This window comes from Streptomyces sp. NPDC006296, from assembly GCF_040613235.1.
Taxonomy (GTDB): Bacteria; Actinomycetota; Actinomycetes; order Streptomycetales; family Streptomycetaceae; genus Streptomyces.
In genome coordinates this window covers 1-112,009 of record NZ_JBEXRT010000018.1, presented here as the reverse complement: position 1 = coordinate 112,009, position 112,009 = coordinate 1, and the positions used below count along the sequence as shown (strand labels likewise).

Here is a 112,009-nt window from a genome sequence, read left to right as displayed (position 1 = left end):
GGTAGACGCGCATCATCATCACGTCGTCCCAGCTCGCGCCGCCCTCCTCCAGGATCGCCTTGACGTTGGCGAAGGTCTGCAGGGTCTGCTCGCGCAGCGTGGGGCCGGCCGGGGTGGGGGCCTGGCCCTCGACCGCGGGCAGGAAGCCGACCTGGCCGGCGACCTGGAGGATGTTCCCCTTCCTGACGCCGTGCGAGAACCTGGCGGGCGGGGCGGTGTGGGTGCTCGGGGTGAGGGCGGTCTTCTCGGTCATGGCGGTTCAGGCTTTCTTGGTGGGAGTGGTGCCGGAGTACTCCCGGCTGATGGTGTCCGCGGTGCGTCGCACCAGCGGGAGCAGGGTGAGGAGTTCCTCGGCCGTGACGACCACGTTCGGCGCGGAGACCGACATGGCGGCGACGACCCGTCCGTCCGCGCCCCGGATGGGGGCGCCGACGCAGTTGATGGACTCCTCGTGGCCACCGAGGTCGGTGGCCCAGCCCTGTTCGCGCACGACGGCGAGCTCCTTGAGGAAGGCACCGGCGTTCGGGAGCGAACGGGACGTGTACATGGGGTAGTCGAGCCGTTCGGCGATGGCGCGCCGCTCGGGCTCGGGGAGGTCGGCGAGGAGCAGCTTGGCGACCGCGGCGACGGTGATCGCGACGGGTTTGCCGATCCGCGAGTACATCCGGACCGGATAGCGGCTCTCGACCTTGTCGATGTAGAGGACCTCGTGCTCCTCGTACACCGCGAGGTGCACGGTGTGCCCGCACTGTTCGTTGAGCGCGACGAGGTGGCTGTGGGCGATCTCGCGGACGTCGAGGTTCTCGACGGCTTCCTGCGCGAGCGCGAAGAGGCGCGCGCCGAGGCGGTAGCGCTGGTCCTCCTGGCGGAAGACCAGGCCGTGTTCGTGGAGGGTGCGGAGCAGGCGCAGGGCCGTGGACTTGTGGACGCCGAGCCGTTCGGCGACCTGGCCGAGGTCGGCGGGGCCCTGGGCGAGCAGCGGCAGGATGCTCAGCGCGCGGTCGACGGTCTGGCTCATGTGACTCGTACCTCCTCGTTCGCCCCGGCGGCGACGGTCCATCCGGGGCCGAGACGAAGTGTCCCCCAGGCCTCGTCGTCCAGAGCGGCGAGCCGGTCGGCGTGGGCGCGGGGCGGGGGGCCCGTGAGGTCGCCGGGGACGGTGAGGACGGCGGCGGCCATGAGGTGGCCGTGCCGGGCCCGGTCGCGCACGGACAGCTCGCGCAGGGTGGCGGAGAGGAACCCGGCGGCGAAGGCGTCGCCCGCGCCGACGGCGGCGACGACGTCCACGCGCAGCGAGGGGACGGTGGTGACGGTGTCCTCCCCCGGGCTCCCGGCGGTGCGGACGGGCGCGACGCCGCCGGTGCCCCCGGTCCCTGCGGTGCGGCCGGCCTCCCCGGTGTCCCCGGTGTACGTGGCGCCGTCCGTGCCGGTGCGGGTGCCCGCGCCGGTGCGGGAGAAGACGGTGGCGCCCTCGGCGCCCCGCTTCACCACGAGCACGTCCGGCTCCGGCAGGGCGGCGCGGATGGCCTCGGCGCCGTGGAGCCCCCACGCCTCCTCCGCCTCGTCCTCCCCGACGAAGACGAGGTCGCAGCGGCGGGCCAGGGCGAGCAGCACATCCGGGCCGGCGGTGCCCTCGCGCCACAGGCCGGGACGGTGGTTGACGTCGAAGGAGACCAGCGGGCGCCCCTCGCGGGGGGCGGTGAGGTCGTGCAGGAGAGCCAGGCAGTCGGCGGAGAGCGCGGCGGTGATGCCGGACAGGTGCAGGATCCGGGCGGACAGCAGGTCCTCGTACGGGACGTTGTGCGGGGACATCGCGGAGGCCGCGGAACCGGCCCGGTAGTACGCCACCTCGTGGGCGTCGGTGGCCCGGTCCGTCGCGGTGCGGAAGTAGATGCCGGTGGGGCGGGCCGGGTCGCGGCGCACGGCGGAGGTGTCGACCCCGTATCCGGCGATCGCGTCGACGAGGTGGTCGCCGAAGCCGTCGGCGCCGACCCGGCCGACCCACTTCGCCCGGTGGCCCGCGGCGGCGAGCGCGCAGGCGACGTTGGACTCGGCGCCGCCGATGCCCCGGCCGAAGGAGGGGACGTCGGCGAGGCGGCCGGGCTGCGAGGGCAGGAACGTCACCATGGACTCACCGAGGCAGACGACGTCCGCGGTGGCTGTCCTGGCTGCGTGTCCGGGCACTCTGGGCTCCTCAGGGTCGGCCGTGGGCGCCGGTGCTCACCATTGACCCGGCATCGGCTCGGATGTTAGACAGCGTCAAGCGATATGCGCAATGGCCGTTGCACAAGATGCAACGATCGAGTTCCCGAGGAGGACCCCTTGGCCGCCCAGCAGTCCGCCGAACAGTCCGCGACGGCTCTCGCCGGTGAGGTGGTCGACCACCGCTTCAAGGCGCTGCCGCCCGACGCGGAGGGGCTGACCGTCGGCGCCCTCGCGGCCGAGCGCCGCAATCTCTTCACCGGGGGCTTCACCACCCCCGTGCTGGCCCTCTCCGCCGAGTCCGTCGAGGCCAACCTCGCCCTGCTGGAGACGTACGCCGAACGGCACGGCCTCGCGTTCGCACCGCACGGCAAGACGTCGATGTCCCCGCAGCTCTTCGCCCGCCAGCTGGAGTACGGCGCCTGGGGCATCACCGCCGCCGTGCCCCACCAGGCCCGGGTGTACCGCGCCCACGGCATCCGGCGGATCTTCCTGGCCAACGAGCTCGTGGACGCGGTCGCGCTGCGCTGGCTGGCCGGCGAGCTGGACGCCGACCCGGAGTTCGTCTTCGCCTGTTACGTCGACTCCGTGCGCGGTGTCGAGCTGATGGACCAGGCCCTGCGGGCGGCCGGAGCGGTGCGCCCGGTCGACGTGGTGGTGGAGCTGGGCGCCGGTGCGGGCGCCCGCACCGGCGCCCGTACGGAGGCCGACTGCGCGGCGGTCGCCGACGCGGTGGCCGCCACGTCGACCCTGCGCCTGGTGGGCGTCGCCGGTTACGAGGGCGAGGTGCCGGACGCCTCGCCGGAGCGCGTGCGGGAGTGGCTGCGACGGCTCGTCGCGCTCGCCGCCGGCTTCGACGCCGCGGGGCGTTTCGGCGATCCGGCCGACGGCCGGGAGATCCTGGTCAGCGCGGGCGGCAGTGCCTGGTTCGACGCGGTCGCCGACGTCTTCGCGGAGATCCCCCCGCTGAGCCGGCCCGTGCTCAAGCTGCTGCGCTCCGGCGCCTACGTCAGCCATGACGACGGTCACTACCGCCACCTCACCCCCTTCAACCGGATCCCCGAGGAGGGGGCGCTGCAGCCCGCGTTCCGCCTCTGGGCCCAGGTGGTGTCCCGTCCCACGCCCGAGCAGGCGTTCGTGAACGCCGGGAAGCGCGACGCCGCCCACGACCTGGACCTCCCCGAGGCGCAGGTCGTCCGCTCCGCACGCGACGGCTCGGTGCGGCCCGCCACCGGAATCACCGTCAGCGGGCTGTCCGACCAGCACGGCTGGGTCCGCACGGAGCCGGACGCCGAGCTGGAGGTCGGCGACTGGATCGGCATGGGCCTCTCCCACCCCTGCACCTCCTTCGACAAGTGGCAGCTGATCCCGCTGGTGGAGGCGGACGGCACCGTCACCGACTACATCCGCACCTTCTTCTGATCCCGGCGGAACGGCCCCTCCCCACCCGAAAGGCGACCTCCATGGACCTGGTCATCCGCGACGCCCGCGTCGTCGACGGCACCGGTACCCCCTCCTACCGCGCCGACGTGGGCGTCACGGACGGCCGGATCACCGAGATCCGCAGGGAGGGCGACGGCCCGCGCCCCTCCGCCGCCCGCACCCTGGACGCCGACGGACTCGCGCTCTCGCCGGGCTTCGTCGACATGCACGCGCACAGCGACCTCGCCCTGCTGCGCGACCCCGACCACAGCGCGAAGGCGGCCCAGGGCGTCACCCTGGAGGTGCTGGGCCAGGACGGGCTGTCGTACGCCCCCGCCGACGACCGCACCCTGGCCGAGGTCCGCCGCTCCATCGCCGGCTGGAACGGCGACGGGTCCGACATCGACTTCGACTGGCGCACCGTCGGCGGCTACCTGGACCGCCTCGACCGCAACTTCGGCGGCCGGGGCATCGCCGTCAACGCCGCCTACCTGATCCCGCAGGGCACGGTCCGGATGCTCGCCGTCGGCTGGGACGACCGCCCCGCCACCGACGCCGAGCTGGACCGCATGAGGGAGCTCGTCGCCCAGGGCATGGCCGAGGGCGCGGTCGGCATGTCCTCGGGCCTGACCTACACCCCGGGGATGTACGCGAAGGACGCCGAACTCACCGAGCTGTGCCGGGTGGTGGCGGCGCACGGCGGCTACTACTGCCCCCATCACCGCTCGTACGGCGCGGGCGCGCTCGCCGCGTACGAGGAGATGGTGCAGCTCACCCGGGACGCCGGATGCGCCCTCCATCTCGCCCACGCCACCATGAACTTCGGGGTGAACAAGGGCAGGGCGCCCGAGCTCCTGACGCTCCTGGACGAGGCACTCGCGGCGGGGGCGGACATCTCCCTCGACACCTACCCGTACACCCCCGGGTGCACGACGCTGGTGGCGATGCTGCCGAGCTGGTCGAGCGAGGGCGGGCCGGAGTCGGTCATGGCCCGGCTCGCGGACGGGCCGACGGCGGAGCGCATCCGCCACCATGTGGAGGTCCTGGGCTCCGACGGCTGTCACGGCGTCCCGATCGAGTGGGACTCGATCGAGATCTCCGGCGTGGGCGACCCGGGGCTGTCCGGTTACGTCGGCCGCACGGTCGCCGAGTCGGCCCGGCTGCGCGGCGAGGAGCCCTGGGTGACGGCCCGTCGGGTGCTGATCGAGGACCGGCTCGGCACGACGATCCTCCAGCACGTCGGCCACGAGGAGAACGTCCGGCAGATCATGGGCCACCGGGTCCACACCGGCGGCAGCGACGGCATCCTGCAGGGCGACAAGCCGCACCCCCGCGCGTACGGCACGTTCCCGCAGTACCTCGGCCGGTACGTACGGGAGCTGGGCATCCTCTCGCTGGAGGAGTGCGTCGCCCATCTGACCTCACGGCCGGCCGCCCGGCTGCGCCTGCCGGACCGCGGGCTCGTCCGCGAGGGCTACCGCGCGGACCTGGTCCTCTTCGATCCGGCCACCGTGGCGGCCGGATCGACTTTCGACGAGCCGCGCGTCCTGCCGGTGGGCATCCCGCACGTCCTGATCGACGGCCGCTTCGTCATCGAGGACGGCCGGCGGACCTCCGTCCTGGCGGGCCGGGCGGTGCGGAGCACGGACGGCGCCCGGAGCTGAGCGGCGCCGCCCCGGGGGACCCGGCGGGGGCGGGGCGGCCGGACCGCCCCGCCCCCGCCGTCGTCGCTACGGCTTCGGCAGCGCGCAGCCGGACCGGTTGAGGTCGATCTGGCTGCCGGTGCCGATGCACGGCACCATGGAGTACGTCTGCTGGGCGTAGTTGATGCCCTTGCGGACGGTCACGGTGCCGTCCTCGGCCACCTCGCACGGGTTGTTGTCCGTGCACCGCTGTCCGTCCTCGTTCCCGGTGTTGTTGACGGCCACCACCTTGCCGGTCGCGTCGGAGATCACCGGGGAGCCGGACGTGCCCCCGATGGTCTGGCAGGCGGAGGTGTAGCGGACCGAGTCCTTCCAGGTCCAGGCCCCCTCCTTGAGGCGGTAGGCGAAGCCGTCGACGGCACAGCTGTAGGTGCGCTTCCAGTAGCCGGACGCGACCGTGATCGCGGCGCCCTTCACCGGGTGCGCGGTGTCGAGTTCCAGCGCCTTGATGCCGTAGGTGCTCTCGATCTGGGCGTAGGTGCTGGTGAGCTGGTACAGCGAGACGTCGGTGTCCGTCATCGTCCCGTACGCGATCTTCGAGGCCCGCAGGGTGCCGACTCCGCTGCCCGCGGCGTTCAGCAGGGTGAAGCTGCGCGTCGACGCCTTGTTGAGCACGACCTGGCCGGGGGCCGGGAAGCCGGTCTCCAGGCAGTGGCCGTTGGACAGGACGAGGGCGGGGTCGCCCGGCTGGGACGAGGGCGACCGGACGACCGAGCCGGAGCAGTTGCTGAGTGCGACCGTGCCGGCGAAGGTGACCGCCTTCGCGCGGACTCCGGTCTCGTCCGGGGTCGTGGCCGTGGACGCTGCCGCGGGTGCGACGCCCGCCCCGAGGAGCAGGACGGAAAGAAGTGCGCCGACGAGAGGCTTGTTCATGTGGGGGTCCCCTCCAGAGGTGTCCGCCACCGGAGTTCTTCCGGTTTTTGGCATGCGCATGTTGTCGCATGGAGAGGAGGTCCAACAAGGGGCGAAATCAAGCCGCCGGAAGGATCACCTCACGGACCGGCGCACGGCGTGGAACCCGGACCGCGGGACACCCCGGCGCACGGAACGGCACCCGGACCGCGGGACGCCGCGCCGGCCGGGCGCCGCGCCGGCCGAGCACCGCCGGCCCGCCCGGAGACCCCGCACCCCCGCCCCGGCGGCCTCGCCGGGCGGACTCCCGGGGCCCGTCCGCGGGCGCCCCGTTCCGCCCGCGGGGGGCGCGCCGGCCGCCGGGACGCGCACGGCGCCGGGCGCGCTCCGGCGCCCGTATCCCCTGCGCCGTCAAGGCATTTGAGAAACAGCAGGGGTGTCTGCGTAGTGTCGGGGTATGACACTCGACCTCGACGCCTACTTCGCCCGCATCGGCTGGTCCGGGGAGCGCCGTCCCACCGTGGAGGTGCTGCGGTCCGTGCACCGCGCCCACATGCTGGGCATCCCGTTCGAGAATCTGGAGCCCCTCCTCGGCAGCGCGCCCTCCCTCGCGCTCCCGGACCTGGAGAGGAAGCTCGTCCGCAGTGAGCGCGGCGGGTACTGCTACGAGCACAACACCCTGCTCACCGCCGCCCTGACCCAGCTCGGGTTCCGGGTGACGCTGCTGACCGCCCGGGTGGTGGTGGGTGCGGCGCCCGGTGACATCAGACCCCGTACGCACATGCTGATGCAGGTGGACGTGGAGGGGGAGCCCGACCCGTGGCTCGCCGACGTCGGTTTCGGTTCGCACGGCGCCCTGTTGGAGCCGATCCCGCTGGTGGTCGACGCCGAGCTGCTCGACACCCCGCGACGCCACCGGCTCGTGCACGCCCCGCACGACGGGCCGCTGGAGATGTGGGAGCTCCAGACGGACAAGGGCGGTTACTGGGAGCCGCAGTACGAGTTCACCCTGGAGCCCTTCGAGGCCCCGGACTACGAGGTGATCAACTGGCACATCGCGACCAACCCGCGGTCGCCGTTCCACCAGGCGGTGTACGCCCAGCGCACCCTGCCGGGCCTGCACCGCGCCCTGTCCGGACGGACGCTGGTGGAGACGGCCGACGACGGCACGGTCGCGGAGCGGGAGCTCTCCGGCTCCGCCGAGGTGCTGCGGGTGCTGGCCGAGGACTTCGGCGTCCGCATGCCCGAGGGGACCGTCCTGCCCGGCTGAGAACAGCCGCTCCACCCGGCCGGGAGCGGCCCCGCCCCGCCCGGCCGAGTGCGACCGGCCTGCCCGGCCGGGAACGATCGTCCTGCCCCGGCCGAGTGCAGCCGTCCCGCCCCGGCCGGGAGCGACCGCTCCGCCCCGCCGGGGGCGGAGGCACCCGCTCCGCGGGGCCCGCGCACACCCCCGCGTGGCGCATCTCACCGGCCCCGCGCCCGAGGCCCGCTTTCCAAGCCGCGGCGCCGCCCCGACCGGCCGTTCCCACGGTCCGCGGCCAGGGCGGCATGCCGATGGAAGACCGGGCGCGCCGGCACGCGTCCCCGTAGGGGGGAACCCGCGTGAGATGCGGGAGCACCGCGCGAAACACGGTCGTAAGCTCGCGGACATGCAGGTCATCCAGTCAACGAAGCTCTCCGGCGTCTGTTACGAGATCCGCGGTCCCGTCCTCGAGGAAGCGATGCGGCTCGAAGCCGCAGGTCACCGCATCCTCAAGCTGAACACGGGCAACCCCGCGGCGTTCGGGTTCGAATGCCCGCCGGAGATCCTGGAGGACATCCTGCGCAACCTCTCCGGTGCGCACGGCTACGGCGACGCCAAGGGCCTGCTGTCCGCGCGCCGGGCGGTGATGCAGCACTACCAGACCAAGGGGATCGACCTCGACGTCGAGGACGTCTACCTGGGCAACGGCGTCTCCGAGCTGATCCAGATGTCGATGCAGGCGCTGCTCGACGACGGGGACGAGGTGCTCGTCCCCGCCCCGGACTATCCGCTGTGGACGGCCTCGGTCTCGCTGGCCGGCGGCACGGCCGTGCACTACCGGTGCGACGAGCAGGCCGACTGGATGCCCGACCTCGCCGACATCGAGCGGAAGATCACCGACCGCACCAAGGCGCTCGTGATCATCAACCCGAACAATCCGACCGGCGCGGTGTACGACGACGCGATGCTGCGAGGGCTGACCGAGATCGCCCGCCGCCACAACCTGGTCGTCTGCTCCGACGAGATCTACGACCGGATCCTCTACGACGGCGCGACGCACACCCCGACCGCCGCCGTCGCCCCGGACCTGATGGTGCTCACCTTCAACGGGCTCTCGAAGAACTACCGGATCGCCGGGTACCGCTCCGGCTGGATGGCGGTCTGCGGCCCGAAGGCGCACGCCTCCTCGTACATCGAGGGCCTCACGGTCCTGGCCAACATGCGCCTCTGCGCCAACATGCCCGCGCAGCACGCGGTGGCCACCGCGCTCGGCGGGCGGCAGTCGATCGAGGAGCTGGTGCTGCCGGGCGGCCGGATCCTGGAGCAGCGGGACGTGGCGTACGACCTGCTGACGCAGATCCCCGGGGTGACCTGTGTGAAGCCGAAGGGGGCGCTGTACCTCTTCCCGAGGCTCGATCCCAAGGTCTTCAAGATCAAGGACGACCGGCAGATGGTCCTCGACCTGCTGCGGGCGGAGAAGATCATGGTGGTGCAGGGCACCGGCTTCAACTGGCCGGAGCCCGACCACTTCCGGGTGGTGACCCTGCCGCCCGCGAAGGACCTGAGCGACGCGGTGACGCGCATCGGGAACTTCCTGGACGGCTACAGCCAGCCCTGAGCGGCCCGCACGTCAAGAACTTCCGGATTCGACACAACCTTAGACTGAATCCAATATAGGATGGCCTTACTGCACCATCAGGAGGCCACCATGTACGAGCCGATCCGCACCAAGTCGGTCCACACGCCGGCCGGCGACGCCGGTTTCCCGCACCGCAGCCGCGAGGAGGAGCTGGACATCCAGCTCGCCGGACACCTCGCCGCACTGCTCGCCGTGACCGACGAGCTGGGTCTCGCCGTCCTGGGCGAACGCATCGCCGAGCAGGTGGCCAGGCTCCGCGCGGCGCCGCCCGCCCGGCACGCCGGACGGAGCGAGGCGTCTCCGGCCGCCCTGCACCGCCGGGCCCACACCCTCGCCGGCCGGGCCCTCGTGGTGGCCGCGTCCCGCGCCGACACCGCCGTCGCGATCCTCGCGGCCGAGGCCATGGACGCGCACGCCGCGGCCCTGGCGGCCCCCACCGCGCCGACCGCACTGGTCGGCACCCCCTGACGGCCCCGGTCCACGCGCCGCGAAGGCGTGCGGACCGGGAGCCACCGGCGGCCGGGAGGGCCGTGGCCCCGCCCGGCGGACGTGAAGGCGGTGTGTGCGGGTTGTCGGCGATGCATGGACGTTCGCGTCGGTCCGGGGTGCCGCTCCACCGGAGGGGTTCTCCTGGGAGGAGCGGCACCCGGAACCATGAGGGGGCTCCGGGTGCCGTGCGGCGGCGGGCCGTGGGCCCGACGGGTCGCGGCGGACACCGGGGGCCCTGCCGCGGGGGCCGTGCGGGGATCAGCCCAGGCGCCGGACCAGCGCGTGGTACTCGTCCCAGAGCTCCTCGGGCGTGTGGTCGCCGAAGGTGTTGAGGTGCTCGGGGATCAGCGCGGCCTCCTCGCGCCAGACCTCCTTGTCGACGGACAGCAGGAAGTCGAGCTCGGACGCGGAGAGGTCCAGGCCGTCGGTGTCCAGGGACCCCTCGGCCGGCAGGATGCCGATCGGCGTCTCGACGCCCTCGGCCCGCCCCTCCAGGCGCTCCACGATCCACTTGAGGACACGGCTGTTCTCGCCGAAGCCGGGCCAGACGAACGCGCCCGCGTCGTTCTTGCGGAACCAGTTCACGTAGTAGATCTTGGGCAGCTTCGACCGGTCCGCCTTGCTGTTGCCGACCTCGACCCAGTGCTTCATGTAGTCGCCCATGTTGTAGCCGCAGAACGGCAGCATGGCGAACGGGTCGCGGCGCAGCTCGCCGACCCTGCCCTCGGCGGCGGCGGTCTTCTCGGAGGCGACGTTGGCGCCGAGGAAGACGCCGTGCTGCCAGGAGAAGGACTCGGTGACCAGCGGGACGGCGGACGCGCGGCGGCCGCCGAAGAGGATCGCCGAGATCGGCACGCCCTTCGGGTCCTCCCACTCGGGCGCGATGATCGGGCACTGTCCGGCGGGGACGGTGAAGCGGGCGTTGGGGTGGGCGGCGGGCGTGTCGGACCCGGGGGTCCAGTCGTTGCCCTTCCAGTCCGTGAGGTGCGCGGGGAGTTCCTCGGTCATGCCCTCCCACCAGACGTCGCCGTCGTCGGTGAGCGCGACGTTGGTGAAGACGGAGTTGCCCCACATGGTCTTCATGGCGTTGGCGTTGGTGTGCTCGCCGGTGCCGGGCGCGACGCCGAAGAAGCCGGCCTCCGGGTTGATGGCGTACAGCCTGCCGTCCTCGCCGAACCGCATCCAGGCGATGTCGTCCCCGATGGTCTCGACGGTCCAGCCGGGGATCGTGGGCTCCAGCATGGCGAGGTTGGTCTTGCCGCAGGCGCTCGGGAACGCGGCGGCGACGTACGTGGACTCGCCCCGCGGCGGCGTGAGCTTGAGGATCAGCATGTGCTCGGCCAGCCAGCCCTCGTCACGGGCCATGACGGAGGCGATGCGCAGCGCGTAGCACTTCTTGCCGAGCAGGGCGTTGCCGCCGTAGCCGGAGCCGAAGGACCAGATCTCGCGGTCCTCGGGGAAGTGCGAGATGTACTTGGTGGAGTTGCAGGGCCACGGGACGTCGGCCTCGCCCTCGGCCAGGGGGGCGCCGAGGGTGTGGACGGCCTTGACGAAGAAGCCGTCGGCGCCGAGCTCGTCCAGGACCTCCTGGCCCATCCGCGTCATGGTGCGCATGGAGACGGCGACGTACGCGGAGTCGGTGATCTCGACGCCGATCGCGGAGAGCGGGGAGCCGACGGGGCCCATGCAGAACGGGACGACGTACATCGTCCGGCCGCGCATGGAGCCGCGGAAGACGCCGTCCCGCCCGGCGAAGATCTCCCGCATCTCGGCGGGCGCCTTCCAGTGGTTGGTCGGGCCCGCGTCCTCCTCCTTCTCGGAGCAGATGTAGGTGCGGTCCTCGACGCGGGCGACGTCGCTCGGGTCGGAGGCGGCGTAGTACGAGTTGGGGCGCTTGACCGGGTCCAGCTTCGTGAAGGTGCCCTTGGCGACGAGCTCCCCGCACAGGCGCTCGTACTCGGCCTCGGAGCCGTCGCACCAGACCACGCGGTCCGGCTCGGTGAGGGCGGCGATCTCGTCCACCCAGGAGACGAGCTCCCGGTGCCGAGTGGGAACAGTGAGGGGAGCCGCGATGTCTCGCGCCACGATCGCTCCTTGTAGAGAGGGTGTGTTGTCCGGCCCCGTGGGGGCTGCGACCCGGATGCTGACCCCTTCGAAATCCCCTGGTGCTCATCCGGTGCCGACCGCACTCATTTGATCATCCGACGACGGCGCCCATATGTCCAGAGGGCCGCACACGTGAGCATCGCCACTCGTATCCGCTACCTACGGAAGCGTAGGTAGCATGCGGACATGACTTCTGCCGCCTCCGCGTCCGGACCCGTCGAGCTCACGGACCCCGTCCCGGTCAAACCACGGATGCGCGGGTGGCTGCACGCGGGGATGTTCCCCGCGGTGGTCGTCGCCGGCATCACCCTGATCGCCCTGGCCGACAGCACGCGCGCGCGGATCGCCTGTGCCGTCTACATAGCCACGGCCTGCCTGCTCTTCGGCGTGAGCGCGGTCTACCACCGGGGCACCTGGGGCCCGCGCGGCGAGGCGGTCCTGCGCCGGCTGGACCACGCGAACATCTTCCTGATCATCGCGGGCACCTACACCCCGCTGACCCTCCTCCTGCTGCCCGAGGCCACCGGCCGGCCGCTCATGTGGGCGGTCTGGGGCGCCGCGGCGGCCGGGATCGCCTTCCGGGTGTTCTGGGTCGGCGCCCCGCGCTGGCTCTACACCCCGTGCTACATCGCGATGGGCTGGGCCGCGGTCTTCTTCCTGCCCGACTTCATGCGCACCGGCGGCGTCGCGGTGCTGGTCCTCGTCGTCGTCGGCGGGCTGCTCTACAGCGCGGGCGGTGTCATCTACGGCCTGAAGCGCCCGAACCCGTCACCGCGCTGGTTCGGCTTCCACGAGGTGTTCCACTCGCTGACCCTGGCCGCGTTCGTGGTGCACTACGTCGGGATCTCGCTGGTCGCCTACCAGCGGTGACCCGCGGTACGCACGGTTGAGGGGCACGGCGCGACGCCGGGCCCCTCAGCCGTGCTCCCGGGGCGCTCCCCCGTCGTGCCGCCGTCAGCCGCCCAGCTTCGCGGCCAGCTCCTCCGCGTCCGTGGTCGGCGTGTCGCACACGAAGTGCCGGCAGACGTAGGCGGCCGGTGCGCCCCCGACCGGCGGGCGGTCCGCCAGCAGCGGGAACTCGGCGCCCGCGTCCGGCCCCTCGCCGGCCGCGACGACCGCGCCGGGTGCCCGCCCCAGCAGGGCCGTCCGGTGCAGCTCGCCGGCGACCGGCCCGGCCACCGCGACCTCGCGCGGGCCGTCCAGCAGGGCCTCGGCGACCGCGAGCCCCCAGCCGACGAAGCGGGGGGCCTTCGGGCCCAGCGCCCCGACGATCCCGAGGGCACCCTCGGCCGCCGTGCGGTGCGCCTCGGAGCCGGTGTGCGCGGCGTAGGAGAGCAGGGCTCCGGCGGCGGCGGTCCAGCCGGCCGGGGTGGCGTTGTCCGTGGGGTCCTGGGGCCGCCGGATCAGCTGCTCGGCGTCGTCCGCGGTGTCGAACAGCCGGCCGTCCTCACCGGAGAAGTGCTCCAGCACGATGTCGAGCAGGAAGCCCGCGAACTCCAGCCAGGCGCCCTCCCCCGTGACGGAGGCCAGCGCGAGGAATCCCTCGGCGACGTCTGCGTAGTCCTCCAGGACCCCGGAGTTGTCCCCGGCCCGCCCGTCCCGTGAGGTGCGGCAGAGCCGGGCGACGTCGCCCATGTGCACCCGCACCAGCAGGTCGGCGGCCTCGGTGGCGCGCTCGACGAGGTCCGGACGGCCGAAGTACGCCCCGGTCTCCGCGAGCGCGGCGATCGCCAGTCCGTTCCAGGCTGCGACGATCTTGTCGTCCCGCTCCGGGCGGGCCCGCAGCTCACGGGCCGCGAGCAGCCGGGCCCGCACACCGGCGACCCGCTCGGGGTCGGGGTCCTCCGCCTCCCCCTCCCGGACGAGCCGCAGGACCGACGCCCCCTCCTCGAAGGTGCCCTCCTCGGTCACGCCGAAGTACGCGGCGGCGAACGCGGCGTCCTCCTCGCCCAGCACCTCGCGCAGCTGCGCGGGCGTCCAGACGTAGAACGCGCCCTCGACGTGACGCCCCTGGGCGTCCTCGCTGTCGGCGTCCAGCGCGGACGCGAAACCGCCCTCGGCGGTCCGCAGCTCACGGACCATGAAGTCGGCCGTCTCCAGGGCCACCCGGCGGGCCAGGTCCGACCCGGTGGCCCGCCACAGGTGGGCGTACACACGGCACAGCAGGGCGTTGTCGTAGAGCATCTTCTCGAAGTGCGGGACCACCCACTCGCGGTCCACCGCGTACCGCGCGAAGCCGCCGCCGAGCTGGTCGTAGATCCCGCCGTGCGCCATGGCCGCACAGCTGTCGGCGGCCATCTGCAGGGCGCCCTCGGCACCCGTACGGGCGTGGTGGCGCAGCAGGAACTCGATGACCATGGACGGCGGGAACTTGGGCGCGCCGCCGAATCCGCCGTGCTTCTCGTCGTAGTCGCGGGTCAGCCCCAGGAGGGCCTGCGCCAGCTCCTGCTCGCCGGGCAGGGAGCCCGCGCCGCCGGTCAGGGACCGGCTCGCGAGGTCGCGCACGATGCGCCCGGCCACCTCGGCGACCTCCTCCCTGCGGTCCGTCCAGGCTGCCGCGACCCCGTCGAGCACCTGCGGGAAGGAGGGCATGCCGTGACGGGGCTCGGGCGGGAAGTACGTGCCGAAGTAGAAGGGTTCGGCGTCCGGCGTCAGGAAGACGGTCATCGGCCAGCCGCCCTGGCCGGTCGCGGCCTGCACGGCCTCCATGTACACGGCGTCGACGTCGGGCCGCTCCTCCCGGTCCACCTTCACCGCCACGAAGTGCGCGTTGAGGTGGTCGGCGACGGCCGGGTCCTCGAAGGACTCGTGGGCCATCACGTGGCACCAGTGGCACGCGGCGTAGCCGACCGACAGCAGGACCGGCACATCGCGCCGTCGCGCCTCCTCGAAGGCCTCCGGCCCCCACGGCCACCAGTCGACCGGATTATCAGCGTGCTGAAGCAGATAAGGCGAGGTCACACCAGCCAACCGATTCATGCGGCCCAGCCTCTCACAACGCCCGGCGCCACCGGCCGACCCTCACGGACCCGCCCCACTCGGCCGAATCACCCCTATGTGCCATGACGTGGTGGGCGGCTCCTTCCCTTGCGGGTCGGGCAGCCCGGCACCTCGGAACAGTAGGCTGAGCGCAGCAGCGCCGGACCTGCCGAGGCCTCTCGAAGGAGGTACACCATGACCGCCGAGATGGTGGCGCCCGCGTGGATGCATACGCAGATCAGCGCGGAGCAGTACGACTCCTGGTCCGAGGAGCAGTGCGCCGGCATCGAGATCGTGGACGGGATGGTCGTCGTGAGCCCGAGCGCCTCCAAGCGGCACAATCGGCTGGCCCGCCTCCTGGCCAACGCCTTGGACGCCGCCGCTGGCCCGGACTGGAACGCCGACACGGACTTCGATGTCCGCTTGCAGGATGTGCCGCTCACCAACCGCCGTCCGGACGTCACCGTCTACCGGGCGGAGACCATCGACCTCACACCCACCCGCCCCGAGCACGTCCTCCTGGTCGTCGAGGTCGTATCCCCAGGGTCAGAAACCACGGACCGGATCGTGAAGGTGGACCAGTACGCCAAGGCCGGCATCCCCTTCTACTGGCGCATCGAGCAGGCCGCCACCGGGGTGCCGATCGTGTATACCTACGTTCTCGATCCCGCCACCAAGGCTTACCGGGACGGCGAGACGTTCACCGGCTCGGTGAAGGCGACCGCACCTTTCGCCGTCACAGTCGATCTCGGGATTGTGTAAGGACCTCGCCGCAGTCGGCGCTCCCCTCTCCTTGCCGCACCGCCACGGCTCCCGTTCGTCCGCCCTTGCATCCCCGGCTGCCCCCGCACCCTCGTCACCATCGACTACGGAAAAGCCCCGAGGCCACACGGACCCGCGCCTTTCCGCAGGGCCGAAAGACGGGGTCGAACGGTTCTGCAACTGGGCCGTTTCCCGTCTTCCTGAAGGGTGCCGAGCGCGCCGAGTCGGACGCTGAGGACCGCATTCGCGGTTCGCCCGCCGGTGAGGAAAGCGCATCAGTACACCGAGGTACGAGTGCAGACGGGCACATCGCGCCGTCGCGAATCCTCGAAGCTCCGCGACCTGATCGGGCCCGCCGCGCCGCTCCGGGGGCTGGGCGCGGGCGCCCTGTTCGCAGGACACTGGGGGCTGTTGACAGCCGGACGGACCGAAGTCGTCGGATTCCAGGGGGGACACATATGCGGGACAGCCATCGGGCGGAAGCCGAAAGGCTGTTGGTACGTGCCGTGGAGGAAGAGGTGCGGCGGACGGGGGGCCGGACGGACTCCCGTGTGCTCCTGTCCCGGGGGCGGGGCGCGCTGGACGCCATGGCGGCGGGCGCGGCCGAGGAGTACGCCGCCTACACCCGGGCGCTGGACGCCGCGGGGGCCGGGCAGCAGCCGCTGTCGGAGCGGTTCAGCAGGGCGACGCTGGGAACACCGCTGATCGTGACGGGGGTGGCCGCGGCCGCGGCGTTCGGGGCGGACCTGGCGTTCGGTACCGCGACCGGGCTCGCCCTGGGCGCGGGCGCGGTCGTCGCCGTGGCGGGGACGACCGCGACGATGGCCGGAGTGACGGCCTCGCACTGGCCCGCCGCACACCGGCGGGCGGGCGAGCGGAACCAGCCCGGCGGCCCGGAGCAGGTGCGGCTGGAGTGGCTGACCGCCCTGGAGGTGCGGGGCATCCGTCCCTTCCTCGACCAGCAGCGCATGCTGACGGCCTCCGCCCGGCCGGCGAAGAAGCCGGGCTCCTCCGTGGTGGCGCAACTGCGCGGAGGTGACCGCAGCGCAGCCGCGCGGACCCGTTCACTCCTCGAACAGTCCTTCGGTCATCTTCCCGCCGTGGACGGCCCGTTCGCCGGCCGTCGCAGTGAACTGGCGCAGATCGCCCAGTGGGTGCACGCGGCCCGCGCGGCGACCGAGACCAGGCCGACGGTGGTGGTGCTGCACGGCGTGCCGGGTTCCGGGCGCACCACGCTCGCCGTGCGGGCCGCGCACGCGCTCAAGGACCAGTTCCGGGGCGCGTGCGTGGTCGACCTGCGGGGCGACGTGGCCGACGAGGCGCCGCTGCCGACCCGGGACGCGCTGCTGCACCTGCTGAACCGGCTGGGGGCTCCGCGCGAGCAGCTGCTCTTCCGGGAGCGGACCTCCGCCGAGCAGCAGGTGCGGCGGCTGAGCGAGCTGTACCACCAGCATCTGACGGGCACGCCGGTCACCGTCGTCCTGGACGACGCCACCGACGCCGCCCAGGTCCGCACGCTGGTACCGGGGCGCTCGGACAGCCTGGTCCTGGTCACGGCCCGTGAACCCCTCGAACTGCCCGCCGACTTCCCCGCACGGGTGTACCAGCTGCCCGTCGGCGGGCTGGACGCGGCGGGCGCCGAGGAGCTGCTGCGCGAGACCGCCGCGGGCCCCCGGGGCGCGGACCCCGCCGGAGCGGGAGCGGGCGGGAGCCCGGCCGAGGAGGGCCCGTACGACCTGCCCTCGACCGACGCGGTCGTCGAGCTGTGCGGCGGGCTGCCGCTGGCGCTGGCGGTGGCGGGCTCCTCGCTCGGCACCCGCAGCAGGGCCGAGCTGGCCACCGCCCTCGGGGCGTACGGCCCGGTGGCGCCGGTCGAGCGGGCCCTGTGGCTGCGCTACACCGACCAGCCGGAACCGGCCCGCCGGCTGCTGCGGCGGCTCGCCCTGGCCGGGCGCGCGAGCCTGGGCGCCGCCGCGGCGGCGTCGCTGCTGTCCTCCGACGAGCAGGAGGCGGGGCGCCTGCTGGAGTCGCTGGCCCGGGCCGGGCTCCTGGTCCATGTGCGGGGCGCGCGCTACCGGCTGCACGACCTGGTGCGGGACTTCGCCCTGGCCCGGCTGCTCGACGAGGAGGCGGCGGCCGACCGCACCTCCGCGCAGGAGCGCCTCATCCAGAACTACGCGGAGCTCGCCGACGCGGTGATCCGCATGGTCGACGGGAAGATGTCGACCCGCGCCGGGCAGTTCGGCTCGCACGGCTTCAGCTCTCTGGACGCGGCCCTGCGCTGGCTGGACGACGAGTCGAGCTTCATCACCTCGGCACTGCGGCACGCGGAGGGCGTGGACCAGGCGGCGGTGCTCCATCTGCTGGGCGCGCTGTGCGACTACTGCCTGCTGCGGGGCGATCTCTACCGCCTCGGTGAGATCGGCGAGCTGACCCGCGCCGTCGACCAGGGGCTCCTGGAGCGGTCGGTCCAGTGGCGTACGGGCATCGCTGCCCGGCAGCTGGGTGAGCTCGACAAGGCCCGCACCACCCTGTCGTCCGTGGTCGGCCTCTACCGCGAGGCGCAGCACGACGCGGGCGCCGCACTCGCGCTGTGCTCGCTCGGGATCACCCTGCACCACCAGGGGAACCTCACGGAGGCCTCGGCGCGGCTGCGGGAGGCGCTCGCCCTCCAGGAGTCGCCGGAGCAGGCCGAGGACCGCGCCTGGTCCCTGCACGCGCTGGCCGCGGTGGAGCGCGACCGGGGCGATCTGGCCGAGGCCCTGACCCTGCTGGACACCGCGCTGGCCCTGCACCGCGAGGGCGAGTCGCTGCACGGCGAGGCCTGGTCGCACTTCCAGCTCGGCCAGGTCTGCCTGCGGATGGGCGAGGTCGCCCGGGCGGAGGAGGAGCTGTCCACCGCGCTGGAGCTGTACGGCCGCACCCGGGACGACCGCGGGGAGGCGTGGGCCCTGACCCAGCTGGCCCGCGCCCGGCTGATGGACGGCGATCCCGCGCCGGCCGTGGAGCAGCTGCGCGGGGCCCTCGAACGGCACCGGGAGAACGAGGACGCGCGCGGCGAGGCCTGGACGCGCTACTACCTGGGGCAGGCCCTGGAGGAGGACGGCGACGCCGATCAGGCGGTACGGGAGCTGGAGCGGGCCCGGACCATGTTCTCGCGGATGCGGGACGTGTACGGGCTGGCGTGCGCCCGCCACCACTCGGGGCGGGTCACCCGCGACCAGCGGGCCGTGCAGACGGGCAATCTGCGCAACTCCGGTTTCGCCCGGCAGCTCCTGGTGGACGCACGGGCGGACTTCCGCCGGATCGGGGTCGCGCACGGGGAGGCCTGGACCTGCCTGGAGCTGGCCCTGATCGACGGCGGCAACAACCGGGCCGCGCAGGCGCTGGAGCTCTGCGGCGAGGCGGTGGAGCTGTTCCGCTCGTACGGGGACGTCCGGGGCGGCGACTGGGCGGCGTTCCTGCGGTGCACGCTGCTGCCGTACGCCTCGCCGGGCGGCAGCGAGGTGGGCACGGCGGTGGCGCAGCAGGAGCTGGCCGATCTGCTGGAAGCCGCCCATCCGCTGCGGGACGCCGGGCTGACGGACTGCGCGGAGGCCTTCCGGGTGGTGCTGAACCGCGGGGTGGACCTGGACGACGGCTGGCAGGCCTGGCGCCTCGGCCTGACGCCGTCCCGGCACGCCCGCGAGGTCATGGGGGTGCCGGTGGGCGTACGGCCCTGAGACCGGGGGCGGCAGGCCGCGGGCGGGGCGGTGACGCCCCGCCCGGTCGGCCCCGGCCGCCCGGGTGCTCCGCTACTTCTCCGCGGCCGTGGACCCGGCGGCGGACCCGGCGGTCGTCGACCCGGCGGCCGCGGACCCCGGCTGCACGGATTCGGACTTCGCGGATTCGGACTTCGCGGCCGGGTCGGGGGCCTCCTCGAAGTTGACCCGCCCCATGTGGCGGTTCATCGACTTCATGAGGAACCACACCCCCACGGCGAGCGCCGCGAAGACGAGGAATCCGAGGACGCCGGGCGTCACCTTGTTCTTGTCGAGCTCGTCGGCGGCGAACGGGACGAGCTGGGTCAGTGCCTGGGTCGCGTACATATCAGGCATTGTCGCGGATGCCCGCGAAGAGGTCGCTCTCGGGGAGGGAGGTGTCGACCAGCGACTTGGCGAGCTCGTACTCCTCGGTCGGCCAGACCTCCCGCTGGATGTCCATCGGCACCCGGAACCAGCCGCCGTCCGGATCGATCTGCGTGGCGTGCGCGATCAGCGCCTTGTCGCGGATCTCGAAGAAGTCGTCGCACGGAACGTGCGTGGTCAGCGTGCGTTCGGCGCGCTCGAACTCCTTCCAGCGCTCCAGCCAGTCGGCGTACGGGGACTCCAGCCCGCGGGCGAGGAGCGCCTCGTGCAGGGCGACCGTGCGGGGCTTGTTGAAGCCCTGGTTGTAGTAGAGCTTCTGCGGCTGCCAGGCCGGCCCGAACTCCGTCTCGGGGAACTTCTCGGTGTCCGCCGCCCCCTCGAACGCGATCATCGAGATCGTGTGGGTCTTGATGTGGTCGGGGTGCGGGTAGCCGCCGTTCTCGTCGTAGGTGGTGATCACCTGCGGACGGAACGCGCGGATCTTCGCGACGAGCCGGCCCGCCGCCTTCTCGTCGTCCTCCAGGGCGAAGCAGCCCTCGGGGAGCGGGGGCAGCGGGTCGCCCTCGGGAAGGCCCGAGTCGACGAAGCCGAGCCACTCCTGCCGGACGCCCAGGATCTCCCGGGCCTCGTCCATCTCCTTCTTGCGCACCTCGTGGATGTGGGCCTCGATGTACGCGTCCCCCTGGAGCTTCGGGTTGAGGATGGATCCGCGTTCGCCCCCCGTGCAGGTGACGACCATCACGTCCACCCCCTCGGACACGTACTTGGCCATGGTGGCCGCGCCCTTGCTCGACTCGTCGTCGGGGTGGGCGTGAACGGCCATCAGTCGCAGCTGCTCGGTCAAGACTCGGTCCTCAGTGATTCGTCGCAGTGGTCGGCTTCTATAGTGACTGAACCGGGGGGTGGAAAATTCCTCGATCCCCGGTACGGGAGGAACGATCATGACGGCGGTGCGCGAGGCCTTGCCCGAGGGGCGTTACGGCCGGTCGCGGGACGAACGCGCGGACCGCACGCTGAAGATCGTCGGCTCGGTGCTGGGGGTGGCCTTCCTCGCCGTGATCGGCTGGTTCGGCTACTCCTACGTGGCGGGCCAGGACGTCAGCGCCGAGCTGATCAAGTCGAAGGTCGTCTCGGACGGCCGGGCCGAGGCGCACCTGGAGGTCCGCAAGGACCGGGACGTCGAGGGCCGCTGCACGCTCCGCGCGCTGAGCGAGGACGGCGCGGAGGTCGGGCGGGCGGACTTCCGGTTCGACGGGCGCACCGAGCGGATCGACGAGGTCGTCTCGCTGCGCACCACCTCCCGGGCGACCGCGGTGGAGCTCACGGGGTGCACCGCCGGAGGCTGACCGCGCCCGGTGGGCGCACCGTCCGGGAGGCCGCGCTCACGCGCCGGCCGGTGCGGACGCGCGTGGGACGGTTTACCTTCTCCCCCTTTTCGCGCGGAATTGTTAGGCTCGTTGTTTCGCCCACCTGTAGCAGCGCATGCTCCAGGTAGGGCGTTGCTTTGTATTCCCAGCACCGACGAGGAGCACCCTGTGACCCAGACCAGCGATAACGTCACCTGGCTCACGCCGGAGGCGTACAACCAGCTCAAGGCGGAGCTGGAGTACCTGTCTGGTCCCGCGCGCACGGAGATCTCCGTCAAGATCGCGGCGGCCCGCGAGGAGGGTGACCTCCGCGAGAACGGCGGGTACCACGCGGCCAAGGAGGAGCAGGGCAAGATGGAGCTCCGGGTCCGCCAGCTGACCCAGCTCCTGGAGCACGCGAAGGTCGGCGAGGCCCCGGCCGACGACGGCGTGGTCGAGCCCGGCATGGTCGTGACCATCGCCTTCGACGGCGACCCGGACGACACGGTCACGTTCCTGCTCGCCTCCCGCGAGTACGCGAGCACCGACATCGAGACCTACTCCCCGCAGTCCCCGCTCGGGACCGGCGTGAACGGCAAGCGGGTGGGCGACGACGCGGAGTACGAGCTGCCGAACGGCAAGAAGGCCACCGTGAAGATCGTCTCGGCCAAGCCCTACCAGGGCTGAGCCGCAGCGAACCGCCCGAGCCCCGGCCGCGGCCGGGGCTCGGGCGTGTCCGGGGTCAGGCGGTGGCCGAGCGGTACCTGCGGACCGCCAGGGTGCGGAAGACCACGATGATCAGGACCGACCAGATCACCGAGGCGCTGATCGGGTGCTGCATCGGCCAGGCGTCCGAGGTCACGAAGCCCGGCGGCACGTTGCCGAAGAGCTCGCGGCAGGCCGCCACGGTGGCGCTGAAGGGGTTCCACTCCGCGATGTGGCGCAGGACGGTCGGCATCTGGTTGGCGTCCACGAAGGCGTTCGAGATGAACGTCAGCGGGAAGAGCCAGATCAGTCCTCCGGAGGTGGCCGCCTCCGGGGTGCGCACCACGAGGCCGATCAGCGCGCCGATCCAGGAGAACGCGTACCCGAGCAGGAGCAGCAGCAGGAAGCCGGCCAGCACCTTGGCGACGTTCTCGTGGGTCCGCCAGCCGATGACCAGGGCCACTCCGGCGAGCACGACGAGGGTGAGCGCGGTCTGCACGAGGTCGGCGAGGGTGCGTCCGGTGAGGACGGCGCCGCGGGCCATCGGCAGCGACCTGAAGCGGTCGATCAGCCCCTTGTGCATGTCGTCGGCGATGCCCGCCCCGGCCCCCGCGGTGGCGAAGGTGACGGTCTGGGCGAAGATCCCGGCCATCAGGAATTCCTTGTAGGCCGTGGGCGAGAGGGAGCTGCCCACCTTGATGGAGCCGCCGAACACGTAGGTGAACAGCACCACGAACATGATGGGCTGCACCAGGCCGAAGATCACCATCTCGGGGATCCGCGCCATGCGGATCAGATTGCGCCGCGCGACGACCAGCGAGTCGGCCACCGACCGGCTCAGCGCCCCGCGGGTCCTGGGGGGTGTCAGGTCCGGTGTCTGCGTGACGGCGGTCACCGTGCGCCCTCCTTCGGGCCCTGTGCGGCCTCGTCCGTCGTGTCGGTGCCGTTCTTCCCCAGCTCGGCCGCGTGGCCCGTGAGGGAGATGAAGACGTCGTCCAGGGTGGGGCGGCGCAGCCCGATGTCGTCGATCTCCACGCCCCGGGAGTCGAGGTCGCGGATGACCTCGGCCAGCAGCTTGGCCCCGCCGGTGACCGGGACGGTCAGCTTGCGGGTGTGCTCGGCGACGGCGATCTCGCTCTTGCCGTACGCGGCGAGCACCGAGCGGGCCGGCTCGATCTGTTCGGGCCGGTGCACGACGACCTCGACCCGCTCGCCGCCGGTGCGGGACTTGAGCTGGTCGGACGTGCCGCGGGCGATGACCCGGCCGTGGTCGATCACGCAGATGTCGTGGGCGAGGTGATCGGCCTCCTCCAGGTACTGGGTGGTCAGCAGCAGGGTCGTGCCGCCCGCGACGAGCTCCTCGATGACCTCCCACAGCTGCTGCCGGTTGCGCGGGTCGAGTCCGGTGGTGGGCTCGTCCATGAACATCACCGGCGGGGAGACGACGAGCGCGGCCGCCAGGTCGAGACGGCGGCGCATGCCCCCGGAGTAGGTCTTGGCGGTGCGGTCGGCGGCGTCGGCGAGGTTGAACCTCTCCAGGAGCTGCCCGGCCCGCTTCTTCGCGTCGCGGGAGCTCATCTGGTAGAGCTGCCCGACCATCTGGAGGTTCTCCCGGCCGGTGAGGTACTCGTCGACGGCCGCGAACTGGCCGGAGAGGCCGATCGAGCGGCGTACCGCGTCGGGATCCTTCAGCACGTCGATGCCCGCCACGACGGCCCGGCCGCTGTCCGGCCGGAGCAGGGTGGTCAGGACGCGGACGGCGGTCGTCTTGCCGGCGCCGTTGGGCCCCAGCAGACCGAGGACGGTCCCTTCGGGCACGTCGAGATCGACGCCGCCCAGTGCTCGTACGTCGCCGAAGGTCTTGACCAGACCCTCGGCATGGATGGCGCCTGGCATACGTGTTCCCCCAGTGGTGTCACGTGCGTTCCTGAGCGGATCGTAGAGTTCCCGGCCCCCGGAGGAGGGGAACACCGCGCGTTCGGGCGATGCACCGTAACGCGATACATCGCGACACACAACCGGTTTTCCGCGCGGGAATCCGGGTCGCTCAGACCCGTACGAGGTAACCGGCGGCACGCAGCGCGGCGGCGACCTCCTCACAGTGCTCCGGGCCCTTCGTCTCCAGGTGGAGCTCCACCTCCGCCTCGGTGAGCCCGAGCCGCGGGTCGGTCCGCACATGGCTGATGTCGAGCACGTTCGCGTCGGCGACGGACAGCGTGGCGAGCATCGCGGCCAGCGCTCCCGGCCGGTCGGTGAGCCGGACCCGCAGGCTCAGGTAGCGGCCCGCCGCGACCATGCCGTGGGTCAGGATGCGCTGTATCAGCAGGGGGTCCACGTTGCCGCCCGACAGCACGGCGACGACGGGGCCGCGGAAGGCCCCGGGATCGCTCAGCAGGGCCGCGACCGGGATCGCCCCGGCCGGCTCGACGACCATCTTGGCCCGCTCCAGGCACAGCAGCAGCGCGCTGGACAGCTCGTCCTCGGAGACCGTGCGGACCTCGTCCACCAGCTCCCTGACCAGCGGGAACGTGAGGTCTCCGGGCCGTCCCACCCTGATCCCGTCGGCCATGGTCTGGGCCGATCCGAGCATCACCGGGTACCCGGCGGCGAGCGAGGGCGGGAAGGCCGCGGCGCCCGCGGCCTGGACCCCGACGATCCGGACGTCGGGGCGCAGTGCCTTCACCGCGACGGCGATCCCGGCGGCGAGACCGCCCCCGCCGATGCCGACGACGATCGTGCGGACCTCCGGGCACTGTTCGAGGATCTCCAGCCCGAGGGTGCCCTGCCCCGCGATCACGTCCGGGTGGTCGAAGGGGTGGATGAAGACCGCCCCGGTCTCCTCGGCGTACTCCTGGGCGGCGGCCAGCGTCTCGTCGACGACCTGGCCGTGCAGCCGGACCTCGGCCCCGTAGTCCCGGGTCGCCGCGACCTTCGGCAGGGGCGCGCCGACCGGCATGAAGACCGTGGAGCGTACGCCGAGCAACGAAGACGCGAGTGCGACACCCTGCGCATGGTTTCCGGCACTGGCGGCCACCACCCCGGCCGCCCGTTCGACGGGGCTGAGTCCGGCGATCCGTACGTACGCGCCGCGCAGTTTGAACGAGCCGGTGCGCTGGAGGTTCTCGCACTTGAGGTGGACCGGCGCACCGACCAGGGAGCTGAGGTGCCGGCTGCCCTCCATCGCGGTCGCTCTGGCCACCCCGGACAGCATCTTCCGGGCGCCTCGGACGTCGTCGAGGATCACCGGGGGGAAGGGGGCTGGCGCACGGAAGGTCATGACGGCAAGTCTTGCAGCTCACGGGCCGCGGAGCCGTCGCGTCTCACGGCGGCCCGCGGCGGTGTCCACCGGTTTGTGCAGCACTGCTCCACGCCGCCCCGTGGCCGCGTACTCTGTCCCCCACCCATCCGACACCGCACGAAGAGAGCCCCCGGCCATGCCCCCTCAGGACATGACGACTGCTGCGTCTCCTTCCGGGGGCGCGGCCCCCGGACATCCGGGAACGGACCACCTGCTCGACGCGCTCCAGCACCAGGTCGCCGTCTTCGCGCGACGTGCCGAACAGACCCGCCTCGGCGGTGTCGGCCAGGTCCGCAACTCGATGGACCGGGCGGCCTATCTGCTGCTCAACCGGCTCGACGCGGAAGGGCCCATGGGCGTGAAGGCGCTGGCCGCGGGCATGGGGATCGACTCGTCGACGGTGACCCGGCAGGTCGCGCCGCTGGTCGACACGGGGCTGGTCAAGCGCACCTCGCACCCGGAGGACGGGCGTGCGGTCGTGCTGCAGCTGTCGCCGCGCGGGCAGTCCCGCCTGGAGGAGGTCCGTGCCTCGCGGCGGGAGCTGATGTCGCAGGTGACGGGCGAGTGGACCGAGGAGGAGCGCGAGGTGTTCTGCTCCCTGCTGACCCGGTTCAACGGCTCGCTGGCGGCCCGGCAGGCGGTGAACCAGCCGGCGCAGGAGGGCTGAGCCTCCGCACCCGCGGTCGCGCGCGGTGCGCCCGGCTGTCGGCCGGGCCGGGCGGACCTACCCTGGAAGTGCCTGAACTCGCGAGTCGAGGAGGCCGCCATGACACGGAAGATCGCCGACTGCCGCAGGTACCCGAGCGTCACCCATTGCACGCTCACCATTTCCGGTGAGGAGGACGAAGTCGTCCGGGCCGCCGCCGAACACGCGGTCTCGGTCCACGAGCACACCGACAGCCCGGAACTGCGCGAGCAGATCCGGGGCTCGCTGGAGGACGAGAAGGTCGCGGTCTGACCACCGCGGAACCGTCGTCGTCCGGCGGCCGGGCCGAGGTCCCGGCCGCCGGACGTCTGCCGTCCGCCGGCCGGGAGGGGTGCCGGTCAGCCGAGCGCCTGGGTGAGGTCGGCCAGCAGGTCGTCGGCGTTCTCGATGCCGACGGACAGCCGGACCAGGTCGGCCGGCACCTCCAGCGGGGAGCCCGCCGCGGACGCGTGCGTCATGCGGCCCGGGTGCTCCAGCAGCGACTCGACGCCGCCGAGCGACTCCCCGAGCGTGAAGAGCTTCGCGCGGTCGCAGACCTCGACCGCCGCCTCCTCGCCGCCCGCGACCCGGAACGACACCATGCCGCCGAAGGCCTTCATCTGCTTGGCGGCGATCTCGTGGCCCGGGTGCTCCGGCAGCCCGGGGTAGAGGACCTGGGTCACCTTGGGGTGCCGGGTCAGCAGGTCGGCGACCCGGGTCGCGTTCTCGTCGTGGCGGTCCATGCGGACGGCGAGGGTCTTGATGCCCCGCAGCACCAGCCACGCGTCGAACGGACCGGCCACCGCGCCCATCGCGTTCTGGTGGTACGCGAGTTCCTCGGCCAGCTCCGGGTCGCCGGTCACGAGCGCGCCGCCGACCACGTCCGAGTGCCCGCCCATGTACTTCGTGGTGGAGTGCACCACCACGTCGGCGCCCAGCGAGAGCGGCTGCTGGAGGTAGGGGCTGGCGAAGGTGTTGTCGACCACCAGCCGTGCACCCGCCTGCCGGGCCACTCCCGCGACGGCCTCGATGTCGGTGATGCCGAGCAGCGGGTTCGAGGGCGTCTCCACCCAGATCGCCTTGGTGCGCGGGGTGAGCGCGGCCCGTACCGCGCCGATGTCCGAGGTGTCGGCGACCGAGAACTCCACGCCCCAGCGCGCGGCGACCTTGGCGAAGAGCCGGAACGTGCCGCCGTAGGCGTCGTTCGGGATGACCACGTGGTCGCCCGGGGTCAGCAGCGTGCGCAGGAGGCAGTCCTCGGCGGCCAGGCCCGACGCGAAGGCGAGCCCGCGCCGGCCGCCCTCCAGCGCCGCGAGGTTCTCCTCCAGCGCCGTGCGGGTGGGGTTGGCGCTGCGGCTGTACTCGTAACCGCCGCGCAGTCCGCCGACGCCGTCCTGCTTGTACGTGGACACCTGGTAGATCGGCGGGACCACCGCGCCGGTGAGGGGATCCGCCGTGTTGCCGGCGTGGATCGCAAGGGTCTCGAAGCTGTGCTGGTCGCTCATGGGGCCCGAGCGTAGTTCGTCGCACGGGGTGGGAGAGGCCACTCGCCGCCCGCCCACCCGTCCGGGGACAATGGGCCGCATGGAGATTCTGTGGTTCCTGCTCGCCCTGTGCATGCTCGGCGCGGTCGCCGGCCCGTTCCTGATGCGGCGCCGCGGCGGTATCCGTCAGGTCGCGCCCGGTTCGCCCGACGCCGCCGACCCGGACACCTACGGCTTCGCGCGCCAGGAGGAGCTGGACGTCCGGATGCCGGGTCCCGACCGGGACCTGCTCGACGTCCTCGACGTCGTCCAGAGCACCCGGAGCTGGAAGGCCGCCTCCCAACTGCTCGCGGGCACGCCCAAGGAGAGCGAGATCCGCTGGCAGCGGGTGCAGGCGTTCGCCGGTGCGGCCTCCCTGGAGCTGGCGCAGCGGCCCGGTGAGGGCGGCGCGTGGCTGAGGGCGTGGCGGGCCGAGGCTCCGAAGGACGCGGGCGCGGCGGCGGTGCACGCCGAGTTCCTGGTGCAGCAGGCGTGGCGCACCGGCACGGTGGGCACCGACGACTTCCGGATCATCCTGGAGGAGGCCCGCACGGTCTGCGGCGAGGCGGCCCTGCTGGCGCCGGGCGACCCCGTCCCGTACATCGTGGAACTGGCCGTCGCCCGCGGTCTGGGCTACTCCCACGAGCAGTTCGACCAGGTCTGGGCGAAGATCATCGACCGTGCGCCCGCGCACATGGGCGCGCACATCGCGGCCCTGCACTTCTGGTGCGAGAAGTGGCACGGCTCCCGTGAGGAGGCCGACCGCTTCGCGACGGCCGCCGCCGCGCGCGCCCCGCAGGGCTCGCTGCTCGCCGCGCTGCCGCTGTTCGCGGTGTACGAGCACCTGCCCGAGGTCAATCTGGTGCAGGGCTTCTACCGGGGCGTCGTGGTGACGAAGGCGGTGGAGGGGGCGATGTTCGCCGTGCACGCGGCCCGGGCGGACGACCCGATGCTCGCGCACGTCCGGCACCTGCTGGTCCTCTTCCTCGTCCGCATGGAGCGCTGGTCGGAGGCGATGCACCAGCTCGTCCACATCGACGGCCACGTCGGCGCGCTCCCCTGGACCCAGAACCCCGACCCGGCCGCCGAGTACACGGTGTACCGGGCGCTGGCCGTCGCCGGGTACGAGGCGAACGGCGGCAGCCCCGCGACCCTGCTGCACTGATCACGGCACCCCCGCCCCGCCCCCCGAAGGAATGGACCGGCACCCCATGGCACGACTGATCCCGCTGATCCTGCTCGGCCTCGCGGTGTTCTTCTGGCTGCGCGCACGCCGGAAGACCGCCGCGTACCTGGCCTCCTACGAGAATCCGGCCGGTGCGCAGGGCGAGGGTGACGAACGTCGCGATCCGCCGGCCCCTGCGGCCTGAGACCGCGGAATCCGCGGCGCTCCCGCGGCGTTGTACGGAGCGAACCCCGACCCCGGAGGAGCCCCCGCATGTTCCTGACCCACCGCACCCCGCAGCTCCCCACCCCGGAGGAGGCACTGCGCGGCCGCCCCGTCCCCGAGTTCACGGTGCCCTCCCGCCACACGGTCCTCGGCAACCCGCTGACCGGCCCGTACCCGCAGGGCCTGGAGGTCGCCGACTTCGCGCTGGGCTGTTTCTGGGGCGCCGAGCGCACGTTCTGGCGGACCGAGGGCGTCTGGACGACGCTCGTCGGCTACCAGGGCGGCTACACCGAGAACCCGTCGTACGAGGAGGCCTGCTCCGGCCTGACCGGCCACACGGAGGCCGTCCGGGTCGTCTTCGACCCGCAGGTCGTGAGCTACGCCGAGCTCCTGAAGCTGTTCTGGGAGTCCCACAACCCGACCCAGGGCTTCCGCCAGGGCAACGACGTCGGTACGCAGTACCGCTCGGCGATCCACACCCACTCCCCCGAGCAGGCGGAGGCCGCCGAGGCGTCCCGTGAGGCGTACCAGCGGGTGCTGACGGCCGCGGGCTTCAAGGAGATCACCACGGAGATCCTCCCGGCGGAGGGCCGCACCTTCTGGCCCGCCGAGGCGTACCACCAGCAGTACCTCGACAAGAACCCCGACGGCTACTGCGGCATCGGCGGCACCGGCGCGACGCTGGAGTCCCCCTCCGCGACGAACTGGGGCCGCGCCTGCCCGACGGGCATCGCCCCGGCTCCGGAGGCCTGAGCCCCCTCACAGGGCGGACACCGCCCGGTCGCACGACGCGCCCCGTCCCCGGCACCCTTCACGGGCTGCCGGGGACGGGGCGCGCCCGGTTCAGGAGGCGACGAAGCGCGCGATCCGGCCCAGCACGACGGTGTCCGCCAGGAAGCCGATGTGGGTCTGGCAGGCCACGAGGTTGTTCGTCGCACCGGTCAGCCTGGTGCTGGTGTACGGCAGGATGACGCCGTCGCACGCGGAGTACCAGGTGGCGTACTGCGTGTCGCCGGGGGTCTCGTCGCCCGAGGTGATCTGCGCGATGAACGAGGAGCCCGGGTACATCTGCCGGCAGGTCGTGTAGATCAGGCAGGCGGAGGCGAACGTGGTCCCGTGGTTCGCGCCCGCGATCGAGGCGAGGTGGCTGACGCTGGTGTTCCCGCCCAGCACCTTCAGGTAGTACTGGCTGACGAGGCCGCCCATCGAGTGGTTGACGAGCGCGACCTTGCTCGCGCCGGTCCGGGACTTCACGGTGTCGACGAAGGACGCCAGGCCCTGGGCGTTGGTGATGTTGTCGCCGTAGGAGTCGTACTCGTACGCGAAGAGCTTGGAGCTGGACCAGCCGTTGAGCCGGAAGACGCTCATGGCGGTGACCCAGTTCGCGGCGCTGCCGGTGTAGCCGTGGACGAAGACGACCGGTGTGCTCGTCGACAGCGGCTGGGCGGCGGCGCCGGCGGCCCGGTCCGCCGAGGTGGCGGTGGGGGTCGCGGCGGGGGCCGCGCCCGCCGTGGACGCCGGGGTGAAGAGGGACAACGCGACCGTGACGGCGGCGAGGACGCCGAGAAGCCGGCGGGACGGACGACGACGCATGGGGCGCTCCTGACGGGGGTGCGGGATGCGGGTGCCTGACCTGACCAGGGTCGGGGCGCGGGGCCCTGGCGCCATCGGTGAATTCACCGGTGTCCGCGGGCCCTTCGGGTACGCCGGGCATCCGGTGCGTCGTCCTGGGGCCGGCCCGCCCGGCCCCGCGGGGCACACCGGCCCTACGGGGCCGGGCGGGCCTCCGCGGTCGCGGCCACCGGGTCGCGCGGGTGGCGGGGCCGGGCGGGCCGGACCGCGGAGGCCCGGGCGGGGTCAGATCAGGCCCTGCGCCAGCATGGCCTCGGCGACGATCTCGAAGCCCGCGATGTTCGCGCCGACCACGTAGTTGCCCGGGCTGCCGTACTTCTCGGCGGTCGTGTGGCAGGAGTCGTGGATGTGGCGCATGATCTCCGCGAGCCGGTCCTCCGTGTGGGCGAAGGTCCACGAGTCGCGGGAGGCGTTCTGCTGCATCTCCAGGGCGCTGGTGGCCACCCCGCCCGCGTTGGCCGCCTTGCCGGGCGCGAAGGCGACACCCGCCTCCTGGAGGACGTGGACGGCCTCCGGGGTGGTCGGCATGTTGGCGCCCTCGGCGACCGCCTTCACGCCGTTGCGCACGAGGGCGAGCGCGTCGGCCTCGTGGAGTTCGTTCTGGGTGGCGCAGGGCAGGGCGACGTCCACGGGGACGTTCCAGACGCCGGTGCCCTCGACGTACCGCACGTGCTCGCCGCGCCGCTCGGCGTACTCGGAGATCCGGCCGCGGCCCGTCTCCTTGATCTCCTTGAGCAGGTCGAGGTCGATGCCCTTCTCGTCGACGACGTAGCCGCCCGAGTCGGAGCAGGTGACCACGGTCGCACCGAGCTGCAGGGCCTTCTCGATGGCGTAGATGGCCACGTTGCCGGAGCCGGACACCGCGATGCGCTGGCCCTCCAGGGACTCGCCGCGCACGCGCAGCATCTCGGCGGTGAACAGGACGCAGCCGTAGCCGGTCGCCTCGGTGCGGGCCTGCGCGCCGCCCCAGCCGAGGCCCTTGCCGGTGAGCACGCCGGACTCGTAGCGGTTGGTGATCCGCTTGTACTGGCCGAAGAGGTAGCCGATCTCCCGGCCGCCGACGCCGATGTCACCGGCCGGGACGTCGGTGTACTCGCCCAGGTGGCGGTGGAGTTCCGTCATGAACGACTGGCAGAACCGCATGACCTCGGCGTCGGACCGGCCCTTGGGGTCGAAGTCCGCGCCGCCCTTGCCGCCGCCGATCGGCATGCCGGTCAGGGCGTTCTTGAAGATCTGCTCGAAGCCGAGGAACTTCACGATGCCGAGGTTGACGGAGGGGTGGAAGCGCAGTCCGCCCTTGTAGGGGCCGAGCGCGCTGGAGAACTCCACGCGGAAGCCGCGGTTGACGTGGATGTCGCCGGCGTCGTCCGACCACGGGACCCGGAAGATCAGCTGCCGTTCGGGCTCGCAGATCCGCTCGATGATGCGGGCGTCGACGAACTCCGGGCGCCGCGCCAGCACCGGGCCCAGGGTGTCCAGGACCTCGCGCACCGCCTGGTGGAACTCGCCCTCGCCCTGGTTGCGCCGCAGGATCTCCGCGTAGAGCGGCTCGATGACGCGGCTCTCGGCGGCGCGCGGGGTGAGGGAGTCGGAACTGGCCGGCATCTGATCAACCTTCCGTGGGTGGGCTCGTGCGTGTCGGCGCTCCCTGTCCCCGGAGGCGCCCCCGGCCCGTGGGGGCCGTTGCACCCGGCAAGTCTCGCAGTGCGGCCCGGCCGCCCGCGGCCGACGTCCACACCGTGGCCACGGTGTTCACCTCGGCGCGCAGGTCCCCGGGCCGCCCGCCCCTCTCCGCCGCGGGGGTGCGGGGCCGCACGGCGCCCGGTGTGCGGGGCCGCGCGGGTGGTGAACCTCACAGCCGGAGGAGGACGGCTGTGAGGTCCACGGGGCCGCCGGTCAGGCCGCGGCGTTCTCCGTCACCGTCACCCTGCCCTTGCGGATGGTCGCCACCCGGGGCGCCTTGCGGGCCAGCGAGCTGTCGTGCGTGACCATCACGAAGGTCAGCCCGTGCTCCTTCCACAGCCCGTCGAGCAGGTCCATGATCTCGTCGCGCATGGACTCGTCGAGATTGCCGGTGGGTTCGTCGGCGAGCAGCACCTTCGGCCGCTTGACCAGGGCCCTGGCGATCGCGACGCGCTGCTGCTGGCCGCCGGACATCTCGCCCGGCAGGTGGGTGGGACGGTCGCCGAGGCCCACCGACTCCAGTGCCTCGGCGGCGCGTTCGCGACGGGCCTTCGCACCGAGGCCGAGGGGGACGAGGGCGGTCTCGACGTTCTCCTGGGCGGTGAGCGTCGGGATCAGGTTGAAGCTCTGGAAGACGAATCCGATGGACTCGGCACGGACCTTGGTGAGGCGGGACTCGGGGAGCGCGGCCAGGTCGACGCCGTCGAGTTCGACGGTGCCGGAGGTGGGCCGGTCCAGTCCGCCGAGCATCTGCAGGAGGGTGGACTTGCCTCCGCCGGTCGGGCCCTGGATGACGAGCCGTCCGCCGTCCTCGATGGTGAGGTCGACACCGGCGAGCGCGTCGACGGGGTTCCTGCCGCGCAGGTAGCGCTTGGTGACGCCCTTGAGCTGGTACATGGATGAACTCCTGCTGCTACGTACGGACGGGGCTGGTGCGGGGCGGTGTCACGCGACGCGGCGCAGCGCGTCGGCCGGCCGCAGCCGGGAGGCCCGCCAGCCGCCGAAGGCTCCCGCGATCAGTCCGCCGGCCACCGCCAGGGCGACGGCGACGAGGATCGTGGTGAGGGAGACCGGGGCGGTCAGGGCGATGTCGAGGGTCCTGGAGGCGGTCTGGCGGCCGGGGCCGCCGCCCATCGGCCCGCCGCCGCCCATGCCGCCACCGCCGGCGGAGCCGAGCCGGGCGGTGAGGGTGGGGCTGACGGCGGTCACGGCGTAGGCGCCGGCGAGGCCGACGGCGATCCCGAGGACGCCGCCGATCAGGCCGTTGACCAGGGCCTCGCCGACGACCTGGCGGGTGACGCGGCCGCTCTTCCAGCCGAGGGCCTTCAGGGTGCCGAACTCCCGCACGCGGCGGCTGACCGCCGAGGAGGTGAGCAGGCCCGCGACGAGGAACGCGGCGGCGAGGACCGCGACGGAGAGCCATCTGCCGACGCTGGAGGCCAGGTCGGAGGCGGTGGAGAGGGAGCCGGACACCGTGTCGGCGAGGTCGGCGGAGGTGGTGACCGTCGTCCCGGAGATGTTCTTCTGGATGGCGGACTTGACGGTGTCGATCTGCTGGGAGCCGGTGGCCCGGACGTAGACCGTGGTGACCTTGTCCGCGGAGTCGGCGACGGTCTGCGCCTGCTTCAGGGGGATGTAGACGTCGGCGGCCGCGTCACCGCTGTCCGCCGTCGAGAGGCCCACGATCGTGTAGGCGGTGCCGGCGACGGTGACGGTCCCGCCGACCGCGAGCTCCTTCTCCTGGGCGTAGGCGGAGTCGACGACCGCGACCTTCGCGTCGGTCTCGGACGCCTTGAAGGTACGGCCCTCGGTGAGCGTGGAGGAGGTCAGCGGGCCGAGGTCCTGCCGGGCGACGTCGGTGCCGTACACGGAGAAGGAGTTGACGTCGAAGGAGGCGCCGCCGCCCTCGACCCGGCCCTGCGGCCCGCCGCCGCCCTGGCCGCCGCCGGGGCCGCCCTGGCTCTGCCCCGTGCTCTCGTCCTGCTTGAACTCGCCGCGCCGGAACTGCCCGTCGACCTTCATGACGGTCAGGCTCAGCCCGCCGACGGCGTCCGCGACGCCGTCCTGCCCGCCCACCTCGTCGACGGTGCCGGCGTCGAGCGTCTGGAAGCCCTGGACCATGACCCGGTCCGTGCTCTGGGTCGTGTCGTCGTCGTCCTGGGCGTCGAAGTCGAACCGGGGCCGCTCGGTCCCCCCGGAGCCGGGGGCGGCGGCGGCCTTGGTCACGGTCATGTCCGTGCCCAGCCCGTACAGCGATTCCAGGACCTGGTCCTGGGCCCGGCTCATGCCGGCGGAGACCGAACTGACGACGATGACCAGCGCGATGCCGAGGGCGAGCCCCGAGGCGACGACGAGCGCCGCCTTTCTGCGGCGGCGCAGCTCGCGCCGGAGGTAGGTGAAGAACATGGCGCGAAGCTATGGAGCGGGTGTGATGAGGAGTTAAGTCTGCGATGAGAGCGGGATGAGAACGCCTGCGGCGCGTGTACGCCGAAGGCGGCGGCACCCGGATCGTCCGGGTACCGCCGCCTTCGTGCGGGGAGGGGGGCCGTCAGGGATCAGGCGGCGGAGCCCGCCGTCCACTCCGACCAGCTCATGTTCCAGCCGTTGAGGCCGTTGTCCGGGGCGATGGTCTTGTCGGGGGAGTTCGTGACGATGACCAGGTCACCGACCAGGGAGTTGTCGTACAGCCAGGCGGCCGGCGTGCCGGAGTCGCCCGCGCCCTTCGTGTCGGACAGGCCGACGCAGCCGTGGCTGGTGTTCACGCTGCCGAAGATCGACTTCGCGCCCCAGTAGTTGCCGTGGATGAAGGTGCCCGAGGTGGACAGCCGCATGGCGTGGGGCACGTCCTTGATGTCGTACTCGCCCTTGCCGTCGTCGTCCGTGAAGCCGACCGTCGAACCGTCCATGCGGGTCTCCTTGAACTTCTCGGAGATCACCATCTGGCCGTTGTAGGTGGGGTTGTCGGAGGATCCGGCGGAGATCGGGATGGTCTTGACGGTCTTGCCGTCCCGGGTGACCGTCATCGTGTGCGACTTGGCGTCCACGGTGGAGACCTGGTTGCGGCCGACCTTGAAGGTGACCGTCTTCTGCTGGACGCCGACGACGCCGTCGGCGCCCTCGACGCCGTCCAGGGACAGCTTCAGGGTGACGGTGGAGCCGCCCTGCCAGTACTCCTGGGGGCGCAGGTCCAGACGCTGGTTGTTGAACCAGTGTCCGACGACCTCCTGGCCGCTGCTCGACGTCACCTTGATGCCGTCCTGGACGGCCTTCCGGTTGGTGATCGCCTTGTTGAAGTTGATCGAGACCGGCATGCCGACGCCGACGGTGGAGCCGTCCTCGGGGGTGAAGTTCCCGATGAAGCTGTTCTCGGGCGAGACCGTGGTGAAGGAGCTGTTGGCGTGCGCCTGACGGTCCTTGGAGTCGGCGGCCGTGGCGCTGATCCGGTACGTCGTGGAGCGTTCGAGCTGGCCGCTGGGCTTCCAGCTGGAGCCGTCCGAGGCGAGGGTGCCCTCGACGGCGGCGCCGTCCGCCGTGGTCATGGTGACCTCGGTGAGCTTGCCCTTGGCGACGGTGACGATCGCGGCGTTGTTGATGCTCGCGTTGGTCGCGCCGTTCTTCGGCGCGATCGTTATCTGCGCCTCGGAGGTGTCCTTGGCCGCCGCCTCGTCCACCTGCGACTGTGACGTCTTCGAGCTGTCGGCGCTCGCGCCCGTGTTCGTACCGCCGTCGTCACTGCAGGCCGAAAGCACCAGCACGCCGCCGAGCAGTGCGGACGCGGCCATGAGGCCCCTGCGCCGCTTGCTGTCCGTCATCACACGCTTCTCCATCGTTGCCGATTCCCCAAGATCCCCGGACAGCGTCGCCCGGCGGCGACCGCCCGTCAATGTTCCAAGAACACCGCGACCGGGTCTTCCGTTCCACATCCGGCGAGGATGTGGGGAACACCACTCATCGACGCACCCGGGACCGCATCGGTTCCCTCCGCCGTCGAGGAGTGCCCCGCGCGTGTCAGCGCTCCTGCTGCCCGCCGCCTTCTTCGTCGTCGGTCTCATTGTCCTCGATCCCGTAGTACTCCTGGTCCCCGTCCTCGCCGGCGGCCCAGTCCTCGGCGTCGGGGTCGTAGTCGATCGTCTCGCTGCTCCAGGAGGCCTGGGCGAGCTCCACACCGGGCACCTGGCTGACCAGATCGAACGGGTCGACCAGCGAGGCGAGGGCCTCCGCTGCGTCTTCCCTGACGGTCTCCTCGGCATGCGTGCGTTCCTCGGGGGACTCGTCCCCGGCGGGGCCGGAGGGGCTGAAATCCGCGGCGATGCTCTCCAGGGCGGTGCCGGTCAGGGCGTCCGCGTCACTGATCTCCAGCACCATCTCCACGCGAAGCCGAACAAATGAGGGTGTCTGTGAAGTGCTCATACGCCGGAGCGTAAGGCCCCCCGGACCTGTGGGTTTCCCCCGACCCGCTGCTTTGCTTAGCATCTCCCCGCAGGGCAGGGGCCGTTCGTCCCGGATCATGCCCGGCCCGTGTGCCCCGGTGCCGCCCCCGGCCCGGCCCGAAGCGGGCGCGGGACCCTGCCCCCCCCCGGTCGTCGAAAGGGAATCCGTTCCGTGTCCATGGCTCGTCGCACGCTGCTGACCTCCACGGCGGCAGGCACCCTGCTCGGTGCTCTCTGGTTCGTGCCCTCCGCGAACGCCACCGGCGGGGCGGACCCGCAGGGCGGGTCCGCCGGTCCGTCGGCCGCCTCCCCCGCCCCGGCCCGACAGGCCTCCGCCACCGCGGAGCCGACCGCCGACGACCGGCTGGCCGACACCGGGGCGGGCGTCGACACGACGCCCTACCTGGTCGGCGGCACGCTGTCGCTCTGCGTCGGCGCGGGGCTCGTCGCCCACGCGGCGCGCCGGGGCGGGGTGCGGGCCGACCGGGCCTGAACACCCGGGACCCGGCCGGCCCCTCGGCCGGTCAGGCCCGCGGGCGCGCTCAGGCGCTCAGGCGCTCAGGCCAGCGGGCCGGTCACCGACTGCGCGGCCTCGACCAGCCGGCCCTCCCGTACGAACGTCTCGGCGGCGGCCAGGTCCGGCGCGAGGTGGCGGTCGGGGCCGGGCCCCTGGACACCGGCGGCGCGCAGCGCCTCGATGACGGCCTGCGAGGCGGGCGCGGGGCTGAGCCCCTCGGCGGCCCGCAGCTCGACGGCGCGCGTGGCGGTGTACAGCTCGACGGCCACGATGCGGGTGAGGCCGGCGACGGCGGTGCGGAGCTTGCGCGCGGCCGACCAGCCCATGGAGACGTGGTCCTCCTGCATCGCGGAGGACGGGATGGAGTCCACGGAGGCCGGGACGGCGAGCCGCTTCAGCTCGCTGACCAGCGCGGCCTGGGTGTACTGCGCGATCATCAGCCCGGAGTCGACCCCGGCGTCGCCGGCCAGGAACGGCGGCAGCCCGTGCGAGCGGTTCTTGTCCAGCAGCCGGTCCGTGCGGCGCTCGGTGATGGACCCGAGGTCGGCGGCGACGATGGCCAGGAAGTCGAGGACGTACGCGACGGGGGCGCCGTGGAAGTTGCCGTTGGACTCCACCCGCCCCTCCGCGGGCAGGACGACGGGGTTGTCGACCGCCGAGGCCAGCTCGCGGTCCGCGACGAGCCGCCCGTGCGCGAGGGTGTCGCGCCCGGCGCCGTTGACCTGGGGCGCGCAGCGCACCGAGTAGGCGTCCTGGACGCGGGGGGCGACGTCCTGGTGGTGGCCGGTGAGGCCGGACCCGGCGAGCACCCGCAGCATGTTGTCCGCGGAGACGCCCTGGCCGGGGTGCGGGCGGATGGCGTGCAGCTCCGGGGCGAGCACCCGGTCCGTGCCGAGGAGCGCCTCCAGGGACAGCGCGGCGGTGATGTCCGCCCCGGTGTAGAGGTTGTCCAGGTCCGCGAGGGCCATCACGAGCATGCCGAGCATGCCGTCGGTGCCGTTGAGGAGGGCGAGGCCCTCCTTCTCGCGCAGCTCGACGGGCGTGATGCCGTGCTCCGCGAGGAGTTCGCCGGCCGGCCGCACGGTGCCGTCGGGGCCCTCCGCCTCGCCCTCGCCCATCAGGGTCAGGGCGCAGTGCGAGAGCGGGGCGAGGTCGCCGGAGCAGCCGAGGGAGCCGTACTCGTGGACGACGGGGGTGATGCCCGCGTTGAGCACGTCGGCCAGGGTCCCCGCGACCTCGGGGCGTACGCCGGTGTGGCCGGAGGCGAGGGTCTTCAGCCGCAGGAACATCAGCGCGCGCACGACCTCGCGCTCCACGTGCGGGCCCATGCCCGCCGCGTGCGAGCGGACGATGTTGCGCTGGAGCTGCGCGCGGAGGCCGGGGCCGATGTGCCGGCTGGCGAGGGCGCCGAAGCCGGTGGAGACGCCGTAGACCGGCTCGGGCTTGGCCGCGAGGGCGTCGATGACCTCCCGTGCGGCGGCCAGGGCCTCCACGGCTGCTGCGGAGAGCTCGACCCGGGCACCCTGCCGGGCCACGGCGATGACGTCCTCGGCGGTGGTGCCGGACGTCCCCACCACGACTGTATGCATATCCATATTCAGGAGCCTACGGACTGAAAGCCACCATGTCACCAGTGAGCCTGCGGCCGCCCCTCACCGGTCGCCGCCGGGCGGACTGCCCCGCAGCCCGCGGCGGTCGTGGGCGGATCCGGGCGGGGAGTCGGCGAGCCGGATCACGTCGCCGTCGCGCCCCGCCACCACCGGCCGACGGGAGTGCGAGGCCTTCGCCCGGTACTGCGCGGCGTCGGCCAGTCGGAAGAGCCTGCGCGCCGACCGGACCGGGCCGATGTCGTCACCGGTGGAGGCGACCCCGCAGGCGACGCCGTCGCCCAGCTCCAGGGAGACGGCGCGCGCGCAGAGCTCCTCGGACACCCGCACCACCTCGTCCGCCGGAGGCCCGAGGACCAGCAGGCAGAACTCGTCCCCGCCCAGGCGTGCGGACAGGGCGCCGGGGAGCATCGCGCCGCAGAGCGAGAGCACCGAGCCGAAACGTTCCAGCAGGCGGTCGCCGACCGCGTGGCCGTGTGTGTCGTTGACCGCCTTGAGGCCGTTCAGATCGCAGACGACCAGGCTGACCACGGCGCCCTCGGTGCGGTGCAGGTCCACCGCCTCGTCGAGCCTGAGGTCGACGGCCCTGCGGTTGGCGAGGCCCGTCAGGGGGTCGGTGAAGGCCAGCTTGCGGACCTCCTCCAGCCGCTCGGTCTGCGCGATGCCCGCCGCGGCGACGGCCGCCAGCACGGTCGCGAAGTCCGCGTCGTCGCGGTCGAACACCGGGGCCCCGGCCTGCCGGGCCACGTAGAGCTCGCCCCAGGCACGGCCGTGCAGCACGATCGGTGCCACCACGCAGCAGCCCCGCCCGCGGCGGCGCAGCGCGGCGACCCGCTGGTGGCAGTAGGGGCGGGCGCCGCGGGCCGGAGCACCGGCGGCCGGGGCGCCGTCGGCGGTCTCCACCCAGGCGTCGGGCTCGCCGCCGCCCGCCCACCGCTCATGCAGGAACTCGGTGATCTCCGGGAACTGGTGCACGGGGTAGGCCTCGCACTCGGGGAACTCCTCCTCCCCCTCGGCCCGCTCCCCCGCGTTCACCAGCACGCGCAGCCGGCCCTGGTCCCGCTCCCACACGGAGAGGGCGGCGAAGCTGCCGCCCAGCGCCTCACAGGCGCCCAGCGCCGCGGCGCGCCAGGACTCGCGCGGGGTGTGGGCCGCAGCCATCGTCTGTGCCAGCGCCACCACGGCGCGCAGCCGCGCATCGTCACCACCCATGGCCCCAGCTTAGGTAGCTTTGCCCTGATGTGACCGTTCGGCAGCGCTGATGATCTTCAGAAGCTTCCCCGGCTCACGCGCCGGGCCAGCTGGGCTTCCGCTTCTCGTTGAACGCCGCGACACCCTCGGCCCGGTCCCCGGAGAAGGCCACGGACCGCCAGGCGGCGTCCTCCACCTCCAGACCGGCCCGCAGGTCGAGCCCCTGCCCCAGCCGCAGCGCCCGCTTGGCCGCCCGGAGCCCCACCGGCGAGTTCGCCGCGATACGGGCGCCCAGGGCCAGCGCCGCCTCCCGGTCCCGGCCCGCCTCGACCAGGTCGTCGACCAGGCCCAGCTCACGCGCCTCGGCCGCCTCCACCCGCCGGGCGCTGAAGACCAGCTCGGCGGCGCGCGCCGCACCGACCCGGCGGGGCAGCAGCTGCGTGCCGCCGCCGCCCGGGATCACGCCGACGGACACCTCGGGCAGGCCGACCACGGCCGTGCGGTCGGCCACGATCACGTCGCAGGCCAGCGCGAGCTCGAAACCGCCGCCGAGGGCGTAGCCGTGCACGGCGGCGACGACCGGCATGGGCAGCTCCAGCACACCGGTGTAGGCCGCCCTCGACACGGGCCGCTGCCTCAGGAGCTCGGCGTCGGTCAGGGAGTTCCGCTCCTTCAGGTCCGCGCCCACGCAGAAGGCCCGCTCATGGCTGGAGGTGAGCACGGTCGCCCGCACCTCCGGATCGGCGGCGAGCGCGGCGCAGGCCCCGGCGACGGAGGCCGCCATCGCGCTGCTCACGGCGTTCATCGCCCGGGGGCGGTCGAGCACCAGCTCCGCCACGTGCTCCTGACCCTCGTGGCGCCGTACGACGACGAACTCCCCGAACCTCTGCTCGGACGTGACACCCATGACTGCACCCCTCCGGTGAACGAGCGTTACCGGGATCCTAAGGGCTGCCCCCCGGTCCCCGGCAGGGCAGCCGCCGGGGCGGAGCGACGGGGGTCCGGGCGGCTGCGCCCCGCGCGGGGCGTGCCCCGGCCGCGTCAGGAGGACGGCTTGCCGCGCCGGGCCAGCAGCCACGGCTCGACGACGCCCAGTCCGCGCACCGGCCGCTGCCACATCGGCTGCAGCCCGAAGCGGTACGGGGTCGGCGACGGCTCCTCGCCCGGGCTCCGGCCCTCCTTCTCCGCCAGCCGGGCCCGCTCGGCCGCCGCCGCGGTCTCCTCGGCCTCGGAAGCGGGGGCGTCACCGTGCCTGATCAGCTCCGCGGCGAAGGCGCCGTCGACCAGCACCGCGTCCTTCGGCGCTATCGACGTGAGCCGGCTGGCCAGGTTCACCGTCGTGCCGAACACGTCGCCCATGCGCGTGGTGACCGTGCCGAAGGCGATGCCGACCCGCAGGGCGGGCATCGTGGTGTCCTGGGACATCGCCTCGACGAGCCGGAGCGCTATCTCGCCGGCGGTGCCCGCGTCGTCGGCGGCGAAGAGGACCTCGTCGCCCAGGGTCTTGATGAGCCGTCCGCCGTGCGCGGCGACCAGGTCGGCCGAGGTGGTCTCGAAGGCCTCGACCAGCTCGCCGAGCTCCTCCTCCTCCAGCCGTCTGGTCAGCCGGGTGAAGCCGACCAGGTCGGCGAAGCCCACGGCGAGCCTGCGGTCGACCATCTCGTCGTCGTCCGCCGCCTGCACGACCCGGCCGGTGGCGGCGGCGAGCTGGCGCCGCCACACGTAGACCAGGAACTCCTGCAGCTCGGGCAGGAGCAGCTCGACCAGCGGGTAGGTGACCTCGGTCCGGGTCATCCCGGGCTCGGGGGGCTCGGTCAGCCCCTCCAGGAAGGAGTCGATCTGCCACTCGGCGAGCCGGGCGGTGGTCTGGCCGGTCGACCGCGCCACCTGGATGGCCATCGGCTCGCTGAGCAGGCCCGCCTCCACGAGCCCGGCGAGCCGGCGCAGCGCCAGGACGTCGGCCTCGGTGAGCGCCTTGGCCTGTCCGATGTCGGCGAAGCCCATGGCCCGCCAGAACCGGGACGCCAGGTCCATGGAGACGCCGGCGGTCCGGGCCGCCTGGAACGGCGTGTAGCGGCGGTCGGCCCCCAGGATCAGGGACTCCAGCCGGATGGCGAGCGGGTCGTCGGTCGGTTCGGCCGTGTGGTCGACCTCGTGATGCGGTGTCGAGTGGACGGACGGTCCCGACGAGGGCTCCGCGCCGTCGTCGGCGTTCGTGTCGTCGACGGTCACCGGCCGCCTCCTGCCCGTTCCCTGCGCACTGCCCTGCCGATCTGTCGCTGGATCGCCTCAACGATACGGCAGGTGTGCCCTGGCTCACGTCCGCGGTGGCACGGTTGCGGACCGGTCGTGCGAGACATCACCCGGATGTGCGGACGTGCCTGGTCAGGTGAGGCCTCCCCGCTCCCCGCGCAGGTGGACGATGTCGCCCGCCGACACGGGCTCCCGGAGCCCGTCGTCCGTGGCCAGGACGAGGCGCCCGTCGCCGTCGATCGCGACGGCGTCGCCGACGACGGACCGGTCGCCCGGCAGCTCGGCCCGCACCGTGCGGTCGAGGGTGGCGCAGCCCGCCGCGTAGGCCTCCTGGAGCCCGCTCACGGCGGCGTCGCCGTCCGCGTCGCGCCACTGCACGTACCACTGTTCGAGTGAACGCAGCACGGCGCGGAGCAGGGTCTCGCGGTCGGTGGAGACCGCTCCGGCCAGCGCCAGGGACCCCGCGTGCGGGGCGGGGAGCTCGGCCGCGCGCAGGGAGACGTTGAGGCCGATGCCGAGGACGACCCCGTCCCCGGCGCGCTCCGCGAGGATCCCGCCGGTCTTGCGCTCCGTGCCGCCGATCGTCACCAGCAGGTCGTTGGGCCACTTCAGGGCCATGTCGACGCCCGCCGCGCGCGCGAGGCCGGTGGCGGTCGCCACCCCGGCGAGCAGCGGGAGCCACCCCCACCGCTCGGCGGGTACGCCGACGGGCGCCAGGTAGACGGAGAAGAAGAGCCCCGAACGCGGCGGCGCCGTCCAGCTCCGGTCGAGCCGCCCGCGGCCCGCGGTCTGCTCCTCGGCGACGAGGACCGTGCCCTCGGCCAGACCGCCCCCGGCGGCCCGCGCGGCGAGGTCGGAGTTGGTGGAGCCGGTCGCGTCCACGACGTCGACCGAGGTCCACAGGGTGTCCGGCCCGAGCAGCCCGCGGCGCAGCGCCGCGACGTTCAGGGGCGGCCTGTCGAGGTCCGACCAGCGGTTGTACGGCGCATCGGGAGGTGTCATGCAACCCACATTAGGTGTGGCCAACGACGCACTGCCGAACCGTATCCGCGCCGATACGCTACGGGTCGGTAGCAAGGACCCGCCGACGGGCAGGTCACCGTCGAGCACGCAGCGGTCCGGCACGCGTACCGGATGCACCAGATGTACCAGCCGTCCCCGTGACCAGGCAGGGAGCCGCCACCCGATGTCCGAGCCGCAGAGCGACATCCACACGACCGCGGGCAAGATCGCGGACCTGCAGCGCCGTATCGAAGAGGCCACGCACGCAGGTTCCGCCCGTGCCGTCGAGAAGCAGCACGCGAAGGGCAAGCTGACCGCCCGTGAGCGGGTCGAGCTCCTGCTCGACGAGGGGTCCTTCGTCGAACTCGACGAGTTCGCACGACACCGGTCGACCAATTTCGGCATCGAGAAGAACCGCCCCTACGGGGACGGGGTCGTCACCGGTTACGGCACGGTCGACGGCCGTCCCGTCTGTGTGTACTCCCAGGACTTCACGATCTTCGGGGGCTCGCTGGGCGAGGTCTACGGCGAGAAGATCGTCAAGGTCATGGACTTCGCGATGAAGACCGGCTGCCCGGTCATCGGCATCAACGACGGCGGCGGCGCCCGCATCCAGGAAGGCGTGGTCGCCCTCGGGCTGTTCGCGGAGATCTTCCGCCGCAACGTGCACGCCTCGGGGGTCGTCCCGCAGATCTCGCTGATCGTGGGGCCCTGTGCGGGCGGTGCGGTCTACTCGCCCGCGATCACCGACTTCACGGTCATGGTCGACCAGACCTCGCACATGTTCATCACCGGTCCCGACGTCATCAAGACGGTCACCGGCGAGGACGTCGGCTTCGAGGAACTGGGCGGCGCCCGCACCCACAACACCACCTCGGGCGTGGCGCACCACATGGCGGGGGACGAGAAGGACGCCATCGAGTACGTCAAGTCCCTGCTGTCCTACCTCCCTTCGAACAACCTCTCCGAGGCGCCGGCCTTCCCCGAGGAGGCGGACCTGGCGACCACGGACGAGGACCGCGAGCTCGACACCCTCATCCCGGACTCGGCGAACCAGCCGTACGACATGCACAGCGTCGTCGAGCACGTGCTCGACGACGGCGAGTTCCTGGAGACCCAGGCCCTGTTCGCGCCGAACATCGTCACCGGCTTCGGCCGCGTGGAGGGCTACCCGGTCGGCATCGTCGCCAACCAGCCGATGCAGTTCGCCGGGTGCCTGGACATCGACGCGAGCGAGAAGGCCGCGCGCTTCGTGCGCACCTGCGACGCGTTCAACGTGCCGGTGCTCACCTTCGTCGACGTGCCCGGCTTCCTGCCGGGGGTGGACCAGGAGTACGGCGGCATCATCCGCCGCGGGGCCAAGCTCATCTACGCGTACGCCGAGGCCACCGTCCCGCTGATCACGGTGATCACCCGCAAGGCGTTCGGCGGTGCCTACGACGTCATGGGGTCCAAGCACCTGGGCGCCGACCTCAACCTGGCCTGGCCGACCGCGCAGATCGCGGTGATGGGCGCGCAGGGCGCGGTGAACATCCTGCACCGCCGCACCATCGCCGCCGCCGAGGACCCCGACGCCACCCGCGCCGAGCTGATGACCGGCTACGAGGACGCCCTGCTCAACCCGTACGTGGCGGCCGAGCGCGGTTACGTCGACGCGGTGATCCTGCCGTCCGACACCCGGGCGCACCTGGTGAAGGGCCTGCGCCAACTGCGGACGAAGCGCGCGTCGCTGCCGCCGAAGAAGCACGGCAACATCCCCCTCTAACCACGGGAGCCACCATGATCAAGGTCGTACGGGGCAATCCGACCCCGGAGGAGCTCGCCGCGGCCCTCGCCGTGGTCCGGGCGCGCGCGGCGGCGGTGGCCGCGACGCCGTCCGGGGCCCCGCTGCCGCCCGATCCCTGGTCGGACCCCGGGCGGATCGCCCGCGGCGGCACGCTCCGGCCGGGACCGCGGTCGTGGGCGCGGACGTACTGGCCGTCCTGACGCCGGGACCGGCGCCGGGACCGGCGCGGACGAGGCCGCGGGGAACGGCTGCGTGGACGTGCCGGGAACGGCTCCGGACACCGTGCCGGACGCGGTGGGCGGCGCTTGAGTACGCGTACTCAGGCGCCGCAGCCGTGTCCGGAGCACCATCGGAACCATGCTGTGGTCCGACCCCGAGAACGAGCCGCCGAAGGAACTGCGCGAGGCCCAGGACATGATGCGCCGCGCGGGTCTGCTGCTGGCCCTGGCCATGGTCGTGGCGATGGTCGTGCTCGGCGTCCGCTGAGGCGCCCGGCCCCGCCTACGATGGCGGGTATGACTGATCAGCGCCGCCTCGTGCTCGCCTCCGCCTCCCCCGCCCGCCTCGGCCTCCTGCGTCAGGCGGGTTTCGCCCCCGAGGTGATCGTCAGCGGTGTCGACGAGGACGCGATCGAGGCCCCGACGCCGGGCGCGCTGGCGCTCGTGCTGGCCGAGGCCAAGGCCGCCGCGGTGGCGGCCCGCCCCGAGGCCGCGGGCGCTCTGGTCATCGGCTGCGACTCGGTGCTGGAGCTGGACGGCGAGGCGTACGGCAAGCCCGCGGACGGCGAGGAGGCCACCGCACGCTGGAAGTCCATGCGCGGCCGGTCGGGCATCCTCCGGACGGGGCACAGCGTCATCGACACCGCCACCGGCCGCACGGCGTCCGAGACCGCGTCCACCGTCGTCAGGTTCGGCGAGCCCACGGACGCCGAGGTCGCGGCCTACGTCGCCTCGGGCGAGCCGCTGCACGTCGCCGGCGCGTTCACGCTGGACGGCCGCTCGGCGCCGTTCGTCGAGGCGATCGAGGGCAGCCACGGCAACGTCATCGGCCTCTCGCTGCCGCTGCTGCGCCGGCTGCTCGGCGAACTGGGCCTCTCCGTCACCGACTTGTGGGTCTGAGCGGCCGTCGTTTCAGGCCGGTGCCGGGGCCTCGGCGGCGCCGGCCGCCCCCTCCTCGGGCTCCCGCAGGTCGAACGTCACGAGGGTCAGCACGATCAGCGCCAGGACCGCCATCAGGAGCGCGAAGGCGGCCCAGCCGACCAGCCCGACCGCCAGGGCCCCCAGTACCCCGTGGACGACCGCGCAGGCGATGAGGGCGATCCGGCCGAGGCGGCCCGGGGCCCGGTCGCGTATCCCGGCCAGCAGCGGTATCAGCCCGCAGAGCACGAGCAGGACGCCCGAGACGCCGCCCATCACCCAGGTGCCGGCGACCATGGCGTCCGGATCCATCCCGGCCAGGGACATGCTCTGGTTGTCGGCGACGGTCGCCAGGACGCCGTTGACGATCACGATGCCCACGGCTTCCACGAACAGCACGATCGCGGTCACTACGGCCACTGGTCTGCGGACCACGGCACCCACCCCTTGTTACCTGTAGTAAGTCCGGTACAGCGCGGACCCTACTGGGGGTACCCCCCGCTCGTTAAGGGCCCGGGCGCGGGCAGCGCCCCGGACCGGGGGTCCCGCACCCGCCCCGCCGGCCCGCGCCACCGCCGTGGCCGCGGCAAAGATTCCCTCGGCCGTTCGTAGGGAGTCCACAAAGAAACGCCGCGCGCCGTTGACCGTCCGCACAGAGACTTGGGCCACACTTCGTGGCTACTGTGCGGTTCAGGGTCCCGGCGTACCGTGGTGCGACAAGGGATTTCGCGACTCGAGCAAGCCTCGAATCACACTCCGTGTGGGCAAGTTCACTATTGGGGACGGGTCGTACGGCCGTGTCGGTAGTCCCTAAACTCAGCTTGTTCTCAAGGAGGGAGTCATCGTGCGCAAGGTGCTCATCGCCAACCGTGGCGAAATCGCTGTCCGCGTTGCTCGGGCTTGCCGGGATGCCGGTATCGCGAGCGTGGCCGTCTACGCCGATCCGGACCGGGATGCTCTGCATGTGCGCGCGGCCGACGAGGCGTTCGCTCTGGGCGGTGACACCCCGGCCGCCAGCTATCTGGACATGGCCAAGGTGCTCCAGGCCGCCAAGGACTCCGGGGCGGACGCGGTCCACCCGGGGTACGGCTTCCTCTCGGAGAACGCGGAGTTCGCCCAGGCCGTGCTGGACGCGGACCTGACGTGGATCGGGCCGCCGCCGCAGGCGATCCGGGACCTGGGCGACAAGGTCGCCGCCCGGCACATCGCCCAGCGCGCCGGTGCGCCGCTGGTGGCCGGCACCCCCGACCCGGTGGCGGGTTCGGCGGAGGTCGTGGAGTTCGCCGAGAAGAACGGCCTGCCGATCGCCATCAAGGCGGCCTTCGGCGGCGGCGGGCGCGGCCTCAAGGTGGCCCGCACCCTGGAGGAGATCCCGGAGCTGTACGACTCCGCGGTCCGCGAGGCCGTCGCGGCGTTCGGCCGCGGCGAGTGCTTCGTGGAGCGCTACCTCGACAACCCGCGGCACGTGGAGACCCAGTGCCTGGCCGATCAGCACGGCAACGTGGTCGTCGTCTCCACCCGTGACTGCTCGCTCCAGCGCCGCCACCAGAAGCTCGTCGAGGAGGCCCCGGCCCCCTTCCTGTCCGAGGCGCAGAACGCGGAGCTGTACGCGGCCTCGAAGGCGATCCTGAAGGAGGCCGGCTACGTCGGCGCCGGGACCGTGGAGTTCCTCGTCGGTCTCGACGGCACGATCTCGTTCCTGGAGGTCAACACCCGCCTCCAGGTCGAGCACCCGGTCACCGAGGAGGTCACCGGCCTCGACCTGGTCCGCGAGATGTTCCGCATCGCCGACGGCGAGGAGCTCGGTTACGGCGATCCCGCGGTGCGCGGGCACTCCTTCGAGTTCCGGATCAACGGCGAGGACCCGGGCCGCGGCTTCCTGCCCGCCCCCGGCACCGTGACCCTGTTCTCCCCGCCCACCGGCCCCGGTGTCCGCCTGGACGCGGGGGTGGAGTCCGGCAGCGTCATCGGTCCGGCGTGGGACTCGCTGCTGGCCAAGCTCGTGGTGACCGGGGCGACGCGTGAGCAGGCGCTGCAGCGCGCCGCGCGTGCGCTGGCCGAGTTCACCGTCGAGGGCATGGCCACCGCGATCCCCTTCCACCGCGCGGTCGTGGCCGACCCGGCGTTCACCGCGGACCCCTTCCGGGTCCACACCCGGTGGATCGAGACGGAGTTCGTCAACGAGATCAAGCCCTTCGCGGTCCCCGCGGACCAGGACGCCGACGAGGAGTCCGGACGCGAGACCGTCGTCGTCGAGGTCGGCGGGAAGCGCCTGGAGGTGTCGCTGCCGTCCTCGCTCGGCATGAGCCTGGCCCGTACGGGTCTCGCGGCCGGTGCGAAGCCCAAGCGGCGCGCGGCCAAGAAGTCCGGCTCCGCCGCGTCCGGTGACACCCTCGCCTCCCCGATGCAGGGCACGATCGTCAAGATCGCCGTGGAGGAGGGCCAGGAGGTCAAGGAGGGCGACCTCGTCGTCGTCCTGGAGGCGATGAAGATGGAACAGCCCCTCAACGCCCACCGTTCCGGCACGGTGAAGGGCCTGTCGGCGGAGGTCGGCACGTCGATCTCGTCCGGCGCGGCGATCTGCGAGATCAAGGACTGATTCCTCGTTCTCGACGACTGGGGGCCCGGCGACCGCCGGGCCCCCAGTGGCATCCTTGGGACGCGGCGCGGACACCAGGAGGACAGGGCGATGAGCACGGCACCGACACCGGCCCGGCCGATGCGCGCCGACGCACGGCGCAACTACGACCGGCTGCTGCGCGAGGCGCGTGCGTCCTTCGCCGCCCAGGGCACCGACGCGTCCCTGGAGGACATCGCCCGGAGGGCGGGCGTCGGCATCGGCACGCTCTACCGGCACTTCCCCAACCGCACGGCCCTGATGAACGCGGTGTTCCAGGAGGCGCTGACCGCCCTGCTGGACCGCTCCCGGGAACTGGCCGAGGCCGACCTCCCGTGCACCGCGCTGGTGGAGTGGCTGGGTGCCGTGGTCACTCATGCGGGTGAGTACCGCGGCCTCGCGCACGGGCTCATGTCGGCCTCGGCGGACGAGACCTCGGAGCTGACCGGGTGCCGCACCTCGCTCCGCCGGGCGGGGGCGCGGCTGCTGACCCGGGCGCAGGCGAGCGGCTCGGTGCGGGCGGACGTGTCCATCGACGACCTGCTGCAGCTGACCAACGCGATCGCGCTGGCGGCGGAGGAGTCCCCCGCCGATCCGGCCCTGGCCGACCGGCTGCTGCGGCTGACCCTGCGCGGGCTGAAGGCCGACCCGGCCGACGCTCCCCGGGGCGGCTGAGCGGGACGCCCCGCGGCGCCCCGCACCCGGCGCGCGACCGCGCCGCCCCGCCTACCGGCGCCGCATGTCCGCGACCCGGCCCACCGGGCCCTCCGACAGCAGGGCCGCGCTCCGCAGCTGCGGGCCGCGTCCTCCCGGGCCGCCGTGGCCGCCCTGGGTGCGCCGCTGGCCCGGCAGCGGCATCTCCTGCCGCGGCTGCCGTCCCGGCGGCGGGGTCTCACCACCCGGTGCGGCCTCCGCGTCGGGCCCCGCCACCGTGATCTCCACACCCTGGTCGGCCAGGGCCTGCAGCTCGGTGGCCGCGCGCTCGTCGTGGGCCGGCGGCTGGTCCGTCACCAGGCGGGTGACGAGCTCCGTGGGAACCGTCTGGAACATGGTGTCGGAACCGAGCTTCGTGTGGTCCGCCAGGACCACCACCTCGGCAGCGGCCTGCACCAGGGCCCGGTCCACGCTCGCCGAGAGCATGTTGGACGTGGAGAGCCCGCGCTCGGCGGTCAGCCCGCTCCCGGAGAGGAAGGCCCGGCTCACCCGCAGCCCCTGGAGGGACTGCTCGGCACCGCTGCCGACGAGCGCGTAGTTGCTCCCGCGCAGGGTCCCGCCCGTCATCACCACCTCCACCCGGTTGGCATGGGCCAACGCCTGGGCGACCAGCAGGGAGTTGGTGACCACGGTGAGGCCGGGCACCCGCGCGAGCCGGCGCGCCAGCTCCTGCGTGGTCGTGCCGGCGCCGACCACGATGGCCTCGCCCTCACCGACCAGTCCGGCCGCCAGGTCGGCGATGGCGGTCTTCTCCGCGGTGGAGAGATGGGATTTCTGCGGAAAGCCGGACTCCCGCGTGAAACCGCCCGGCAAGACCGCACCGCCGTGCCGGCGGTCGAGGAGTCCTTCTGCCTCCAGCGCACGCACGTCTCGCCGTACGGTCACTTCCGAGGTCTGGACGACGCGGGCGAGCTCACGGAGCGATACCGCCCCGTTGGCGCGCACCATTTCGAGGATCAATTGACGACGTTCTGCAGCGAACACGGAACTGACAGTAACGTGACCGCAGGTTGCTTTTCAGCAGTTTGCGCCGAATAAGAGAAGTTGTACATCGGCGGGGCCCCCCGGTGATATAGGGGACCCCGCCGGTGTCAGGAACCGTCGGCCGCTACGCCTCGTCGGCGCTCTTGCGGGTGTGCAGCTGGCGCGCCACCTCGGCGATCGAGCCGGACAGCGAGGGGTAGACGGTGAACGCGTTGGCGATCTGCTCCACCGTCAGGTTGTTGTCCACGGCGAGCGCGATGGGGTGGATCAGCTCGCTGGCCCGCGGGGCGACGACACAGCCGCCGACCACGATGCCGGTGCCGGGCCGGCAGAAGATCTTGACGAAGCCGTCCCGGATGCCCTGCATCTTCGCGCGGGGGTTGCGCAGCAGCGGCAGCTTGACGACCCGGGCGTCGATCTTGCCGGAGTCGACGTCGGCCTGGCTGTAGCCGACGGTGGCGATCTCGGGGTCGGTGAAGACGTTCGAGGAGACCGTCTTCAGGTTCAGCGGGGCCACCGCGTCGCCGAGCACGTGGTACATCGCGATGCGGCCCTGCATGGCGGCGACCGAGGCCAGCGCGAAGACCCCGGTGACGTCACCGGCGGCGTACACCCCGGGGGCGCTGGTGCGGGAGACCCGGTCGGTGCGGATGTGCCCGGACTCCTTGAGCTGGACCCCGGACTCCTCCAGGCCCATGCCGGCGGTGTTGGGGATCGCGCCGACCGCCATCAGGCAGTGGGTGCCGGAGATGACCCGGCCGTCGGCCAGCGTGACCTCGACGCGGTCGCCGACGCGCTTGGCGGACTGGGCGCGGGAGCGGGCCATGACGTTCATGCCGCGGCGCCGGAAGACGTCCTCCAGGACGGCGGCGGCGTCCGGGTCCTCACCGGGGAGCACCCGGTCGCGGGAGGAGACCAGCGTCACGCGCGAGCCGAGCGCCTGGTAGGCACCGGCGAACTCGGCGCCGGTGACGCCCGAGCCGACCACGATGAGCTCCTCGGGGAGCTCGTCCAGGTCGTAGACCTGCGTCCAGTTCAGGATGCGCTCGCCGTCGGGCTGGGCGTCCGGGATCTCCCGGGGGTGGCCGCCGGTCGCGATCAGCACGGCGTCGGCGGTGAGCCGCTCCTCGGTGCCGTCCGCGACCGTCACCACGACCTGGCGGGACCCGTCGGCGGCCTGGAGCCCCTCCAGCCGTCCGCGGCCGCGCATGACCCGGGCGCCCGTGCGGGTGACGGAGGCGGTGATGTCGTGCGACTGGGCGAGGGCGAGGCGCTTGACCCGCCGGTTGACCTTGCCGAGGTCGACGCCGACCACCCGGGCGGCCTGCTCGATGTGCGGGGTGTCGTCCGCGACGATGATGCCGAGCTCCTCGTAGGAGGAGTCGAAGGTGGTCATCACCTCGGCCGTCGCGATCAGGGTCTTGGAGGGCACGCAGTCGGTGAGCACCGACGCGCCGCCGAGGCCGTCGCAGTCGACGACGGTCACCTCCGCGCCGAGCTGGGCGCCGACCAGTGCCGCCTCGTAGCCGCCGGGTCCGCCGCCGATGATCACGATCCGGGTCACGAAAAGTCCGCCTCGCGTGGTGTCATCCCGCGGCCGTCTGCCGCCCCGGCCGGGGGTCCGGGGGATCGCCCCGGCGTATGCAGTACGTCATTCATTGTCCCGCACGCGCCAAGCTGCTTCGCCCCGGGGCCCTCCATACGGGAACGCGCCTGGCCGGGCCCGGGCCTCCGGCACCGCGGGCCGCCCGCGCCGGGGATCTTCCTCGCCGGAACCGGCACACCGCGCGCCGCCTCCCGTACCCTCGAACCCATGTCGCTCTACGCCGCGTACGCCGGCAACCTCGACGCGCGGCTGATGACGCGCCGCGCACCGCACTCCCCGCTGCGCAGCACGGGCTGGCTCAACGGCTGGCGGCTGACCTTCGGCGGGGAGCAGATGGGCTGGGAGGGCGCCCTGGCGACGGTGGTGGAGGCGCCACGGTCCCAGGTGTTCGTCGCGCTGTACGACCTGGCCCCGATGGACGAGGACTCCATGGACCGCTGGGAGGGTGTCGGCCTCGACATCTACCGGCGCATGCGGGTGCGGGTGCACACCCTGGACGGCGAGGAGCCGGCCTGGATGTACGTCCTGAACGGCTACGAGGGCGGCCTGCCGTCCGCGCGGTACCTGGGCGAGGTGGCCGAGGCCGCCGAGTCCGCCGGCGCGCCGCACGACTACGTGATGAACCTGCGCAAGCACCCCTGCTGAGCCCCGCCCGGGGTCCGGGCACGCCTTCGGCGGGCCCGCCGGAGACCCGGCACGCCCGGCACGGCGATTTCGTACGAAAGCACGAAGAGGACCGGCCATGCTCTGCGCGGCCGCATCTACGCGCGTAGGGAATCACCGGTTACCCTCGTCCGCGTGAACGCATCTGTTATTCCGGACCACATCCAGGGCGACCCCCACGCCGCCGCCGCAGACGCCGCCGCCCGCCTGCGCGAGCTGACCGGCGCCGAGACCCACGACGTCGCCCTCGTGATGGGCTCCGGGTGGGCCCCCGCGGGCGATGCGCTCGGCGCCCCGGAGGCCGAGTTCCCGGTCACCGCGCTGCCCGGCTTCCCGGCCCCGGCGGTGGAGGGGCACGGCGGCACGATCCGCTCGTACCGGATCGGCGAGAAGCGCGCCCTGGTCTTCCTGGGCCGCACGCACTACTACGAGGGCCGCGGTGTCGCGGCGGTCGCGCACGGCGTGCGCACGGCCGTCTCCGCGGGCTGCAAGACCGTCATCCTGACGAACGGCTGCGGCGGTCTGCGCCAGGGCATGCGCCCCGGGCAGCCGGTCCTCATCAGCGACCACATCAACCTGACGGCCGCGTCGCCGATCGTGGGCGCGAACTTCGTCGACCTGACCGACCTGTACTCGCCGCGCCTGCGCGCGCTCTGCCGGGAGATCGACCCCACGCTCGAAGAGGGCGTGTACGTGCAGTTCCCCGGCCCGCACTACGAGACCCCGGCCGAGATCAACATGGTCCGCGTCATGGGCGGCGACCTGGTCGGCATGTCGACCGTCCTGGAGGCCATCGCGGCCCGTGAGGCGGGTGCCGAGGTGCTGGGCATCTCCCTGGTCACGAACCTCGCGGCGGGACTGAGCGGCGAGCCCCTCAACCACGAGGAGGTCCTCCAGGCGGGCCGTGACTCGGCGACGCGGATGGGCGCGCTGCTGGCGCGGGTGCTCGACCGGGTCTGAGCACCGCCGCCCCACCCACCGACCGGACACCCACCGCAGAAAGGCGGACACCGTGCAGCAGGACCTCATGACGCGAGCCAGGACCTGGCTCGCCGAGGACCCGGACCCCGAGACCCGTGCGGAGCTCGCCGGTCTCATCGACGCCGAGGACCTCACCGCGCTCGCCGACCGCTTCGCGGGCACGCTCCAGTTCGGCACGGCGGGGCTGCGCGGGGAGCTCGGCGCCGGGCCGATGCGGATGAACCGCGCGGTCGTGATCCGGGCCGCCGCCGGACTCGCCGCGTACCTGAAGGCGCGGGGCGAGTCCGGCGGACTCGTCGTCATCGGCTACGACGCCCGCTACCGGTCGGCCGACTTCGCCCGGGACACGGCGGCCGTGATGACCGGTGCCGGTCTGCGCGCCGCGGTGCTGCCGCGCCCGCTGCCCACTCCGGTCCTCGCGTTCGCCGTGCGGCACCTGGGGGCCGTCGCGGGCGTGGAGGTCACGGCCAGCCACAACCCGCCGCGGGACAACGGCTACAAGGTCTACCTCGGCGACGGCTCGCAGATCGTGCCGCCGGCGGACACGGAGATCGCCGACGCGATCGCGGCGGTCGGCCCGCTCGCCGGCGTGCCGCGTCCGGAGTCCGGCTGGGAGGTGCTCGGCGAGGAGGTCCTGGCCGCCTATCTGGCCCGTACGGACGCCGTCCTCAGCCCCCGCTCACCCCGGTCCGCGCGCACCGTGTACACCGCGATGCACGGGGTCGGCACCTCCGTCCTGACGGCCGCCTTCGCCCGGGCCGGGTTCCCGGAGCCGGTGCTCGTGGCCGAACAGGCGGAGCCCGACCCGGCGTTCCCCACCGTCGCCTTCCCCAATCCGGAGGAGCCCGGCGCGATGGACCTCGCGTTCGCGACCGCGCGCCGGGCGGAACCGGACGTCGTCATCGCCAACGACCCGGACGCCGACCGCTGCGCCGTCGCCGTGCCCGACCCCTCGGCCGGGGGCGGCTGGCGGATGCTGCGCGGCGACGAGGTGGGCGCACTGCTGGCCGCCCACCTGGTCGACCGGGGGGCCTCCGGCGTGTTCGCCGAGTCGATCGTGTCCTCCTCACTGCTCGGCCGCATCGCGGGGACGGCCGGCCTCGGCCACGAGGAGACGCTGACCGGCTTCAAGTGGATCGCCCGCGTCGACGGACTGCGCTACGGCTACGAGGAGGCGCTCGGCTACTGCGTGGACCCGGACGGGGTGCGCGACAAGGACGGCATCACGGCCGCCCTGCTGATCGCCGAACTCGTCTCCGTGCTCAAGGAGAAGGGCCGCACCCTGCTCGACCTGCTCGACGACCTCGCGGTCGGGCACGGCCTGCACGCCACGGACCAGCTGTCGGTCCGGGTCGAGGACCTGACGGTCATCGCGGACGCCATGCGGCGCCTGCGCGAGACACCCCCGGCCGCCCTGGCCGGGCTCCCCGTCACCTCGGCGGAGGACCTCTCGCTGGGCACGGACACCCTGCCGCCCACCGACGGCCTGCGCTACCGGCTCACCGGCGCCCGGGTCATCGTCCGCCCGAGCGGCACCGAGCCCAAGCTGAAGTGCTACCTGGAGGTCGTGGTCCCGGTCTCCGGCAGGGACGCGCTCCCCGCGGCCCGCGCACAGGCCGCGGAACTGCTCGCCGCCGTCAAGCGGGACCTGTCGGCGGCAGCGGGCATCTGACGGTCCGCCCGCCCACGGCGGCGCGCGCCCTTCGGCACCGCCCGCGGCGCACGGCCGGCCCCCACCGGGGCCGGCCGTACCGGCACCGGGGCCGAGGCCCGTCCTGGTCGGTGCGGCCGGCCGGTCCTGCTCGGGCCGGTCCCGCCCGGTCCGGTGCGGCCCGTACGGTCCCGCCAGGTCCGGTCCCGGCCGGCCCTCGTCAGCCGATCGCGAGCAGGACCACCAGCAGCACCAGGCCGACGACGGCCGGCGCGATCACCTCGTAGGCCCAGCGGACCGACGCGGTGGCCGTGCCCCGCTCCTCGCTGCGGGCGGCCCGCTCGGCGAGTTCCCTGAGGTCGCCGACCGCCTGGTCGGCGGCGGCGGTGCGGGCCTGGGAGTCGCGGACGTCGGCGTGCACGGAGGTCCGGCCGTAGGGGTCGTCGTGCGCCTGCTGCGAGGCCCTCCGGGCCGCGCGCTTGCGCTCGCGCAGCGAGACGGGGACCGCCCAGAGCTGGTACTTGGCGCCGTCGTGCGTGAAGATCTCGCTGGAGTAGGCGGCGCGCACGGTGGACACGTCCGCCCAGGGCAGCACGACCGTGCGGAACGGGTTGCGGATCCGGATCCGCTCCTCGTCGGCGAACACCGCGGGCCGCAGCGTGAACGCCACGATCAGCGGGACCAGGGCCAGCAGCGCGGCCAGGGCCAGCCACGGCACCCGTCCCTCGCCCTGGACCACCGCGTCACCGCCGATCCAGCCGACCAGCAGGATCAGCAGGGCGCCGCCGACCAGCCCGGCGCCCGACCGGTAGGTCCGGTCGGCGTGGGCGGGCTCGGCGGGGGGTGTGGGGCTCGTCATGGTGCCGATTCTGCCTGAAGCGGCGCCGGGGGCGCGGAGGGGCCGTGCCCCGCCCGGGGAAGGCCCGGAACAGGTGGGGCCCTGTACAGGTCGCTACGCGCGTAGATATGCTCAGGTGGTGACCATGCCCACCACTGCACCCTCTCCCGAGCCCTCGGCTCCGTCCGGGCCGGGAGGCGCCCCCTTCGCCGACGCGACGGCGTCCGACAGTGCGCTGCGCCGCTTCCTGCACGGGCTGCCCGGCGTCGACACCGTCGGCCTCGAAGCGCGCGCCGCCTCCCTCGGCACCCGTTCGATCAAGACCACCGCCAAGGCGTACGCCATCGATCTCGCCATCTCGATGATCGACCTGACGACGCTGGAAGGCGCGGACACCCCGGGCAAGGTCCGGGCTCTGGCCGCCAAGGCGGTCCACCCCGACCCCACCGACCGCACGGCTCCGCGCACCGCCGCCGTCTGCGTCTATCCCGACATGGCGGCGACCGCCGTCGCCGCGCTGGCCGGCTCCGGGGTGAAGGTCGCGTCCGTCGCGACGGCCTTCCCCGCCGGGCGTGCCGCGCTGGACGTCAAGCTCGCGGACGTCCGCGACGCCGTGGCGGCCGGGGCCGACGAGATCGACATGGTGATCGACCGCGGCGCCTTCCTCTCCGGCCGCTACCTCAAGGTGTACGAGGAGATCGTCGCCGTGAAGGCCGAGTGCGGCTCCGCACGCCTGAAGGTGATCTTCGAGACCGGCGAGCTCTCCACGTACGACAACATCCGGCGGGCCTCCTGGCTCGGGATGCTGGCGGGGGCCGACTTCATCAAGACGTCGACCGGCAAGGTCGGCACCAACGCGACCCCGGCGAACACCCTGCTCATGCTGGAGGCCGTGCGCGACTTCCGGGAGCGGACGGGCGTGCAGATCGGCGTGAAGCCCGCGGGCGGCATCCGCACCTCCAAGGACGCGGTGAAGTTCCTCGTCCTGGTCAACGAGACCGCGGGCGAGGACTGGCTGGACAACCACTGGTTCCGCTTCGGCGCCTCCAGCCTGCTGAACGACCTGCTGATGCAGCGCCAGAAGCTCAGCACCGGCCGTTACTCCGGCCCCGATTACGTGACGGTGGACTGATCCCCATGGCATCTGCTTTCGACTACGCACCGGCACCGGAGTCCCGCTCCGTCGTCGACATCGCCCCCTCCTACGGCCTCTTCATCGACGGCGAGTTCGCCGAGGCGGCCGACGGCAAGGTCTTCAAGACGGTCAGCCCGTCCACCGAGGAGGTGCTCTCCGAGGTCGCGCGGGCGGGCGCCGAGGACGTGGACCGGGCCGTGAAGGCGGCCCGCAGGGCGTTCGAGAAGTGGTCGGCGCTGCCCGGCTCCGAACGCGCCAAGTACCTCTTCCGGATCGCCAGGATCATCCAGGAGCGCTCGCGCGAGCTGGCCGTCCTGGAGACCCTGGACAACGGCAAGCCGATCCGGGAGACCCGCGACGCGGACCTCCCGCTGGTCGCCGCGCACTTCTTCTACTACGCGGGCTGGGCCGACAAGCTCGGCCACGCGGGCTACGGCGCGGACCCCCGGCCGCTCGGGGTGGCGGGCCAGATCATCCCGTGGAACTTCCCGCTGCTGATGCTGGCCTGGAAGATCGCCCCGGCGCTCGCCACCGGCAACACCGTGGTGCTGAAGCCCGCGGAGACGACACCGCTGTCGGCGCTGTTCTTCGCGGACGTCTGCCGGCAGGCCGGTCTGCCGAAGGGCGTCGTCAACATCCTCACCGGGTACGGCGACGCGGGCGAGGCGCTCGTCGCGCACCCCGACGTGAACAAGGTCGCCTTCACCGGGTCGACCGCCGTGGGCAAGGCCATCGCCCGGCAGATCGCCGGCACGGACAAGAAGGCCACCCTCGAACTGGGCGGCAAGGGCGCGAACATCGTCTTCGACGACGCGCCGGTCGACCAGGCCGTCGAGGGCATCGTCACCGGGATCTTCTTCAACCAGGGGCAGGTCTGCTGCGCCGGCTCGCGGCTCCTCGTGCAGGAGTCCGTGCACGACGAGGTGCTGCACGCGCTCAAGCGCCGGCTGTCCACGCTCCGGCTGGGCGATCCGCTGGACAAGAACACCGACATCGGCGCGATCAACTCCGCGGAGCAGCTCGCCCGGATCGGCGCGCTCGTCGAGACCGGCGAGGCGGAGGGCGCCGAGCGCTGGTCCGCGCCCTGCGAGCTGCCGTCCTCGGGGTACTGGTTCGCCCCGACGCTCTTCACCGGGGTCACCCAGGCGCACACCGTCGCCCGCGACGAGATCTTCGGACCGGTGCTGTCGGTGCTGACCTTCCGCACGCCGGACGAGGCCGTCGCCAAGGCCAACAACAGCCAGTACGGCCTCTCGGCGGGCATCTGGTCGGAGAAGGGCTCCCGCATCCTCGCGGTGGCGAGCAAGCTCCGCGCCGGTGTGGTGTGGGCCAACACGTTCAACAAGTTCGACCCGACCTCGCCGTTCGGCGGATACAAGGAGTCGGGCTTCGGCCGCGAGGGCGGCCGTCACGGTCTGGAGGCCTACCTCGATGTCTGACGGGCGAATCAGCGTCTTCAAGACCTACAAGCTGTACGTCGGGGGCGCGTTCCCCCGCTCCGAGAGCGGCCGGGTGTACGAGGTGAAGGACTCGAAGGGCAGGTGGCTGGGCAACGCCCCGCAGTCCTCCCGCAAGGACGCCCGTGACGCGGTCGTGGCCGCGCGCAAGGCGTTCGGCCGCTGGTCGGGCGCGACCGCGTACAACCGCGGGCAGGTCCTCTACCGCGTCGCGGAGATGCTGGAGGGCCGCCGGGACCAGTTCGTCCGCGAGGTGTCGGACGCCGAGGGGCTGTCGAAGTCCAAGGCCGCGGCGGTCGTGGACGCGGCGGTCGACCGCTGGGTCTGGTACGCGGGCTGGACGGACAAGATCGGCCAGGTCGTGGGCGGGGCCAACCCGGTCGCGGGCCCGTTCTTCAACCTCTCCACCCCGGAGCCGACGGGCGTGGTCGCGGTGCTGGCTCCGCAGCGGTCGTCGTTCCTCGGCCTCGTCTCGGTGATCGCTCCGGTGATCGCCGCGGGGAACACCGCGGTCGTCGTCGCCTCGGCCGACGCGCCCCTGCCCGCGCTCTCCCTGGGCGAGGTGCTGGCGACGTCGGACCTGCCGGGCGGAGTGGTGAACATCCTGTCGGACCGGACCGCGGAGCTCGCCGCGCCCCTCGCCTCGCACCAGGACGTCAACGCCATCGACCTCACCGGGGCGGACGCCGCTCTGGCCGCGGAGCTGGAGGCCGCCGCCGCGGACAACCTGAAGCGCGTCGCGCGCTCCCGTCCACAGGGTGTGGACGAGGAGGACTGGTCCGCCGACCCCGGCACCCGGCGCCTGACGGCCTTCCTGGAGACCAAGACGGTCTGGCACCCGACGGGCGCCCTGGGGGCCTCCGGCTCCTCCTACTGAGCCCGGGCCGGGTGCGGCGCCGTCCACGCGGGCGGCGCCGCAGCCGTGCGCGGCCGGCTCAGCCGGTGACCAGACCGGTCACCTCGCCCACCACGGGCAGATCGCCGAGCGCGGCACCGCTGGTCAGCGGGTCGGTGACGAGCGCCGTGGTCACCGGCTTGAAGTCGGCGACCTGGGTGCCCACCGCGTTGTCCAGCGGGTCCACGCCCGTCCCGGCCAGCGGATCGAGCTGCAGGTCGGTGACCGGCTTGACCGCACCCACGAGCCCGTAGCCGAGCGCGCTGGTCAGCGCGGGCGCCGCCGTCTCGCGGACCGCTGCGAGCGTGCCGTCCGCGGTGTCCGCGCCGGTCGCGGCCGGGGCGGGCAGCGGCGCGGCCTGCGCCGCCGTGCCTCCCGCGCCGATGGCCGCGCCCAGCGCGGTGAGGGTCAGACCGGCGCGCAGCAGGGTGCGGTTCCGGGGCTTGGACAGTGCATGACGTGCCATGTTTTCCCACCTGATCGGGACGTGTCGGGTAATCATCCGTGCGCGCAGAGTAGTTGAGGTGTGATGCTGGATACCAACAGGACCTCCCGGGGATCCGCTACGCGGGTCAATGCCTCACACTTCTGTTCTGTGAATTCCCAACCGATTCCCACGCGCGTCGTGCTGCTCTCCGGTCCGTCCGGCTCCGGCAAGTCCTCCCTCGCGGCCCGCAGCGGTCTCCCGGTGCTGCGCCTGGACGACTTCTACAAGGAGGGAAACGATCCGACACTGCCCCGGGTCACCGGCAGCGCGGACATCGACTGGGACTCGGCCCTGTCCTGGGACGCCGACGGCGCCGTCGCGGCCGTGGCGGAGCTGTGCGCGGGCGGGCGCACCACCGTCCCCCTGTACGACCTCGCCACGAGCGCGCGGACCGGCCGGGAGACGCTCGACATCGAGCGCACGCCCCTGTTCGTCGCGGAGGGCATCTTCGCGGCGGACATCGTGGAGCGCTGCCAGGAGCTGGGACTGCTCGCGGACGCGCTGTGCCTGCGTGGCCGGCCGATGACGACGTTCCGCCGGCGGCTGCTGCGGGACCTGCGCGAGGGGCGGAAGTCGGTGCCGTTCCTGCTGCGCCGCGGATGGCGGCTGATGCGGGCCGAGCGGGGCATCGTGGCCCGCCAGACGGCACTGGGCGCGCACCCCTGCGGCAAGGCCGAGGCCCTGGGCCGGCTCGCCGCCGCGGCGGCGGGACGCTGCCGGGCCCCGCGGAGCCGGGTGCCGAACTGAGGTCCGGGCCGCGGCACGGCCCGGGGAACGCGCGGCGGGGGCGGTCAGGACCCCCCGGCCCGGCCACCCCCGCTGCGTGCTTCCCCCGTACCGCCGCCTCCCCCGAGGCAGCGGCCGTTCCCCCGTGATCCCCCCGTTTCCCCCGTTCCCCGTTCCCCCCGTAGACCTCAGGCCACCAGCTCGCCGAAGGACTCCTCCTCGTCACGGCCGAAGCTGAGGACCTCGTCCTCGCGCAGCCGGCGGAGGGACCGCCAGATGCTCGACTTCACCGTGCCGACACTGATGTCGAGGATGGACGCGATCTCCGGGTCCGTGCGGCCCTCGTAGTAGCGCAGGACCAGCATCGTGCGCTGGAGTTCGGGCAGCCGCGCGAGCGCCTGCCAGAGCACCGCCCGCAGTTCCGTGCCCCGCATCGCGTCCGTGTCGCCGACCGTCTCCGGCAGCTCCTCGGTCGGGTATTCGTTCAGCTTGCGCCTGCGCCACGCGCTGATGTGCAGGTTGGTCATGGTCCGGCGGAGGTATCCGCCGACCGCGGCCTTGTCGCTGATCCGGTCCCAGGCCCGGTACGTCGAGAAGAGGGCGCTCTGCAGCAGGTCCTCGGCCTCGTACCGGTCACCGGTCAGGTGGTAGGCGGTCGCGTACAGGGAGGCACGGCGCTCCTGGACGTAGGCGGTGAACGCGGCTTCGGCGTCCTCCGCCCGGTCCGGGAGCGACCGGTCCCCCGGGCCCTCCCCGTGCGCGCTCCGCCCGTCGTCCCCGGTGGGCGCGTCGGCCCTCGTCAGGTACGACGGGTGCGGACGTACGGCCCCGCAGACTCTCCCCCGCACTGCGGCGCCGGACTTCTCCGGACTCCGCCCGATGTCGTGGAGGCGTGTGACAACTGCGCTTGAGGTGCTGTGGTGCAGTGCGTTCATCATCTGGCGCCCCCCATCGGTGGTGTCCGTTCGTTCCGTGTGCCAATGAGCTTGCCGGGGCGATTTCATGGCGCTGTCCCCCGACTGTCACAGAGCTGTCACAGGGCATGTCGGCCGATCAAGTCGGGGGGATTGTCGAAACGTGGCACCACCATGGGCCAGAATGGCCCCCGTGCCTTTCCTGTTGCTGATCGAGGACGACGACGCCATCCGCACGGCCCTCGAACTCTCGCTGTCACGCCAGGGCCACCGTGTGGCCACCGCGGCGACGGGAGAGGACGGCCTGGAGCTGCTGCGGGAGCAGCGGCCGGACCTGGTCGTGCTGGATGTGATGCTGCCCGGGATCGACGGTTTCGAGGTCTGCCGGCGGATCCGGCGCACCGACCAGCTGCCGATCATTCTGCTGACCGCGCGCAGCGACGACATCGACGTCGTGGTGGGACTGGAGTCCGGCGCGGACGACTACGTCGTGAAACCCGTGCAGGGCCGCGTGCTGGACGCCCGTATCCGCGCGGTGCTGCGCCGCGGGGAGCGGGAGTCCACGGACTCGGCGACGTTCGGGAGTGTGGTCATCGACCGTTCGGCGATGACCGTCACCAAGAACGGGGAGGACCTGCAGCTCACGCCGACCGAGCTGCGGCTCCTGCTCGAACTGAGCCGCCGGCCCGGACAGGCCCTGTCCCGCCAGCAGTTGCTGCGTCTGGTGTGGGAGCACGACTACCTCGGCGACTCCCGGCTGGTGGACGCCTGTGTGCAGCGGCTGCGGGCGAAGGTGGAGGACGTGCCGTCCTCGCCGACGCTGATCCGCACCGTGCGGGGCGTGGGCTACCGGCTGGACTCGCCTCAGTGAGCGGTGCCGCGAAGCGTTCGGTCCTCGCGGGTCTTCGCTGGACCAGTCTGCGGGTACGGGTGCTGATCGTGTTCGTGCTGGTGGCCCTGACGGCGGCGGTGTCGGCGTCGGGCATCGCGTACTGGCTGAACCGTGAGGCGGTCCTGACGCGTACGCAGGACACGGCGCTCGGGGACTTCCGCCGGCAGATGCAGACCCAGGCGGCCTCGCTGCCGGTCGAGCCCGCCTCGGGGGAACTGCGGGACGCGGCCGAGCAGATGGCGAACAGCGGCCAGGGGTACCACGTGCTGCTGATAGGCAGCCGTGACGGCAAGCCCGTCACCGGTTCCTCCGACCTGGACTCCTTCACCAAGGCCGACGTGCCCGCGTCGCTGCAGCGGCAGGTGAACAAGAAGCTGCCGCTGACCTCGGCCAACACCTTTGAGTACCACCTGTTCTGGCAGCGGACGACGCTGGGCGGAACTCCGTACCTGGTGGCGGGCACGAAGATCATCGGCGGTGGTCCCGCCGGGTACATGCTGAAGTCGCTGGACCAGGAGCGTGAGGACCTCAGCTCGCTCGCCTGGTCCCTGGGGATCGCGACCGCGCTGGCGCTGGTGGGCTCGGCGCTCCTCGCACAGGCCGCGGCGACGACCGTGCTGCGGCCGGTGCAGCGGCTCGGCGACGCGGCGCGCAAGCTCGGCGAGGGCAAGCTCGACACCCGTCTCGTGGTGTCCGGGACCGATGAACTGGCCGATCTCTCCCACACGTTCAACAAGGCCGCGAGCTCCCTGGAGAAGAAGGTCGCGGACATGAGCGCGCGGGAGGAGTCGAGCCGCCGCTTCGTCGCCGACATGTCGCACGAGCTGCGCACCCCGCTGACCGCGATCACGGCGGTCGCCGAGGTGCTGGAGGACGAGGCGGACAGCCTGGACCCGATGATCGCTCCGGCCGTCCACCTGGTGGTGAGCGAGACCCGGAGGCTCAACGACCTGGTCGAGAACCTCATGGAGGTCACCCGCTTCGACGCGGGTACGGCGCGGCTGGTCCTGGACACGGTCGACGTCGCGGACCAGGTGACCGCGTGCATCGACGCCCGTGCCTGGCTGGACGCGGTCGACCTGGACGCGGAGCGCGGCATCATGGTGCGGCTGGATCCGCGCCGGCTCGACGTGATCCTGGCGAACCTGATCGGCAACGCGCTCAAGCACGGCGGTTCGCCGGTGCGGGTGTCCGTGCGGACCGACGAGGACGAGCTGGTCGTCGAGGTGCGCGACCACGGCCCGGGGATCCCCGAGGACGTCCTGCCCCATGTGTTCGACCGCTTCTACAAGGCGAGTGCCTCCCGCCCGCGCTCGGACGGCAGCGGGCTCGGCCTGTCCATCGCGGTGGAGAACGCGCACATCCACGGCGGCGACATCACGGCGTCGAACCTGCCGGACGGCGCGGGCGCGGTGTTCGTGCTGCGGCTCCCGCGCGACGCGGAGGGGCTGACCGGCGCCCCGGGGTCGGACGACCCGGACCGTGACGAGAAGGGCGGCACGACGTGAGGCGCAGCGAGCGGACGTACGGCGCGCCGCGTGGGAGCCGCCGGGTGCGGCGCGTGCGCCGGGCGGTGACCGCGCTGGCCGCCATGGTGGCGGGTGCGGCGCTGGCCGCGGGCTGCGGGATCCGCAGCACCTCGGTCCCGGTGGACGCCGGGGCCGCCCCGTCCAGGATGCCGTGCCGGACGACTCCGGCGCGGGCCACCGTGCCGCCGGAGAGCGTCGCGGTGCGGATCTACCTGGTGTGCGCCTCGCAGCTGGTGACGGTGGAGCGCACGGTCGGGCTCGACGGCGCGCGGTCCGGCGCGCTCCCGGTCGCGCGGGCGCTACTGGGAGAGCTCCGGCGGGATCCGGACGCCGACGAGCGGCGGGCCGGTCTCTCCACCGACGTGCCGGCGGAGCTGCAGGTGGACGGGGCCCGTGAGGGGGATCCGGAGGGGACGCTGCGGCTCAGCGAACAGCCGGAGGACCTGCCGGCCGAGGCGCTCGCGCAGATCGTGTGCTCGTACGCGGACAGCGAGGCCCTCGGCTCCGGGGGCTCGGTCCTGCTGGGCGGGCCGGGGAAGTACGCCCCGCGCGGGTATCTGTGCACCTCGGAGACGAAGAGCCGGCCGGACGAGGTGCCGACCCTGGGCGCGGTCCAGCTGTCCTGAGGTCCGCCGCGGCGGTGGCCGGAGGGCGCCGCCGCCACCGTCCCGGGGCGCTCCGGCGGGCCGTGCCTCGCGTCACAGAGCCTTCCGGGGAGCGCGCGGAACCGATCCTGCCGTTCGTGGCGTCTTGGTGGACGTGCGTCACAGTTCGGACGGCCGGGCCGTCATCCGCTTCCGCGCGGCGGGGGTACTCCTCCTCCTCGTGCATCTGCTGTTCGTCGGCTGGCTGACGCTGCGCCCGCTGGACGTGCCCTGGATGACGGCCGCGAACCTCCGTCCGTTCGCGGGGATCAGGGCGGACCTGGCCCTGGGTCCGGCCGAGGCAGCGAGACGCATCGGTGAGGGACTCCTGCTCCTGGCCCCGCTGGGCGTGCTGCTGCCCATGGCCGGCGGCAGGCTGCTGGTGTCCCCGTGGGCCTCGCTGGCCCGTACGGTCGCGGCCGGGGCGCTGATCTCCATGGCCATCGAGCTCGGGCAGACGGGGGTGCCGGGCCAGGTCGTGGACGTCGACTCGCTGCTGCTGAACACCGCGGGCGTGGCGGTGGCCCATCTGCTGGTCGTCCCGCTCTCACGGTCCCGGCTGCGCCGGGGCAACCGTGCGGGGGCCGGCGATCTGTACCGGCCCGGGTACGGCGTCCGGTCGGCGCGGGCCGAGAGCCCTCAGGGGACGACCCGGACGATGACCAGGGTCGGTGTCGCTCCGTAGGGGGATGCCCCGCACCCCTGCGACGCGGCACTGTGGAGACACCGGAGCACGACGGAGCTGCTCCCCGGAACGGTTCGTGAAGGAGCCCACCATGTCCGCACTCGCCCGCCCCCGTGAAGGACGCATGCTCGGTGGAGTGTGCGCGGCGCTGGCACGGCGCTTCGGCACCTCGGCACGGACGATGCGTGTCGTCTTCCTGGTGTCGTGCCTGCTGCCCGGCCCCCAGTGCCTGCTCTACCTGGCGCTGTGGATCCTGCTGCCCTCGGAGCGGAGCACGTCCACGACGGCCTGGTGAGCGCCGGGCGGACGGGGGAAAGACGCGTGGGGCGCACACCCGGTCCGGGTGTGCGCCCCACGGGCGTGGTGCGGGAGGTCAGCCGCCGATCGGCAGGGCGCCGCTCAGGCCGCCGGCGGGCATGCCGCCGAGCAGGTTGGTGCCGGGCGCCGAGAGGTCGCTGCCGCCGCGCTGCTGCTGGTCGAGCAGGCCGCCGGCCGTCTTCTGCACGGCGGGCAGCGCGTCGGTGACGGAGTCGAGCGCGACACCGGCGGGCAGGGCACCGGCGAGGGCGTCGACGGGCACGGCGACGGCGGAGGCGCTGCCCGCGCCGGCGGCGGCGAAGGCGGCACCGAGAGCGACGACGCCGAGGGTCCTGACAGCAGTCTGCTTCATGTGAATGTCATCCTTGGGGAAGGGGATGTGAGCGGCTCTGCAAGTTAGTCAGCAGCTCGCCTCTCCCGCAAACATGCCGGGACATGCGAAACGGCCGGGAGCCCCTGCTCCCGGCCGTTTTCCCGAGGGCCTCGATCAGCCGGCGAACGACGAGGATCCGCTGGTCACAGCGGTCTGCCGGAAGAGCCACTCGGATTTCAGCTCCGCGTATCCGGGCTTCACGACATCGTTGATCATCGCCAGACGTTCATCGAAAGGAATGAACGCGGATTTCATCGCATTGACGGTGAACCACTGCATGTCGTCGAGCGTGTATCCGAATGTGTCGACCAGCCGCTCGAATTCCTCACTCATGCTCGTCCCGCTCATCAGCCGGTTGTCCGTGTTCACGGTGGCGCGGAAATGCAGCTTCCGCAGCAGCCCGATGGGGTGCTCGGCGTAGGAGGCGGCCGCACCGGTCTGGAGGTTGGAGGTCGGGCAGAGCTCCAGCGGGATGCGCTTGTCGCGGACGTACGAGGCGAGGCGGCCCAGCGTGACGGTGCCGTCATCGGCGATCTCGATGTCGTCGATGATGCGGACGCCGTGGCCGAGCCGGTCCGCGCCGCACCACTGCAGGGCCTGCCAGATCGACGGCAGCCCGAAGGCCTCGCCCGCGTGGATCGTGAAGTGGTTGTTCTCGCGCTTGAGGTACTCGAAGGCGTCCAGGTGGCGGGTGGGAGGGTAGCCCGCCTCGGCGCCGGCGATGTCGAAGCCCACCACGCCCCGGCCGCGGTAGCGGTTGGCCAGCTCGGCGATCTCCAGGGCGCGGGCGGCGTGCCGCATCGCGGTGAGGAGCGCGCCGACCCGGATGCGGTGGCCGTTCGCACGGGCCCGCCGCTCGCCCTCGCGGAACCCCTCCTCGACCGCCTCGACGACCTCTTCGAGGGTGAGCCCCGCGGTGAGGTGCTGCTCGGGCGCGTAACGCACCTCGGCGTAGACGACCCCGTCCTCGGCGAGGTCCTCGGCGCACTCCGCGGCCACCCGGAACAGCGCCTCCCTGGTCTGCATGACCGCGCAGGTGTGCGCGAACGTCTCCAGGTAGCGCTCCAGCGAACCGGAGTCGGCGGCCTCGCGGAACCAGACCCCGAGCTTGTCGGGCTCGGTCTCGGGCAGGGCGTCGTAGCCCTGCGCGCGGGCCAGCTCGACGATCGTGCCGGGGCGCAGTCCGCCGTCGAGGTGGTCGTGCAGGAGCACCTTGGGCGCGCGGCGGATCTGGTCGGGACCGGGGACGTTCAGGGGCTGGCTCGTCATGGGGGCACTGTAACGCCTACGCGCGTAGAGCGCGGGGCGCCGATGCGTAACAGTGACCGCGAAGCCAGGTGGAATACACCTGCCCTTCTGAGACTGTTCTGTCATGGCACAGCGCGCACTTCCCCTGCCTGCCGCCAGGCTGGGACGGGCCGTCCTCACGGCCGGAGCAGCACCCGAGGTCAGCGGCGTCGTCCTGCTGCTCCCGGACGGCGAGGCCGCCTCCCGGCGCCGCCCCTCGGCCCTCCGGTACGCGGCGCAGCTGCCGTTCGCCCGGGCCCTGGCCCGCGGCGGGCAGGAGGACGGGCTCGCGGTGCACCTCGTGCGCCCCGGCTCCCGGGGCCGGGACGCCGAGCCGGATCCGGCGGCCGGTGCCCACGGGGCGGCCGACGAGGTCGTACGGCGCTACGGCGACGTTCCGGTGTGCCTCGCCGGGCACGGCACGGGGGGCCTGGCGGCCCTGCGGGGTGCCGGGCACAGCGCGGTCAACTCCGTGCTGTCGATGGCTCCCTGGCTCCCGGACGACACGGAGCCGGAACCGGTGAAGCACCTGGCGGGGCGCCGGGTGCTGATCGTGCACGGCACGAACGACGCCCGGACGGACCCGGAGCTCTCCTACCGGCTGGCCGAGCGGGCCAAGAAGGCCAACCGGCACACCTGCCGCTTCGAGGTCCACTCGGACGGGCACGCGCTGCGCCAGCACCGTGCCGAAGTGGTGGCGCTGGCCGCGGACTTCGTCCGGGGTTCGCTGTTCGCCCGGCCGTACGCCCGGCCGGTCGCCGACGCGTTCGCGGCCCCGCCGCCGCTGGGGCTGCGGATGCCGCTCGCGGCCGGGTTCGGGCGGTCGCTGCGGCACTGACCCGCGGCCCTGAGCTGCGGCAGCGACCCGCGGCCCTGAGCCGCCGCACCGAGCCGCGGGGGCGAGGTCAGTCGGGCAGCAGCCCGCCCCGGCGGGACAGCAGGAAGCGTTTGAAGGCGGCCACCGGCGGGGTGTCGGGGTGCCCGTCGAGCCAGGCGACCCCGATCTCCCGGACCGCGCGCGGCGCGGTCACCGTCAGCTCGACCACGCCCGGCCGGGCGACGGCGGGCGGCGGCAGCAGCGCCACCCCGAGCCCGGCCGCGACCAGGCCGCGCAGCGTCTCCGCCTCCTCGCCCTCGAACGCGACCCGGGGGGTGAAGCCGGCCTCGGCGCAGAGGTCGTCGGTGATCCGCCGCAGCCCGTAGCCGGGTTCGAGGGTGACGAACGTCTCGTCCTCGGCCTCGGCGAGGCGGACGCGCCGGCGGCGGGCCAGCCGGTGGTCGTCGGGGACGACCAGGCGCAGCCGCTGCTCGTCCAGGCGCCGGGCGACGAGGTCCGGGGCGTCGGGCACGGGAGAGGTCAGACAGAGGTCGAGGCCGCCCGCACGCAGGCGTTCGATCATCGCCTCGCCGTAGTTCTGGACGAGCTGGAAACGGACCTTGGGATGGTCGGTGCGGAAGGCGCGGATCAGGGCGGGCACGGTCTCGGACCCCAGGGTGTGCAGGAAACCGAAGGCGACCTTCCCGGCGGTGGGGTCGGCGTCGGCGCGGACCGATTCGGCCGCCTTCTCCACCTCGGCCAGGGCGCGTTCGGCGGAGCCGAGGAAGGTGCGGCCGGCGGGGGTGAGCGAGACGGTGCGGCCCCGGCGGGCGAACAGGGCGACCCCCAGGTCCTGTTCGAGCCTCACCATGGCCCGCGACAGCGTCGACTGCGGGATCCCGAGCTCCTGCGCGGCGCGGGTGACGTGCTCGTGGCGGGCCACCGCCTCGAAGTGGGCGAGGCGGGGCGCGAGCACGGCGCGGATGTCTTCTTCGTGACCGCTCGATGACAGCCACTGCGGTGAGCTGCGTTGATGCACCATGGGAACGATTATGGGGCTTTCATGCATTGGACGCATGAAACCGGCAGGTCTACGTTCGGTGCATGCCTCCTGCCAGTACCGGGGCGTCCACCGTCGTGCTGGACGCCGCAGTCCCGTCATCCGCCGCCGCTTCCCCGACCGTCCGGGACCGCCTCGCACCCGGCGGCCCCGGCTACCGCCGGATGAGCTTCGCGCTCTTCGCGGCGGGGGTCGCGACGTTCGCCCTCCTCTACTCGACCCAGGCCCTGCTGCCCGCGATCTCCGCGTCCTTCGGCGCGACGGCCGGCCAGGCGAGCTGGACGGTCTCGGCGGCGACCGGTGCGCTGGCGCTCTGCGTCCTGCCGCTGAGCGCGCTCTCCGAGCGCTTCGGGCGGCGCCAGATGATGACCGCCTCCCTGGCGGTCGCGGTGGTGATCGGGCTCCTCGTGCCCTTCGCCCCGTCGATCGGGTGGCTGATCGCGCTGCGCGCCGTCCAGGGCGCGGCACTCGCCGGGCTGCCCGCCTCCGCGATGGCCTACCTGGCCGAGGAGGTGCGGCCCAAGGCGCTGGTGGGCGCGATCGGGCTGTTCGTGGCGGGCAACAGCATCGGCGGGATGAGCGGGCGCATCCTCGCCGGGTGGGTAGCCCAGCTGTGGGGCTGGCGCGCGGCGCTCGGCGCGATCGGGCTGCTGGCCGTGGCCTGCGCCGTGGCCTTCCACTTCCTGATCCCGGCGGCCCGGCACTTCAGCGCCTCCTCGCTCGACCCGAGGGCGCTGGCGAAGACCGTCACGGGCCACCTGTCCGACCCGCTGCTGCGCCGTCTGTACGCCATCGGCGCCCTGTTCATGACGGTGTTCGGCGCCGTCTACACGGTGATCGGCTACCGGCTCGTCGACGAGCCGTTCGGCCTCCCGCAGGGCATCGTCGGCTCGGTCTTCCTGGTCTACCTCGTCGGCACGGCCTCCTCCGCCGCCGCGGGCAGGCTGGTCGCCAGGCTGGGCCGCCGGGGCGCGCTCTACCTGGCCGTCTCCACGACGGCGGCGGGTCTGCTGCTGTCCCTGGCCGAGCAGCTGGCGGCCGTCCTGGCGGGCCTCGTCCTCATCACGGCGGGCTTCTTCGCGGGGCACGCGGTCGCCTCGTCCTCGGTGAGCCGTACGGCGACGTCGGGCCGCGCCCAGGCGTCGGCGCTGTACCAGTCCGCTTACTACCTGGGCTCCAGCGCGGGCGGCGCGCTCGGCGCCGTCGCCTTCCACGCCGGCGGCTGGGCGGGCACGGTCGCGCTGGGCGTCCTCGCGGTCCTCGGCGTCCTGTCGATCACCCTGTACGGGACCCGGGCGGCCCGCACGCAGCGGCTCGGGGCCGGGTCCCCGGCACCGGTGCACAACTGAGACCTGCCCGGCACAACCGCCGCTCCCCCTCGCACGTCCAACAAGCGGAGACACACCGCTGGACGAACGCGAAGGGGAGCAGGCGTACATGAGAATCATGGAGAAGACATCAGGCGTACGGGCGCGGCGCGGTGCCGTCCTGTCCGTCGCCGCCCTGGTCGCCGCTCCGGCCCTGGTCCTGGGCACGGGGACGGCCGCACAGGCGGCGTCCTGCACGGCGTCCGCCGGGCCGTACCAGAAGCAGGTCGAGAAGTACCTGAAGCGCACCGCCGACGGACGGCAGTCGGCGGCCGACTGCAAGGCGATCCGCTCGTTCCAGACCGACAAGGGCATCACCCCGGCCATCGGGTACGCGGGGCCGGTCACCTGGCGCACGATGAAGACCATCACCGCGCAGAAGGCCGCGGGCAAGACCCCGAACAAGGCGAAGAAGTGCCCCACCAACAAGGGGCGCATCGCCTGTGTCGACCTGACCAGGCAGCTGAGCTGGATCCAGGACGGGGCCAAGCTGAAGTTCGGCCCGGTGCCCGTGCGCACCGGGCGCAACGGTGACGAGACCCGGACCGGCGCCAAGAAGATCTACTGGCGCAACATCGACCACTGGTCGACGCTCTACGACGTCAGCATGCCGTACGCCCAGTTCTTCGACGGCGGGGAGGCGTTCCACTCGGTCACCAAGTCCGTGTACAACAACCCGGGATCGGCGGGCTGCGTCAACATGCGTCCGGCGGACGCGAAGGCGTACTGGAACCTCCTGAAGAACGGCGACGACGTCCACGTCTACGGGCGCAAGCCCGGCACCTGAGCCGCGGTTTCCCGCTTCCCACCCCTGGTGTCGGTGCCCTGCGGTAGCTTCCACAGTGCCGGGAGAGCGGTGTCACAGGGCAACAGGGGTGGAGCGATGAGTGATCTGACAGCGACGACGGACCTCGACAGTCGTCTCGAAGGACACCGGGTCGAGCTGACCGGTTACTGCTACCGGATGCTCGGCTCGGCCTTCGAGGCGGAGGACGCGGTCCAGGACACGCTGGTCCGCGCCTGGCGCAACTTCGACTCGTTCGAGGGCCGTTCGTCCCTGCGCTCCTGGCTGTACCGCATCGCGACGAACGTCTGCCTGGACATGCTGAACGCCGGCAAGAAGCGGGCCAGGCCGGTGGACCTGACCGGTCCCACCCCGCTGGCCCAGGCCGCTCTGAACCCCCTCCCCGAGAACACCTGGCTGGAGCCGATGCCGGACGGCCGCATCCTGCCCTCGGTGGCCGACCCGGCGGAGGCGGCCGTGGCCCGCGAGTCGGTGCGCCTGGCGTTCGTCGCGGCGCTCCAGCACCTGCCGCCCAAGCAGCGGGCGGTGCTGATCCTGCGCGAGGTGCTGGCCTGGCGGGCGAGCGAGGTCGCCGAGCTGCTCGACACCTCGGTCGCCTCGGTCAACAGCGCCCTGCAGCGGGCCCGGGCGACGCTGTCGGACACGGAGGGCACCGCCCCGGACACCGCGAACCCGCTGGACGACGAGCAGCGCAAGCTGCTGGACCGCTACGTCGCGGCCTTCGAGGGGTACGACATGGCGGCCCTGACGGCGCTGCTCCACGAGGACGCCGTGATGACGATGCCGCCGTTCGACCTCTGGCTCCGGGGACACGACGACATCACCGGCTTCATGCTCAGCATCGGCGCGGGCTGCGCCGGTTCCCGGCTGGTGGCGACGGAGGCCAACGGGACCCCGGCCTTCGCGCACTACAAGCCGAATCCGGACGGGCCGGGCTTCGTGCCGTGGGCGGTGCAGATCATCGACATCGCGGACGGCGCGATCACCGGGATGCACTGCTTCCTGGACACCCCGCGCTGGTTCCCGCTGTTCGGGCTGCCGGACCACCTGGAGGCCGACGCGACGTGAGCCCGCGGCGGCGGGAGGGGCCCGGTCGTCGCACGCGCGGCGGCCGGGCCCCCGCCCTGCGCCCCACGGCCCGCCGCGGCAGGGAACGCTGACGAGCCGCCAGGACTGTGGCCCGCTTCGACGCGGTCACGGCGGACTCCGTCCGCGTCCTCGTGTCCGCGTCGAACAGCGGCGACCACTCCCGCGTCCTGGAGATCGAGGCGTACGCACCGCAGTAGGCGGCCGGACGCGGTCCACGGGCGGTGCGGGATTCCTCGAACGCCCCGGACCCCGCGGCCGTCCGCGCAGCCGGTGGGCGGCGTTCAGTCCGGTGTCCGCCGCACCTCCTCGTCGGCCGGGCCGAGCACCTCGCTGAGCCCCACCAGGTCGAGCAGCGAAGCGAGTTCGGGGCGCGTGCCGCGCAGTCTGAGGCGGCGGCCGCCCGCTCTGCGTGCGATCAGCGACAGGCGCGCCAGCGCCTCGACCACGGTGAGGTCGGGGCGCACCACCCCGGACACGTCGCAGTCGACGACCGCGGCGCCGGGCTGCCCGGGGGCAGCGGCCAGCAGTGCCTCCAGCCCGGCGCAGAGTTCCGGCACGTCGGCGCGGGTGACCCGGCCGGTGACGACGAGAGCGTTCGGAGTCGTGGCGTCCACACGAGGGAGACCGGTGGAACGACCGGAACTCATCGGCCCGGTGCGCCGTGTGTCCCGGCCGACCGGGCACATCCAGGTGTCCGGACGAGCCCGGACGGCTTCGGCAGCGTCGGCGTCTCGCCCTGCTCGACCGCCGCCGGCAGCCGGCGGGTGCCGTCGCTCGGTGCCGCGTACAGGGAGGAGACATTCCTGACCGTGGCCCCGGCCCGGGACCGGCGGTGCGTGTGCCCGCGGCGGTCCCGGCCTCCCGGTGCGTCACCGGGTCCGGCATACCGAACGGGACCGGCGGTGGCCACCGGTCCCGTTCGCGCGCAAGGAAAAGCCGCAGGTCAGGCGATACGTTCCCGCACCACCGGGGTGGCGGTGAAGGGGGTCCCGGCCGGGGCGATGTCGTAGGAGCCGGGCAGCGCCTTCAGGGCGTACGCGAACTTCTCCGGGGTGTCCGTGTGCAGGGTCATCAGCGGCTGGCCCTCGGCCACCGTGTCGCCCGGCTTGGCGTGCAGTTCGACACCCGCGCCCGCCTGCACCGGGTCCTCCTTGCGGGCGCGGCCCGCGCCGAGGCGCCAGGCGGCGACGCCGACGTCGTAGGCGTCCAGCCGGGTCAGCACACCGGAGGACGGGGCGCTGATCACGTGCTGCTCGCGGGCGACGGGGAGTTCCGCGTCCGGGTCGCCGCCCTGGGCCGCGATCATCCGGCGCCAGACGTCCATGGCGGAGCCGTCGGCCAGGGCCTTCTCCGGGTCGGCGTCCTTGAGCCCGGCCGCGTCCAGCATCTCGCGGGCGAGCGCCAGGGTCAGGTCGACGACGTCCTGCGGGCCGCCGCCGGCGAGGACCTCGACGGACTCGCGGACCTCCAGGGCGTTGCCCGCGGTCAGGCCGAGCGGGGTCGCCATGTCGGTGAGCAGGGCGACCGTGCGCACGCCGCTGTCGGTGCCCAGCGCGACCATGGTGGAGGCCAGTTCGCGGGCGTCCTCGATGGTCTTCATGAAGGCGCCGGAGCCGACCTTCACGTCCAGGACGAGCGCCCCGGTCCCCTCGGCGATCTTCTTGGACATGATCGAGCTGGCGATGAGCGGGATCGCCTCGACGGTGCCGGTGACGTCGCGCAGCGCGTACAGCTTCTTGTCTGCGGGGGCGAGGCCGTCGCCCGCCGCGCAGATCACGGCGCCGGTGGTGTCCAGGACGTCGAGCATCTCCGCGTTGGAGAGGTGGGCGCGCCAGCCGGGGACGGACTCCAGCTTGTCGAGGGTGCCGCCGGTGTGGCCGAGGCCCCTGCCGCTGAGCTGGGGCACGGCCGCGCCGCAGGCGGCGACCAGCGGGGCGAGCGGCAGGGTGATCTTGTCGCCGACGCCGCCCGTGGAGTGCTTGTCGGTGGTGGGGCGGGAGAGCGCGCCGAAGTCCATCCGCTCGCCGGAGGCGATCATCGCGGCGGTCCAGCGGGCGATCTCGGTGCGGTTCATGCCGTTCAGCAGGATCGCCATGGCCAGCGCGGACATCTGCTCGTCGGCGACCTCGCCGCGCGTGTACGCGTCGATGACCCAGTCGATCTGCTCGGGGCTGAGCTCGCCCCGGTCCCGCTTGGTGCGGATGACGGAGATGGCGTCCATGGGAGGGGAGTCCTTCCGGCCGGAGGGGTAGGCGAGAGTCCCGTTGACTCTACGCGCATAGAGAGGAAACGTTCCGCCGCACCGGTCCCCCGGCGGGCCGGTCGGGCCCGCCGGGGGCGGTGCGGCGGCGGGGCCGCTACCCCAGGTGCTGCCGCCCGAACGCCTGCGGCAGCATCGCGTCGAGCGTGCGGAGGCCGTCCGGGGTCTCCAGCACGAGCCCGGGCCCGCCGAACTCGTACAGCAGCTGACGGCACCGCCCGCACGGCACGAGGACCGCGCCCGCGCCGTCCACGCAGGTGAAGTGGGTCAGCCGGCCACCGCCCGTGGCGGCCAGCTGCGAGACCAGCCCGCACTCGGCGCACAGGCCGATGCCGTACGAGGCGTTCTCGACGTTGCACCCGGTGAGCACGCGCCCGTCGTCGACGAGGGCGGCCGCACCGACCGGGTAGCCCGAGTACGGGGCGTACGCCCGGGACATCGCGTCCCGGGCGGCCTCGCGCAGCTTCTCCCAGTCGACGGGCACGGGGGCGGTCACTTGCCCTGCCCCTTCCGGTAGCGCATGCCGTCAGCCTTCGGCATGCGCAGGCGCTGCGCGGAGAGGGACAGCACGAGGAGGGTGACGACGTACGGGGTGGCACTGACGAACTCGGTGGGCACCGTGTCGGTGGAGAGGTACCAGACCAGCACTGCGGCAGCGATGACCGCGCTGATGACACCGGGAACGAAGCGCTTGCGGTAGAGCTTCCAGCCCGCGAGGACGGCCAGCATCACCACGAGCAGCAGGAGCAGCGCGTGCACGGACTCACCACCGTTGCGCAGCTGGAGGGCGTCGGCGAAGCCGAACAGCCCGGCGCCCATGGCGAGCCCGCCGGGCCGCCAGTTACCGAAGATCATCGCGGCGAGACCGATGTAGCCGCGGCCGCCGGTCTGTCCCTCGTTGTAGATGTGCGAGGTGACCAGGGAGAGAAAGGCTCCACCGAGACCGGCCAGACCACCGGAGACGATCACGGCGATGTACTTGTAGCGGTAGACGTTCACCCCGAGGGACTCCGCTGCGACCGGGTTCTCCCCGCAGGAGCGCAGGCGCAGGCCGAAGGCGGTCCTCCACAGGACGAAGAAGGTGCCGACGAAGAGTCCTGCAGCCACCAGGGTCAGCAGCGAGACGTGGGTGACGAGTCCCCCGAGGATGCCCGCGACGTCGGAGACGAAGAACCAGTGGTGCAGTTCGACCGAGTGCAGCCAGTCGGAGAGGCCGGGGACCGTGAACTGGGTGATGCTGTCGGCGGGCGGCGACTGTTTGGGACTGCCGCCCTTCTCCGCCGCATCACCGGTGTTGAACCAGAGCTTGGCGAAGTAGGTCGTGAAGCCGAGCGCCAGGATGTTGATGGCGATACCGGAAATGATGTGGTCCACACCGAACGTGACGGTCGCGAACGCGTGCAGCAGACCACCGAGCATGCCGCCCACGACACCCGCCAGGACACCGATCCAGGGGTCGGTCTGCCAGCCGGCCCAGGCGCCGAAGAAGGTGCCCAGGATCATCATCCCCTCGAGACCGATGTTGACCACGCCGGCCCGTTCGGACCAGAGGCCGCCGAGACCGGCGAGACCGATCGGCACGGCCATCGCGAGCGCCGCGCTGATCTGGCCGGCCGAGGTGACGTCCTGTGCCCCGGTGATGGACCGCACGGCGGACAGCGCGAGCAGGGCACCCGCGATGATCAGCAGGATGACGGGAAGACTGAAGCGGGTGCGGCCGCCCTTGCCGCCGGAGATCCCGGGGGCCGCGGGCGGCGGGGTGGAAGTCGCCGTGGCGCTCACGCCGACACCTCCTGCTGATCGGAGTTACGTGCGGCCTTGGCGGCGAGTTCCGCGCCGACCCTGCTCTGCTGACGCTTGAGTCCGTACCGGCGGACGACCTCGTAGGCGATGACGACACAGAGGACGATGACGCCCTGGATGACGCCGACGATCTCCTTGTCGTAGCCCTCGAACTCGAGCTTGCCGGTGCCGCGCTCCAGGAAGCCCCAGAGCAGCGCGCCGAGCGCGATGCCGATGGGGTGGTTGCGGCCGAGGAGCGCGATGGCGATCCCGGTGAAGCCGATGCCGACCGGGAAGTCGCCGCTGTACTCGTAGCTGTCGTTGAGCAGCGTCGGCATGCCGATCAGGCCGGCCATTCCGCCGGAGATCAGCATGGAGGTGACGACCATCTTCTTGACGTCGACACCGCTGGCCTCGGCGGCTGAACCGGACTGTCCGACCGTACGGAGGTCGAAGCCGAAACGAGTGCGGCCGAGCGTGAACCAGTAGGCCAGTCCCGCGATGACCGCGACGACGATGAAGCCCCAGACGGGTGTCGGTGTGGTCGGGAACTCGAAGAAGTGTGAGGACTCGGGAATCGGGGTGGTGGATACCTTCGTACCCGCCTTGTCGAGGTGCCCCAGACGGCCCTGCTGGAGAAGGTAGCCGATGATCGCCGTGGCGATGGAGTTCAGCATGATCGTCGAGACGACCTCGCTGACTCCCCGGGTGACCTTCAGGAGGCCGGCGATTCCGGCCCACATCGCACCCACGATCATCGCGGTGAGGATGATCAGCGGGATCTGGAGGGCGCCCGGCAGCGTCAGCGCGCCACCGAGTGCGGCGGCGAAGAAGGCGGCAAGGCGGTACTGGCCGTCGACTCCGATGTTGAAGAGGTTCATACGGAAGCCGATGGCGACCGCGAGACCTGCGAGGTAGTAGGTCGTCCCCTTGTTGAGGATGTAGACCTGGCTGTCCGACTTCAGTCCGTAGTCGAACATGATGCCGAATGCGCTGAACGGTTCCTTGCCGGTGGCGGCGAGCACCAGAGCGGTGACCAGGAACGCGACCACGATCGCGAGCAGGGGGGCGGCGATCCCCAGGAGCAGCCGCTCCTTGTCGAACTTCTTCATCGGTCCTCTCCCCCGTGCCGGGGGTCGCTTTCGGAGCTGTCCGCTCCGGAGCCCTCGCCGCCCGTGCCGCCCTGAGATTCCAGGTGGCCGGCAGCAGCTCCGGTCATCGCGGAGCCGAGCTCCTCGGGGGTGACGGTCGCCGGGTCGGCGTCGGCCACGAGCATGCCGCGGTACATGACGCGCAGCGTGTCGGAGAGACCGATGAGCTCGTCCAGGTCGGCGGAGATCAGCAGGACGGCGAGGCCTTCGTGACGCGCTTCGCGGATCTGGTCCCAGATCTGCGCCTGCGCACCGACGTCGACACCTCGCGTGGGGTGTGCGGCGATCAGCAGTTTGGGGTGGTGGCTCATCTCCCGGCCGACGATCAGCTTCTGCTGGTTGCCGCCGGAGAGCGAGGCCGCGGTGACCTCGATGCCGGGGGTACGGACGTCGTACTCGCGCACGATCCTCTCGGTGTCGGCGCGCGCCGCCTTGAGGTCGAGGAAGGCACCCTTGCTGTTGGGCTTTTCGGTGACGTGGCCCAGCATGCGGTTCTCCCAGAGCGGTGCGTCCAGGAGCAGGCCGTGCCGGTGCCGGTCCTCGGGGATGACGGCCATGCCGTCCTCGCGGCGCTTTCGGGTCGCCGCCCCCGAGATGTCGGAGCCGTCGAGCGTGAGCGAACCGGTATCGAGGGTACGCATGCCCATGATGGCGTCGACGAGTTCGGACTGACCGTTGCCCTCGACACCTGCGATTCCGAGCACTTCGCCCTTGTGGATCGTGAAGGTGATGCCGTCGAGCACGGCCCGCACCACCCCGTCGGGGTCGGTCGCCGTCAGCCGCAGGTCTTCCACCGTCAGCATCGGGGTGTCGGTGACGGTGGACTCCCGGGTCTCGGGGGAGGGGAGTTCGCTGCCCACCATCAGCTCCGCCAGCTGCTTGCTGGTGGTGCGCGCGGGGTCGGCCGTGCCCACCGTCGTTCCTCGGCGGATCACGGTGATCTCGTCGGCGACCGACAGCACCTCGCCCAGCTTGTGGGAGATGAAGATGACCGTGAGGCCCTCGGCCTTCAGCTCGCGCAGGTTGTCGAAAAGGGCGTCGACCTCCTGCGGCACGAGCACCGCCGTGGGCTCGTCGAGGATCAGGGTGCGGGCGCCTCGGTAGAGGACCTTGAGGATCTCCACCCGCTGGCGGTCTGCGACGCCGAGGTCCTCGACGACCGCATCGGGACGGACACCCAGGCCGTACGCGTCGGAGATCTCCTTGATCTTCGCCCGCGCCCTGTCTCCGATGCCGTGCAGCTTCTCGGAGCCGAGAACGACGTTCTCGAGGACCGTGAGGTAATCGGCGAGCATGAAGTGCTGATGCACCATGCCGATGCCGCGGCCGATGGCGTCGCCCGGGCTGCCGAACGAAACCAGTTCACCATCCACCGAGATGGTGCCCTCGTCCGGCTTCTGCATCCCGTAGAGGATCTTCATCAGGGTGGACTTACCGGCACCGTTCTCACCGACGAGGGCATGGACGGTACCTCGGCTCACCGTGATGTCGATGTCGTGGTTGGCCACGACGCCGGGGAACCGTTTGGTGATGCCGCGGAGCTCTACGGCATGAGGACTGCTGGACGCTTTGATGGCGCACTCTCCTTGGCAGGAGCGGAGGGCGGGCGATGTACGGACACGGCACGGTGATCGGTGGGGAGAACTACCGCGCCCGGCGGGCACTACGCGCGTAGCGCCCCCGAATCGTCGGCCACCCTGCGAAGGATGGCGGACCAGGGGCAGGATACCGACCCACGTTGAGGGGTCCCGGCCCGGAGGTATGCATGAAGCGGGGTCCGCAGGCGCGGCGGAAACCGCGCCTGCGGACCCCGGTCCCGGTAGCTGGTCAGACCGTGGTCTTGACCTTGATCGAGCCGTCGGCGATCTTCTTCTTCGCCTCGTCGATCTTGGCCTGGACGTCCTTGAGGTGGTCACCCGTGGTGGTCAGGCTGACACCGTCCTCCGCCAGGGAGAAGGTCTGCGTGCCGGTGAGCGGCTTGCCGTCCTTGACGGACGTCACCAGGTCATAGACACCGCTGTCGACGTTCTTCACGACCGACGTCATGATCGTGTCGGCGTACTTCGAGAGGGCCGGGTCCTTGGCCTGGTCGGAGTCGACACCGATGGACCAGGCGCCCTTCTTGCCTGCGACGGCCTCGATCGCGCCGGCCCCGGAGCCGCCCGCCGCGGCGAAGACCACGTCGGCCCCCTTGTCGAGCATGCCCTTGGCCGCAGCCTCGCCCTTGTCGGGGCTGCCGAAACCGGACAGGTCGGATCCGGTGGACAGGTACTGGATCTGGACCTTGGCCTTCGGATTCGTGTCCATGACGCCCTGCTGGAAGCCGGCCGCGAACTTCTTGATCAACGGAAGGTCGACGCCGCCGATGAAGCCGACCTGGCCGTCCTTCGACTTCAGCGCCGCCGCGACACCGGCGAGGTACGAGCCCTGCTCCTCGGTGAAGACGATGGAGGCCACGTTCTTCGCCTCGGAGACCGAGTCGATCAGACCGAAGGTGGTGTCGGGATGCGACTTGGCGACCTTGTCGATCGCGGCCTGATAAGCGAAGCCGACACCGATCACCGGGTTGTAGCCGCCCTCGGCGAGCGACGCCAGACGCTGCTCACGGTCGGCCGGGGTCTCGCCGCTCTTGGCGGTGAGTTCCTTGGTCTCGGCGTTGTACTCGGCCTTGGCCTTGTCCAGACCACGGGCGGCGGAGTCGTTGAACGAGTTGTCGCCACGGCCACCGACGTCGTAGGCCATGCCGATCTTCATCTGGTCCTTGTCGGAACCAGTGCTCTCGGTGGACGATTCACCGCAGGCGGTAGCGGTGAAGGCGAGGGCCGCAGAAACGGTACACGCAGCAGCGATCTTGGATACGCGGCGCAAGGGAAGGCTCCTTCAAACCTGACCGAAGCGCCTCTTGCGGCGCTGGTTTCGCGGCGATCGTAACGCGCGTAGATATCTGTTAAGCCCCAGTTCGTCAGTCGTTACCAGATCGAAGCGGGAACCACACGTCACGCCTCGTCCCGGAGGCGCGGCCCCAGGCGGCGGCTCGCCCTCGAGCCGGACCCCGCAAGGAGCGTCAGCACGCACAACGCGCGGCGGCCCCGTGCCGGACCGCACGGAATAAGCCCCTCCGGGAGTGCGCCGGACCACAGAACACCGCAAACCGGTCGACCGCTCTTCACTGGAACATCATATCCGGCCAAACAAATAAAAAGAATTGACCAATCCTTTAGATTCAGGATTGCATGATCAGCGATCCACTCGACGACAACCGGGTGACACGCCGAGCGGAATCGCGAGCCTCCGAGGAATTGCCGACACCAGCACTTCCAGTGGAATCAGCCTTACGTTCGAGTCATCCGACACCACTGCACACTTCAGGTGGGAGTCTTCCACCTGACCAAGGGGGAACCATGAAGCGGACACTTCCTACAATCATGATCTCGGCAGCGACTGGCGACCGCCGGCGCCATGGCCCCGGCCGCGTCGGCAAACGTGGGAAACTGCAAGACCTGGGTATCCAACGGCGCCCCGTACACAGGGTCCGCCTATTGCAGCAACCTGGCCGCTTTCGACAAGTTCCGGGTGAAGCTCACCTGCGTCGACCCGCGTGGGAGCACGTGGGTCGTGTACGGCCCGTGGAAGGGGAACGCCAAGACCTCGTCAGCCAAGTGCTCGGACAACCCGAACGTGGGCGTCCTCAAGACCGGCGTCTCGTTCAGCGCCTGACATGCACCGCGGCACTGCCAGAACATCAGAGCTGCCGGCTCTCCGGCCACGCAACACTCACCCGAGGGGACTCATGAAGAAGGTATCCAGCCTGGCTGCCGGGCTGCTCATCACCGCCGGCTCGATCATCGTCTCCGCGCCGGCTGCGACCGCAGCCGAGCTCGGTGCGGCCGTCGCCGACTGCGAGACCTGGAAGTCGAACACCGCGCCGTACAAGGGGTACGCCAAGTGCACGGGCATGCTCGCCTACCCGCTCGAAGGCGTGCAGGTGCGGCTCACCTGCATCGACCCGCGCGGCTCCCAGTGGCATGTCAACGGAAACCGAGTGGGCAACGGAAAGACCTCCAGCGCGAAGTGCTCCGACAATTCCAGCGTGGGAATCTACAAGGTGGGACTGACACGGACGCGCCTGTGACAAGCACACTCCCGAGATTCACCGGTCACACCTGCACCAAATTACACACGGCCAGCACATCGCATTCCTTCGGGAGATAATCAATCCCGGAACCGGGCGGCATGCATGGGGTTTGATTCTCATGGCCGCTCGGAGCGAGGTGATCCGCGAAATCTCAGGGGATCACCTCGCTGCAGCGATGTGAAGTGCTGGACGACCTCCAGTGCAATGGCCTGCTTCCCGGCCATCAGCATTTCCCAGGCCCCAGTCACCCTCTCGGCCAATGGTCGACCGAGCACCGAGATCACGCGCAACGCAACGGAGACCGAATTCCGTTGAATCCCGATGGGCCCGCCGAAGTCCCATCGTGCATCCCCCGTGCGGTTACCTCCTACGTGGAGGAGAACCTTGCCCGCCACATCAGGCTGCGTCGTGTGCGATCAGCTCAGGGAGGCGAGGTCCGCGCAGGTCAGACATCCAGCAGCGCGACCGCCGTGAACAGCTCCACGCCGACCGTGACGGCCTCCTCGTCGACGTCGAAGTCACCCCGGTGCAGGTCCAGTCCGCGCAGGTCGCCCGGGGCCCGGACGCCGAGCCGTGCCATGGCCCCGGGGATCTTCTCCAGGTACCAGGAGAAGTCCTCGCCGCCCAGGCTCTGCTCGGTGTCCTCGATCGCATACGATCCGCGCCGGATCGTCATCGCGGCGTCGAGGAGACCGATGGTCTCGGCCTCGTTCACCACGGGCGGCACCCCGCGGACGTAGTCGATCACCGTCTTGGCCCGGTGCATTCCGGCCACCTCGTCGATCGCCGCGTGCACCAGGTCGGGCGCCTGCCGCCAGCTCTCCAGGTCCAGGCAGCGGACCGTCCCGGACAGCTCGGCGTGCTGCGGGATGACGTTGGGCGCGTGACCGGTCTGCAGCCGCCCCCAGGTGACCGCGAGGCCGGCCCGGGCGTCCACGCGCCGGGCGAGCAGCGCGGGCACGTCGGTGGCGACCCGGGCCGCGGCGGTGACCAGGTCGGTGGTGAGGTGCGGCCGGGCGGTGTGTCCGCCGGGCCCGTCGAGGGTGACCTCCAGGCGGTCGCAGGCGGAGGTGATCGGCCCGATCCGGAGTCCGATCCTGCCCACGTCCACCTTGGGGTCGCAGTGCACCCCGATGATCCGCCCCACGCCCTCCAGCACCCCGGCCGCGACCGCGTCGGCGGCGCCGCCGGGCAGCACCTCCTCGGCGGGCTGGAAGATCAGCCGGACCGGGCGGGGCAGCAGTCCCTGCCGGTCCAGGTCGCTGAGGACGATCCCGGCCCCCAGGACGCAGGTCGTGTGGACGTCGTGTCCGCAGGCGTGCGCCCGGTCGGGGACGGTGGACCGGTAGGGGACGCCGGCCTTGGTGTCCGGGATCGGCAGCGCGTCGATGTCCCCCCGGAGGGCCAGCATCGGCGTCACGCCGTCCCACTCCCCCACGTCACAGACGAGTCCCGTGCCGCCCGGCAGCACCTGTGGTTCCAGCCCTGCCTTCTCCAGCCGGGCCTTGACGGCCGCGGTGGTACGGAACTCCTGGTTGCCGAGCTCCGGGTGCATGTGGAGATCGCGGCGGAAGGCGATGAGCTCGTCACGCAGGTCGTCGGGCAGGGTGCCGGGCAGGACGGCCTCGGTGTGGGGCGCACGGGACTTCAATTGGTTCACCCATCCAAGGGTAGGCCCCTGACAGCCACAACTGGCCGCAGATCAACAAAATTTCAGCCGCTTAGAGGAACACGGGACGAGGCTGCGGCGTGTGACGAAGCGCTGCTGTGGGTAAACTGCCCCGCTCGCCGGACCGGGCACGGGCGTGGGGCGTCCGGGTACGGGGGAACGAGGCGCTCGGCCGACCCGGCCGGTGCCTCCGGTCGCGGCGGGGTACGGCACGGGCGGCATGGGTACGGCACGGGCGGCACGCCCACCGGACGACGGCCGCCGTGCCGCCCGGCTCACCGCCCGGAGGCCGGCCCGGCCGGCGAGGCCTGACCGGCGGCGCGCAGGGCCCGCGCCAGCCACTCCAGTTCCTCGGTCGCGTCGGGAGAGGCGTACTGTCCCCGCACGCGGGCGACGAGCCCGCGGTAGTGCTCCGCCCCTGCCTCGATCCCGGCGTCCAGGCACCGCAGCAGGGCGGCCCGGTCGGTGTCGCCGAACAGCTCGGACAGCATGCGGGCGGCTTCCGGCCCTTCAGGGGCCGCTCCGCGTCCGCTGACCTCCGCGACGGTCCGCACGACCTGCCTGGCCCACCAGATCGACGCCCCGGGGGGCCGGCTCCGCCCGGGAGACGGGGTGCTCAGCTCCAGCCAGGTGCGCATCCGGTGGCGGAACCCGGGCTCCCGCACCAGCTCGGCCAGTTCGATCCAGGCGTCGACCTGCTCGGGTGCGGGGTCGTCGGGCAGTTCGATGCTCAAGGCGCCGATGCGCGCACGCAGGTGCGGTCCGACCTCGAGCCCGCCGAACACGTCCTCCTTGAACTCCTCGACGATCTGCTTGCGTTCGGTGGCGGAGAGCCGTGCCAACCGGTTCATCAGTGCTGTCTCCTCGGGGTTCGAATCACGCTTCGCCACGGTGGAGAGGACGGCCCGGCTCAGCCTGAGGGAGCGGATCTGCGCGTCGAGCGCGGCGACGTGCGCGGCGGCGACCTCGGCCACCGTGGTGCGGCCGCTCAGGACGCGGCAGACGTCGTCCAGCCCGAGACCCAGCTCCCGCAGGGTGCGGACCAGTTCCACGCGGGCCACGGACCCGGCGTCGTACAGGCGGTATCCGGCGGCGGAGCGTGCCACGGGCGGCACCGCTCCCTCGTCCGACCAGAAGCGCAGGGTGCGCACCGGAAGTCCGGTGCGGTGTGCGAGCAGGCCGATGGTGAGCAGGCCGGGGCGTTCGTCCTCCATGGGCGGGATTCTGGACCTTCCAGCCACCGGAGACTCAAGTGCCCGGGATCCGCGTACGTCCGGCGCGGACGGCGCCGTCGGGCGCGCACCCGCACGCTCGCGGTCGGCCCCCGGCGGTCAGGCCGGCCCGAGCAGCTCCCGGAGGGTGCCCGCGCACGCCGTCGCGCGGCGCTCGGCGGTGGCTCGGCCGGGGACGGTCGTGGTCCCGGCCGGACGGCGCAGGAGCGGCGGCGGCCGTCGCGGAGCGCCTCGGGGCGGCCGGGGGCTCCGCACACCCGGCCGGGAGGCGGCGCTCGGACCCCGGTGTGCGGCCACCGGGCCCGCACCCGCCCTCATGTCCTCATGTCCCCGAAGGCGGAACAGGCCGGTCCTGGCGCTCGAAGCCCGGCTGCCGGGCTTCGGACGGCGGGACGCGGCGCGGCCGGATCTCCCTCAGCCCTCTGTCGCCGCCACCGCCGTGACGCGCCACGGCGCCAGCCGCTGCACGTCCTTGGCCGTCTCGGTGACGCCGCTCAGGAAGCCCTGGGCGCGCGGGGACGCCGTGTCGCGGAGCCATTCCGGCGCTATGTCGCACACCGCGACCTTGACTCCCGTGCCCACCAGGGCCAGGGGCAGCGTGTGGACCACGGTGGACGGGAAGCTCAGGACCGTGTGACCGATGGGGCCGCGGCGGGCGATGAGCTCCAGGGGCAGGTCGGGGCGGACGATCTCCAGGCCGGTGGCGGATTCCAGGGCGTGGAGCTTGTCCACCGACTCGCGGCGGTGGGCGAAGTAGCGCGTGGCGCCGTGGGTCCGGGCCAGCGCGGTGACCGCTTCCTGGTACGGGACGGCGTCGATCACCCCGGTCTCCACCAGGGAGGTGCCGACCAGGTCGGCGCCCTTGGTGAGGAGGGGCGGACCGAAGCGTTCCCGGGTCCAGGCGAAGGTGTTCGCCGTGACCTCGATGCCCTCCGGGGCCTCCACCGGCATGGCGGTGAACACCTCGACCGTGCGGGACGCCGACGGGGTGAAGCTGCGGCGGGCCGCGGAGGTCACCGGGGCGAGGAGCAGCTCGCGCGGGCCCCCGCCGCCCCGGCGGTGCCAGCGCACCAGGCGTTCGCCGCGCGCCAGTTGGGCGACGAACTCCATGGTGGCCGTGCCGTCGTCGACGACCGTGATCCGGCGGGTGCGGACCAGGCTGAGGAGCAGTTGCACGTACCGGGAGAACGGGTCCCCGATGACGATGCGGTCGGCCTTGCGGATCAGGCCGGTCAGCGCGCGCAGGGCCTTGAGAGGCGCGCCGGTCTCCCCGCGCGCCTCCTGCCAGCGGACGGTGATGCCCTCGTCGCGGGCCAGCTCCGCCATCCTGCGCAGCTGTCCGCGCGACATCGGGTCGACCGGGGGGAGGACGACGATCGTGGTGTCGGTTCCTCCCCGGGTGTGGGTCCACTCCAGGACGTTCAGGAGCTGGACCGGGCTCTCGACGAAGGCGAGGTTCACCGGTCGGCCCGTCAGACCGCGACCGGCTCGGCGGCCGGCGCGTTCTCGCCCTCGGCGACGACGCCCGTGACGCGGCGCAGCTTCTTCATCGGGCCGAGCTCGGACTCGTAGACCTTCTTGACGCCGTCACCGAGGGACGCCTCGATGGTGCGGATGTCGCGGACCAGGCGGGTGAGGCCCTGCGGCTCGACGGAGGCGGCCTGGTCGGAGCCCCACATGGCGCGGTCCAGGGTGATGTGGCGCTCGACGAAGGTGGCGCCCAGCGCGACGGCGGCGAGGGTCGTCTGCAGGCCCGTCTCGTGGCCGCTGTAGCCGATCGGGACGTTCGGGTACTCCTGCTGCAGGGTGTTGATGACCCGCAGGTTGAGCTCCTCGGCCTTCGCCGGGTACGTCGAGGTGGCGTGGCAGAGCAGGATGTTGTCGCTGCCGAGGACCTCGACCGCGTGGCGGATCTGCTTCGGCGTCGACATGCCGGTGGACAGGATGACGGTGCGGCCGGTGGCGCGCAGCGCGCGGAGCAGCTCGTCGTCCGTGAGGGAGGCGGAGGCGACCTTGTGCGCGGGGACGTCGAACTTCTCCAGGAAGGCGACGGCCTCGGTGTCCCACGGGGAGGCGAACCAGTCGATGCCGCGCTTCGCGCAGTGCTCGGCGATGGTGGTGTACTCGGCCTCGCCGAACTCGACGCGGTGGCGGTAGTCGATGTACGTCATCCGGCCCCAGGGGGTGTCGCGCTCGATGTCCCACTGGTCGCGCGGGGTGCAGATCTCCGGGGTGCGCTTCTGGAACTTCACGGCGTCGCAGCCGGCTTCGGCGGCCACGTCGATCAGCGCGAGGGCGTTGTCGAGGTCGCCGTTGTGGTTGATGCCGATCTCTCCGGTGACGTACACGGAGTGGCCGGGGCCGGCGGTGCGGGTGCCGAAGGTGCGCAGGCGGGAGGTGCTGTTCATCGTGGTGCTTCCTTACTTGCCGGGGGTCTCGGGGACTTCGGTGGAGAGGGCGGGGCCGAGGAGCCAGGCCGCGATCTCGCGGATGGCCCCGGAGCCGCCGGGGTTGGTGGTCACGGCGCGCGCGGCGGCGCGTACCGAGTCGTGGGCGTTCGCCACGGCGACGGGCCAGCCCGCCAGGCCGAAGCAGGCCAGGTCGTTGACGTCGTTGCCGACGTAGAGCACGCGGTCGGGGGCGATGGACTGCTCCTCGCACCACTGCTTGAGCGCCAGGTCCTTGCGGTCGATGCCGTGCAGGACGGGGACCTGGAGTTTGCGGGCGCGGGCGGCGACGACCGGGTTCTGTTCCGTGGAGAGGATCAGGACCGGCAGGCCGGCCCGGCGCAGGGCGGCGACCCCGAGGCCGTCGCCCCGGTGCACGGCGACGATCTCGCGTCCGTCGGAGTCGATGAGGACGCGGTCGTCGGTCTGGGTGCCGTCGAAGTCGAGGACGACGGCGTCGACGTCCGCGCGGGTGGGGAACGGCGAGGGGTCCAGGAGCGGCGCGAGGGCGCGGGCGCGGGCCAGGTCGTGCGGGTCGTCGATCTCCAGGACCCGGGCGGGGTCGGTCCGTACGAGCGCCGTGTGGCCGAAGAAGCGGTGCCGGTGGGTGCGGAACCCCTCGACGTCCATGGCGTAGGCGGCGCCGGTCTCCAGGTAGTCCTGGGGCCGGTCCTGGCGGCGGGGGCGTACGGCCTTGTCGTGGTTGACGCCGTAGGTGTCGTCCTCGACGGCGCTGCCGTCGCGCCACACGAAGCCGTGGAAGGGGGCCACGGTGACGGCGGTGTCGGCGCCGTCGCGGGCGACCGCGGTGGCGACGCCGTCGATGTCCGCGCGGGTGAGGAAGGGGCTCGTGCACTGGACCAGGAGCACCACGTCGGCCTTGCGGCCGTGCGTCGTCGCCTCGTAGGCGTGCAGGGCGTGCAGCACGGCGTCCTCGCTGGTCGCCGTGTCACCGGCGAGGGCGGCGGGGCGCTGGACGCAGCGCAGCCGGGCGTCCTCCCCCAGCGCCTCCGCGGCCGCCCGGGCCGCCGCCGCGATGTCCGGGTCGTCGGTGGTGACGACGACGTCGGTGACCTCGGGCGAGGCGAGGCAGGCGCGGACGGCGCGGGCGACGAGCGGTATGCCGCCGATCCGGGCGAGGTTCTTCGCGGGCACGCCCTTGGATCCGCCGCGGGCGGGGATCACGGCGAGCACGGTGGGGGTCGGGGTCATGGAGGCTCCTGGATCGGTGGTCACAGCTCGCCCATCCGCCGGATCACGGGGGCGACCCGCTGGACGCCGTGGCGGTAGGCGCCGCGCGCCGCGTTGCGTACGGTCTCGCGGACGGCGCCCCGGACCCGGCCCGTCTCCCTGGGCGTGACGGCGCCCGGCAGCGGGTGGCCGTCGGGGCCCAGGTGGTGGCGGGCGAGGATGCCGGGCAGGTACCCGGGCGCGGTGGCCGGGGTGTAGTAGGGGGCGAGGCGGGGAAGCGGCCCGGCGGAGAGCAGCTCCCCGACCCGGGCGCGGGCGGTGTCGTAGGCCGTCGCGTACGTGCCGTCGGCGGCGACGCCCTGGCCGGCGAGCCACTCCTCGTCGGGCTCGGGGCGGATGCCGCCGTCGAGGTGGTCCCAGGACGTGATCAGGCCCGATCCGATGAAGTGGTGGTTGCCGAGGGTCTCGCGGACGCCCAGGTCGGAGAGGACCGCGGTCGGGATCCGCCGGTGCAGCGACTCCAGCGCGGCGGTCGAGGACACCGTGACCAGCAGGTCGGTGCGGTCCAGGACCTCGCCCATGTGGCCGTACACGAGGCGGAAGTTGGGCGGCAGACCGCCGGGGAGGCGCTCCGCGAGCCGCTGGTAGGGAAGCTCCTCGATGTGCGTGGTGTGCTCGCCCGGCTTGGAGCGCAGCTTCAGCAGCACCTCGCGTCCGGGGTGCAGCCGGGCGTGCTCGACGAGCCGGCGCAGCAGGTACACGCGGTCGGCGCGGGACGCCGGGACGGAGGGCTGGGCGGCGAACACGACGGTGTCGCGGCCCTCCTGCGGGCGGTGCGGTTCCCCGCCGAGGAAGGGCAGCGCCGCCTCGGTGACGGATGACGCGTCGGCGCCGACGCCTTCGTACACGGCGCGGAAGCGCGCGGCGTCGTGGCGTGAGTTGGCGAGGACGACGTCCGCGCCGTGGCGCAGGAGGAGTCCGTCGGCGAGCTTCTCGTAGACGACCCCGACGTAGCCGGTGACGACGACGGGCCTGCGGGGCAGCTCCAGTGCGGCCAGCCCGTGCAGCATCGCCTGGACGGCGCCGCCGACGAGGGCGAGGACGACGACGTCGTACTCCTCGTCCCGCACCGTGTGCAGGAACTCGACGGCCGTCACCTCGCGGACCCGTGCCGCGTCGATCCCGACCTCGCCGACCTCGGCGAGCTGGCGGGGGGTCGGGGTGGCCCGCCCGCGCAGCAGCAGCCCGCTGATCTCGACGGGTCGCTCCGCCGCGCCGGACTCCGTGGTCCCGGAGAGGCGGCGCGCGGTGAGCGCGCCCCACTTCCAGCGGGTGTCGGAGTCGGCGAGCACGGCTATGCGGAGCGCCGCGCGGCCGGCTGCTGGGGTGACGGCCGAAGAGGCCGCGTGTTCGGTACGAGGAGGCACGTCGTAAAAGCTAGGAAGCCATTTCGATCCGCGGCCCAACGCGGCGGCAACAGATGGTTAACAGCCGGTCGACGCTTGGGGATTCCGCGCCCCGGAAAGGAATTGCGGACGCGTATGCGGACCGGTTCACTTTTCTGCCGCGCGCCGTTCACTTTCCGTACGGACGGGAGTCAGGGCGAATGCCGGGGCCGCCCCTAAGGTGACGCGGGTGGTCAAGCTCTCCGTCATCGTGCCGTTCTACAACGTTCAGGCATACGCTCCCGACACCCTCAGAAGCCTGCGGGCCAACGCCCGTGAGGACTTCGAGTTCCTCCTCGTCGACGACTGTTCGACCGACGGGACGGCCGGTCTCCTGCGCCGCGCCCAGGACGGCGTCCCGGGGGTGACCGTCCTGCGGCACGAGCGGAACGCCGGTCTGGCCGCGGCCCGCAACACCGGTCTGGACGCGGCCCGGGGCGAGTACATCGCCTTCCTGGACGGCGACGACTGGCTGGCCCCGGGGCACTACGCCCGGCTGCTCGACCGGACCGAGGCGCTGGGCTGCGCGTTCGTGCGCACGGACCATGTGCAGGTCACGGGTACGTCCCGCACGGTGCGCCGGGTCCCGCACGGTCTGCGCGGGGTGGTGGGCGATCCGCGGGACGCGATCCTGCCGGCCGACCGGACCACCTCGGTGGACTACGCGTTCGCCTGGGCGGGGCTGTACCACCGCGACCTGCTGGACCGGGGGCTGCTGCATTTCACGGACGGGCTGCGCACCGCCGAGGACCGGCCGTGGATCTGGCGGCTGCACCGCGAGGCGGAATCCTTCGCGGTCCTGGGAACGCTCGGCCATTTCTACCGGCGGGGCGTCGCTTCGTCCCTCACCCGGATCGGCGACGAACGCCAGCTGGATTTCGTCCGGGCCTACGACCAGGTGCTGTCCGACACCGCGGCGGACCGTGACGCGGAGGCGCTGATGCCGAAAGCGGTGCGGACCTACTGCGCCGTCATTTCCCATCACGTGAGTTCCGTCGGGAAATTCGAACCGCCGGTGGCCCGGGCGCTGAGAACGCTCGCCGCGGACGCGCTCGGGCGCATGCCCCGCCGCGTGCTCGACGACGTCCTGGACTCCATGGACACCGAACGGGCGACCGTGCTGCGCAGGCTGCGCCGCCGGGCCGCCGCCACCGAGGGAGCGACCGCCGCGTGACCGTCCAGATCTTCGCCGCCTCGGGCGTCCGCGGCACGGCCGTGCTCGCCGCGGCGCTCGACTCCGGCTGCTTCGAGGCCGCGGGGCGCCGCATCCTGCTGCTCGCCGACACCGGCGACGCCCCCGAGGCCGCCGCCCCGGCCGAGGCGGTGCCCGGCTTCGGCCGGCTGAGCGCCCGCTTCGACGAGGTGCGCTCGTGGAACGACGCCGTCCGCCCCCTGCACCCGGGCGCCTGGACGCCCCGGGCGGACGACGTGCCGCTGTGGGAGCGCCATCTGCGGCGCCTGTGGGACCTCGGCGAGCAGGAGGTCGAACTGGTCCTGGAGTCCCCGCACTCCGGCCCCGCCCTCGCGGTCGCCCAGATCTTCACCGGCGGCCCGGTGACGGTGTACACCGACGGCATCGCCGGTTACGGCCCGACCGGGGGGAAGCTCCCGCCGCTGATCGGCACCCGGGTGCGGCGGTTGCTCCACCCGGATCTCCTGCCGGGCCTGGAGCCCCTGCTGCTGGGCGAGTTCGGTGTGCCGTCCCGGCCGCTGCCGGCCGCCGCCCTGCTCAAGGTCTTCGGTGAACTGGCCGACGCCGCACCGGAGTCCGGGCCCGGGGGCGGTGCGCTCCTGCTGCTTCCCGGCGCGGGTCCGCTGACCGGGGCCGAGGAGGCGGTGCTCTCTCTGCGGATGGTCCGGGGGGCCGCCGCCCTCGGTCACACCCGGCTGGTCGTGCGGCCCCGCCCCGGGGGGTCCGCGCACGCGCTGCCCGCGCTCCGGGCGGAGGCCGCGCGCCTGGGCGTCGGGCTGGCGGTGGCGGACTCCGGCCCGCCCGGCGTCCCCGTCCCGGCCGAGGTCCTCGTCGAGCGGCTGCGCCCCGCGCTCGTCGTCGGCCGCGCCTCGACGGCGCTGCTCTCCGCGGCGGTGCTCCACGGGCTGCCGGTGGCCAGGACCGGGACCGGGACGCTGCTGGAGCGGCTCGCCCCGTACGAGAACCCGGCGCGGATCGCCGCCACGGTCGTCGACGCACTGCTGCCCGACCTGGACGGTCCCCCGGCCGCGGTGACGGACCGTCCCCCGCTGACCGGGGACGTGGTGGCGGAGGCGCTCGGCGGTCTGCTGCCGGCGGTCGCCTTCGCCATGCGGCCCCGGGTCCGGCCCGATCTGCGCCCGGCGGCCGAGCGCTACCTCGCCACCCGGCTGAACGCCCGGACCTGGCGGTACTTCAAGCGCCGGCGCCTCGGCTCGCTGGCCCTGCCCGGTGTGGTGCCCGCGCGCCTCGCCTTCGTCCGCCGGAACGCGGTGCTGCGCCGGCTGGCGCGGCGCGCCCGCGCCCTCGGCAGCCGCTGACCGGCGCCGGCCGCGGGGGTCAGCCCAGCAGCCGCGTCAGGCCCAGCCGGGTCCACAGCAGGGCCGCGCCGAAGGAGAGGGCCGTCGTGGCGGCGGTGACGGCCAGCGCCAGGGCCGCCGCCACGGGCAGGGCGAGGTCGGTGTCCACCAGCGCGTCGGTGAGCACGCCCAGCACCAGCACGTGCACCATGTACGCCCCGAACGAGGCGCCCGCCAGCCGGGTCAGGGCGGGACGCAGCCGGTCCGGGACCCGCACCCGGTGCAGCGCGAGCAGGACACCGCCGCTGAACAGGGCGACCAGGACGCTCGCGTACGGGATCGCGTAGTGCACCCCGTGCTGGTACGCCACGATCGCGGCCAGCGACGCCCCGGCCGGGAGCAGCCACCACGGGCTGGGCCGGCCGGACGCGCGGGCGGGCAGCGCGAGGACCAGGGCGCCGAGGACGGCGTAGATCAGCTGGTAGGGGCCGAAGCCCCAGCCGAAGCGCGGCAGGTCGAGGCCGGTGACCGCGGCCAGGTCGCCGGACAGCGTCGGGGCGGCCCCCAGCACCAGGAGGGCGGCGCCGAGGCCCCAGGGCCGGCTGCCCGACCTCACCAGGGCGGCGAAGGCCAGGAGCAGGATCACGGGGATGTAGGCGTACAGGTACCAGAGGTGGTAGGCGGGGCGCACCGAGCCGAACAGGGCGTCGAGCGCCAGCTCACCGGCCGGGGCGTCGTTGGTGCCGCGCAGCCGGCCCCAGGCGATGTAGAGGACCGTCCACACGGCCAGCGGCACCAGGATCCGGACGATCCGCCGCCACAGCTGCCGGCCGTCCCGGACCGGGGCGCCGACGAGCACGACCCATCCGGCGATCGCGAAGAACAGCGGTACGGCGAAGCGGCCCGCCGAGTCGGCCACCAGGCCCGCCCAGTAGGTGCCGGGGCCGTTGCCGGCCTCGCGGCCCGCGGTGTTCACGAACGCGGAGCCGGTGTGGCAGAGGATCACGCCGACGGAGCAGAGCAGCCGGATCAGATCGATGTCGTACCGGTGTTCGCGGTGCGGGCGGGGTCCGGGGGCGGGCTGTCCGGACGGTGCGGGGAGGGCCGGGCCGGCCGGGGAGGCAGAGGAAGGCATGGTCATCGAAGGCTATGAACGCGTGGGCCCCGGGTGAACTCCGGCCGGGTGAACAGTCACTTCGTCCGGGTGTCGGGCAGGTGAAGGCCCTGTGCCGGCTCGGCGTTCCGGGGGCCGGGGACGTGCGGTGCGGGGCGCCCCTCGAACGGGTCCGGCGTCCCGAAGAGGCTGTGGAGCTCGGCCAGGTTGGCGCGGGTGACCGACCAGAGGTGCTCCTGCCGCCCGCGCACGTCGGCCACGGCCGCCCGGTGGTCGTCCAGGACGGCCGCCGCCCGCTCGGTGAGGCGTGCGCCCAGCGAGCGGTCGTGGACGGAGACGCCCCACTCGGGGCGGTCGATGTCGGAGAGGAAGTAGGCGAGCTTGGGGTGCGAGACGAGGCTGACGACGGGTGTGCCGCAGCCGAAGGGGATCATCCCCGCGTGTCCGCGCATGCCGATGACCAGCCGGGTGCGCCGGTAGATCTCCCGGATGCGGTCGTTGGTGTGGAGGTACAGCGGTTCGACGGGGAGGGACGTGCCGTGCTCCCGGCGCAGGTCGTGGACGAACCTCTCGTCGGCCGGCATGTGGGCCGCGTAGCGGACCTCGGCACGCTCGCCGAGGGCGCGCACGGCGGCCGCCGTCTCGGCCAGGAAGTGGCCGTAGTCGTGGCCGAAGCGCAGACCGGCCCGGTCGTAGGCGCAGTTGAGGAGGACGGTGTCGTCCCGGTCCTCGGTGTCGTACGCCCCGGGGTCGAGGTGGCGGGCCACGGTGGTGGGGCAGGGCTGGTAGCGGACCCGGTCCCGCAGCTCCTCGGGCAGCAGTTCCCTGACCCGCTCCACGGATCCCTGGTTGCGCAGCCCGAAGAAGGCCGACTTCTCGACCAGGGCGCGCAGGCTCTCCGCGAAGCGTTCCCGGCGGTAGCGCTGGCCGTCGAAGACGTTGTAGCCGACCGCGAACACGGCGAGCGGTGCGGTGACGCGGGCCAGGACCGCGTCGGGGATGTTCCACTGCCAGCCGCTGTGGCCGTTGGGGGCGGTGTCCGGGAGGAAGAGTCCGCCGCCGCCGACGACGATGCCGCGCCGGGCGTTCAGTTCCTCCAGGCCGGCCTCGTCGACGAGCCGGTGTACGGACCGCTCGTGCCAGCGGGCGGGGCCGGTGTCCGGACCGAAGCACATCCGCACGGCCTCCGGGAGCACCTTGTCGCCCGCGTTCTCCTCGCCGTCGGCGAACAGGGCGACGTGGGCGAGCTGTTCGCCCGCGGGCCCCGGGGCCGGACCGGCGGCCGGAGCCGGCCGGGTGCGGGTGTGCCAGGCGTGGCAGTTGGCGTCGGCGGGGTCGGCGTCCAGGCCCTCGCGGGCGTACGCGTGCGCGTCCTCGGTGCGGCCCAGCAGCCAGGCGAGCCGGGCGAGCTGGCCGTAGGCGCGGGCGGCGAAGTCCGGTGACACGGTGGCCAGCAGGAGGTGGGCCTCGGCCTCCTCGTAGCGGGACAGGGCCATCAGGCTGATGCCCAGGGTCTCGTGGCAGCGCGGCAGGTCGGGCCGGTCCGCGACGGCGGCGGTCAGCAGGGCGACGGCCTCGTCGTGGCGGCCCTGCTGCCGGTGCACCTCGGCGACCTGGCGGACCAGGTCGACCGGTGCGCGCTCCCCGTCGGGGAACGGCAGGGCGCAGTGCAGGAGCAGCTCGGGGTGCTTCGCACCCGGCAGGGCGCAGTAGGCGGCGCGGAACTCCGCCCCGTCCGGCGCGTAGCGTTCCCGCGCCTCGCGCGCGGGGGTGCCGGCCCGGTCCTCGCCGAAGTGCAGGACGACGGTGCTCGCCGGTACGGGGGTGTCGTCGTAGACCCGTCCCGCGGGGAGGTCGTAGCGGGAGCCGAGGGGTTCGAGGAGTCCGGTCCCCGACAGCGCGCGGTCCACCGCGCCCTCGCCGCCCTGCGCCAGGTCGGTCAGCAGGGCGTCCGTCACGTCCTGGTACTGGATCACCAGCAGTCCGTCGTCGCGCACCGCCCGTCCCCCGCCGGGGCCGGACTGCGGCACGGCGGCCACTCCGGTGCGCAGGGCGAGGAGCGGCTGGAGGGAGCCGAGGACGACCATGCCGGGGTCCAGGGCGACGACGGTGTCGTAGCCGGTCACCCGGAAGACGTCGAGGCGGCTCCCCGCGGTGCGCGGCACGAGGCGCGGGTGCAGCCGGCGGGCGGCGTCGAACGCGGAGTCGGGCAGTCCGGGGTGCAGGACGAGGAAGTCCTCGCAGACGGCCGGATTCGTGAGGGCGAGGCTGCGCAGCAGCACCAGGAGACCGGGCATCCGGTCCTCGTCGGTGTGGACGGCGAAGGCGATCCGCCGCTTGCCGGTGACGGCGCTGCGGTCGTCGGCGTCGGGGCTGTCCGGGCGGGCGGTGCGGGCGGGCCCGGTGCGTCTGCCGTCGGCGGGCTCGGCGGGGCTGTTCATCGGAGCGCGGTCCTCATCTCGGTCTCGTCCGTGCGGGTCGCGTGGGCGGCGACCCAGGCGCGTTCACGCGGCAGCAGCTGTCCGGGCAGCTGGAAGCCGATGAGGTCCAGGCGGTCGGCGGCGTCCAGGAAGTCCAGGAGCCGGAGCACGGTGAACGCGGTTCCGGTCCGCGGGCCCCAGTCGTCCTCGCCGAGCAGCGCCGGGTCGTCCAGGGGGTGCCGCAGGGTGGCGTCGCCGAGGTGGTCCTGCGCGCCGGCGACCAGGCGGGCGCGCAGCGACCGGCGCCACTGCGGCAGCGTGCCGCCGAGGACCAGCCGGGTGCCCGCCCGCCGGTCCCAGACCGGGCCGGTCCACGGGGTGTCCCCGCGCAGCGTGAGGGCGTGCACGTCGGTGCGCGGGGTGCCGTCCGGGAGGGTGTCGCAGCGGACCACCAGGTCGTATCCGTCGACCAGCCTGCCGAGCGGGCTTCCCGGGGTGCGCTCCTCCTCGGCGATCCGGGCGGCGCCGGCCACCAGGCAGACGGAGCGGCCGGCGATCATACGGCGCAGGGCGGTGACCCCGGCCGGCCGCACGCCGCCGAGCAGCGGGTCGGCCATCCGGTCCCGGTCCAGCAGCCGCCGGTGGGAGGCGTACAGGGCGGCGAGCCGGCGGGCGGCGGGGTCGGTCAGGCCGCCGCCGGCCGCGGTCCGCCGCCGTACCGCGTCGGCGAAGCCGGTGCGGGCCTGGCCGGCGGGCGCGTCGTGCAGGGCGCGCAGGGCCGCGGCGTCCTCGCCGGGCAGCAGTGCGGCGGCCTCGTCCAGACAGGCGCGGAGGTCTTCCAGGGTGGTGATCCGGCGCCGGACGTCCTCGGCCGCGGCCGGGTTCCGCTGGAGTGCCAGGTGCCTCTCGTACGCCCGTACCGCCTCGTCCCGGTGTCCCAGCGCGTCCAGCGCCTCCGCGCGCAGGCGCCAGGCGCCCTTGGAGCCGGACCGGAGGCCGACGGCCTCGGCGGCGATGCCCAGGGCCAGGCGGGTCTCCGTCTCGCCGCCGGCCTCCAGGGCGCGCCGGCCGGTGCGGAGCAGGGCGTCGAAGAAGGCGTCCCCTCCGGTGCCGCAGGCCGTGGTGAGGCCGCCGACGGCGGCGACGAGCCGGGTCTGCCCGTCGCCCGGCGGCCCGTCCGCGGCGAGGCCCGCGAGGTAGTCGCCGCACAGCCGCAGGGCTTCGGTGGGTGCGGGCCGCGCGGCGCCGCCCTGCCCGGTTCTCGCCCGCGCTGCCTTGAGCAGCCCCGTGAAGGTCTGGCCCATGCTCGTTCCGCCGTTCTGTGTCATCGGTGGCCGGCCGGGGCGCGCGGCCCCGGCCGGGGTCAGAGGCCCAGGCTGCTGCGGGTGCGCCGCACGGTGCGGCGCAGCCGGATCGCCGCTCCTCGCGGGCCGCCGCCGGGGAGGGTGAGCTTCTGCAGGCGGCGCCGCTTGAAGTAGTGCTGGGTGCCGCTGTCGAGGTGGTCCCGCAGCCAGGACTCGGCCTCGGCGCGCAGGGCGGGGTGGAGCCCGGACTGCATGCAGTAGCCGACCGTGCGGACCAGCGGCGCGAGGGTCGCGGGCGCCTCGGCGGGCAGCGGCGGCACGGATCCGCCGGTCAGCTCGTCCAGATCGGGGACCAGGTGGTCGACGACGGTCAGCGGGACGCGGTTGCTGTTCTCGTACGGGGTGATGCGGTCCAGGACGAGGCGGGTGCCGACCCGGGCGACGGGGATGCCGTAGTACACGGCGGCGGTGAACATCGCGGTCGAGAAGCAGCCGACGACGAGCGTGGGCGCGCAGCGTTCGTACAGGGTCTCGGCGAGCAGCGGGCCGTCCAGCGTGGTCAGCCGCACCCCGAGGCCGGCGGCCGCGTCGTCCAGCGCCCTGGAGTAGCGGGCCGGCGCGGTGGGGTGGGGCTTGAAGAGGACGGAGGTGTGGCCCGCCCGCGCGGCGCCGCGCAGCATGCGCAGGTGGAGGTCCTCCTCCTCCTCGGCCGTGAGGATGTTCAGGGCCGCGAGGTACTGGCCCAGGAGCACGGCGGTGGGCGCGGCGGCCTCGGCCTCCGCGAGACGCCGGTCGCCGTCCGCCGCCCCGGCGATCTCGCCGAGCACCGTGCGGAAGGCGTCGTCCGGCACGAGTTCCGGCTCGACCCCGGACTCGGCGAGCAGCAGCGGGCGCAGTCCCGGTACGAGGTCGAGGTGGAGCACCCGCTGGACCCGGCAGGCGATCGACCGGGGCACCTTGTTGCGGGTGGGGCCGTAGCTCATCAGGCCGTCGGCGTAGACGTGCACGGCGCTCTCGGAGAAGATCGCGGCGAGTGCGCGGGCCGGGTTGACCTGGATGGACTCGACGGCGAGGTCGACGGGACCGTCCGGGTCGATGTCCCAGGCGAGCCGGAAGGCGCGCTGCCAGAGCTCGGTCTCCTCGGCGCGCGGGCCCCAGCCGCTCGGGTGGTGCGGGCTGATGGCGTCGTTCCAGTCGACGACGGAGTCGAAGCGGGCGGCGATGCCGCCGTAGCCGCGCATCTCCTCCAGCCGGAGGGCGGTCTCGGGGACCGCCGCGTTGTTCGAGACGAGCAGGACGCGGTGGCTGTCCTGTCCGGGTCCGAACAGGCCGGCGTCCAGCGCGGCCGCGAGCGTGGCCGCCCCGTAGAGGGTCGAGACCTGGAAGATCTGGGTGCGCGTGGGCATGGGTCAGGCGGCCTTCTGCTTGTCACGCAGGCGGTGGAGCAGGGTGCTGCGCCTGGTGTCCATCATCGTCAGGGTGTGGTCGAGCACCTGCTGCGGCATGCGGTGCAGCGCGGCCGCCGACTCCTGGCGCAGGCGCCGGAAGGTCGCGGGCTCGTAGGCGTCGGCCTTCTCGTTGTGGAAGGCGATCATCGCGCAGTAGGTGCGGACGGCCTTGGGGAGCAGCAGCTCCGCGTCCCGGTCCTCGCGGATCTCGTCGAGGAGGGTGTCGTAGGCGGGGAAGAAGTCCAGCTGGCGGGAGTCCTTGATCTGGGTCAGGGAGGTGGTGACACCGCGGCGGTAGAAGATCCCGTAGAGGTTCAGTGCGGCGTAGCTGCGGGCCCGCAGGTGCAGCTGCCAGATCCACAGCCGGTCCTCGGCGGTGCGCAGCCGGGCGGTGAACCGGTGGCCGCCGTCCTCGAAGAGCCGCCGGTGGTAGACGCCGGCCCAGACGAAGGGGTAGTCGACCATCGTCTCCCACTCGGGCGCCGCGATCCCCTCGCGCGGGTCCAGGACCGTGTCGCGGAGGCGGGCCGGGGCGCGCCGCACCACCCGGCTGGTCCCGGTGGCCTGGACGTGGTCCGTGCGGGCGAAGTCGCAGTCCAGCCGGGCCGCGGCGTGCAGCAGCCGGCCCAGGTGTCCGGGGGCGTACCAGTCGTCGCCGTCCAGGAAGGTGACGAAGTCGCCGCGGGCGGCGTCGATGCCGCTGTTGCGGGCCTCCGCGATACCGACGTTCTTCTCGTGCCGGATGACCTCGGCGTGCGGGATCCTGTCCGCCCAGCGGTCGACCACGGCCGGCGTGTCGTCCGTGGAGCAGTCGTCGACCAGCAGGAACTCGATGTCCGGGCCCGCGTTGCGGGCAAGACTGCCCAGCGTCGTGTCGGCGAAGGCGCCGACATTGTGGAACGGGACGACAACGGACAGTTTCGGCACGCGGACCCTCGCCTTCGATCTTGGTCCGCACACGCTAGTGAGCCGGGAGGAGGGGCGGGTGTCGTCCGGCCCGACGAACGGTGAACTCTGGGCGTCCTCGGGGTGTCCCCGGCCGGGACGGACGGCCCCCCGTCCGTCCCGGCGACCCACGGAGCGCGCGGAACACGCCCAGGGACGCGCCGCGGAACAGGACGAGCACCCGGAGCGCACGGAACCGCCGGGCTCGGGCGTCGGGCGTCGGGCGTCGGGCGTCGGGCGTCGGGCGTCGGGCGTCGGGCGTCGGGCGTCGGGTCAGGATCCGCGAAGTCCGGCGGGACGCGGGCCCGTCGGCCCGGTCAGACCCCGCTGAGCGACAGCTTCGCCGCGAACCCGAGGAACAGCACGCCGGCCGCCGTGGTCGCCCCGGCCGACAGCCGCTTGCGGCGGCGGAAGGCGGTGGCCAGGCGGGTGCCGCCGAATATGAGGGCCGAGAGGTAGAGGAAGCTGCCGATCTGGAGCAGCGTGCCCAGCAGCAGGAAGGAGAGCCCGGGGTAGGCGTAGCCGGGATCGACGAACTGCACGAAGAACGAGATCAGGAAGAGGATCTGCTTCGGGTTGAACAGGCTGACCACGAAGGCCCGGCGGTAGGGGTGCTCCACCCCCGCAGGCGCGGCGGTCTCCTCCGTCAGCTCGGCGGCCCGCCGGTGGCGCTCGCGCCACATGGACACGGCGCTCCGCATCATGCCGATCGCCATCCACGTGAGATATCCCGCGCCCGCGTACTTGACGACGGCGAACAGCAGCGGCGTCGTCTGGAGCAGGGAGGCGGCGCCCACGGCGGACAGCGTCATCAGGACCGTGTCCCCGGTCCACACCCCGGCGGCGGCCACGTATCCGGTGCGCACCCCGCGCCTGGCGGCGACGGACAGCACGTACAGCGAATTCGGGCCGGGCAGCAGAATGATCAGCGCCAGGCCGGCGAGATAGGTCGGAAGATCGGTGACACCCAGCATGAACGGAGTGTCGCACGCGGGTACGACACTCCGTCGAGCGGTCCGGAATGCGGCCGCCGTCCCCGGGGGTGCGGGGACGGCGCCCCCGGCTCAGAAGGCGTCGGTCGGCACGTACGCGCCCCAGATCTCCCGCAGCGCGTCGCAGACCTCGCCGACGGTGGCGCGCGCCCGGAGGGCGTCCTTCATCGGGTAGAGCACGTTGTCCGTCCCCGCGGCGGCCTTCCTGAGCTCCGCGAGCGCCGCGTCCACGGCACCCTGGTCGCGTTCGGCGCGGAGCTTCGCCAGCCGGGCGGCCTGCTGCGCCTCGATCGACGGGTCGACGCGGAGCGGCTCGTAGGGCTCCTCCTCGTCGAGGCGGAACCGGTTGACGCCGACGACGACGCGCTCGCCGCTGTCCGTCTCCTGGGCGATGCGGTACGCGCTGCGCTCGATCTCGCCCTTCTGGAAGCCGCGTTCGATGGCGTCGACCGCGCCGCCCATGTCCTCGACCTTGAGCATCAGCTCCAGGGCGGCGGCCTCGACGTCGTCGGTCATCCGCTCGACGACGTACGAGCCGGCGAAGGGGTCGACCGTCGCCGTCACGTCCGTCTCGTACGCCAGGACCTGCTGGGTGCGCAGCGCGAGGCGGGCCGACTTGTCGGTGGGGAGGGCGATGGCCTCGTCGAAGGAGTTGGTGTGCAGCGACTGGGTCCCGCCGAGGACGGCCCCCAGGCCCTGCACGGCGACCCGTACGAGGTTGACCTCGGGCTGCTGGGCGGTGAGCTGGACGCCGGCGGTCTGGGTGTGGAAGCGCAGCATCAGGGACTTGGGGTTCTGCGCGCCGAACTCCTCCTTCATCACCTTCGCCCAGATCCGGCGCGCGGCACGGAACTTGGCGACCTCTTCGAGGATCGTCGTCCGGGCGACGAAGAAGAAGGAGAGCCGGGGCGCGAAGTCGTCCACGTCCATGCCCGCCGCCACGGCGGTGCGGACGTACTCGATGCCGTCCGCGAGGGTGAAGGCGATCTCCTGCGCGGGCGAGGCCCCCGCCTCGGCCATGTGGTAGCCGGAGATCGAGATGGTGTTCCACTTGGGGATCTCGGCCCGGCAGTACTTGAAGATGTCGGCGATCAGCCGCAGCGAGGGCTTCGGCGGGAAGATGTACGTGCCGCGGGCGATGTACTCCTTGAGCACGTCGTTCTGGATCGTGCCCGTCAGCCGGTCGGCCGGCACGCCCTGCTCCTCGGCGACGAGTTGGTAGAGCAGGAGCAGCAGCGCGGCCGGCGCGTTGATGGTCATCGAGGTGGAGACCTCGCCCAGCGGGATGCCGCCGAAGAGGACGCGCATGTCGTCGATCGAGTCGATCGCCACACCGACCTTGCCGACCTCCCCGGAGGCGATGGGCGCGTCCGAGTCGTGTCCCATCTGCGTGGGCAGGTCGAAGGCCACGGAGAGGCCCGCGGTGCCGTTGGCGATCAGCTGCTTGTAGCGGGCGTTGGACTCGGTGGCGGTGCCGAAGCCCGCGTACTGCCGCATCGTCCAGGGCCGGCCCGTGTACATCGTGGGATAGACACCCCGCGTGAACGGAAAGGCGCCCGGGACGCCCAGCTTGTCCTCGGCCCGCCAGCCGTCGAGCGCCTCCGGCCCGTACACCGGCTCGATGGGCAGTCCCGACTCGGACTCACGCGTCATCTGCTGTGCCTCCCGTTCAAGCTACTTTGCGGTAACAAATCTCGCGACGGACTCTAGCGGCGGCGCGAGGGCCTGCGGGTCCTCCCTGCTGGGACCTTGCTCACAGCCGCCGCCCCGCGGACGGGCCGCATGGGTCCCATCATGCGCAGGATCCGGCCACCGGGCAGGACGGGGGTCCGCTCCCGGTACCTCCGCACGTCGGGGAGGAGGGGAGAGCGCGAGGAAGAGGAAGGCGAGCGGGCCGGGAGTCCGGCGCGCCGGGGTCGTCGTCCGTCCGCCGGCGGTGCGGCCGGGAGGAGGGGGGCGCGGACGGGACCGGGGGAACGTGTCCCGCCCGCGCCAGGTGCGCTGAGCCGAAGGTACGGGGGGAACCCCCGGCTCGTCGCGCGGCCGATGACCAGTCGGCACTCATTACTGCGCCGTGCCGCCGAGGAACGTTACAGCTCCCGCATTCATGCAGGTCAGCGCGCTACGGGCGAGAGGCTGGACGACGGGCTCGCCGAGGGTACGGCGGTCGGTCCCGAGGCCTGCCCGCCCTGCGGGGCACCGCTCCGCGCGCTCGCGGACGGCGTGCGGAAGGTGATCGAGGGGAGGGCCCCCTCGCCCTTCCCGCCGCCCTCGCCCTTGCCCTGGTCGTTGCCGTCGGCGTCACCGTCGTCGCCGTCGTCACCGCCACCGCCACCGCCACCGCCACCGCCACCGCCACGGGTGTCCGCCCCCAGCAGGCGGTCGCAGAACCGGTCCAGGTTGGCCTCGCCGCCGGCGAGCAGGAGGAGCTGGGCCTTCTCCTCGCGGCTGAGCCGGTCCTCGCGGTAGGCGCGGCAGGCCTTGAAGGACTGCTTGTACACCTCGGCCGGGGAGCGGCCGGGCGTCTCCCGTCCGTCCGTCCCGTCCCGGGTGCCGTCGGTGCCGTCGCTCCGGCCGCCCTGGTCGGCGCGGCCCGTGGCCGCACCGCCGTCCTCCCCGGTCCGTCCGTCGCCCTCGGTCCGTCCCGCGTCCGGCGTGGCCGAGGGGTCGGCGGAGCCGGACGGACGCGGCGGGAAGGAGGGCAGCAGCGAGGGCGCGCCGGCGTCGGGCACCTCGGCGCCCTGGTCCCCGGGGGACGCGTCCGCCGAGACGGACGTGGCCGGAACCGGCGAGCCGTGGCCGCCGAACGGTACGGGCAGCAGGCCCGTGCCCCCGGCGACCGCCACCCCGCCGAGCGCGCACCCGGCGAGCGAGACGGCCAGGCCGTAGCGCACCGGGCGGGTCCAGCGCGGGCGCCGCCCGACCGGAGCCGCGGGCACCGCACCGATGCGCACGGTGTGCTGCGGTGCCGCGAGTCCGGCGGGCTCACCGGCCCGCTTCCGGGTCCGGGACACCGCGCGGAAGGCCGCCGAGGCGGCGGCCTCGCCGGGCAGTTCGTCACGGGTGCCGGCCGGGGCGCGCAGCTCCAGCAGCGCGGCCCGCAGCCGCCTGGCCTCCGTCCTCGCGTGATCGTCGACCGGCTCGACGCACTCGCCGCGGAGCAACGACTCCGCCGCTTCCGCGTCAAGCCACTCGTACTGCTCGTCGGCCATCACATGTCCTTCTGCGTCGACGGACGCGAATGCGTCACACCGGCGGGGGCCACCGAGCCCTGCCGGCCGGGGCGTTGCGGGGGGACCGCGCCGAGCTCCGCGCCCGGCGCCGGAAGACCGTCCTCCGGGCCGGGATCGGCGCCCAGCAGCTCCGCCAGCCGCTTCAGTCCGCGGTGGGCGGCGGTGCGCACCGCGCCGGGGCGCTTGCCCAGTGTCTGCGCGGCGCTCTTCGCGTCGAGGCCCATCACCACACGGAGCACGACCGCCTCGGCCTGGTCCTGCGGGAGCTGTGCGATGAGGGACATGGCGCGTCCGGTCGCCAGCGACTCCAGGGCCTCCCCCGCCGTGTCGGACGCGGCCGCCTCGCTCTCCAGCTCGCTCTCGTCACCGCCGATCGCCGGGCGCCTGCCCCGCATCCGCAGGTGGTCGAGCGAGCGGTTGCGCGCTATCCGGGCCGCCCAGCCGCGGAACCGGTCGGCGTCACCGCTGAACCGGCCGATGTCACGCGCTATCTGCAGCCAGGACTCGGACGCCACGTCCTCGGCGTCCGGCTCACCGACCAGCGTCCGTATGTAGCCCAGCAGCCGTGGGTGCACAGCGCGGTACACAGTACGGAAGGCGTCCTCGTCCCCGTCCTGTGCCGCGAGCACCGCGGCGGTCAACTCCGCGTCGTCCCCCAGCACTCCCTCAACCCGCCCTGCTGATCCGTAACGTAGCTGGTCACCGCTACTGCGCCACCCTGCGCGACTCAGCACGCTACGTGGTGGGACGGCGCCCCGTCCATGACTTGTACAACCTGCAACGGTCTCCTGACGCGATGGGGTGTGACAGAAAACGCACCCCTGACGCAGAGAGGGGTACGGGGTCGCTCAGCGGCCCTGTGGAAGACGGCCGGGGCCTCTCCTGTGGGGGGTGGCGGCCCCGGTCGTCGTCCCCTCGCCCTCATGGCCGTCACCTCTGCGGTACGCCGCCGGGCCGGCCACCGCCGCGGGCACGGCGGGACACCACCGCGCGCAGCACCCGCCGCCCCTCGGCCGACAGGTCCAGGGCCCGGCGCAGGCCGGTGGCCCGGCCCTCCGCGCCGACGGATCCGGCAAGGCCCTCCAGGATCTCGCCCTGCCGCAGCAGTTCGCCGGTGAGCAGCGGTCCCGCGCCCGCCGCACCAACGGCCCGGGGGTCCCCTGCGGGCTCCGGGCCGCCGCCGGCGGCCGGGACGTCGTACCTCCGGTGCACGTCCAGCGCGAAGAGCGAGCAGGCGTCCGCCCAGGCGCGCAGCGGCCCGGCGCCGGGGTCACGGGGCGCGGCGCCCAGCAGCGCACGGACACGGGCGGCGGTCGGGTCGCCCGCTGCGGGCCCCTCCAGCGCCGTGTGCACGGCGTCGAGCCGGGCGGCCCAGTCCGCGCCGTCCGCGGGTCCCGTCCGGAGCGGACGCAGCGGCTCCGGGTCCCGGCCGTCCTCCGGCTGCGGGAGACAGCGGTCCAGGCAGGCGATCGCGCTCACGGCCAGATCTCTCTCCTCGGCACGCGCGATCAGCTCCAGCAGCGTCATCGACGCCTCCCCCATCGGTCCGTCGGTCCCGGGGAGCACACCGCTACCCGTTACCGCGTACTGCGCCAGATGGCTGAAAAGCGTCACTCTTCCGACACGGGGGATCACAGCGGGACTCAGCCGGGCAGGCGCTCGATGCCCAGACGGTCCAGGAAAGCGAAGAAAAGTTCCTCTCCGGACCACGCGGGCCGCTCGATCCGGAGCAGTTCGAGCAGGGGCCCCTCCAGCACCCCACGGCCGGTTTCGGCCGCCCACCGGACGGCCCGGGCCGCCGCCTCCTCCGGCGGCAGGAAGAGGTCCTCCGGCGTCGGGCCGTCCGGGCCGAGGTGCTCGGCCATCGGCGCCCTGCCGAGGCAGGCGTACCAGGACCCGCTGTGCGGTGCCGCCGCCTCGACGACCACGCAGGTCCCGTCCATGACCACGCCGAGGAGGACCGGTGCCCGCGCGGCACGGGCGAGCGCGGCCATGCTGCCGAGCGAGGCCTCCGCGGGGTGGGACCAGACCTGCCACCCGTCCGCGCGGTACTCCCTCAGCGTCAGCAGCTCACGCGCGTCCCTCAGCGCGGGATGGCCGATCAGCGGCTCGCCGCTGCGGCCCACCAGATAGCAGCCCCAGTACCCCACGCCCTGCTCCCCCCGCGGTCCAGGCCTTCATTCTTCCCGCCGGAGGCCCCGGGAAAGCGCGGACCGCCCGGCGGCCGGCGGGACGGGGGCACCCGTGTGCCGCGCGTCCTCCCCGCCGGGGAGGGCGCGCGGCACGGGCGGTACCGGGTACGGGGACCGCGGCGGGTGCGGCTCAGCCGGTCTCGTCGGCGAGCTTCTCGAACTGCGCCCAGCTCAGCCCGGGCTTGCGCGGGTCCCAGAGCTTCTGGGAGACGGCGTTGAGCGGCATCCGTATCCCCGCCGCGACCTGTGCCTGCGTCTGGGCGTTCGGGAAGTCGCCCCAGACCGCGAAGCGGCCGCCCAGGATCTGCTTCGAGTAGCGCTCGGACACCGGCTCGGTCCCGCGCAGCACGAACGGGGTCCACTGCTCGTAGATCCGCTCGCCCGTCGGGTAGGTGAAGTCGTTGGGCTCGCCGAGCACGTAGTAGAGGTACTCGTCGTTCAGGTTGACCACGTCGCGGCCCTCGGCGAGGTAGTCCTGGGGCGGCCGGGCGCCGATCTCCTTGCCCGTCCAGTACTCGACCTCGATGCCCTGGTGGGCGGTGACCGTCCCGCCGCTGAAGAAGCCGTCGTTCCAGGCCTTGGGGATCTTGCCCGCCTTGCGCACGACCGCGGCGCGGTCGTTCAGCCAGCCCTCCGCCAGGTCCTGGACGCCGGCACCGGCGCCGTACTTCTCGCGCGCCGCCGCGGCGAGCTGCGGATAGGAGGCCGACGGGCTGCTGACGGTGAGCGCCTGGTACTCGTCCGCGCCGACGTGGAACCAGCCGCCCGGGAACAGCCCGGCGTACTCGTTCAGCAGGTCGTCGACGATCTTCGCCGAGCCGGGCTTCGAGATGTCGATGGCGCCCTGCCGCGCCACCCCCTGGGTGTTGCGCAGCTGGAGGTCGGGGTGGGCGCGCAGGACGGCGCCCAGGTGTCCCGGGGAGTCGATCTCGCCGACGACCGTGATGTGCAGGCTCTGCGCGAGCTTCAGGATCCGGCGGACCTCCGCCTTGCTGAGGTGCTCCTGGGACACCACCTCGGGGTGCGAGTCGGACTCGATCCGGAAGGCCTGGTCGTCGGAGAAGTGCAGGCCGAGCTGGTTGAGCTTGAGGTCGCCCATCTCGCGCAGCCGGTCCTCGATCCAGTCCGCGGTGTAGTGCTTGCGCGCGATGTCGAGGTTGAGCCCCCGCTGCGGCCGGTCGGGGGTGTCGTTGACGACGCCCTCGGGCACGGTGCCGCCGGTCTTCAGCGACTGCTTGAGGGTGCGGGTCCCGTAGAAGACGCCCGCCTGGCCGGGGCCGCTGATCGTGACCCGGCCGCCCTCGGTCTTCAGCGTGTACGACTCCGGGCCGCCGCCGCCCGACGTGTCGAGGGCCAGCTCGACGTCGCCGGCCCGGGGGGCCTTCTCGCCCCGGTAGGCGATCTTCAGCTCCTTGGCGAGCAGCTCCGCCTCGTCGGTGAGTCCGGGGTCGGCCGCGACGACCGCGCTGTCCCCGGACGGTTTCCAGCCGGGGCCGCGGGCGGCGGTGTGCTCCCGGACCGCGGGTATGGTCCGCGGTGCCGTGGAGAGCGGGTAGCTCCGGGTGGGCGAGGGCGAGGCTGACGTGCCGGTGGAGGCCGAGGCGCCGTTCCCGGAGCCGGAGCCCTCGGGCCAGACGACGACGGTGAGGGTGACGGCGGCGGCCACCGCGACGGCGGCGCCGGCCACCAGGGGTGCGCGTGAGGGCGACATCGGTCAGAAACCTCCGGATCGAGGGAGAAACAGGTCAAAGAAGATGAGAAAGCCGGGCATTTCCCCCGCAGATTCGTCCATCAAGAGTTCCGAAACTCTCCCGTCCGGGTGAAGTTCTCGCACGATTCGGTTCCGTGCCGCCCTCGCTCGCTAGCGTGACGGGACATACGTACCAGTCCTCACCCCCGCCCCGCGCAACCTCTCCGCTCTCCGGCCCCTCTTGTCCAGGGTCACCGCCCGTCATTCGTCCGAGGAGTCCCGCTGCCCAGGTCCAGCGAGCCACGCCCCGGCCTGCCGAAGCCGCAGCAGGCCGGGCGGACGGCCGTGCCCGTCCAGCACCGGGGTCCGGCCCCGGATCTCCCGGACGCCTCCGCTCCGGATCCAGTGTCGGTGAGTACCCGCGCCTACGCACATGCGAGCGGCCTCGCCCGCCTGAACGCCTGGCCGCGGGAGCTCGCCGAGGCCTCCCTGCTGGAGTGCTGCGGGAGCCGCCGGTGGGCGCACCGGCTGACCGCGCACCGGCCCTATCCGGACCTGGACACCCTGCTCGCCGCCTCCGACGAGGCGGGGTACGACCTGGCGCCGGCCGACATCTCCGAGGCGCTCGCCGCGGAGAGCGCTCCCTGCCTGCACCACGACGCGCCCCGCGCCGCCCATCTGGCGCTGCGGGCCGCGCACGCCGCGTACGAGAGCCGGTTCGGGCACGTCTTCGTGATCTGCCTGGACGGCCTGCACCACTCCCGGCACGTCGACCAGGTCCTGGCGGCGATCCGCACCCGGCTGACCCACGAACCGGACGAGGAGCGCTCCCTCACCGCGGAGGAGATGCGGCGACTCGCCCGGGAACGCATCATCGAGCTCGTGACGGAGGCCGGGGCGGCGCCCGGCCCCCCGCCCCCGGTGGCATATGGCCCCCGGTAGCCCGTCCGTGCCTGTTTGACTGCCGCTTTGATCACACCGGAGGCCCCGCCGCCATGGAACCGACAAGTCGTCGCTACGATGGCCGGGGCCGGTGGACCGTACCCGGCCGGGTCAGACCGACAGTCAAGCCGGCCGACCCCAATCCCCGCTCCCGGAGGGTTCTTCCGTGCCGGCTGGAACGCTGTACCGCGGCCGGGAAGGCATGTGGTCCTGGGTGGCTCATCGAGTCACCGGTGTCCTCATTTTCTTCTTCCTGTTCGTACACGTCCTGGACACCGCTCTCGTGCGTGTCTCCCCCGAGGCGTACGACGACGTCGTGGCCACCTACAAGACCCCGCTCGTCGCGCTGCTGGAGTACGGCCTGGTGGCCGCCATCCTCTTCCACGCGCTGAACGGTCTCCGCATCGTCGCCGTGGACTTCTGGGCCAAGGGCCCGCGCTACCAGAAGCAGATGCTCTGGACCGTGCTGGGTATCTGGATCGTGCTGATGGCCGGGGCCCTGTACCCCGTCCTCGGTCACGCCGTACGCGAAGTCTTCGGGAGCTGAGGCCGATGTCCACCGAGACACCTTCTTCCGCGATCGGCGACGTCGAGGACGTCAGCCTGTTCGACGTCGACAACCCGGCCCCGGTCATCGAGCCCCCGCGCAAGCGCACGGGCAAGACTCCCAAGGGCTCGCGCACCAACTTCGAGATGTACGCCTGGCTCTTCATGCGCCTGTCGGGCATCGTGCTGGTCGTCCTCGTCATCGGCCACCTGCTGATCCAGCTGGTGCTCGACGGCGGTGTGTCGAAGATCGGCTTCGCCTTCGTCGCGGGCCGCTGGGCCTCGCCGTTCTGGCAGGTCTGGGACCTGACGATGCTGTGGCTCGCCATGCTCCACGGCGCCAACGGCCTCCGTACGGTCATCAACGACTACGCCGAACGGGACAACACCCGCTTCTGGCTGAAGATGCTCCTGTACACCGCCACGGTGTTCACCGTCCTGCTGGGCACGCTGGTGATCTTCACCTTCGACCCGAACATCCGCTAGGCGCCGGGACAGAGGGACCAGAGGAAAACCATGCAGATCCACAAGTACGACACCGTCATCGTCGGCGCCGGCGGCGCCGGCATGCGCGCGGCCATCGAGTCGACCAAGCGCAGCCGCACCGCCGTGCTCACGAAGCTCTACCCCACCCGCTCCCACACGGGCGCCGCGCAGGGCGGCATGGCCGCCGCGCTGGCCAACGTGGAGGAGGACAACTGGGAGTGGCACACCTTCGACACGATCAAGGGCGGCGACTACCTGGTCGACCAGGACGCCGCCGAGATCCTCGCGAAGGAGGCCATCGACGCCGTCCTCGACCTGGAGAAGATGGGCCTGCCGTTCAACCGGACGCCCGAGGGCCGCATCGACCAGCGCCGCTTCGGCGGTCACACCCGTAGCCACGGTGAGGCCCCGGTGCGCCGCTCCTGCTACGCCTCCGACCGCACCGGTCACATGATCCTCCAGACGCTGTACCAGAACTGCGTGAAGGAGGGCGTGGAGTTCTTCAACGAGTTCTACGTGCTGGACCTCCTGCTCCAGGACGTGGACGGGGTCAAGAAGTCCGCGGGCGTCGTCGCCTACGAGCTGGCGACCGGCGAGATCCACGTCTTCCAGGCGAAGTCGATCATCTTCGCCTCCGGCGGCACCGGGAAGTTCTTCAAGGTGACCTCCAACGCCCACACCCTGACCGGTGACGGCCAGGCCGCCGCGTACCGCCGCGGTCTGCCCCTGGAGGACATGGAGTTCTTCCAGTTCCACCCGACGGGCATCTGGCGCATGGGCATCCTGCTGACGGAGGGCGCCCGCGGTGAGGGCGGCATCCTCCGCAACAAGGACGGCGAGCGCTTCATGGAGAAGTACGCGCCGGTCATGAAGGACCTCGCGTCCCGTGACGTCGTGTCCCGCTCCATCTACACGGAGATCCGTGAGGGCCGCGGCTGCGGTCCCGAGGGCGACCACGTCTACCTCGACCTCACGCACCTCCCGCCGGAGCAGCTCGACGCCAAGCTCCCGGACATCACCGAGTTCGCGCGCACCTACCTCGGCATCGAGCCCTACACGGACCCGATCCCGATCCAGCCGACCGCGCACTACGCCATGGGCGGCATCCCGACCAACGTCGAGGGCGAGGTGCTGGCCGACAACACCACCGTCGTCCCGGGCCTGTACGCCGCCGGCGAGGTCGCCTGCGTCTCCGTGCACGGCGCCAACCGCCTCGGCACCAACTCGCTGCTCGACATCAACGTCTTCGGACGCCGCTCGGGCATCGCCGCCGCCGAGTACTCCGCGAAGAACGACTTCGTCGAGCTTCCCGAGAACCCGGCGCAGCTCGTCGAGGAGCAGGTCGAGCGGCTGCGCGCGTCCACCGGCACCGAGCGCGTCGCCACGCTGCGCCTGGAGCTGCAGGAGTGCATGGACGCCAACGTGATGGTGTTCCGCACCGAGCAGACCATCAAGACGGCGGTCGAGAAGATCGCCGAGCTGCGCGCGCGGTACCTCGACGTGTCCATCCAGGACAAGGGCAAGCGGTTCAACACCGACCTGCTGGAGGCCGTCGAGCTGGGCAACCTGCTCGACCTGGCCGAGGTCATGGCGACCTCCGCGCTGGCCCGCAAGGAGTCCCGCGGCGGTCACTACCGCGAGGACTACCCGAACCGCGACGACGTCAACTTCATGCGCCACACCATGGCGTACCGCGAGGTCGCCGACGACGGCACCGAGTCGATCCGGCTCGACTACAAGCCGGTCGTCACGACCCGCTACCAGCCGATGGAGCGTAAGTACTGATGGCTACCCCGACCCTGGACAAGACCGACACGGCCGAGGCGGGCTTCGCCGACACCCCGTACATCACGGCCACGTTCCGGATCCGCCGCTTCAACCCCGAGGTCTCCGACGAGGTCCAGTGGCAGGACTTCCAGATCTCGATCGACCCGAAGGAGCGTGTCCTCGACGCCCTTCACAAGATCAAGTGGGAGCAGGACGGAACCCTGACGTTCCGTCGCTCCTGCGCGCACGGCATCTGCGGCTCCGACGCGATGCGGATCAACGGCAAGAACAGGCTCGCCTGCAAGACGCTGATCAAGGACATCAACCCGGAGAAGCCGATCACGGTGGAGGCCATCAAGGGCCTCACGGTCCTGAAGGACCTCGTGGTCGACATGGACCCGTTCTTCCAGGCCTACCGCGACGTCATGCCCTTCCTCGTCACCAAGGGGAACGAGCCGACGCGTGAGCGGCTGCAGTCCGCCGAGGACCGCGAGCGCTTCGACGACACCACCAAGTGCATCCTGTGCGCGGCGTGCACGTCCTCGTGCCCGGTGTTCTGGAACGACGGCCAGTACTTCGGCCCGGCGGCCATCGTCAACGCGCACCGCTTCATCTTCGACTCGCGTGACGAGGCCGGGGAGCAGCGCCTGGAGATCCTCAACGACCGTGACGGTGTGTGGCGTTGCCGCACGACGTTCAACTGCACGGACGCCTGCCCGCGTGGCATCGAGGTCACCAAGGCGATCCAGGAAGTGAAGCGCGCGCTGATCACCCGCCGCTTCTGACCCACGCGTCGCCCGGGTTCGCCCGTCCCCGCATGACGAGACCCTTGACCGCCCACGGCGTGGCGAGGTCGCGCCGCAGCACATGGGCACGCGGGATCCGG

General features: G+C 72.7%; 104 protein-coding genes (1 of these 104 cut by a window edge). 47 read left to right on the top strand and 57 right to left on the bottom strand.

The features are described from left to right. The 3 genes in view from ABZ172_RS15480 to ABZ172_RS15470 are tightly spaced (at most 6 nt apart) and all read right to left on the bottom strand, a layout consistent with a single transcriptional unit that may run on beyond the window. On the bottom strand, positions 1–253 hold the 5' portion of the coding sequence (locus ABZ172_RS15480) for a RidA family protein (protein ID WP_356884142.1). Its footprint begins 158 nt before the window's first position; 253 of the gene's 411 nt are visible here — the first part of the coding sequence; the start codon lies at positions 251–253; its stop codon lies beyond the left edge, outside the window. Positions 254–259: 6 nt separating this feature from the next. Next, the gene (locus ABZ172_RS15475; RefSeq protein ID WP_356884140.1) at positions 260–1,018 is read right to left on the bottom strand and encodes an IclR family transcriptional regulator; all 759 of its coding nucleotides are present in this window, start codon (positions 1,016–1,018) and stop codon (positions 260–262) included. Continuing rightward, the gene (locus ABZ172_RS15470; RefSeq protein ID WP_356884138.1) at positions 1,015–2,184 is read right to left on the bottom strand and encodes a sugar kinase; all 1,170 of its coding nucleotides are present in this window, start codon (positions 2,182–2,184) and stop codon (positions 1,015–1,017) included. The genes ABZ172_RS15475 and ABZ172_RS15470 overlap by 4 nt, the downstream gene beginning before the upstream one ends. Before the next feature lie 138 nt (positions 2,185–2,322). On the opposite strand from ABZ172_RS15470, the gene ABZ172_RS15465 reads away from it, so the two are divergent. Together ABZ172_RS15465 and ABZ172_RS15460 are read left to right on the top strand one after the other, a co-directional pair. Beyond that, complete coding sequence (locus tag ABZ172_RS15465; RefSeq protein ID WP_356884136.1) at positions 2,323–3,624, top strand: alanine racemase; 1,302 nt, start codon at positions 2,323–2,325, stop codon at positions 3,622–3,624. Positions 3,625–3,665: 41 nt separating this feature from the next. After that, a complete protein-coding gene (locus tag ABZ172_RS15460; protein ID WP_356884134.1) occupies positions 3,666–5,288 on the top strand; it encodes a D-aminoacylase in 1,623 nt (540 codons plus the stop codon). A gap of 66 nt (positions 5,289–5,354) precedes the next feature. Here the strand turns inward: ABZ172_RS15460 and ABZ172_RS15455 are convergent, their stop codons facing one another. Next, positions 5,355–6,200, bottom strand: a complete 846-nt coding sequence (locus tag ABZ172_RS15455; RefSeq protein WP_356884132.1) for a serine protease — start codon at positions 6,198–6,200, stop codon at positions 5,355–5,357. A gap of 436 nt (positions 6,201–6,636) precedes the next feature. Between ABZ172_RS15455 and ABZ172_RS15450 the strand changes: the two genes are divergently transcribed. The 3 genes from ABZ172_RS15450 (at position 6,637) to ABZ172_RS15440 (ending at position 9,529) form a co-directional block, all read left to right on the top strand. Then, positions 6,637–7,449: an arylamine N-acetyltransferase gene (locus ABZ172_RS15450; protein ID WP_356884130.1), complete on the top strand. Its 813-nt coding sequence runs from the start codon at positions 6,637–6,639 to the stop codon at positions 7,447–7,449. Positions 7,450–7,828: 379 nt separating this feature from the next. Beyond that, positions 7,829–9,040, top strand: a complete 1,212-nt coding sequence (locus ABZ172_RS15445; protein WP_356884128.1) for a pyridoxal phosphate-dependent aminotransferase — start codon at positions 7,829–7,831, stop codon at positions 9,038–9,040. A 90-nt stretch (positions 9,041–9,130) separates the two neighbouring features. Continuing rightward, a complete protein-coding gene (locus ABZ172_RS15440; RefSeq protein ID WP_356884126.1) occupies positions 9,131–9,529 on the top strand; it encodes a hypothetical protein in 399 nt (132 codons plus the stop codon). Positions 9,530–9,808: 279 nt separating this feature from the next. On the opposite strand, the gene ABZ172_RS15435 is transcribed toward ABZ172_RS15440, so the two are convergent. Beyond that, positions 9,809–11,635, bottom strand: coding sequence for a phosphoenolpyruvate carboxykinase (GTP) (locus ABZ172_RS15435; RefSeq protein ID WP_356884124.1), 1,827 nt, complete (start codon positions 11,633–11,635; stop codon positions 9,809–9,811). A 207-nt stretch (positions 11,636–11,842) separates the two neighbouring features. Here ABZ172_RS15435 and ABZ172_RS15430 point away from each other — a divergent pair, with 207 nt between their 5' ends. After that, positions 11,843–12,526, top strand: coding sequence for a hemolysin III family protein (locus ABZ172_RS15430; protein WP_356884122.1), 684 nt, complete (start codon positions 11,843–11,845; stop codon positions 12,524–12,526). A gap of 84 nt (positions 12,527–12,610) precedes the next feature. On the opposite strand, the gene ABZ172_RS15425 is transcribed toward ABZ172_RS15430, so the two are convergent. Beyond that, positions 12,611–14,635, bottom strand: a complete 2,025-nt coding sequence (locus ABZ172_RS15425) for a thioredoxin domain-containing protein (protein ID WP_356884120.1) — start codon at positions 14,633–14,635, stop codon at positions 12,611–12,613. A gap of 195 nt (positions 14,636–14,830) precedes the next feature. Here ABZ172_RS15425 and ABZ172_RS15420 point away from each other — a divergent pair, with 195 nt between their 5' ends. Both ABZ172_RS15420 and ABZ172_RS15415 read left to right on the top strand, forming a co-directional pair. Beyond that, complete coding sequence (locus ABZ172_RS15420; RefSeq protein ID WP_356884118.1) at positions 14,831–15,397, top strand: Uma2 family endonuclease; 567 nt, start codon at positions 14,831–14,833, stop codon at positions 15,395–15,397. Positions 15,398–15,855: 458 nt separating this feature from the next. Beyond that, entirely contained in the window at positions 15,856–19,119 is a 3,264-nt protein-coding gene (locus ABZ172_RS15415) for a tetratricopeptide repeat protein (RefSeq protein ID WP_356884116.1), read from the top strand. A gap of 72 nt (positions 19,120–19,191) precedes the next feature. Here the strand turns inward: ABZ172_RS15415 and ABZ172_RS15410 are convergent, their stop codons facing one another. Together ABZ172_RS15410 and mca are read right to left on the bottom strand one after the other, a co-directional pair. Further along, complete coding sequence (locus ABZ172_RS15410; RefSeq protein ID WP_356884114.1) at positions 19,192–19,485, bottom strand: hypothetical protein; 294 nt, start codon at positions 19,483–19,485, stop codon at positions 19,192–19,194. Position 19,486: 1 nt separating this feature from the next. Beyond that, positions 19,487–20,368, bottom strand: coding sequence for a mycothiol conjugate amidase Mca (mca, locus tag ABZ172_RS15405; protein WP_356884112.1), 882 nt, complete (start codon positions 20,366–20,368; stop codon positions 19,487–19,489). Positions 20,369–20,465: 97 nt separating this feature from the next. On the opposite strand from mca, the gene ABZ172_RS15400 reads away from it, so the two are divergent. Both ABZ172_RS15400 and greA read left to right on the top strand, forming a co-directional pair. Beyond that, positions 20,466–20,870, top strand: coding sequence for a DUF4307 domain-containing protein (locus ABZ172_RS15400; RefSeq protein WP_356884110.1), 405 nt, complete (start codon positions 20,466–20,468; stop codon positions 20,868–20,870). Between the two features lie 189 nt (positions 20,871–21,059). Beyond that, complete coding sequence (gene greA, locus ABZ172_RS15395; RefSeq protein ID WP_033297886.1) at positions 21,060–21,557, top strand: transcription elongation factor GreA; 498 nt, start codon at positions 21,060–21,062, stop codon at positions 21,555–21,557. A gap of 55 nt (positions 21,558–21,612) precedes the next feature. On the opposite strand, the gene ABZ172_RS15390 is transcribed toward greA, so the two are convergent. The 3 genes from ABZ172_RS15390 to ilvA all read right to left on the bottom strand — a co-directional run bounded on the left by ABZ172_RS15390 (position 21,613) and on the right by ilvA (position 24,852). Further along, complete coding sequence (locus ABZ172_RS15390; RefSeq protein ID WP_356884108.1) at positions 21,613–22,470, bottom strand: ABC transporter permease; 858 nt, start codon at positions 22,468–22,470, stop codon at positions 21,613–21,615. Next, positions 22,467–23,471 (bottom strand): ATP-binding cassette domain-containing protein, encoded by a 1,005-nt coding sequence (locus ABZ172_RS15385; RefSeq protein WP_356884106.1) that lies wholly within the window; start codon positions 23,469–23,471, stop codon positions 22,467–22,469. Before ABZ172_RS15385 ends, ABZ172_RS15390 begins: the two co-directional genes overlap by 4 nt. A gap of 151 nt (positions 23,472–23,622) precedes the next feature. Next, positions 23,623–24,852 (bottom strand): threonine ammonia-lyase, encoded by a 1,230-nt coding sequence (ilvA, locus tag ABZ172_RS15380; protein ID WP_356884104.1) that lies wholly within the window; start codon positions 24,850–24,852, stop codon positions 23,623–23,625. A gap of 157 nt (positions 24,853–25,009) precedes the next feature. On the opposite strand from ilvA, the gene ABZ172_RS15375 reads away from it, so the two are divergent. Further along, a complete protein-coding gene (locus ABZ172_RS15375) occupies positions 25,010–25,540 on the top strand; it encodes a MarR family transcriptional regulator (protein WP_356884102.1) in 531 nt (176 codons plus the stop codon). Positions 25,541–25,639: 99 nt separating this feature from the next. After that, entirely contained in the window at positions 25,640–25,831 is a 192-nt protein-coding gene (locus tag ABZ172_RS15370; RefSeq protein WP_356884100.1) for a DUF1059 domain-containing protein, read from the top strand. 86 nt (positions 25,832–25,917) lie between these two features. On the opposite strand, the gene ABZ172_RS15365 is transcribed toward ABZ172_RS15370, so the two are convergent. After that, the gene (locus tag ABZ172_RS15365; protein ID WP_356884098.1) at positions 25,918–27,063 is read right to left on the bottom strand and encodes a cystathionine gamma-synthase; all 1,146 of its coding nucleotides are present in this window, start codon (positions 27,061–27,063) and stop codon (positions 25,918–25,920) included. Positions 27,064–27,142: 79 nt separating this feature from the next. Here ABZ172_RS15365 and ABZ172_RS15360 point away from each other — a divergent pair, with 79 nt between their 5' ends. The 3 genes from ABZ172_RS15360 to msrA all read left to right on the top strand — a co-directional run bounded on the left by ABZ172_RS15360 (position 27,143) and on the right by msrA (position 29,224). Continuing rightward, on the top strand, positions 27,143–28,246 hold the full coding sequence (locus ABZ172_RS15360; protein ID WP_356884096.1) for a hypothetical protein: 1,104 nt from the start codon (positions 27,143–27,145) through the stop codon (positions 28,244–28,246). A gap of 46 nt (positions 28,247–28,292) precedes the next feature. Continuing rightward, complete coding sequence (locus ABZ172_RS15355; protein ID WP_356884094.1) at positions 28,293–28,451, top strand: hypothetical protein; 159 nt, start codon at positions 28,293–28,295, stop codon at positions 28,449–28,451. Positions 28,452–28,519: 68 nt separating this feature from the next. Continuing rightward, positions 28,520–29,224 (top strand): peptide-methionine (S)-S-oxide reductase MsrA, encoded by a 705-nt coding sequence (gene msrA / locus ABZ172_RS15350; protein WP_356884092.1) that lies wholly within the window; start codon positions 28,520–28,522, stop codon positions 29,222–29,224. Between the two features lie 90 nt (positions 29,225–29,314). On the opposite strand, the gene ABZ172_RS15345 is transcribed toward msrA, so the two are convergent. The 6 genes from ABZ172_RS15345 to ABZ172_RS15320 all read right to left on the bottom strand — a co-directional run bounded on the left by ABZ172_RS15345 (position 29,315) and on the right by ABZ172_RS15320 (position 36,196). Next, positions 29,315–30,064, bottom strand: coding sequence for an alpha/beta fold hydrolase (locus ABZ172_RS15345; protein ID WP_356884090.1), 750 nt, complete (start codon positions 30,062–30,064; stop codon positions 29,315–29,317). A gap of 264 nt (positions 30,065–30,328) precedes the next feature. Further along, positions 30,329–31,708: an NADP-specific glutamate dehydrogenase gene (gene gdhA / locus ABZ172_RS15340; protein ID WP_356884088.1), complete on the bottom strand. Its 1,380-nt coding sequence runs from the start codon at positions 31,706–31,708 to the stop codon at positions 30,329–30,331. A gap of 291 nt (positions 31,709–31,999) precedes the next feature. After that, positions 32,000–32,683, bottom strand: a complete 684-nt coding sequence (locus ABZ172_RS15335) for an ABC transporter ATP-binding protein (protein WP_356884086.1) — start codon at positions 32,681–32,683, stop codon at positions 32,000–32,002. 48 nt (positions 32,684–32,731) lie between these two features. Further along, positions 32,732–34,192: an ABC transporter permease gene (locus tag ABZ172_RS15330; protein WP_356884084.1), complete on the bottom strand. Its 1,461-nt coding sequence runs from the start codon at positions 34,190–34,192 to the stop codon at positions 32,732–32,734. 149 nt (positions 34,193–34,341) lie between these two features. Then, entirely contained in the window at positions 34,342–35,613 is a 1,272-nt protein-coding gene (locus ABZ172_RS15325; protein WP_356884082.1) for an Ig-like domain-containing protein, read from the bottom strand. A gap of 181 nt (positions 35,614–35,794) precedes the next feature. Further along, positions 35,795–36,196, bottom strand: a complete 402-nt coding sequence (locus ABZ172_RS15320; protein ID WP_356884080.1) for a hypothetical protein — start codon at positions 36,194–36,196, stop codon at positions 35,795–35,797. A 192-nt stretch (positions 36,197–36,388) separates the two neighbouring features. Here ABZ172_RS15320 and ABZ172_RS15315 point away from each other — a divergent pair, with 192 nt between their 5' ends. After that, complete coding sequence (locus tag ABZ172_RS15315; protein WP_356884078.1) at positions 36,389–36,709, top strand: hypothetical protein; 321 nt, start codon at positions 36,389–36,391, stop codon at positions 36,707–36,709. A 65-nt stretch (positions 36,710–36,774) separates the two neighbouring features. On the opposite strand, the gene hutH is transcribed toward ABZ172_RS15315, so the two are convergent. From hutH to ABZ172_RS15290, 5 genes are all read right to left on the bottom strand, one after another. After that, the gene (gene hutH, locus ABZ172_RS15310; RefSeq protein WP_356884076.1) at positions 36,775–38,328 is read right to left on the bottom strand and encodes a histidine ammonia-lyase; all 1,554 of its coding nucleotides are present in this window, start codon (positions 38,326–38,328) and stop codon (positions 36,775–36,777) included. A gap of 57 nt (positions 38,329–38,385) precedes the next feature. Beyond that, the gene (locus ABZ172_RS15305; protein WP_356884074.1) at positions 38,386–39,552 is read right to left on the bottom strand and encodes a GGDEF domain-containing protein; all 1,167 of its coding nucleotides are present in this window, start codon (positions 39,550–39,552) and stop codon (positions 38,386–38,388) included. Between the two features lie 73 nt (positions 39,553–39,625). Beyond that, positions 39,626–40,438, bottom strand: coding sequence for an enoyl-CoA hydratase-related protein (locus ABZ172_RS15300; protein ID WP_356884072.1), 813 nt, complete (start codon positions 40,436–40,438; stop codon positions 39,626–39,628). 134 nt (positions 40,439–40,572) lie between these two features. After that, positions 40,573–41,763: an adenylate/guanylate cyclase domain-containing protein gene (locus ABZ172_RS15295; RefSeq protein ID WP_356884070.1), complete on the bottom strand. Its 1,191-nt coding sequence runs from the start codon at positions 41,761–41,763 to the stop codon at positions 40,573–40,575. Positions 41,764–41,916: 153 nt separating this feature from the next. Continuing rightward, the gene (locus ABZ172_RS15290) at positions 41,917–42,786 is read right to left on the bottom strand and encodes a biotin--[acetyl-CoA-carboxylase] ligase (protein ID WP_356884068.1); all 870 of its coding nucleotides are present in this window, start codon (positions 42,784–42,786) and stop codon (positions 41,917–41,919) included. Between the two features lie 184 nt (positions 42,787–42,970). Here ABZ172_RS15290 and ABZ172_RS15285 point away from each other — a divergent pair, with 184 nt between their 5' ends. The 4 genes from ABZ172_RS15285 to ABZ172_RS15270 all read left to right on the top strand — a co-directional run bounded on the left by ABZ172_RS15285 (position 42,971) and on the right by ABZ172_RS15270 (position 45,690). Then, positions 42,971–44,551 (top strand): acyl-CoA carboxylase subunit beta, encoded by a 1,581-nt coding sequence (locus ABZ172_RS15285; RefSeq protein WP_356884066.1) that lies wholly within the window; start codon positions 42,971–42,973, stop codon positions 44,549–44,551. Positions 44,552–44,565: 14 nt separating this feature from the next. Continuing rightward, entirely contained in the window at positions 44,566–44,772 is a 207-nt protein-coding gene (locus tag ABZ172_RS15280) for an acyl-CoA carboxylase epsilon subunit (RefSeq protein WP_356884064.1), read from the top strand. A 157-nt stretch (positions 44,773–44,929) separates the two neighbouring features. Next, positions 44,930–45,058: a hypothetical protein gene (locus ABZ172_RS15275; protein ID WP_356884062.1), complete on the top strand. Its 129-nt coding sequence runs from the start codon at positions 44,930–44,932 to the stop codon at positions 45,056–45,058. A gap of 20 nt (positions 45,059–45,078) precedes the next feature. Continuing rightward, complete coding sequence (locus ABZ172_RS15270; RefSeq protein ID WP_356884060.1) at positions 45,079–45,690, top strand: nucleoside triphosphate pyrophosphatase; 612 nt, start codon at positions 45,079–45,081, stop codon at positions 45,688–45,690. Positions 45,691–45,702: 12 nt separating this feature from the next. On the opposite strand, the gene ABZ172_RS15265 is transcribed toward ABZ172_RS15270, so the two are convergent. Further along, on the bottom strand, positions 45,703–46,143 hold the full coding sequence (locus ABZ172_RS15265) for a hypothetical protein (RefSeq protein WP_356884058.1): 441 nt from the start codon (positions 46,141–46,143) through the stop codon (positions 45,703–45,705). Positions 46,144–46,552: 409 nt separating this feature from the next. Between ABZ172_RS15265 and ABZ172_RS15260 the strand changes: the two genes are divergently transcribed. Continuing rightward, positions 46,553–48,307 carry a biotin carboxylase N-terminal domain-containing protein gene (locus tag ABZ172_RS15260; RefSeq protein WP_356884056.1) on the top strand — a complete coding sequence of 585 codons (1,755 nt, stop codon included), beginning with the start codon at positions 46,553–46,555 and terminating at the stop codon, positions 48,305–48,307. A 90-nt stretch (positions 48,308–48,397) separates the two neighbouring features. After that, positions 48,398–49,000 (top strand): helix-turn-helix domain-containing protein, encoded by a 603-nt coding sequence (locus tag ABZ172_RS15255; protein WP_356884054.1) that lies wholly within the window; start codon positions 48,398–48,400, stop codon positions 48,998–49,000. 51 nt (positions 49,001–49,051) lie between these two features. On the opposite strand, the gene ABZ172_RS15250 is transcribed toward ABZ172_RS15255, so the two are convergent. Continuing rightward, a complete protein-coding gene (locus ABZ172_RS15250; protein WP_356884051.1) occupies positions 49,052–50,023 on the bottom strand; it encodes a DeoR/GlpR family DNA-binding transcription regulator in 972 nt (323 codons plus the stop codon). A 124-nt stretch (positions 50,024–50,147) separates the two neighbouring features. Next, positions 50,148–51,587 (bottom strand): NAD(P)H-quinone dehydrogenase, encoded by a 1,440-nt coding sequence (locus ABZ172_RS15245; RefSeq protein WP_356884049.1) that lies wholly within the window; start codon positions 51,585–51,587, stop codon positions 50,148–50,150. A gap of 249 nt (positions 51,588–51,836) precedes the next feature. Between ABZ172_RS15245 and ABZ172_RS15240 the strand changes: the two genes are divergently transcribed. The 3 genes from ABZ172_RS15240 to ABZ172_RS15230 all read left to right on the top strand — a co-directional run bounded on the left by ABZ172_RS15240 (position 51,837) and on the right by ABZ172_RS15230 (position 54,945). Continuing rightward, on the top strand, positions 51,837–52,274 hold the full coding sequence (locus ABZ172_RS15240) for a gamma-glutamylcyclotransferase (protein WP_356884047.1): 438 nt from the start codon (positions 51,837–51,839) through the stop codon (positions 52,272–52,274). Between the two features lie 153 nt (positions 52,275–52,427). After that, entirely contained in the window at positions 52,428–53,252 is an 825-nt protein-coding gene (locus ABZ172_RS15235) for a purine-nucleoside phosphorylase (protein ID WP_356884045.1), read from the top strand. A 52-nt stretch (positions 53,253–53,304) separates the two neighbouring features. After that, a complete protein-coding gene (locus tag ABZ172_RS15230; RefSeq protein WP_356884043.1) occupies positions 53,305–54,945 on the top strand; it encodes a phospho-sugar mutase in 1,641 nt (546 codons plus the stop codon). 199 nt (positions 54,946–55,144) lie between these two features. On the opposite strand, the gene ABZ172_RS15225 is transcribed toward ABZ172_RS15230, so the two are convergent. Then, a complete protein-coding gene (locus ABZ172_RS15225) occupies positions 55,145–55,783 on the bottom strand; it encodes a PH domain-containing protein (protein ID WP_356884041.1) in 639 nt (212 codons plus the stop codon). Positions 55,784–55,907: 124 nt separating this feature from the next. On the opposite strand from ABZ172_RS15225, the gene deoC reads away from it, so the two are divergent. Genes deoC through ABZ172_RS15210 form a run of 3 tightly spaced genes read left to right on the top strand, consistent with a single transcriptional unit; the run spans position 55,908 to position 59,231 of the window. After that, entirely contained in the window at positions 55,908–56,894 is a 987-nt protein-coding gene (gene deoC / locus ABZ172_RS15220; protein WP_356884039.1) for a deoxyribose-phosphate aldolase, read from the top strand. 5 nt (positions 56,895–56,899) lie between these two features. Then, complete coding sequence (locus tag ABZ172_RS15215; protein ID WP_356884036.1) at positions 56,900–58,336, top strand: aldehyde dehydrogenase family protein; 1,437 nt, start codon at positions 56,900–56,902, stop codon at positions 58,334–58,336. Then, positions 58,329–59,231, top strand: a complete 903-nt coding sequence (locus ABZ172_RS15210) for an aldehyde dehydrogenase family protein (protein WP_356884034.1) — start codon at positions 58,329–58,331, stop codon at positions 59,229–59,231. The genes ABZ172_RS15215 and ABZ172_RS15210 overlap by 8 nt, the downstream gene beginning before the upstream one ends. A gap of 58 nt (positions 59,232–59,289) precedes the next feature. Here the strand turns inward: ABZ172_RS15210 and ABZ172_RS15205 are convergent, their stop codons facing one another. Next, positions 59,290–59,715 carry a hypothetical protein gene (locus ABZ172_RS15205; protein WP_356884032.1) on the bottom strand — a complete coding sequence of 142 codons (426 nt, stop codon included), beginning with the start codon at positions 59,713–59,715 and terminating at the stop codon, positions 59,290–59,292. Between the two features lie 63 nt (positions 59,716–59,778). On the opposite strand from ABZ172_RS15205, the gene ABZ172_RS15200 reads away from it, so the two are divergent. Continuing rightward, positions 59,779–60,483, top strand: coding sequence for a uridine kinase (locus ABZ172_RS15200; RefSeq protein ID WP_356884030.1), 705 nt, complete (start codon positions 59,779–59,781; stop codon positions 60,481–60,483). Between the two features lie 167 nt (positions 60,484–60,650). Here ABZ172_RS15200 and ABZ172_RS15195 read toward each other — a convergent pair whose 3' ends face one another. Further along, on the bottom strand, positions 60,651–61,397 hold the full coding sequence (locus ABZ172_RS15195; RefSeq protein WP_356884192.1) for a SigE family RNA polymerase sigma factor: 747 nt from the start codon (positions 61,395–61,397) through the stop codon (positions 60,651–60,653). Positions 61,398–61,569: 172 nt separating this feature from the next. Between ABZ172_RS15195 and afsQ1 the strand changes: the two genes are divergently transcribed. The 5 genes from afsQ1 to ABZ172_RS15170 all read left to right on the top strand — a co-directional run bounded on the left by afsQ1 (position 61,570) and on the right by ABZ172_RS15170 (position 65,421). Then, positions 61,570–62,247, top strand: a complete 678-nt coding sequence (gene afsQ1 / locus ABZ172_RS15190; protein ID WP_015578482.1) for a two-component system response regulator AfsQ1 — start codon at positions 61,570–61,572, stop codon at positions 62,245–62,247. Continuing rightward, positions 62,244–63,776: a HAMP domain-containing sensor histidine kinase gene (locus ABZ172_RS15185; protein WP_356884028.1), complete on the top strand. Its 1,533-nt coding sequence runs from the start codon at positions 62,244–62,246 to the stop codon at positions 63,774–63,776. Before afsQ1 ends, ABZ172_RS15185 begins: the two co-directional genes overlap by 4 nt. Beyond that, on the top strand, positions 63,773–64,423 hold the full coding sequence (locus tag ABZ172_RS15180) for a hypothetical protein (protein WP_356884026.1): 651 nt from the start codon (positions 63,773–63,775) through the stop codon (positions 64,421–64,423). The genes ABZ172_RS15185 and ABZ172_RS15180 overlap by 4 nt, the downstream gene beginning before the upstream one ends. 127 nt (positions 64,424–64,550) lie before the next feature. After that, a complete protein-coding gene (locus tag ABZ172_RS15175) occupies positions 64,551–65,126 on the top strand; it encodes a VanZ family protein (protein WP_356884024.1) in 576 nt (191 codons plus the stop codon). Positions 65,127–65,217: 91 nt separating this feature from the next. After that, complete coding sequence (locus ABZ172_RS15170; protein ID WP_356884022.1) at positions 65,218–65,421, top strand: PspC domain-containing protein; 204 nt, start codon at positions 65,218–65,220, stop codon at positions 65,419–65,421. 78 nt (positions 65,422–65,499) lie between these two features. On the opposite strand, the gene ABZ172_RS15165 is transcribed toward ABZ172_RS15170, so the two are convergent. Together ABZ172_RS15165 and ABZ172_RS15160 are read right to left on the bottom strand one after the other, a co-directional pair. Further along, the gene (locus ABZ172_RS15165) at positions 65,500–65,796 is read right to left on the bottom strand and encodes a hypothetical protein (RefSeq protein ID WP_356884020.1); all 297 of its coding nucleotides are present in this window, start codon (positions 65,794–65,796) and stop codon (positions 65,500–65,502) included. Between the two features lie 135 nt (positions 65,797–65,931). Further along, positions 65,932–67,086 (bottom strand): adenosine deaminase, encoded by a 1,155-nt coding sequence (locus tag ABZ172_RS15160; protein WP_356884018.1) that lies wholly within the window; start codon positions 67,084–67,086, stop codon positions 65,932–65,934. A 103-nt stretch (positions 67,087–67,189) separates the two neighbouring features. On the opposite strand from ABZ172_RS15160, the gene ABZ172_RS15155 reads away from it, so the two are divergent. Continuing rightward, the gene (locus ABZ172_RS15155; protein ID WP_356884016.1) at positions 67,190–67,942 is read left to right on the top strand and encodes an alpha/beta hydrolase; all 753 of its coding nucleotides are present in this window, start codon (positions 67,190–67,192) and stop codon (positions 67,940–67,942) included. 67 nt (positions 67,943–68,009) lie between these two features. On the opposite strand, the gene ABZ172_RS15150 is transcribed toward ABZ172_RS15155, so the two are convergent. Beyond that, a complete protein-coding gene (locus ABZ172_RS15150) occupies positions 68,010–68,963 on the bottom strand; it encodes a LysR family transcriptional regulator (protein WP_356884014.1) in 954 nt (317 codons plus the stop codon). Between the two features lie 62 nt (positions 68,964–69,025). On the opposite strand from ABZ172_RS15150, the gene ABZ172_RS15145 reads away from it, so the two are divergent. The 3 genes from ABZ172_RS15145 to ABZ172_RS15135 all read left to right on the top strand — a co-directional run bounded on the left by ABZ172_RS15145 (position 69,026) and on the right by ABZ172_RS15135 (position 72,221). Continuing rightward, positions 69,026–70,330: an MFS transporter gene (locus ABZ172_RS15145; protein ID WP_356884012.1), complete on the top strand. Its 1,305-nt coding sequence runs from the start codon at positions 69,026–69,028 to the stop codon at positions 70,328–70,330. 88 nt (positions 70,331–70,418) lie between these two features. After that, positions 70,419–71,135 carry a L,D-transpeptidase gene (locus tag ABZ172_RS15140; protein WP_356884010.1) on the top strand — a complete coding sequence of 239 codons (717 nt, stop codon included), beginning with the start codon at positions 70,419–70,421 and terminating at the stop codon, positions 71,133–71,135. A 96-nt stretch (positions 71,136–71,231) separates the two neighbouring features. Further along, entirely contained in the window at positions 71,232–72,221 is a 990-nt protein-coding gene (locus tag ABZ172_RS15135; RefSeq protein WP_356884008.1) for a sigma-70 family RNA polymerase sigma factor, read from the top strand. A 302-nt stretch (positions 72,222–72,523) separates the two neighbouring features. Here ABZ172_RS15135 and ABZ172_RS15130 read toward each other — a convergent pair whose 3' ends face one another. The 7 genes from ABZ172_RS15130 to ABZ172_RS15100 form a co-directional block, all read right to left on the bottom strand. Then, positions 72,524–72,856 (bottom strand): STAS domain-containing protein, encoded by a 333-nt coding sequence (locus tag ABZ172_RS15130; protein WP_356884006.1) that lies wholly within the window; start codon positions 72,854–72,856, stop codon positions 72,524–72,526. A gap of 329 nt (positions 72,857–73,185) precedes the next feature. Beyond that, positions 73,186–74,463 carry a thymidine phosphorylase gene (locus ABZ172_RS15125; RefSeq protein WP_356884004.1) on the bottom strand — a complete coding sequence of 426 codons (1,278 nt, stop codon included), beginning with the start codon at positions 74,461–74,463 and terminating at the stop codon, positions 73,186–73,188. A gap of 136 nt (positions 74,464–74,599) precedes the next feature. Next, complete coding sequence (locus ABZ172_RS15120; protein WP_356884002.1) at positions 74,600–74,998, bottom strand: cytidine deaminase; 399 nt, start codon at positions 74,996–74,998, stop codon at positions 74,600–74,602. Beyond that, positions 74,995–76,284: an ABC transporter permease gene (locus tag ABZ172_RS15115; RefSeq protein WP_356884000.1), complete on the bottom strand. Its 1,290-nt coding sequence runs from the start codon at positions 76,282–76,284 to the stop codon at positions 74,995–74,997. Before ABZ172_RS15115 ends, ABZ172_RS15120 begins: the two co-directional genes overlap by 4 nt. Then, positions 76,281–77,396: an ABC transporter permease gene (locus tag ABZ172_RS15110; protein ID WP_356883998.1), complete on the bottom strand. Its 1,116-nt coding sequence runs from the start codon at positions 77,394–77,396 to the stop codon at positions 76,281–76,283. The genes ABZ172_RS15115 and ABZ172_RS15110 overlap by 4 nt, the downstream gene beginning before the upstream one ends. Beyond that, positions 77,393–79,009: an ABC transporter ATP-binding protein gene (locus ABZ172_RS15105; RefSeq protein WP_356884190.1), complete on the bottom strand. Its 1,617-nt coding sequence runs from the start codon at positions 79,007–79,009 to the stop codon at positions 77,393–77,395. The genes ABZ172_RS15110 and ABZ172_RS15105 overlap by 4 nt, the downstream gene beginning before the upstream one ends. A 253-nt stretch (positions 79,010–79,262) precedes the next feature. Next, positions 79,263–80,303: a BMP family ABC transporter substrate-binding protein gene (locus ABZ172_RS15100; protein ID WP_356883996.1), complete on the bottom strand. Its 1,041-nt coding sequence runs from the start codon at positions 80,301–80,303 to the stop codon at positions 79,263–79,265. Positions 80,304–80,918: 615 nt separating this feature from the next. Here ABZ172_RS15100 and ABZ172_RS15095 point away from each other — a divergent pair. Further along, positions 80,919–81,152, top strand: a complete 234-nt coding sequence (locus ABZ172_RS15095; RefSeq protein ID WP_356883994.1) for a hypothetical protein — start codon at positions 80,919–80,921, stop codon at positions 81,150–81,152. A gap of 73 nt (positions 81,153–81,225) precedes the next feature. Beyond that, complete coding sequence (locus ABZ172_RS15090; protein WP_356883992.1) at positions 81,226–81,567, top strand: hypothetical protein; 342 nt, start codon at positions 81,226–81,228, stop codon at positions 81,565–81,567. A gap of 448 nt (positions 81,568–82,015) precedes the next feature. Here ABZ172_RS15090 and ABZ172_RS15085 read toward each other — a convergent pair whose 3' ends face one another. From ABZ172_RS15085 to ABZ172_RS15060, 6 genes are all read right to left on the bottom strand, one after another. Continuing rightward, entirely contained in the window at positions 82,016–83,230 is a 1,215-nt protein-coding gene (locus tag ABZ172_RS15085; protein ID WP_356883990.1) for an amidohydrolase, read from the bottom strand. 284 nt (positions 83,231–83,514) lie between these two features. Further along, a complete protein-coding gene (locus tag ABZ172_RS15080) occupies positions 83,515–84,453 on the bottom strand; it encodes a MerR family transcriptional regulator (RefSeq protein ID WP_356883988.1) in 939 nt (312 codons plus the stop codon). 432 nt (positions 84,454–84,885) lie between these two features. Further along, a complete protein-coding gene (locus tag ABZ172_RS15075; RefSeq protein WP_356883986.1) occupies positions 84,886–85,932 on the bottom strand; it encodes a hypothetical protein in 1,047 nt (348 codons plus the stop codon). 11 nt (positions 85,933–85,943) lie between these two features. Continuing rightward, a complete protein-coding gene (locus ABZ172_RS15070; protein ID WP_356883984.1) occupies positions 85,944–86,879 on the bottom strand; it encodes an N-acetylneuraminate synthase family protein in 936 nt (311 codons plus the stop codon). Positions 86,880–86,891: 12 nt separating this feature from the next. After that, positions 86,892–88,130, bottom strand: a complete 1,239-nt coding sequence (locus ABZ172_RS15065) for an acylneuraminate cytidylyltransferase (RefSeq protein ID WP_356883982.1) — start codon at positions 88,128–88,130, stop codon at positions 86,892–86,894. A 20-nt stretch (positions 88,131–88,150) separates the two neighbouring features. Beyond that, on the bottom strand, positions 88,151–89,536 hold the full coding sequence (locus tag ABZ172_RS15060) for a DUF6716 putative glycosyltransferase (RefSeq protein ID WP_356883980.1): 1,386 nt from the start codon (positions 89,534–89,536) through the stop codon (positions 88,151–88,153). Positions 89,537–89,744: 208 nt separating this feature from the next. Here ABZ172_RS15060 and ABZ172_RS15055 point away from each other — a divergent pair, with 208 nt between their 5' ends. Together ABZ172_RS15055 and ABZ172_RS15050 are read left to right on the top strand one after the other, a co-directional pair. Further along, positions 89,745–90,728 carry a glycosyltransferase family 2 protein gene (locus ABZ172_RS15055; RefSeq protein ID WP_356883978.1) on the top strand — a complete coding sequence of 328 codons (984 nt, stop codon included), beginning with the start codon at positions 89,745–89,747 and terminating at the stop codon, positions 90,726–90,728. Further along, positions 90,725–92,065, top strand: a complete 1,341-nt coding sequence (locus ABZ172_RS15050) for a hypothetical protein (protein WP_356883976.1) — start codon at positions 90,725–90,727, stop codon at positions 92,063–92,065. The genes ABZ172_RS15055 and ABZ172_RS15050 overlap by 4 nt, the downstream gene beginning before the upstream one ends. 19 nt (positions 92,066–92,084) lie before the next feature. Here the strand turns inward: ABZ172_RS15050 and ABZ172_RS15045 are convergent, their stop codons facing one another. From ABZ172_RS15045 to ABZ172_RS14990, 12 genes are all read right to left on the bottom strand, one after another. Continuing rightward, positions 92,085–93,185 (bottom strand): acyltransferase, encoded by a 1,101-nt coding sequence (locus ABZ172_RS15045; RefSeq protein ID WP_356883974.1) that lies wholly within the window; start codon positions 93,183–93,185, stop codon positions 92,085–92,087. A gap of 50 nt (positions 93,186–93,235) precedes the next feature. Beyond that, positions 93,236–95,599, bottom strand: coding sequence for a polysaccharide pyruvyl transferase family protein (locus tag ABZ172_RS15040; RefSeq protein ID WP_356883972.1), 2,364 nt, complete (start codon positions 95,597–95,599; stop codon positions 93,236–93,238). Next, positions 95,596–96,882 carry a hypothetical protein gene (locus tag ABZ172_RS15035; protein WP_356883970.1) on the bottom strand — a complete coding sequence of 429 codons (1,287 nt, stop codon included), beginning with the start codon at positions 96,880–96,882 and terminating at the stop codon, positions 95,596–95,598. Before ABZ172_RS15035 ends, ABZ172_RS15040 begins: the two co-directional genes overlap by 4 nt. Before the next feature lie 59 nt (positions 96,883–96,941). After that, complete coding sequence (locus ABZ172_RS15030; protein WP_356883968.1) at positions 96,942–98,288, bottom strand: polysialyltransferase family glycosyltransferase; 1,347 nt, start codon at positions 98,286–98,288, stop codon at positions 96,942–96,944. 3 nt (positions 98,289–98,291) lie between these two features. After that, positions 98,292–99,257 carry a glycosyltransferase family 2 protein gene (locus tag ABZ172_RS15025; RefSeq protein WP_356883966.1) on the bottom strand — a complete coding sequence of 322 codons (966 nt, stop codon included), beginning with the start codon at positions 99,255–99,257 and terminating at the stop codon, positions 98,292–98,294. A 335-nt stretch (positions 99,258–99,592) separates the two neighbouring features. After that, on the bottom strand, positions 99,593–100,249 hold the full coding sequence (gene leuE, locus ABZ172_RS15020; protein ID WP_356883964.1) for a leucine efflux protein LeuE: 657 nt from the start codon (positions 100,247–100,249) through the stop codon (positions 99,593–99,595). A gap of 90 nt (positions 100,250–100,339) precedes the next feature. After that, positions 100,340–101,920, bottom strand: coding sequence for a methylmalonyl-CoA mutase family protein (locus ABZ172_RS15015; protein WP_356883962.1), 1,581 nt, complete (start codon positions 101,918–101,920; stop codon positions 100,340–100,342). 461 nt (positions 101,921–102,381) lie between these two features. Continuing rightward, a complete protein-coding gene (locus ABZ172_RS15010; RefSeq protein WP_356883960.1) occupies positions 102,382–103,479 on the bottom strand; it encodes a hypothetical protein in 1,098 nt (365 codons plus the stop codon). After that, positions 103,479–104,162 (bottom strand): RNA polymerase sigma factor, encoded by a 684-nt coding sequence (locus ABZ172_RS15005; RefSeq protein WP_356883958.1) that lies wholly within the window; start codon positions 104,160–104,162, stop codon positions 103,479–103,481. The genes ABZ172_RS15010 and ABZ172_RS15005 overlap by 1 nt, the downstream gene beginning before the upstream one ends. Positions 104,163–104,430: 268 nt before the next feature. Continuing rightward, entirely contained in the window at positions 104,431–105,027 is a 597-nt protein-coding gene (locus ABZ172_RS15000) for a hypothetical protein (protein ID WP_356883956.1), read from the bottom strand. A 116-nt stretch (positions 105,028–105,143) separates the two neighbouring features. Continuing rightward, positions 105,144–105,650 (bottom strand): hypothetical protein, encoded by a 507-nt coding sequence (locus ABZ172_RS14995; protein ID WP_356883954.1) that lies wholly within the window; start codon positions 105,648–105,650, stop codon positions 105,144–105,146. A 172-nt stretch (positions 105,651–105,822) separates the two neighbouring features. Beyond that, positions 105,823–107,403 (bottom strand): family 20 glycosylhydrolase, encoded by a 1,581-nt coding sequence (locus ABZ172_RS14990; RefSeq protein ID WP_356883952.1) that lies wholly within the window; start codon positions 107,401–107,403, stop codon positions 105,823–105,825. 390 nt (positions 107,404–107,793) lie between these two features. Here ABZ172_RS14990 and ABZ172_RS14985 point away from each other — a divergent pair, with 390 nt between their 5' ends. The 5 genes from ABZ172_RS14985 to ABZ172_RS14965 all read left to right on the top strand — a co-directional run bounded on the left by ABZ172_RS14985 (position 107,794) and on the right by ABZ172_RS14965 (position 111,908). Then, complete coding sequence (locus tag ABZ172_RS14985) at positions 107,794–108,324, top strand: 2-oxo-4-hydroxy-4-carboxy-5-ureidoimidazoline decarboxylase (protein WP_356883950.1); 531 nt, start codon at positions 107,794–107,796, stop codon at positions 108,322–108,324. A gap of 166 nt (positions 108,325–108,490) precedes the next feature. Next, positions 108,491–108,871 carry a succinate dehydrogenase, cytochrome b556 subunit gene (sdhC, locus tag ABZ172_RS14980; RefSeq protein ID WP_356883948.1) on the top strand — a complete coding sequence of 127 codons (381 nt, stop codon included), beginning with the start codon at positions 108,491–108,493 and terminating at the stop codon, positions 108,869–108,871. Positions 108,872–108,876: 5 nt separating this feature from the next. Continuing rightward, a complete protein-coding gene (locus ABZ172_RS14975; RefSeq protein WP_356883946.1) occupies positions 108,877–109,356 on the top strand; it encodes a succinate dehydrogenase hydrophobic membrane anchor subunit in 480 nt (159 codons plus the stop codon). Positions 109,357–109,386: 30 nt separating this feature from the next. Then, the gene (gene sdhA, locus ABZ172_RS14970; protein ID WP_356883944.1) at positions 109,387–111,141 is read left to right on the top strand and encodes a succinate dehydrogenase flavoprotein subunit; all 1,755 of its coding nucleotides are present in this window, start codon (positions 109,387–109,389) and stop codon (positions 111,139–111,141) included. Continuing rightward, a complete protein-coding gene (locus ABZ172_RS14965) occupies positions 111,141–111,908 on the top strand; it encodes a succinate dehydrogenase iron-sulfur subunit (RefSeq protein WP_356883942.1) in 768 nt (255 codons plus the stop codon). Before sdhA ends, ABZ172_RS14965 begins: the two co-directional genes overlap by 1 nt. Positions 111,909–112,009 lie beyond the last annotated feature (101 nt).

What these genes read in the sequence shown, in the direction of transcription:
- ABZ172_RS15045 (WP_356883974.1), bottom strand. Translation starts at nt 93,185, where the DNA reads ATGACCATGCCTTCCTCTGCCTCCCCGGCCGGCCCGGCCCTCCCCGCA.
- ABZ172_RS15415 (WP_356884116.1), top strand. Translation starts at nt 15,856, where the DNA reads ATGCGGGACAGCCATCGGGCGGAAGCCGAAAGGCTGTTGGTACGTGCC.
- ABZ172_RS15320 (WP_356884080.1), bottom strand. Translation starts at nt 36,196, where the DNA reads ATGAGCACTTCACAGACACCCTCATTTGTTCGGCTTCGCGTGGAGATG.
- ABZ172_RS15195 (WP_356884192.1), bottom strand. Translation starts at nt 61,397, where the DNA reads ATGAACGCACTGCACCACAGCACCTCAAGCGCAGTTGTCACACGCCTC.
- ABZ172_RS15255 (WP_356884054.1), top strand. Translation starts at nt 48,398, where the DNA reads ATGAGCACGGCACCGACACCGGCCCGGCCGATGCGCGCCGACGCACGG.
- ilvA (WP_356884104.1), bottom strand. Translation starts at nt 24,852, where the DNA reads ATGACCTTCCGTGCGCCAGCCCCCTTCCCCCCGGTGATCCTCGACGAC.
- ABZ172_RS15375 (WP_356884102.1), top strand. Translation starts at nt 25,010, where the DNA reads ATGCCCCCTCAGGACATGACGACTGCTGCGTCTCCTTCCGGGGGCGCG.
- deoC (WP_356884039.1), top strand. Translation starts at nt 55,908, where the DNA reads ATGCCCACCACTGCACCCTCTCCCGAGCCCTCGGCTCCGTCCGGGCCG.
- ABZ172_RS15070 (WP_356883984.1), bottom strand. Translation starts at nt 86,879, where the DNA reads ATGAACAGCACCTCCCGCCTGCGCACCTTCGGCACCCGCACCGCCGGC.
- ABZ172_RS14990 (WP_356883952.1), bottom strand. Translation starts at nt 107,403, where the DNA reads ATGTCGCCCTCACGCGCACCCCTGGTGGCCGGCGCCGCCGTCGCGGTG.
- ABZ172_RS15425 (WP_356884120.1), bottom strand. Translation starts at nt 14,635, where the DNA reads ATGAATCGGTTGGCTGGTGTGACCTCGCCTTATCTGCTTCAGCACGCT.
- ABZ172_RS15330 (WP_356884084.1), bottom strand. Translation starts at nt 34,192, where the DNA reads ATGTTCTTCACCTACCTCCGGCGCGAGCTGCGCCGCCGCAGAAAGGCG.
- ABZ172_RS15275 (WP_356884062.1), top strand. Translation starts at nt 44,930, where the DNA reads ATGCTGTGGTCCGACCCCGAGAACGAGCCGCCGAAGGAACTGCGCGAG.
- ABZ172_RS14975 (WP_356883946.1), top strand. Translation starts at nt 108,877, where the DNA reads ATGTCCACCGAGACACCTTCTTCCGCGATCGGCGACGTCGAGGACGTC.
- ABZ172_RS15365 (WP_356884098.1), bottom strand. Translation starts at nt 27,063, where the DNA reads ATGAGCGACCAGCACAGCTTCGAGACCCTTGCGATCCACGCCGGCAAC.
- ABZ172_RS15285 (WP_356884066.1), top strand. Translation starts at nt 42,971, where the DNA reads ATGTCCGAGCCGCAGAGCGACATCCACACGACCGCGGGCAAGATCGCG.
- ABZ172_RS15450 (WP_356884130.1), top strand. Translation starts at nt 6,637, where the DNA reads ATGACACTCGACCTCGACGCCTACTTCGCCCGCATCGGCTGGTCCGGG.
- ABZ172_RS15455 (WP_356884132.1), bottom strand. Translation starts at nt 6,200, where the DNA reads ATGAACAAGCCTCTCGTCGGCGCACTTCTTTCCGTCCTGCTCCTCGGG.
- ABZ172_RS15000 (WP_356883956.1), bottom strand. Translation starts at nt 105,027, where the DNA reads ATGACGCTGCTGGAGCTGATCGCGCGTGCCGAGGAGAGAGATCTGGCC.
- ABZ172_RS15325 (WP_356884082.1), bottom strand. Translation starts at nt 35,613, where the DNA reads ATGGAGAAGCGTGTGATGACGGACAGCAAGCGGCGCAGGGGCCTCATG.
- ABZ172_RS15200 (WP_356884030.1), top strand. Translation starts at nt 59,779, where the DNA reads ATGCTGGATACCAACAGGACCTCCCGGGGATCCGCTACGCGGGTCAAT.
- ABZ172_RS15385 (WP_356884106.1), bottom strand. Translation starts at nt 23,471, where the DNA reads ATGCCAGGCGCCATCCATGCCGAGGGTCTGGTCAAGACCTTCGGCGAC.
- sdhA (WP_356883944.1), top strand. Translation starts at nt 109,387, where the DNA reads ATGCAGATCCACAAGTACGACACCGTCATCGTCGGCGCCGGCGGCGCC.
- ABZ172_RS15150 (WP_356884014.1), bottom strand. Translation starts at nt 68,963, where the DNA reads ATGGTGCATCAACGCAGCTCACCGCAGTGGCTGTCATCGAGCGGTCAC.
- ABZ172_RS15010 (WP_356883960.1), bottom strand. Translation starts at nt 103,479, where the DNA reads ATGGCCGACGAGCAGTACGAGTGGCTTGACGCGGAAGCGGCGGAGTCG.
- msrA (WP_356884092.1), top strand. Translation starts at nt 28,520, where the DNA reads ATGTTCCTGACCCACCGCACCCCGCAGCTCCCCACCCCGGAGGAGGCA.
- ABZ172_RS15030 (WP_356883968.1), bottom strand. Translation starts at nt 98,288, where the DNA reads ATGCCCACGCGCACCCAGATCTTCCAGGTCTCGACCCTCTACGGGGCG.
- ABZ172_RS15290 (WP_356884068.1), bottom strand. Translation starts at nt 42,786, where the DNA reads ATGACACCTCCCGATGCGCCGTACAACCGCTGGTCGGACCTCGACAGG.
- ABZ172_RS15475 (WP_356884140.1), bottom strand. Translation starts at nt 1,018, where the DNA reads ATGAGCCAGACCGTCGACCGCGCGCTGAGCATCCTGCCGCTGCTCGCC.
- ABZ172_RS15300 (WP_356884072.1), bottom strand. Translation starts at nt 40,438, where the DNA reads ATGGGTGTCACGTCCGAGCAGAGGTTCGGGGAGTTCGTCGTCGTACGG.
- hutH (WP_356884076.1), bottom strand. Translation starts at nt 38,328, where the DNA reads ATGGATATGCATACAGTCGTGGTGGGGACGTCCGGCACCACCGCCGAG.
- ABZ172_RS15345 (WP_356884090.1), bottom strand. Translation starts at nt 30,064, where the DNA reads ATGCGTCGTCGTCCGTCCCGCCGGCTTCTCGGCGTCCTCGCCGCCGTC.
- ABZ172_RS15160 (WP_356884018.1), bottom strand. Translation starts at nt 67,086, where the DNA reads ATGACGAGCCAGCCCCTGAACGTCCCCGGTCCCGACCAGATCCGCCGC.
- ABZ172_RS15210 (WP_356884034.1), top strand. Translation starts at nt 58,329, where the DNA reads ATGTCTGACGGGCGAATCAGCGTCTTCAAGACCTACAAGCTGTACGTC.
- ABZ172_RS15040 (WP_356883972.1), bottom strand. Translation starts at nt 95,599, where the DNA reads ATGAACAGCCCCGCCGAGCCCGCCGACGGCAGACGCACCGGGCCCGCC.
- ABZ172_RS15420 (WP_356884118.1), top strand. Translation starts at nt 14,831, where the DNA reads ATGACCGCCGAGATGGTGGCGCCCGCGTGGATGCATACGCAGATCAGC.
- ABZ172_RS15165 (WP_356884020.1), bottom strand. Translation starts at nt 65,796, where the DNA reads ATGAAGCAGACTGCTGTCAGGACCCTCGGCGTCGTCGCTCTCGGTGCC.
- ABZ172_RS15035 (WP_356883970.1), bottom strand. Translation starts at nt 96,882, where the DNA reads ATGGGCCAGACCTTCACGGGGCTGCTCAAGGCAGCGCGGGCGAGAACC.
- ABZ172_RS15215 (WP_356884036.1), top strand. Translation starts at nt 56,900, where the DNA reads ATGGCATCTGCTTTCGACTACGCACCGGCACCGGAGTCCCGCTCCGTC.
- ABZ172_RS15400 (WP_356884110.1), top strand. Translation starts at nt 20,466, where the DNA reads ATGACGGCGGTGCGCGAGGCCTTGCCCGAGGGGCGTTACGGCCGGTCG.
- ABZ172_RS15360 (WP_356884096.1), top strand. Translation starts at nt 27,143, where the DNA reads ATGGAGATTCTGTGGTTCCTGCTCGCCCTGTGCATGCTCGGCGCGGTC.
- ABZ172_RS15430 (WP_356884122.1), top strand. Translation starts at nt 11,843, where the DNA reads ATGACTTCTGCCGCCTCCGCGTCCGGACCCGTCGAGCTCACGGACCCC.
- ABZ172_RS15135 (WP_356884008.1), top strand. Translation starts at nt 71,232, where the DNA reads ATGAGTGATCTGACAGCGACGACGGACCTCGACAGTCGTCTCGAAGGA.
- ABZ172_RS15440 (WP_356884126.1), top strand. Translation starts at nt 9,131, where the DNA reads ATGTACGAGCCGATCCGCACCAAGTCGGTCCACACGCCGGCCGGCGAC.
- ABZ172_RS15370 (WP_356884100.1), top strand. Translation starts at nt 25,640, where the DNA reads ATGACACGGAAGATCGCCGACTGCCGCAGGTACCCGAGCGTCACCCAT.
- gdhA (WP_356884088.1), bottom strand. Translation starts at nt 31,708, where the DNA reads ATGCCGGCCAGTTCCGACTCCCTCACCCCGCGCGCCGCCGAGAGCCGC.
- ABZ172_RS15240 (WP_356884047.1), top strand. Translation starts at nt 51,837, where the DNA reads ATGTCGCTCTACGCCGCGTACGCCGGCAACCTCGACGCGCGGCTGATG.
- ABZ172_RS15065 (WP_356883982.1), bottom strand. Translation starts at nt 88,130, where the DNA reads ATGACCCCGACCCCCACCGTGCTCGCCGTGATCCCCGCCCGCGGCGGA.
- ABZ172_RS15205 (WP_356884032.1), bottom strand. Translation starts at nt 59,715, where the DNA reads ATGGCACGTCATGCACTGTCCAAGCCCCGGAACCGCACCCTGCTGCGC.
- ABZ172_RS15280 (WP_356884064.1), top strand. Translation starts at nt 44,566, where the DNA reads ATGATCAAGGTCGTACGGGGCAATCCGACCCCGGAGGAGCTCGCCGCG.
- ABZ172_RS15155 (WP_356884016.1), top strand. Translation starts at nt 67,190, where the DNA reads ATGGCACAGCGCGCACTTCCCCTGCCTGCCGCCAGGCTGGGACGGGCC.
- ABZ172_RS15270 (WP_356884060.1), top strand. Translation starts at nt 45,079, where the DNA reads ATGGCGGGTATGACTGATCAGCGCCGCCTCGTGCTCGCCTCCGCCTCC.
- ABZ172_RS15355 (WP_356884094.1), top strand. Translation starts at nt 28,293, where the DNA reads ATGGCACGACTGATCCCGCTGATCCTGCTCGGCCTCGCGGTGTTCTTC.
- ABZ172_RS15335 (WP_356884086.1), bottom strand. Translation starts at nt 32,683, where the DNA reads ATGTACCAGCTCAAGGGCGTCACCAAGCGCTACCTGCGCGGCAGGAAC.
- ABZ172_RS15140 (WP_356884010.1), top strand. Translation starts at nt 70,419, where the DNA reads ATGAGAATCATGGAGAAGACATCAGGCGTACGGGCGCGGCGCGGTGCC.
- ABZ172_RS15145 (WP_356884012.1), top strand. Translation starts at nt 69,026, where the DNA reads ATGCCTCCTGCCAGTACCGGGGCGTCCACCGTCGTGCTGGACGCCGCA.
- ABZ172_RS15445 (WP_356884128.1), top strand. Translation starts at nt 7,829, where the DNA reads ATGCAGGTCATCCAGTCAACGAAGCTCTCCGGCGTCTGTTACGAGATC.
- ABZ172_RS14965 (WP_356883942.1), top strand. Translation starts at nt 111,141, where the DNA reads ATGGCTACCCCGACCCTGGACAAGACCGACACGGCCGAGGCGGGCTTC.
- ABZ172_RS15305 (WP_356884074.1), bottom strand. Translation starts at nt 39,552, where the DNA reads ATGGGTGGTGACGATGCGCGGCTGCGCGCCGTGGTGGCGCTGGCACAG.
- leuE (WP_356883964.1), bottom strand. Translation starts at nt 100,249, where the DNA reads ATGCTGGGTGTCACCGATCTTCCGACCTATCTCGCCGGCCTGGCGCTG.
- ABZ172_RS15110 (WP_356883998.1), bottom strand. Translation starts at nt 77,396, where the DNA reads ATGAAGAAGTTCGACAAGGAGCGGCTGCTCCTGGGGATCGCCGCCCCC.
- ABZ172_RS15015 (WP_356883962.1), bottom strand. Translation starts at nt 101,920, where the DNA reads ATGACGCGTGAGTCCGAGTCGGGACTGCCCATCGAGCCGGTGTACGGG.
- ABZ172_RS15090 (WP_356883992.1), top strand. Translation starts at nt 81,226, where the DNA reads ATGAAGAAGGTATCCAGCCTGGCTGCCGGGCTGCTCATCACCGCCGGC.
- ABZ172_RS15410 (WP_356884114.1), bottom strand. Translation starts at nt 19,485, where the DNA reads ATGTACGCGACCCAGGCACTGACCCAGCTCGTCCCGTTCGCCGCCGAC.
- ABZ172_RS15225 (WP_356884041.1), bottom strand. Translation starts at nt 55,783, where the DNA reads ATGACGAGCCCCACACCCCCCGCCGAGCCCGCCCACGCCGACCGGACC.
- ABZ172_RS15170 (WP_356884022.1), top strand. Translation starts at nt 65,218, where the DNA reads ATGTCCGCACTCGCCCGCCCCCGTGAAGGACGCATGCTCGGTGGAGTG.
- ABZ172_RS15125 (WP_356884004.1), bottom strand. Translation starts at nt 74,463, where the DNA reads ATGGACGCCATCTCCGTCATCCGCACCAAGCGGGACCGGGGCGAGCTC.
- ABZ172_RS15460 (WP_356884134.1), top strand. Translation starts at nt 3,666, where the DNA reads ATGGACCTGGTCATCCGCGACGCCCGCGTCGTCGACGGCACCGGTACC.
- ABZ172_RS15080 (WP_356883988.1), bottom strand. Translation starts at nt 84,453, where the DNA reads ATGGAGGACGAACGCCCCGGCCTGCTCACCATCGGCCTGCTCGCACAC.